The 115,343-nt window shown below is 40.0% G+C and carries 111 protein-coding genes, 12 tRNA genes and 2 pseudogenes (2 of these 125 cut by a window edge); 57 read left to right on the top strand and 68 right to left on the bottom strand.

All coding sequences use genetic code 11. From position 1 onward, the window contains the following. The 12 genes from truB to rlmE form a co-directional block, all read right to left on the bottom strand. Positions 1-230, bottom strand: partial view of a tRNA pseudouridine(55) synthase TruB gene (gene truB / locus PVK63_RS11140; protein ID WP_130046864.1) — the start only. The gene continues 727 nt to the left of window position 1, outside the view; 230 of the gene's 957 nt are visible here — the first part of the coding sequence; the start codon lies at positions 228-230; its stop codon lies beyond the left edge, outside the window. After that, entirely contained in the window at positions 230-637 is a 408-nt protein-coding gene (gene rbfA / locus PVK63_RS11145; RefSeq protein ID WP_130044299.1) for a 30S ribosome-binding factor RbfA, read from the bottom strand. The genes truB and rbfA overlap by 1 nt, the downstream gene beginning before the upstream one ends. 111 nt (positions 638-748) lie before the next feature. Further along, on the bottom strand, positions 749-3,430 hold the full coding sequence (gene infB / locus PVK63_RS11150) for a translation initiation factor IF-2 (protein ID WP_274440485.1): 2,682 nt from the start codon (positions 3,428-3,430) through the stop codon (positions 749-751). Between the two features lie 23 nt (positions 3,431-3,453). Next, entirely contained in the window at positions 3,454-4,941 is a 1,488-nt protein-coding gene (gene nusA, locus PVK63_RS11155) for a transcription termination factor NusA (RefSeq protein ID WP_130086956.1), read from the bottom strand. A gap of 17 nt (positions 4,942-4,958) precedes the next feature. Further along, positions 4,959-5,414, bottom strand: a complete 456-nt coding sequence (gene rimP / locus PVK63_RS11160) for a ribosome maturation factor RimP (RefSeq protein WP_012549404.1) — start codon at positions 5,412-5,414, stop codon at positions 4,959-4,961. A gap of 164 nt (positions 5,415-5,578) precedes the next feature. Further along, positions 5,579-5,655 (bottom strand) — tRNA-Met (locus PVK63_RS11165). A 69-nt stretch (positions 5,656-5,724) separates the two neighbouring features. Next, positions 5,725-5,809: transfer RNA gene (locus PVK63_RS11170), tRNA-Leu, on the bottom strand. Positions 5,810-5,818: 9 nt separating this feature from the next. Next, the gene (gene secG, locus PVK63_RS11175) at positions 5,819-6,151 is read right to left on the bottom strand and encodes a preprotein translocase subunit SecG (RefSeq protein WP_130044302.1); all 333 of its coding nucleotides are present in this window, start codon (positions 6,149-6,151) and stop codon (positions 5,819-5,821) included. Between the two features lie 151 nt (positions 6,152-6,302). After that, positions 6,303-7,640 (bottom strand): phosphoglucosamine mutase, encoded by a 1,338-nt coding sequence (gene glmM / locus PVK63_RS11180; protein ID WP_130046866.1) that lies wholly within the window; start codon positions 7,638-7,640, stop codon positions 6,303-6,305. A gap of 44 nt (positions 7,641-7,684) precedes the next feature. Beyond that, positions 7,685-8,521, bottom strand: coding sequence for a dihydropteroate synthase (gene folP / locus PVK63_RS11185; RefSeq protein WP_130086955.1), 837 nt, complete (start codon positions 8,519-8,521; stop codon positions 7,685-7,687). A 64-nt stretch (positions 8,522-8,585) separates the two neighbouring features. Next, positions 8,586-10,559, bottom strand: a complete 1,974-nt coding sequence (ftsH, locus tag PVK63_RS11190) for an ATP-dependent zinc metalloprotease FtsH (protein ID WP_130086954.1) — start codon at positions 10,557-10,559, stop codon at positions 8,586-8,588. Between the two features lie 85 nt (positions 10,560-10,644). Then, positions 10,645-11,274, bottom strand: a complete 630-nt coding sequence (gene rlmE, locus PVK63_RS11195) for a 23S rRNA (uridine(2552)-2'-O)-methyltransferase RlmE (RefSeq protein WP_130044306.1) — start codon at positions 11,272-11,274, stop codon at positions 10,645-10,647. 118 nt (positions 11,275-11,392) lie between these two features. Between rlmE and yhbY the strand changes: the two genes are divergently transcribed. Further along, the gene (gene yhbY / locus PVK63_RS11200) at positions 11,393-11,689 is read left to right on the top strand and encodes a ribosome assembly RNA-binding protein YhbY (RefSeq protein ID WP_105054030.1); all 297 of its coding nucleotides are present in this window, start codon (positions 11,393-11,395) and stop codon (positions 11,687-11,689) included. Between the two features lie 95 nt (positions 11,690-11,784). On the opposite strand, the gene greA is transcribed toward yhbY, so the two are convergent. Beyond that, positions 11,785-12,258 (bottom strand): transcription elongation factor GreA, encoded by a 474-nt coding sequence (gene greA / locus PVK63_RS11205; RefSeq protein WP_130086953.1) that lies wholly within the window; start codon positions 12,256-12,258, stop codon positions 11,785-11,787. A 593-nt stretch (positions 12,259-12,851) separates the two neighbouring features. On the opposite strand from greA, the gene PVK63_RS11210 reads away from it, so the two are divergent. Further along, positions 12,852-13,868 (top strand): porin, encoded by a 1,017-nt coding sequence (locus tag PVK63_RS11210; protein ID WP_207215670.1) that lies wholly within the window; start codon positions 12,852-12,854, stop codon positions 13,866-13,868. Positions 13,869-14,010: 142 nt separating this feature from the next. Next, positions 14,011-15,417 carry a serine-type D-Ala-D-Ala carboxypeptidase gene (gene dacB / locus PVK63_RS11215; protein WP_130086951.1) on the top strand — a complete coding sequence of 469 codons (1,407 nt, stop codon included), beginning with the start codon at positions 14,011-14,013 and terminating at the stop codon, positions 15,415-15,417. Between the two features lie 170 nt (positions 15,418-15,587). Here dacB and carB read toward each other — a convergent pair whose 3' ends face one another. The 9 genes from carB to murJ form a co-directional block, all read right to left on the bottom strand. Continuing rightward, positions 15,588-18,818, bottom strand: a complete 3,231-nt coding sequence (gene carB, locus PVK63_RS11220; RefSeq protein ID WP_130046871.1) for a carbamoyl-phosphate synthase large subunit — start codon at positions 18,816-18,818, stop codon at positions 15,588-15,590. 17 nt (positions 18,819-18,835) lie between these two features. Then, positions 18,836-19,993, bottom strand: a complete 1,158-nt coding sequence (gene carA, locus PVK63_RS11225; RefSeq protein WP_130086950.1) for a glutamine-hydrolyzing carbamoyl-phosphate synthase small subunit — start codon at positions 19,991-19,993, stop codon at positions 18,836-18,838. A 555-nt stretch (positions 19,994-20,548) separates the two neighbouring features. Continuing rightward, entirely contained in the window at positions 20,549-21,358 is an 810-nt protein-coding gene (gene dapB / locus PVK63_RS11230; RefSeq protein ID WP_130044311.1) for a 4-hydroxy-tetrahydrodipicolinate reductase, read from the bottom strand. A 71-nt stretch (positions 21,359-21,429) separates the two neighbouring features. Beyond that, complete coding sequence (ispH, locus tag PVK63_RS11235) at positions 21,430-22,374, bottom strand: 4-hydroxy-3-methylbut-2-enyl diphosphate reductase (protein ID WP_130086949.1); 945 nt, start codon at positions 22,372-22,374, stop codon at positions 21,430-21,432. 24 nt (positions 22,375-22,398) lie between these two features. Next, on the bottom strand, positions 22,399-22,827 hold the full coding sequence (fkpB, locus tag PVK63_RS11240; RefSeq protein ID WP_130046874.1) for an FKBP-type peptidyl-prolyl cis-trans isomerase: 429 nt from the start codon (positions 22,825-22,827) through the stop codon (positions 22,399-22,401). 72 nt (positions 22,828-22,899) lie between these two features. After that, a complete protein-coding gene (gene lspA / locus PVK63_RS11245) occupies positions 22,900-23,415 on the bottom strand; it encodes a signal peptidase II (RefSeq protein WP_130046875.1) in 516 nt (171 codons plus the stop codon). Beyond that, entirely contained in the window at positions 23,415-26,273 is a 2,859-nt protein-coding gene (gene ileS / locus PVK63_RS11250; RefSeq protein WP_274440487.1) for an isoleucine--tRNA ligase, read from the bottom strand. The genes lspA and ileS overlap by 1 nt, the downstream gene beginning before the upstream one ends. 36 nt (positions 26,274-26,309) lie before the next feature. Next, positions 26,310-27,242 (bottom strand): bifunctional riboflavin kinase/FAD synthetase, encoded by a 933-nt coding sequence (gene ribF, locus PVK63_RS11255; RefSeq protein ID WP_130044316.1) that lies wholly within the window; start codon positions 27,240-27,242, stop codon positions 26,310-26,312. An 89-nt stretch (positions 27,243-27,331) separates the two neighbouring features. After that, positions 27,332-28,891 (bottom strand): murein biosynthesis integral membrane protein MurJ, encoded by a 1,560-nt coding sequence (gene murJ / locus PVK63_RS11260; protein ID WP_130086947.1) that lies wholly within the window; start codon positions 28,889-28,891, stop codon positions 27,332-27,334. A gap of 221 nt (positions 28,892-29,112) precedes the next feature. Between murJ and rpsT the strand changes: the two genes are divergently transcribed. Beyond that, on the top strand, positions 29,113-29,373 hold the full coding sequence (rpsT, locus tag PVK63_RS11265) for a 30S ribosomal protein S20 (protein ID WP_005417629.1): 261 nt from the start codon (positions 29,113-29,115) through the stop codon (positions 29,371-29,373). Positions 29,374-29,575: 202 nt separating this feature from the next. Here the strand turns inward: rpsT and PVK63_RS11270 are convergent, their stop codons facing one another. After that, positions 29,576-29,875 carry an ArsR/SmtB family transcription factor gene (locus PVK63_RS11270; RefSeq protein WP_130044318.1) on the bottom strand — a complete coding sequence of 100 codons (300 nt, stop codon included), beginning with the start codon at positions 29,873-29,875 and terminating at the stop codon, positions 29,576-29,578. Between the two features lie 47 nt (positions 29,876-29,922). Beyond that, positions 29,923-30,825, bottom strand: a complete 903-nt coding sequence (nhaR, locus tag PVK63_RS11275; RefSeq protein ID WP_130046878.1) for a transcriptional activator NhaR — start codon at positions 30,823-30,825, stop codon at positions 29,923-29,925. A 404-nt stretch (positions 30,826-31,229) separates the two neighbouring features. On the opposite strand from nhaR, the gene PVK63_RS11280 reads away from it, so the two are divergent. Beyond that, positions 31,230-32,375, top strand: coding sequence for a Na/Pi symporter (locus PVK63_RS11280; RefSeq protein ID WP_130086946.1), 1,146 nt, complete (start codon positions 31,230-31,232; stop codon positions 32,373-32,375). Between the two features lie 104 nt (positions 32,376-32,479). Here PVK63_RS11280 and PVK63_RS11285 read toward each other — a convergent pair whose 3' ends face one another. From PVK63_RS11285 to rppH, 5 genes are all read right to left on the bottom strand, one after another. Then, complete coding sequence (locus tag PVK63_RS11285) at positions 32,480-33,331, bottom strand: thymidylate synthase (protein ID WP_274440489.1); 852 nt, start codon at positions 33,329-33,331, stop codon at positions 32,480-32,482. Between the two features lie 97 nt (positions 33,332-33,428). Continuing rightward, positions 33,429-34,280: a prolipoprotein diacylglyceryl transferase gene (gene lgt / locus PVK63_RS11290; protein WP_130046881.1), complete on the bottom strand. Its 852-nt coding sequence runs from the start codon at positions 34,278-34,280 to the stop codon at positions 33,429-33,431. 10 nt (positions 34,281-34,290) lie between these two features. After that, entirely contained in the window at positions 34,291-35,094 is an 804-nt protein-coding gene (locus tag PVK63_RS11295; protein ID WP_151655441.1) for a sulfite exporter TauE/SafE family protein, read from the bottom strand. Beyond that, complete coding sequence (ptsP, locus tag PVK63_RS11300) at positions 35,095-37,356, bottom strand: phosphoenolpyruvate--protein phosphotransferase (RefSeq protein ID WP_274440490.1); 2,262 nt, start codon at positions 37,354-37,356, stop codon at positions 35,095-35,097. A 36-nt stretch (positions 37,357-37,392) separates the two neighbouring features. Next, positions 37,393-37,905: an RNA pyrophosphohydrolase gene (gene rppH / locus PVK63_RS11305; RefSeq protein ID WP_122036636.1), complete on the bottom strand. Its 513-nt coding sequence runs from the start codon at positions 37,903-37,905 to the stop codon at positions 37,393-37,395. A gap of 598 nt (positions 37,906-38,503) precedes the next feature. Between rppH and mutH the strand changes: the two genes are divergently transcribed. Next, a complete protein-coding gene (gene mutH, locus PVK63_RS11310; RefSeq protein WP_130046883.1) occupies positions 38,504-39,172 on the top strand; it encodes a DNA mismatch repair endonuclease MutH in 669 nt (222 codons plus the stop codon). Positions 39,173-39,224: 52 nt separating this feature from the next. Here mutH and PVK63_RS11315 read toward each other — a convergent pair whose 3' ends face one another. From PVK63_RS11315 to xerD, 6 genes are all read right to left on the bottom strand, one after another. Continuing rightward, positions 39,225-40,562: a sigma-54-dependent transcriptional regulator gene (locus tag PVK63_RS11315; RefSeq protein WP_130044326.1), complete on the bottom strand. Its 1,338-nt coding sequence runs from the start codon at positions 40,560-40,562 to the stop codon at positions 39,225-39,227. 375 nt (positions 40,563-40,937) lie between these two features. Further along, positions 40,938-42,443, bottom strand: coding sequence for a lysine--tRNA ligase (gene lysS / locus PVK63_RS11320; protein WP_130046884.1), 1,506 nt, complete (start codon positions 42,441-42,443; stop codon positions 40,938-40,940). Between the two features lie 13 nt (positions 42,444-42,456). Then, positions 42,457-43,555, bottom strand: a protein-coding gene (gene prfB / locus PVK63_RS11325) for a peptide chain release factor 2 (RefSeq protein ID WP_130044328.1) whose coding sequence is annotated in 2 segments (ribosomal slippage) — positions 42,457-43,479 and positions 43,481-43,555 — 1,098 coding nt in all. Because the reading frame shifts where the segments join, the coding sequence is not laid out codon by codon here. 281 nt (positions 43,556-43,836) lie between these two features. Next, a complete protein-coding gene (recJ, locus tag PVK63_RS11330) occupies positions 43,837-45,576 on the bottom strand; it encodes a single-stranded-DNA-specific exonuclease RecJ (protein ID WP_274440491.1) in 1,740 nt (579 codons plus the stop codon). Between the two features lie 98 nt (positions 45,577-45,674). Continuing rightward, a complete protein-coding gene (gene dsbC, locus PVK63_RS11335; RefSeq protein ID WP_274440492.1) occupies positions 45,675-46,448 on the bottom strand; it encodes a bifunctional protein-disulfide isomerase/oxidoreductase DsbC in 774 nt (257 codons plus the stop codon). Between the two features lie 77 nt (positions 46,449-46,525). Beyond that, complete coding sequence (xerD, locus tag PVK63_RS11340; RefSeq protein ID WP_105055533.1) at positions 46,526-47,422, bottom strand: site-specific tyrosine recombinase XerD; 897 nt, start codon at positions 47,420-47,422, stop codon at positions 46,526-46,528. 142 nt (positions 47,423-47,564) lie between these two features. Here xerD and fldB point away from each other — a divergent pair, with 142 nt between their 5' ends. Beyond that, on the top strand, positions 47,565-48,083 hold the full coding sequence (fldB, locus tag PVK63_RS11345; RefSeq protein WP_105054008.1) for a flavodoxin FldB: 519 nt from the start codon (positions 47,565-47,567) through the stop codon (positions 48,081-48,083). Between the two features lie 131 nt (positions 48,084-48,214). On the opposite strand, the gene brnQ is transcribed toward fldB, so the two are convergent. Further along, positions 48,215-49,528, bottom strand: coding sequence for a branched-chain amino acid transport system II carrier protein (brnQ, locus tag PVK63_RS11350; protein WP_130086942.1), 1,314 nt, complete (start codon positions 49,526-49,528; stop codon positions 48,215-48,217). 287 nt (positions 49,529-49,815) lie between these two features. On the opposite strand from brnQ, the gene PVK63_RS11355 reads away from it, so the two are divergent. Further along, positions 49,816-50,520: a tRNA1(Val) (adenine(37)-N6)-methyltransferase gene (locus PVK63_RS11355; RefSeq protein WP_130086941.1), complete on the top strand. Its 705-nt coding sequence runs from the start codon at positions 49,816-49,818 to the stop codon at positions 50,518-50,520. Positions 50,521-50,607: 87 nt separating this feature from the next. Then, positions 50,608-51,852 carry an ATP-dependent RNA helicase SrmB gene (gene srmB, locus PVK63_RS11360; protein ID WP_130086940.1) on the top strand — a complete coding sequence of 415 codons (1,245 nt, stop codon included), beginning with the start codon at positions 50,608-50,610 and terminating at the stop codon, positions 51,850-51,852. A 350-nt stretch (positions 51,853-52,202) separates the two neighbouring features. On the opposite strand, the gene fbaA is transcribed toward srmB, so the two are convergent. From fbaA to tkt, 4 genes are all read right to left on the bottom strand, one after another. Further along, the gene (fbaA, locus tag PVK63_RS11365; RefSeq protein WP_130044335.1) at positions 52,203-53,279 is read right to left on the bottom strand and encodes a class II fructose-bisphosphate aldolase; all 1,077 of its coding nucleotides are present in this window, start codon (positions 53,277-53,279) and stop codon (positions 52,203-52,205) included. A gap of 154 nt (positions 53,280-53,433) precedes the next feature. Next, positions 53,434-54,597, bottom strand: a complete 1,164-nt coding sequence (locus PVK63_RS11370) for a phosphoglycerate kinase (protein WP_151655499.1) — start codon at positions 54,595-54,597, stop codon at positions 53,434-53,436. A 166-nt stretch (positions 54,598-54,763) separates the two neighbouring features. After that, positions 54,764-55,783, bottom strand: coding sequence for an erythrose-4-phosphate dehydrogenase (epd, locus tag PVK63_RS11375; RefSeq protein WP_130087035.1), 1,020 nt, complete (start codon positions 55,781-55,783; stop codon positions 54,764-54,766). A 149-nt stretch (positions 55,784-55,932) separates the two neighbouring features. Next, a complete protein-coding gene (gene tkt / locus PVK63_RS11380; RefSeq protein ID WP_130044336.1) occupies positions 55,933-57,927 on the bottom strand; it encodes a transketolase in 1,995 nt (664 codons plus the stop codon). Positions 57,928-58,313: 386 nt separating this feature from the next. Here tkt and metK point away from each other — a divergent pair, with 386 nt between their 5' ends. From metK to ruvX, 7 genes are all read left to right on the top strand, one after another. Continuing rightward, complete coding sequence (gene metK / locus PVK63_RS11385; protein WP_130046890.1) at positions 58,314-59,468, top strand: methionine adenosyltransferase; 1,155 nt, start codon at positions 58,314-58,316, stop codon at positions 59,466-59,468. A 303-nt stretch (positions 59,469-59,771) separates the two neighbouring features. After that, positions 59,772-60,263 carry a SprT family zinc-dependent metalloprotease gene (locus PVK63_RS11390; protein WP_130046891.1) on the top strand — a complete coding sequence of 164 codons (492 nt, stop codon included), beginning with the start codon at positions 59,772-59,774 and terminating at the stop codon, positions 60,261-60,263. A gap of 114 nt (positions 60,264-60,377) precedes the next feature. Continuing rightward, positions 60,378-61,082 carry a deoxyribonuclease I gene (gene endA, locus PVK63_RS11395; RefSeq protein WP_130044339.1) on the top strand — a complete coding sequence of 235 codons (705 nt, stop codon included), beginning with the start codon at positions 60,378-60,380 and terminating at the stop codon, positions 61,080-61,082. A gap of 78 nt (positions 61,083-61,160) precedes the next feature. Beyond that, positions 61,161-61,892, top strand: coding sequence for a 16S rRNA (uracil(1498)-N(3))-methyltransferase (gene rsmE / locus PVK63_RS11400; protein ID WP_130044340.1), 732 nt, complete (start codon positions 61,161-61,163; stop codon positions 61,890-61,892). Positions 61,893-61,905: 13 nt separating this feature from the next. Beyond that, complete coding sequence (gshB, locus tag PVK63_RS11405) at positions 61,906-62,853, top strand: glutathione synthase (RefSeq protein WP_130044341.1); 948 nt, start codon at positions 61,906-61,908, stop codon at positions 62,851-62,853. 83 nt (positions 62,854-62,936) lie between these two features. Beyond that, a complete protein-coding gene (locus PVK63_RS11410) occupies positions 62,937-63,500 on the top strand; it encodes a YqgE/AlgH family protein (protein ID WP_130044342.1) in 564 nt (187 codons plus the stop codon). Continuing rightward, positions 63,497-63,922 carry a Holliday junction resolvase RuvX gene (gene ruvX / locus PVK63_RS11415; RefSeq protein ID WP_130046893.1) on the top strand — a complete coding sequence of 142 codons (426 nt, stop codon included), beginning with the start codon at positions 63,497-63,499 and terminating at the stop codon, positions 63,920-63,922. The genes PVK63_RS11410 and ruvX overlap by 4 nt, the downstream gene beginning before the upstream one ends. Before the next feature lie 128 nt (positions 63,923-64,050). Here ruvX and PVK63_RS11420 read toward each other — a convergent pair whose 3' ends face one another. Further along, positions 64,051-65,157 carry a PilT/PilU family type 4a pilus ATPase gene (locus PVK63_RS11420; protein ID WP_130086938.1) on the bottom strand — a complete coding sequence of 369 codons (1,107 nt, stop codon included), beginning with the start codon at positions 65,155-65,157 and terminating at the stop codon, positions 64,051-64,053. A 2-nt stretch (positions 65,158-65,159) separates the two neighbouring features. Further along, positions 65,160-66,197: a type IV pilus twitching motility protein PilT gene (locus tag PVK63_RS11425; protein WP_130086937.1), complete on the bottom strand. Its 1,038-nt coding sequence runs from the start codon at positions 66,195-66,197 to the stop codon at positions 65,160-65,162. A 23-nt stretch (positions 66,198-66,220) separates the two neighbouring features. On the opposite strand from PVK63_RS11425, the gene PVK63_RS11430 reads away from it, so the two are divergent. The 7 genes from PVK63_RS11430 (at position 66,221) to hemW (ending at position 71,011) form a co-directional block, all read left to right on the top strand. Continuing rightward, positions 66,221-66,916, top strand: coding sequence for a YggS family pyridoxal phosphate-dependent enzyme (locus PVK63_RS11430; protein WP_130086936.1), 696 nt, complete (start codon positions 66,221-66,223; stop codon positions 66,914-66,916). 64 nt (positions 66,917-66,980) lie between these two features. Continuing rightward, entirely contained in the window at positions 66,981-67,799 is an 819-nt protein-coding gene (gene proC / locus PVK63_RS11435) for a pyrroline-5-carboxylate reductase (protein WP_130086935.1), read from the top strand. Positions 67,800-67,863: 64 nt separating this feature from the next. Further along, entirely contained in the window at positions 67,864-68,418 is a 555-nt protein-coding gene (locus PVK63_RS11440; protein WP_122036612.1) for a YggT family protein, read from the top strand. 7 nt (positions 68,419-68,425) lie between these two features. Next, positions 68,426-68,719: a DUF167 family protein YggU gene (yggU, locus tag PVK63_RS11445; protein WP_130087034.1), complete on the top strand. Its 294-nt coding sequence runs from the start codon at positions 68,426-68,428 to the stop codon at positions 68,717-68,719. Between the two features lie 89 nt (positions 68,720-68,808). Next, positions 68,809-69,240, top strand: coding sequence for a DUF4426 domain-containing protein (locus tag PVK63_RS11450; RefSeq protein WP_130044350.1), 432 nt, complete (start codon positions 68,809-68,811; stop codon positions 69,238-69,240). A gap of 10 nt (positions 69,241-69,250) precedes the next feature. Next, positions 69,251-69,847: an XTP/dITP diphosphatase gene (locus PVK63_RS11455; RefSeq protein ID WP_130044351.1), complete on the top strand. Its 597-nt coding sequence runs from the start codon at positions 69,251-69,253 to the stop codon at positions 69,845-69,847. Positions 69,848-69,850: 3 nt separating this feature from the next. Continuing rightward, positions 69,851-71,011 carry a radical SAM family heme chaperone HemW gene (gene hemW / locus PVK63_RS11460; RefSeq protein WP_130086934.1) on the top strand — a complete coding sequence of 387 codons (1,161 nt, stop codon included), beginning with the start codon at positions 69,851-69,853 and terminating at the stop codon, positions 71,009-71,011. 75 nt (positions 71,012-71,086) lie between these two features. Here hemW and glsB read toward each other — a convergent pair whose 3' ends face one another. Further along, on the bottom strand, positions 71,087-72,007 hold the full coding sequence (gene glsB / locus PVK63_RS11465; protein ID WP_130046899.1) for a glutaminase B: 921 nt from the start codon (positions 72,005-72,007) through the stop codon (positions 71,087-71,089). Positions 72,008-72,137: 130 nt separating this feature from the next. Beyond that, the gene (trmB, locus tag PVK63_RS11470; protein ID WP_130046900.1) at positions 72,138-72,854 is read right to left on the bottom strand and encodes a tRNA (guanosine(46)-N7)-methyltransferase TrmB; all 717 of its coding nucleotides are present in this window, start codon (positions 72,852-72,854) and stop codon (positions 72,138-72,140) included. Between the two features lie 218 nt (positions 72,855-73,072). Between trmB and mutY the strand changes: the two genes are divergently transcribed. The 15 genes and pseudogenes from mutY to PVK63_RS11545 form a co-directional block, all read left to right on the top strand. Continuing rightward, positions 73,073-74,125, top strand: coding sequence for an A/G-specific adenine glycosylase (gene mutY, locus PVK63_RS11475; protein WP_130086933.1), 1,053 nt, complete (start codon positions 73,073-73,075; stop codon positions 74,123-74,125). A 2-nt stretch (positions 74,126-74,127) separates the two neighbouring features. Next, positions 74,128-74,400: an oxidative damage protection protein gene (locus PVK63_RS11480; protein ID WP_130046902.1), complete on the top strand. Its 273-nt coding sequence runs from the start codon at positions 74,128-74,130 to the stop codon at positions 74,398-74,400. Between the two features lie 137 nt (positions 74,401-74,537). After that, positions 74,538-75,674 carry a membrane-bound lytic murein transglycosylase MltC gene (gene mltC / locus PVK63_RS11485; protein ID WP_130086932.1) on the top strand — a complete coding sequence of 379 codons (1,137 nt, stop codon included), beginning with the start codon at positions 74,538-74,540 and terminating at the stop codon, positions 75,672-75,674. A 109-nt stretch (positions 75,675-75,783) separates the two neighbouring features. After that, positions 75,784-75,859: transfer RNA gene (locus PVK63_RS11490), tRNA-Phe, on the top strand. A 76-nt stretch (positions 75,860-75,935) separates the two neighbouring features. Continuing rightward, positions 75,936-76,011, top strand: a tRNA-Thr gene (locus PVK63_RS11495). Positions 76,012-76,018: 7 nt separating this feature from the next. Further along, positions 76,019-76,094: transfer RNA gene (locus PVK63_RS11500), tRNA-Phe, on the top strand. 6 nt (positions 76,095-76,100) lie between these two features. After that, a tRNA-Asn gene (locus PVK63_RS11505) sits at positions 76,101-76,176 on the top strand. A 43-nt stretch (positions 76,177-76,219) separates the two neighbouring features. Next, a tRNA-Thr gene (locus tag PVK63_RS11510) sits at positions 76,220-76,295 on the top strand. Positions 76,296-76,327: 32 nt separating this feature from the next. Next, positions 76,328-76,403, top strand: a tRNA-Asn gene (locus PVK63_RS11515). 75 nt (positions 76,404-76,478) lie between these two features. Beyond that, positions 76,479-76,554: transfer RNA gene (locus tag PVK63_RS11520), tRNA-Thr, on the top strand. Between the two features lie 7 nt (positions 76,555-76,561). Next, positions 76,562-76,637 (top strand) — tRNA-Phe (locus PVK63_RS11525). Between the two features lie 7 nt (positions 76,638-76,644). Beyond that, a tRNA-Asn gene (locus PVK63_RS11530) sits at positions 76,645-76,720 on the top strand. A gap of 108 nt (positions 76,721-76,828) precedes the next feature. Continuing rightward, positions 76,829-77,215, top strand: a complete 387-nt coding sequence (locus tag PVK63_RS11535) for a diacylglycerol kinase (RefSeq protein ID WP_130044358.1) — start codon at positions 76,829-76,831, stop codon at positions 77,213-77,215. A 21-nt stretch (positions 77,216-77,236) separates the two neighbouring features. Next, positions 77,237-77,494, top strand: coding sequence for a DUF2999 domain-containing protein (locus PVK63_RS11540; protein WP_045102898.1), 258 nt, complete (start codon positions 77,237-77,239; stop codon positions 77,492-77,494). A gap of 415 nt (positions 77,495-77,909) precedes the next feature. Continuing rightward, a pseudogene (locus PVK63_RS11545) lies at positions 77,910-78,598 on the top strand (tyrosine-type recombinase/integrase); the annotation flags it as partial. A 38-nt stretch (positions 78,599-78,636) separates the two neighbouring features. Here PVK63_RS11545 and PVK63_RS11550 read toward each other — a convergent pair. The 10 genes from PVK63_RS11550 to PVK63_RS11595 form a co-directional block, all read right to left on the bottom strand. Then, the gene (locus PVK63_RS11550; protein ID WP_130086931.1) at positions 78,637-79,128 is read right to left on the bottom strand and encodes a hypothetical protein; all 492 of its coding nucleotides are present in this window, start codon (positions 79,126-79,128) and stop codon (positions 78,637-78,639) included. Then, positions 79,125-79,454 (bottom strand): hypothetical protein, encoded by a 330-nt coding sequence (locus tag PVK63_RS11555; RefSeq protein ID WP_130086930.1) that lies wholly within the window; start codon positions 79,452-79,454, stop codon positions 79,125-79,127. Before PVK63_RS11555 ends, PVK63_RS11550 begins: the two co-directional genes overlap by 4 nt. Before the next feature lie 27 nt (positions 79,455-79,481). Then, a complete protein-coding gene (locus PVK63_RS11560) occupies positions 79,482-79,874 on the bottom strand; it encodes a hypothetical protein (RefSeq protein WP_130086929.1) in 393 nt (130 codons plus the stop codon). Positions 79,875-79,893: 19 nt separating this feature from the next. Further along, positions 79,894-80,802, bottom strand: coding sequence for a restriction endonuclease (locus tag PVK63_RS11565; RefSeq protein ID WP_130086928.1), 909 nt, complete (start codon positions 80,800-80,802; stop codon positions 79,894-79,896). A 33-nt stretch (positions 80,803-80,835) separates the two neighbouring features. After that, on the bottom strand, positions 80,836-81,183 hold the full coding sequence (locus PVK63_RS11570) for a hypothetical protein (protein ID WP_130086927.1): 348 nt from the start codon (positions 81,181-81,183) through the stop codon (positions 80,836-80,838). Positions 81,184-81,232: 49 nt separating this feature from the next. After that, positions 81,233-84,133, bottom strand: coding sequence for a type I restriction endonuclease subunit R (locus PVK63_RS11575; protein ID WP_130086926.1), 2,901 nt, complete (start codon positions 84,131-84,133; stop codon positions 81,233-81,235). A gap of 68 nt (positions 84,134-84,201) precedes the next feature. Further along, positions 84,202-85,449, bottom strand: coding sequence for a restriction endonuclease subunit S (locus tag PVK63_RS11580; protein ID WP_130086925.1), 1,248 nt, complete (start codon positions 85,447-85,449; stop codon positions 84,202-84,204). Then, positions 85,446-87,044 carry a type I restriction-modification system subunit M gene (locus PVK63_RS11585; RefSeq protein WP_130086924.1) on the bottom strand — a complete coding sequence of 533 codons (1,599 nt, stop codon included), beginning with the start codon at positions 87,042-87,044 and terminating at the stop codon, positions 85,446-85,448. Before PVK63_RS11585 ends, PVK63_RS11580 begins: the two co-directional genes overlap by 4 nt. A 194-nt stretch (positions 87,045-87,238) precedes the next feature. After that, positions 87,239-87,694, bottom strand: coding sequence for a ribonuclease HI (locus PVK63_RS11590; RefSeq protein ID WP_130086923.1), 456 nt, complete (start codon positions 87,692-87,694; stop codon positions 87,239-87,241). Between the two features lie 93 nt (positions 87,695-87,787). Beyond that, positions 87,788-87,979 carry an AlpA family transcriptional regulator gene (locus PVK63_RS11595; protein WP_063647114.1) on the bottom strand — a complete coding sequence of 64 codons (192 nt, stop codon included), beginning with the start codon at positions 87,977-87,979 and terminating at the stop codon, positions 87,788-87,790. Positions 87,980-88,148: 169 nt separating this feature from the next. On the opposite strand from PVK63_RS11595, the gene radC reads away from it, so the two are divergent. The 8 genes from radC (at position 88,149) to PVK63_RS11635 (ending at position 92,484) form a co-directional block, all read left to right on the top strand. Next, entirely contained in the window at positions 88,149-88,616 is a 468-nt protein-coding gene (gene radC / locus PVK63_RS11600) for a RadC family protein (protein WP_130086922.1), read from the top strand. Beyond that, a complete protein-coding gene (locus PVK63_RS11605; protein WP_130086921.1) occupies positions 88,616-89,059 on the top strand; it encodes a DUF2787 domain-containing protein in 444 nt (147 codons plus the stop codon). Before radC ends, PVK63_RS11605 begins: the two co-directional genes overlap by 1 nt. A gap of 64 nt (positions 89,060-89,123) precedes the next feature. Beyond that, positions 89,124-89,591 carry a DUF2787 domain-containing protein gene (locus PVK63_RS11610; protein ID WP_130086920.1) on the top strand — a complete coding sequence of 156 codons (468 nt, stop codon included), beginning with the start codon at positions 89,124-89,126 and terminating at the stop codon, positions 89,589-89,591. Between the two features lie 90 nt (positions 89,592-89,681). Next, positions 89,682-90,572 carry an LPD25 domain-containing protein gene (locus PVK63_RS11615; RefSeq protein ID WP_130086919.1) on the top strand — a complete coding sequence of 297 codons (891 nt, stop codon included), beginning with the start codon at positions 89,682-89,684 and terminating at the stop codon, positions 90,570-90,572. Between the two features lie 126 nt (positions 90,573-90,698). Beyond that, entirely contained in the window at positions 90,699-90,869 is a 171-nt protein-coding gene (locus PVK63_RS11620; protein WP_165371187.1) for a hypothetical protein, read from the top strand. A gap of 17 nt (positions 90,870-90,886) precedes the next feature. Further along, positions 90,887-91,588, top strand: coding sequence for a hypothetical protein (locus PVK63_RS11625; RefSeq protein ID WP_130086918.1), 702 nt, complete (start codon positions 90,887-90,889; stop codon positions 91,586-91,588). Between the two features lie 30 nt (positions 91,589-91,618). After that, complete coding sequence (locus tag PVK63_RS11630) at positions 91,619-91,975, top strand: hypothetical protein (protein WP_130086917.1); 357 nt, start codon at positions 91,619-91,621, stop codon at positions 91,973-91,975. Positions 91,976-92,052: 77 nt separating this feature from the next. Then, a complete protein-coding gene (locus PVK63_RS11635; RefSeq protein ID WP_130086916.1) occupies positions 92,053-92,484 on the top strand; it encodes a hypothetical protein in 432 nt (143 codons plus the stop codon). Positions 92,485-92,519: 35 nt separating this feature from the next. Here the strand turns inward: PVK63_RS11635 and PVK63_RS11640 are convergent, their stop codons facing one another. Together PVK63_RS11640 and PVK63_RS11645 are read right to left on the bottom strand one after the other, a co-directional pair. Beyond that, entirely contained in the window at positions 92,520-93,455 is a 936-nt protein-coding gene (locus PVK63_RS11640) for a DUF4339 domain-containing protein (protein ID WP_130086915.1), read from the bottom strand. Between the two features lie 267 nt (positions 93,456-93,722). Next, positions 93,723-94,184 (bottom strand): chemotaxis protein CheX, encoded by a 462-nt coding sequence (locus PVK63_RS11645; RefSeq protein WP_130086914.1) that lies wholly within the window; start codon positions 94,182-94,184, stop codon positions 93,723-93,725. A gap of 234 nt (positions 94,185-94,418) precedes the next feature. On the opposite strand from PVK63_RS11645, the gene PVK63_RS11650 reads away from it, so the two are divergent. Further along, entirely contained in the window at positions 94,419-94,631 is a 213-nt protein-coding gene (locus PVK63_RS11650; protein ID WP_130086913.1) for a hypothetical protein, read from the top strand. A gap of 11 nt (positions 94,632-94,642) precedes the next feature. Here PVK63_RS11650 and PVK63_RS11655 read toward each other — a convergent pair whose 3' ends face one another. The 3 genes from PVK63_RS11655 to PVK63_RS11665 all read right to left on the bottom strand — a co-directional run bounded on the left by PVK63_RS11655 (position 94,643) and on the right by PVK63_RS11665 (position 97,235). Further along, positions 94,643-94,807 (bottom strand): hypothetical protein, encoded by a 165-nt coding sequence (locus tag PVK63_RS11655; RefSeq protein ID WP_165371186.1) that lies wholly within the window; start codon positions 94,805-94,807, stop codon positions 94,643-94,645. A gap of 136 nt (positions 94,808-94,943) precedes the next feature. Continuing rightward, positions 94,944-95,582 carry an inovirus Gp2 family protein gene (locus PVK63_RS11660; RefSeq protein WP_130086912.1) on the bottom strand — a complete coding sequence of 213 codons (639 nt, stop codon included), beginning with the start codon at positions 95,580-95,582 and terminating at the stop codon, positions 94,944-94,946. A gap of 297 nt (positions 95,583-95,879) precedes the next feature. Further along, the gene (locus PVK63_RS11665) at positions 95,880-97,235 is read right to left on the bottom strand and encodes a hypothetical protein (RefSeq protein WP_165371185.1); all 1,356 of its coding nucleotides are present in this window, start codon (positions 97,233-97,235) and stop codon (positions 95,880-95,882) included. Positions 97,236-97,449: 214 nt separating this feature from the next. Here PVK63_RS11665 and PVK63_RS11670 point away from each other — a divergent pair, with 214 nt between their 5' ends. Beyond that, positions 97,450-98,289 carry a hypothetical protein gene (locus PVK63_RS11670; protein ID WP_130086910.1) on the top strand — a complete coding sequence of 280 codons (840 nt, stop codon included), beginning with the start codon at positions 97,450-97,452 and terminating at the stop codon, positions 98,287-98,289. A gap of 240 nt (positions 98,290-98,529) precedes the next feature. Here the strand turns inward: PVK63_RS11670 and PVK63_RS11675 are convergent, their stop codons facing one another. Then, complete coding sequence (locus PVK63_RS11675) at positions 98,530-99,774, bottom strand: tyrosine-type recombinase/integrase (RefSeq protein WP_130086909.1); 1,245 nt, start codon at positions 99,772-99,774, stop codon at positions 98,530-98,532. Between the two features lie 156 nt (positions 99,775-99,930). After that, positions 99,931-100,015 (bottom strand) — tRNA-Leu (locus tag PVK63_RS11680). Between the two features lie 179 nt (positions 100,016-100,194). Between PVK63_RS11680 and PVK63_RS11685 the strand changes: the two genes are divergently transcribed. Then, the gene (locus tag PVK63_RS11685; RefSeq protein WP_165371184.1) at positions 100,195-100,659 is read left to right on the top strand and encodes an RDD family protein; all 465 of its coding nucleotides are present in this window, start codon (positions 100,195-100,197) and stop codon (positions 100,657-100,659) included. A gap of 58 nt (positions 100,660-100,717) precedes the next feature. Here the strand turns inward: PVK63_RS11685 and lptG are convergent, their stop codons facing one another. Both lptG and lptF read right to left on the bottom strand, forming a co-directional pair. Continuing rightward, complete coding sequence (gene lptG, locus PVK63_RS11690; RefSeq protein WP_130046905.1) at positions 100,718-101,794, bottom strand: LPS export ABC transporter permease LptG; 1,077 nt, start codon at positions 101,792-101,794, stop codon at positions 100,718-100,720. Beyond that, complete coding sequence (gene lptF / locus PVK63_RS11695; RefSeq protein WP_130046906.1) at positions 101,787-102,899, bottom strand: LPS export ABC transporter permease LptF; 1,113 nt, start codon at positions 102,897-102,899, stop codon at positions 101,787-101,789. Before lptF ends, lptG begins: the two co-directional genes overlap by 8 nt. A 190-nt stretch (positions 102,900-103,089) precedes the next feature. On the opposite strand from lptF, the gene pepA reads away from it, so the two are divergent. The 3 genes from pepA to PVK63_RS11710 all read left to right on the top strand — a co-directional run bounded on the left by pepA (position 103,090) and on the right by PVK63_RS11710 (position 108,109). After that, positions 103,090-104,598, top strand: a complete 1,509-nt coding sequence (gene pepA / locus PVK63_RS11700) for a leucyl aminopeptidase (protein WP_130046907.1) — start codon at positions 103,090-103,092, stop codon at positions 104,596-104,598. Positions 104,599-104,693: 95 nt separating this feature from the next. Further along, the gene (locus tag PVK63_RS11705; protein ID WP_130044376.1) at positions 104,694-105,137 is read left to right on the top strand and encodes a DNA polymerase III subunit chi; all 444 of its coding nucleotides are present in this window, start codon (positions 104,694-104,696) and stop codon (positions 105,135-105,137) included. A 110-nt stretch (positions 105,138-105,247) separates the two neighbouring features. Then, positions 105,248-108,109, top strand: coding sequence for a valine--tRNA ligase (locus tag PVK63_RS11710; RefSeq protein ID WP_130087032.1), 2,862 nt, complete (start codon positions 105,248-105,250; stop codon positions 108,107-108,109). Positions 108,110-108,246: 137 nt separating this feature from the next. Here the strand turns inward: PVK63_RS11710 and PVK63_RS11715 are convergent, their stop codons facing one another. Continuing rightward, complete coding sequence (locus PVK63_RS11715; protein WP_130086907.1) at positions 108,247-109,089, bottom strand: glycosyl hydrolase 2 galactose-binding domain-containing protein; 843 nt, start codon at positions 109,087-109,089, stop codon at positions 108,247-108,249. Positions 109,090-109,164: 75 nt separating this feature from the next. Beyond that, on the bottom strand, positions 109,165-109,581 hold the full coding sequence (gene rraB, locus PVK63_RS11720; RefSeq protein ID WP_130044378.1) for a ribonuclease E inhibitor RraB: 417 nt from the start codon (positions 109,579-109,581) through the stop codon (positions 109,165-109,167). A gap of 182 nt (positions 109,582-109,763) precedes the next feature. Here rraB and PVK63_RS11725 point away from each other — a divergent pair. From PVK63_RS11725 to PVK63_RS11745, 5 genes and pseudogenes are all read left to right on the top strand, one after another. Continuing rightward, a pseudogene (locus tag PVK63_RS11725) lies at positions 109,764-110,096 on the top strand (arginine deiminase family protein); the annotation flags it as partial. Positions 110,097-110,193: 97 nt separating this feature from the next. Next, the gene (gene argF, locus PVK63_RS11730) at positions 110,194-111,198 is read left to right on the top strand and encodes an ornithine carbamoyltransferase (protein ID WP_130046910.1); all 1,005 of its coding nucleotides are present in this window, start codon (positions 110,194-110,196) and stop codon (positions 111,196-111,198) included. A gap of 267 nt (positions 111,199-111,465) precedes the next feature. Next, a complete protein-coding gene (gene pyrB / locus PVK63_RS11735) occupies positions 111,466-112,395 on the top strand; it encodes an aspartate carbamoyltransferase (protein WP_130046911.1) in 930 nt (309 codons plus the stop codon). 12 nt (positions 112,396-112,407) lie between these two features. Further along, positions 112,408-112,872 carry an aspartate carbamoyltransferase regulatory subunit gene (pyrI, locus tag PVK63_RS11740; protein WP_130087030.1) on the top strand — a complete coding sequence of 155 codons (465 nt, stop codon included), beginning with the start codon at positions 112,408-112,410 and terminating at the stop codon, positions 112,870-112,872. 116 nt (positions 112,873-112,988) lie between these two features. After that, positions 112,989-113,378 carry a RidA family protein gene (locus PVK63_RS11745; protein WP_005417516.1) on the top strand — a complete coding sequence of 130 codons (390 nt, stop codon included), beginning with the start codon at positions 112,989-112,991 and terminating at the stop codon, positions 113,376-113,378. A gap of 79 nt (positions 113,379-113,457) precedes the next feature. Here PVK63_RS11745 and idi read toward each other — a convergent pair whose 3' ends face one another. The 3 genes from idi to murA all read right to left on the bottom strand — a co-directional run. After that, positions 113,458-113,997, bottom strand: coding sequence for an isopentenyl-diphosphate Delta-isomerase (idi, locus tag PVK63_RS11750; RefSeq protein ID WP_130086906.1), 540 nt, complete (start codon positions 113,995-113,997; stop codon positions 113,458-113,460). A 73-nt stretch (positions 113,998-114,070) separates the two neighbouring features. Further along, entirely contained in the window at positions 114,071-114,796 is a 726-nt protein-coding gene (locus PVK63_RS11755; RefSeq protein ID WP_130086905.1) for a 1-acylglycerol-3-phosphate O-acyltransferase, read from the bottom strand. A gap of 88 nt (positions 114,797-114,884) precedes the next feature. Beyond that, positions 114,885-115,343, bottom strand: partial view of a UDP-N-acetylglucosamine 1-carboxyvinyltransferase gene (murA, locus tag PVK63_RS11760; RefSeq protein ID WP_130046913.1) — the final stretch only. Its footprint extends 810 nt past the window's final position; 459 of the gene's 1,269 nt are visible here — the last part of the coding sequence; its start codon lies off the right edge, out of view; the stop codon is at positions 114,885-114,887.

Here is a 115,343-nt window from a genome sequence, read left to right on the forward strand (position 1 = left end):
ACACGATAACGCTTATCAGAATCTAACAGAAACTGAGAAAACTTAGTTGCTTCACCAAAACATAATGGAAGCATACCTGTTGCAAGTGGATCAAGTGCGCCTGTATGGCCTGCTTTTTCAGCAAAGTAAATACGCTTTACTTTTTGCAGTGTATCGTTCGATGTAATTCCAGTTGGTTTATCAATTAAGATAACGCCATTAACTGGACGACCCTTACGACGGCGAGCCATTACTCTTCACCTTCATCTGATTCAGAACGACCAGATTCAGCCATCTTACGCTTATCGGTATTCATCACGTCTGTTACCAAGTTAGACATACGCATACCTTCAACAAGAGTATTGTCATAAGTAAAACGAACTTCAGGCGTTAGACGGTGACGGATACGCTTGCCAAGTAACATACGAACTGGAACTTCATGCTCTTTTAGTGCAGCTAGGCAAGATTCAGGGGTTTGATCACCTACACAGAAGAAAGTAACGAATACTTTTGCGTAAGCAAGGTCACGAGACACTTCAACATCTGAAATAGTAACCATACCGATACGTGAATCACGAACTTCACGTTGTAGAATTAAAGCTAATTCTTTTTGTAATTGCTGCGACACACGTTGTGTGCGGCTAAATTCTTTTGACATATCATTTCTCTCTTAGAAAGATGGGGGGCGTGGTAATTACCAGCCCCCCATGGTGTATTCAACAACCGATTATTACGTAACGTTACTGATAACGTTAGTAATTATAGTCAATTAGTCAAGAGTACGTTGAATCTCAACAATTTCGAATACTTCGATTTGGTCGCCAGCACGAACATCGTTGTAGTTCTTAACGCCGATACCACACTCGTAACCATTTTTAACTTCAGCAACGTCATCTTTAAAGCGACGTAGTGACTCTAGCTCACCTTCGTAGATAACTACGTTTTCACGTAGAACACGAATTGGGTTGCTACGCTTAATTGTACCTTCAGTAACCATACAACCAGCGATAGCGCCAAGTTTTGGAGACTTAAATACTTCACGTACTTGTGCAAGACCAATGATTTCTTGACGGAATTCAGGAGCAAGCATACCGCCCATCGCCTGTTTAACTTCGTCAATCAATTGGTAGATAATTGAGTAGTAACGTAAATCTAGGTTTTCATTCTGTATAGTGTTACGCGCAGTTGCATCAGCACGAACGTTGAAACCAAGAATGATAGCGTTAGAAGCTGCTGCAAGCGTTGCATCAGTTTCAGTAATACCACCAACACCAGAACCTACGATGTTAACTTTAACTTCGTCAGTAGACAGTTTAAGTAGTGAATCAGCGATAGCTTCAACAGAACCTTGTACGTCAGCTTTAAGTACTACGTTAAGCTCAGCAACTTCACCCGCTTCCATGTTTGCAAACATGTTTTCAAGCTTAGCTTTTTGTTGACGTGCTAGTTTAACATCACGGAATTTACCTTGACGGTAGTTTGCAACTTCACGTGCTTTACGCTCATCACGAACTACTGTTGCTTCGTCACCTGATGCAGGAACACCAGAAAGACCAAGGATCTCAACTGGGATTGAAGGACCCGCAGTGTCAATGTCTTTACCGTTTTCATCGCGCATTGCACGAACACGGCCGTACTCTTGACCACAAAGAACGATGTCGCCTTTGTTTAGAGTACCAGACTGAACAAGAACAGTAGCAACAGGGCCACGGCCTTTATCTAGACGAGATTCAACAACAACACCTGACGCCATACCATCTTTAACCGCAGTTAATTCAAGTACTTCAGACTGAAGAAGGATAGCTTCTAGAAGACCTTCAATGTTTGTACCTTGCTTAGCAGAGATATGAACAAACATGTTCTCGCCGCCCCACTCCTCAGGAATAACATCATATTGAGCAAGCTCATTTTTAACGTTATCTGGGTTAGCGCCTTCTTTATCGATTTTGTTTACAGCAACAATCAGAGGTACACCAGCCGCTTTTGCGTGTTGGATAGCTTCGATTGTTTGTGGCATAACGCCATCATCTGCAGCAACAACAAGAACAACGATATCTGTCGCTTGAGCACCACGAGCACGCATAGCGGTAAACGCTGCGTGTCCAGGAGTATCAAGGAAAGTGATCATACCGTTGTCAGTTTCAACGTGGTATGCACCGATGTGTTGTGTAATACCACCCGCTTCTGCATCAGCAACGTGTGCACGACGGATGTAATCTAGTGTAGAAGTTTTACCGTGGTCAACGTGACCCATGATAGTAACAACTGGAGCACGAGATACTGCTTCTGCTGTGTTATCACGATCTGACAGTACTGCTTCTTCTAATTCATTTTCTTTACGAAGAACCACTTTATGACCCATTTCTTCAGCAACTAGTGCCGCTGTTTCTTGGTCGATAACTTGGTTGATAGTCGCCATAGCGCCCATCTTCATCATAACTTTGATTACTTCTGTTGCTTTAACAGACATTTTGCTTGCTAGTTCAGAAACAACGATTGTTTCACCGATAGCAACCACTTGCTTAGCAACGGTTGCTGTCTTATCAAAGCCGTGTTGCATAGAAGTTGGTTTGTTTACTTGAGGCTTTTTATTGCGACCGCCACGTTGGTTGCGACCACCGCGAGGAGCAGCTGCTTCAGCTGGTTTTGCTTTTTTCTTACGACGACGAGGTTGTTGCTCATCTTTACGGTCTGCTGCATCTTCTGCTTCACGAGCGTGAGATGACGTTGTTACGTGGTAATCTGCAGTTTTTTCAGCTGCTGATTTTTTCTGCTCTTCTTCTTTCCAACGAGCTTCGTTTTCTTCAGCAAGTTTACGAGCTTCTTCAACCAGTTTTGCAGCTTCTGCTTCTGCTTTACGAGTCGCTTCTTGTTCCTGACGAAGTTTTAGTTCCTCAGCTTCTTTTTTTGCTTGATCGTTTTTAGTAGTCATTTCTTTTTTAGCCTTTTCAGTTTCAGCACGTTTCGCTTTTTGTTCAGCGTCACGTTTTGCTTTAACCTCTGCTTCAGCATCACGCTTAGCTTTTTCTTCCGCTTCACGTTGTGCTTTTTGTTCAAGTTCGCGAACTGCAGCATCCTCTGCATCACGTTTGGCTTGTTCTTCAGCTTCTGCTTTCAGTTGCTCAGCTTTTTTCTCTTCTTCAAGTGTACTTGCTTTTACATAAGTACGTTTTTTACGTACTTCAACTTGCACATCTTTACTTTTGCCGCCAGACCCAGCAACACTTAATGTGCTGCGAGTCTTGCGTTGAAGAGTTAGACGGGTTGGTGATGCGCTTTCATCAGCGCTACCATGCTCTTTCTTTAGGTGAACTAGCAATGATTGCTTTTCACCTTCAGATACAGAGTCACCATCTTTTTTATTTATACCAGCATCCGAAAATTGCTGAAGTAAGCGGTCAACCGGAGTTCCAATTTCTTCACTAAGTGCTTTTACCGTAAGCTTTGTCATACCGCTTCTCCTTGCTGAAATAATTATGCTTCGTCGCTGAACCAACAAATGTTACGTGCTGCCATGATTAACTCACCAGCACGAGTTTCTGTTAGATCTTCAATATCTGACAGCTCGTCAACACCTTGGTCTGCAAGGTCTTCTAGTGTAATTACACCTTTAGCTGCAAGTTTAAACGCTAATTCACGCTCTAAACCTTCAAGTGCAAGTAGGTCTTCTGCTGGTTCGATGCCATCAAGAGACTCTTCTTGCGCTAATGCAAGTGTTGTTAACGCTTCTTTAGCACGTGTACGAAGAAGATCAACGGTTTCTTCATCTAGAGCTTCAACTTCAAGTAGTTCGTTTACAGGTACGTAAGCGATCTCTTCAAGTGTTGTGAAGCCTTCTTCAACTAATAGTTGAGCAAAATCTTCATCAATATCTAAATGCTTAACAAATGCATCAATAGAGCCTTGAGCTTCTTCTTGGTGCTTTTTATTAAGATCAGAAACTGTCATTACGTTAAGTTCCCAACCAGTCAGTTGAGATGCTAGACGTACGTTTTGACCACTACGGCCAATTGCTTGTGCTAGGTTATCAGCTTCAACAGCGATATCCATAGTGTTGTTATCTTCATCTACAATGATAGAAGCAACTTCTGCTGGAGCCATCGCATTGATAACGAATTGTGCTGGGTTATCATCCCAAAGCACGATATCAATACGCTCGCCGCCAAGCTCACCAGATACAGCTTGTACACGTGCGCCACGCATACCAACACACGCACCAACAGGATCGATACGCTTGTCGTTTGTTTTCACTGCGATTTTAGCACGAGAACCTGGATCACGAGCAGCACCTTTTAATTCAATTAGCTCTTCGCCAATTTCAGGCACTTCTACGCGGAATAGTTCAGTAAGCATTACGCCTTTTGAACGCGTCATGAATAGTTGGAAACCACGAGCTTCTGGTTTAACTGCATATAGCAGACCACGAACACGGTCACCTGGACGGAAGTTTTCACGTGGAAGTTGGTCTTCACGTAAAATTACCGCTTCAGCGTTGTTACCAAGATCAACGATGATTGCATCACGGTTTACTTTTTTAACGATACCAGTGATTAGCTCACCTTCGTTATCAATAAACTGCTCAACGATCATTGCGCGCTCAGCTTCACGTACTTTTTGTACGATAACTTGTTTTGCAGTTTGAGTCGTAATACGGTCAAATGTTACTGAATCGATATCATCTTCAATGTAACCACCGATTTCGATAGTTTCATCTTCAAACTGTGCTGCTTCAATAGAAATTTCAAGCGTTGGATGCTCAACTTTTTCTACTGCAACCCAACGACGGAATGTTTCGAAGTCACCTGTTTTGCGATCGATCGCAACACGTACTTCAATTTCCATTTCAGATTTTTTCTTTGTTGCTGTTGCTAGCGCGATTTCTAATGCTTCAAAAATTCGCTCACGAGGAACAGCTTTTTCATTTGATACTGCTTCTACAACAGCTAAGATTTCTTTGTTCATTTTAGCCTCTTCAAGCCTTAAAATTTAGGAACTAAGTTCGCCTTTGAAATGTTGCTTAACGCAAATTCTTCATTGTTACCATCAACTGTAACCGTAACAATTTCACCGTTAATGTCTAGGATGTCACCTTTCCATTTACGACGGTTATTCATCGGCATCTTTAATACAAGGCTGACCTCGTGACCAACAAATTGTTGATAATGTGCTGCTTTAAACAGTGGACGTTCAAGACCTGGAGAGGAAACCTCTAGGTTATATGCTACTGTAATTGGATCTTCTACATCCATTACTGCACTGATTTGACGACTGGCTTCTGCGCAGTCCTCCACAAAGATGCCATTTTCATGGTCGATAAATACACGTAGCGTTGAGTGTTCACCCGCACGAATAAATTCTAAACCGACCAATTCATAACCTAAAGCACCAACAGGAGCCTCAAGCATTTCTGTTAGTTGTCTTTCTAATCCTGTCATTGATATCCCCTGAAAACAAAAAAAGGGCTCTAGGCCCAATTCTTTAAAAAACAGTCTGTTTCAGATAGCAAAAAACCCCGATAATTGCGGGGTTTAGTACTGCTGGACCCTGAATGCCACTTGCGTGACTTATCTAATAAGAGCAATTACTTTTACTAGATAATTGGTTGCGGGAGCCGGATTTGAACCGACGACCTTCGGGTTATGAGCCCGACGAGCTACCAAGCTGCTCCATCCCGCGTCCGAAAAGAACAAAGAAAGTATAGTTTCTTTATGCTTTTATTACAAGAATCAGATTCTTGTCTGAATATGGTGCCGAGAGAGGGACTTGAACCCTCACACCATAAGGCACTAGCACCTCATGCTAGCGTGTCTACCAATTTCACCATCTCGGCTAAATTCTTTTAAAGAGGTACGTCGCTGTTTTCAGTAGCAGGAACGTCGCTCGTATTATCAATTACTTGCTCTGTAGCTTGTTGATCTAATTTAAGATCAAAACCTTCAGATTTATGCGTAGACATATTGCCTAGCGCTAAACTGATAATGAAAAATACTGTTGCACAAATTGCAGTCATTCGGGTTAAAAAGTTTCCAGAGCCACCAGAGCCAAATACTGTATTTGATGCTCCAGCCCCAAATGAAGCTCCCATATCTGCGCCTTTACCGTGTTGTACCAATACTAGGCCAATTACACCGACTGCGGCAATCAGATAAATCACAAGTAGAATCGTATGCATTCCGTCACCCATGTATCTAATTAATGTACCGGTAGCCTATTGGCAACACCAGCGCCCTCTCAACTAAGAGGCCGAGGGATATTAACCAAACTAGGCTACTATGACAAGTTAAAATTAACAAAAAACGTTCAATTTCATTTAATTGCTCAAATTAACAGCTTTCTTTTACTGCATCCGCAATTTGCAGCGCATATTGCTGAACAAGCTCAGCGTTTTCACCTTCAACCATAACGCGGATTAAAGGTTCTGTTCCTGATTTACGTAATAATACTCGACCGTTATCACCTAATTTTGATTCTACATCAGCTTGAGCGGCTTTAACTGCATCAGAATCAAGAGGATTACTATCTCCAGTAAAACGAATATTTTCCAATACTTGTGGGAACATTGTCATGCCACTGCATAATTCTTTTAATGACATTTTACTGCCAACAATCGATGCAATCACCTGAAGTGCAGCAACAATTGCATCTCCAGTTGTTACTTTATCAAGAAGGATAACGTGTCCTGAGTTTTCTGCACCAATAAGCCAATTATTCTCAAGCAGTTTTTCCATCACATAACGGTCACCAACATTAGAACGAACGAATGGGATACCTAAATTACGTAACGCCACTTCCATTCCCATATTGGTCATCAAAGTACCAACAACACCGCCTTTTAATTCACCACGACGTAACGCATCACGAGCAATAATGTAAGCAATTTGGTCGCCATCGACTTTTTCACCAAGCTCATCAACCATGATGATACGGTCACCATCACCATCAAAAGCAACACCAAAATCTGCTTTCTCTTCTAATACTTTAGCTTGTAAGGCTCGTACATCTGTCGCCCCTACCTCATGGTTAATATTGGTGCCATTTGGCTCACAACCAATCGTAATGATCTCTGCGCCAAGCTCTTTAAATACGTTCGGGGCGATATGATACGTTGCGCCATGAGCACAATCGATAACCATTTTAACACCCGCTAAGCTCAGCTCTTTAGGGAAAGTACTTTTACAAAACTCAATATAACGGCCAGCAGCATCGTTCAGACGAGATGCTTTACCTAGCAAAGCAGATTCAACACATGTCATTGGCTTATCAAGTTCAGCTTCAATGGCCATTTCAATATCATCTGGTAATTTCGTTCCTTCAGATGAGAAAAATTTAATCCCGTTGTCATAATATGGGTTATGAGATGCAGAAATAACGATACCGGCTTCAGCACGAAACGTCTGAGTAAGGTAAGCTACAGCTGGCGTTGGCATTGGACCCGTAAATTTCGCTTGTAACCCAGCTGCAGCTAAACCAGCCTCTAAGGCTGATTCCAACATATAGCCTGAAATACGCGTATCTTTACCAATAATGACTTTTTTTGTGCCTTGCTTAGCTAAAACTTGTCCAGCCGCCCAACCCAGTTTCATAACAAAATCTGGGGTAATAGGCGCTTGGCCAACCAGACCACGAACCCCATCGGTTCCAAAATATTTACGCTCAGCCATGTTGTACTCCATGTTTTAATTTTAATAATTTGTTTGATTGATTACTAACGAGCACTCTGCTCTAACGTTGCCTGACATACTTTTACGATATCCATCGTTTGCTCAAAGTCATGAACACGGATAATTTGTGCGCCCTTCATTGCTGCAATAGTGGCACACGCCAAGCTACCAGACACCGCATTTTGCGGCTCTGTATTTAGTAATTTAAAAATCATTGATTTACGAGACATCCCAGCCAAAATAGGAAAACCTAATTGGTGAAAACGCTCTAATTCAGCAAGCAGTTGGTAATTATGCGCTAAGGTTTTACCAAATCCAAATCCAGGATCAAGAATTAACTTATCTTTTGCGATACCAACCGATTGGCATGCTGATACTCTTTCCTCAAGAAAGCGAGATACATCAACCAATAGGTCATCATAGGTAGGATTAGATTGCATGGTTCTAGGTTGACCTTGCATGTGCATCAAACACACTGGAACGTTTGCTTTTGCTGCTATTTCTAACGCATTCGGTTCTTGCAGTGCACGCACATCATTAATTAAATCAGCCCCTGCATTGACCGCTTCATCCATCACAATCGCTTTACTTGTATCAATTGAAATCCAAGTATCAAAACGTTGATTTATCGCTTCAATAATAGGAATAACACGATCCAACTCTTGCTGAAGGCCCACATCAGGAGCCCCTGGTCTTGTCGACTCACCACCAATATCAATAAAGCTGACACCTGAATTTACCATTTTTTCAGCTTGCTTTAGCGCTGCGTCTAAATGAGTAAATTTACCGCCATCAGAAAAAGAGTCAGGCGTTACATTAAGAATGCCCATTACATGTGAGCGATCTAATAATAACGTTTTCTCTTTGCTAACCAATTTCATGATCAGTCCTTTTAAATACAAAAACCCCGAGCATAACTCGGGGTTTAATTTATCTTACTTCATCTTATTTTTCAGATGATTCAGAATCGTTTTTTGCATCATCAGTTGGAGTTGGTTGCTCTTTTGTTTCTTCAACCTTCTCTTCTGCTTTTGATTCTGTTTGTTCTTTTTCTACTGGCGCTTCAGCTTTTGCTTGAGGCTGTGGGTTATTATCACCCCAACCTTGTGGTTCACGAATATCAGCTTTACGATCCATTAAGTCATCAATCTGACCTGCATCAATGGTTTCAAACTTCATTAACGCATCTTTCATTGAGTGCATGATATCCATGTTGTCTTCAAGGATCTGTCTTGCACGTGCATAGTTGCGATCAATGATAGTACGGATTTCAGCATCAATCAGTTGCAGTGTTTCTGGAGAAACGTGCTTAGCGTGATGAGAACCACCGTGACCAGAGAACGGGTCGCCTTGATCTTCTGCATAAAGTAGAGGACCTAGAGCATCAGAGAAGCCCCATTGCGTTACCATTTTACGAGCAATATCAGTGGCACGTTCAATATCGTTCGATGCACCTGTTGATACTTTATCAACACCGTAAATCAATTCTTCAGCTAAGCGACCACCATATAGGCTCGAAATCATCGATTCTAAATGTTGACGGTTCATACTGATACGATCTTGCTCAGGCAGATACATAGTCACACCCAACGCACGACCGCGTGGAATGATAGATACTTTGTACACTGGATCATGTTCAGGAACTAAGCGACCAACAATCGCGTGGCCTGCTTCATGGTATGCTGTTGATTCTTTTGTTTCTTCAGACATAACCATTGATTTACGCTCTGCGCCCATCATAATTTTATCTTTGGCTAATTCAAACTCAACCATTGAAACAACACGCTTATTACCACGAGCAGCAAACAATGCCGCTTCGTTCACTAAGTTAGCCAGATCAGCACCAGAGAACCCTGGAGTACCACGAGCAATCAATGATGGTTCAACACCTGCACCTAGAGGTACTTTACGCATATGAACTTGAAGTATTTGCTCACGTCCACGGATATCAGGTAGACCTACAACAACTTGACGGTCAAAACGGCCAGGACGAAGCAGTGCAGCATCTAGAACATCAGGACGGTTAGTTGCAGCAACAACGATAATACCTTCGTTACCTTCAAAACCATCCATCTCTACAAGCATTTGGTTTAATGTTTGCTCACGCTCATCATTACCACCACCAACACCTGCGCCACGCTGACGACCTACAGCATCGATTTCATCGATAAAGATAATACAAGGTGATGATTTTTTCGCTTGTTCAAACATGTCACGCACACGAGATGCACCAACACCAACAAACATTTCAACAAAATCAGAACCAGAAATTGAGAAGAATGGTACTTTCGCTTCACCAGCAATCGCTTTAGCAATCAATGTTTTACCCGTACCAGGAGGACCAACTAATAGAACACCTGTTGGGATTTTACCACCTAGCTTTTGGAAACGACTTGGTTCACGTAAGTAATCAACCAATTCTTTAACGTCTTCTTTTGCTTCATCACAACCAGCAACATCATCAAAGGTGGTTTTGATCTGCTCTTCAGTCATCATCTTAGCTTTGCTTTTACCAAAGGACATTGCCCCTTTGCCGCCGCCGCCTTGCATTTGACGCATGAAGAAGATCCAAACACCAATCAGAAGAATCATTGGGAACCACGAAATAAAGATAGACTCAAGTAAGCTCTGCTCTTCTGGTGGTGTGCCCTTAACGATTACGTTTTGGTTAATAAGATCATCAAGCAATTTAGGATCTTGGAATACAGGCATGTAAGTTACATAACGAGTACCGTCACGCTTCATTACCTTTATTTCACGATTGTTAAAAGTTGCTTCTTGTACCTGACTATTCCCAACTTCTTTAACAAAAGTAGTGTAGTCAATCGAACGACCAGAGCTATCACTCGGCCCAAAGCTTTGGAATACTGACATCAAAACGACAGCAATAACCAGCCATAATATTAGATTTTTTGCCATGTCACTCAAGGTGTTAACCCCGCGTTAACTAAATAGATGAAAGATAGAGTACTACAGTTTATATCCTGTAGCTACAACGTAAAACTTATCCTTTGTAACCAGTGGCTACAATATACACTTCACGAGAACGTGCACGTGATGAATCTGGTTTTCTAATCTTAACGACCTTGAACATATTACGTACTTCTTGTAAGTACTGATCAAAGCCTTCGCCTTGGAACACTTTTACTGTAAAACTGCCATTTGGAGCCAATACTTGACGGCACATATCTAACGCTAACTCAACAAGATACATTGCTCTTGGTTGGTCAACAGCTAGGTTACCACTCATATTTGGAGCCATATCTGACATTACTACATCTACCATATCTGGTTGTATGCGTTCAAGCAATGCGTCTAGTACTGCTTCTTCCCTAAAGTCCCCCTGCAAAAAGCTTACGCCAGCGATTGAATCCATTGCCAAAATATCACACGCAATAACTTGACCAGAATCACCCACTTGCTCAACCGCGTATTGTGACCACCCACCAGGGGCAGCACCGAGGTCAACCACTGTCATACCTGGCTTTAATAGCTTGTCTTTATTTTGAATTTCTTCAATCTTAAAAATAGCACGAGAACGATAGCCTCTTTTTTGCGCTTCAAGAACGTATTTATCATCAAAGTGTTCTTTTAACCAGCGGCCAGAGCTTGCTGAAAGTTTATTCTTACTCATGCATTACCTAAAAATACTTAATTTAAATTAGAAGACTGAAACAAAAAATAGTCTTCCGGAATAGATGGCGTTAGAATAGGCTGTTTTCAACCCTTAATATAGAAAAAATCGGGTATATATGAACCTAAGCACAAAACAGAAGCAACACCTTAAAGGCCTTGCTCACAATTTAAAACCCGTTGTAATGATGGGTTCAAATGGTCTTACTGAAGCTGTAGTAGCTGAAATTGAGATTGCGCTTAATCACCACGAGCTAATCAAAGTTAAAATCGCTTCTGAAGATCGTGACACTAAGCAATTGATTGTTGACGCAATCATTCGTGAAACTGAAGCTGAAAAAGTACAAGTTATCGGTAAGACACTTGTTCTATTCCGCGCTAGCGAAGCTCGTAAAATCGAGATCCCTAGAAAATAATTTCTACATTAATGTTGTAAGAAATTAAAAAGGCCGTCCTAGTTTTCTTATTGAAGATAGCTACGCGGCCTTTATATTATCTATAACAGTAACTCTTAAATATAGTCAACTGCTTCGATTTCAAATTCTTTTGTACCGCCAGGTGTTTGAATGTTCACTTCATCCCCTGCCATTTTGCCAATAAGACCACGAGCAATTGGAGAATTTACTGAAATTCGACCTTCTTTAATGTTTGCTTCATCATCAGCAACAATCTGGTACTTCACTTCATCATCAGTATTTACATCGATAAGTGTTACGGTAGTACCAAAAATAACCTTACCTGTGTTGGTCATTTTTGTTACGTCGATCACTTGCGCTACCGATAGCTTATATTCGATATCACGTATTTGCGCTTCACAAATACCTTGTTCTTCACGAGCAGCGTGATATTCGGCATTCTCTTTTAAGTCACCAAGCTCACGAGCTTCACCAATCGCTTTTGAAATCAAAGGGCGACGCTTTAATAATACTTCCAGTTCATCACGCAGTAGCTTCTCGCCACGTACCGTCATTGGTACCTTATCCATATTTTCTACCTCTAAAGCTGAAATTACAAATTCAGCAAATAAAAATCCCACCAAAGATAACTTTACCGGTGAACCTTCACCAACAAGTTATTTATCTTCAGTGTTTCTGTCTAAATTTAATTTCCTCTAGTGTAAACAAAGAAATGGCTTTTATCACCTATTCTGTTGTTTGTTTTCTAAGATTTGTTTTACCTCGACAGTAACATTAATAAGAAGTTCGTCTCAAATAACAAAACAAGCACAAAAAACAAGGCCATATAAAATACAAAATGCGATCGCTGTCACGTAATTTTTATAGGTAAAACTAAAAAAAACATAAAACATCCTATAGTTCACTTTATAGACAAACTTTCTACAAAAACGATAACCAACTGAAAAATAACGATCTAAATCACAAAAAAATAATTAAAAACAGTGTGCAATTGCAGTTTTTAGATTGTTTTACTAACCTTTTTATCGCGTTAACCCTGAAAATAAACTTATTGAAACGGTGAAGTAAGTGATAACTATTCTTAAACATAAGAAGCTATCTATTACTGACTTCACTTAAAATGGACATAATCTCCTCCACCCTTATAGGAATTAGAATAATGATGAACAAATCAGTATTAGCTCTAGCAGTAGCAGCAATTACGTCAGCTGGCGCAGTAAATGCAGCAGAAATCTACAAAGGCGCAGACCAAACTCTAGAAATGGGCGGCCGTGCAGAAGCTCGCCTATCAGTGAAAGATGGTGATGCTGCTGATAAAACTCGTGTACGTCTAAACTTTAAAGGTACGACTCAAATTACTGACGGCCTATACGGTGTAGGTTTCTACGAAGGTGAGTTCACTAACAATGATAACGGTCTAGCTACTGATTCTGGTTCTAACGGCCTAAACAACCGTTACACATACGCTGGTCTTGGCGGTAACTTTGGTGAAGTAACTTACGGTAAAAACGATGGCGCACTAGGTGTTATCACTGACTTTACCGATATCATGGCTTACGCTGGTAACTCAGCAGCAGATAAAATCTCTGTAGCTGACCGTACAAACAACAACCTTGGCTACAAAGGCACATTTGGTGACTTCTCAGCTAAAGCAAACTACCGTTTTGATGATGCAGATACAGATAAAGGTGAGATCTCTAACGACGGTTACGCACTATCTGGTATCTACGCGTTTGGTGATTCAGGCTTCAAACTAGGTGCTGGTTACGCAGACCAAGCTGATGCGAACGAAATGATGTTTGCGGGTTCTTACACTATGGGTGACCTATACTTTGCAGGTACATTCACTAATGGTGAGAAACAAAAAGAAGTTTCTGATGTATTCGCTAAGGGTTCTGTAGACTACACAGGTTACGAAGCAGCTGTCGCTTACACTATGGGTAAAACAGTATTTACTTCTACGTATAACAACGCAGAAACAAACAATGAAACATCAGCTGATAACTTTGCTGTAGATGCAACGTACTTCTTCAATGCTAACTTCCGTACGTACATCTCTTACAACTTCAACCTGATCAGCAAGGGCGATAAGATTGGTTCAACATCTGGTCTTAACGGCAATGCAACAAGCGCTGACGCTGAAGACGAACTAGCTCTAGGTATGCGTTACGACTTCTAATCAGTCTTAACTCTTACTTAAATAAAGCGCTCACCTCGGTGGGCGTTTTTTCTTTGTGATATTCCATTAATTTTTTCTTATTCATTACACATCATGATCAACAGACGTTAAAATATCTCATTATTTTCAAATTGAGCTCATCATGTTTTTTTCTCGTTACACCCTTATCGCACTCAGTCTTATTTCTTTTTCAAGTATTGCTGATATTAAAGAGACACTTTCTTCTCTCCCATCAGGTAGCAGAACCGCTATTACTGTCGAAAATCTACAATCAAATAAAATAGAGTTTCAACAAAAGCAAGATGAACTGCTGCCACCCGCGAGTACCTTAAAAATTGCCACCGCATTAGCCGCTCGATTAGCACTAGGAAAAGAGTTCTCTTTTGAAACCTCTTTATATAAAGCAGATAAAGACATCGTGCTGACTTTCACAGGTGATCCATCTTTATCACGTAAGCAACTCTCTTCTCTGTTTGATGAAGGTGATATCAAAACCATTCAAGGTGATTTATGGATCGACGGCACCATTTTCACTGGTTATGAGCGAGCGGTAGGTTGGCCATGGGATATTCTAGGCGTGTGTTATAGCGCACCATCGAGTGCATTGAGCATTGATGAGAACTGTGTGCAAGCGTCTATCACCACTCATGATGATGGAAGTACCAGAGTCTTTGTTCCTATTCATCAACCTATCTCTTTTTCTAGCTATGCTAAAAGTGTGAGCAAAGAAGAGCAAAAATCGACTTTCTGTGATTTAGAGCTAACCACGCAAGGTAACCATTACGAATTAAACGGCTGTCTAGTCAAACGTAATAATCCTTTACCTCTTAAATTTGCCGTTCAAGATACTCAAGATTTTACGCAGAGAACCATCTCTAAGATCCTAGCAGAGCATAATATTACACTTAATGGTGAAGTGCGTTTTGGAAAACCAGATTCCCCTCTTCTTACTGACAATAAACTAGCGATACACCACTCAAAGCCATTGATGGAATTGTTGGATCATATGCTTAAAAAGTCTGATAACCATTACGCTGATAACTTAACTAAGATGTTAGGTCATTTAAACTATCAGCAACCGGGTAGCTTCACCAATGGCACTGCGGCAATTAAAGATATCTTACTAAAACAAGCGAATATTGATTTAAGCAACGCGGTACTGGTTGATGGTTCAGGCTTATCCCGTAATAACCGTATGACAGCAAATCAGATGAAATCAATCCTGCAATATCTCTATAAATACGATAAAGAATTAGGCTTAATTGACCTATTACCAACATCAGGCATTGATGGCACCCTAAAGTATCGTAACAGCATGCGTAAAGAACCGATTAAAGGCAGCATGAAATCGAAAAGCGGCTCACTGTTTGGTAGTTATAATATGGCTGGGTTTGTGGGTTTAGAGAATCAAGCACCTCAGCTGTTTGTTCAATTTGTTGCAGATTATCACCCTGTTGCAGCAAAAGAAGGTGCAACACCGGTTGAGCGCCCTATTGATACCTTTGAGAAAAACTTTTACCAAGAGTTAATTGAACTCTCAAAAGATTAGGGTTTTATACCAATCGATATAATACCAATCTACATAAGTATTTGATCATTCTTGCTTGTTAACTAGAAAAGACAAATGAAAAATCCCGAAGAACTCGCATTCTTCGGGATTTTTATTATTAGTTAGCTAATATATTTCGTAACTAATATATTTCGTAACTAACATTATAATTAAGCATATTTAGCAGCCACTTTTGCGTGAAGCTCTTGAACCGAATTAACCGTTTTACGGTCATCCGCTTCATGCGCTAGACAGCTAGCAAATGCTGCATTTAGCGTTGTTGTGTAGTTCACTTTCTCAGCCAATGCACCACGACGCAATACTTTAGAATCTTCAATCGCTTGACGACCTGCTGCAGTATTTACGATGTAGGTGTACTCGCCATTCTTGATACGGTCAAGAATATGAGGACGGCCTTCGTGTACCTTGTTCACTAGACGAGGGTTAATACCCGCTTCGCCAAGAATAACCGCAGTACCGTGAGTTGCATCCAGTTGGTAACCCAATTTAACAAGATGTTTTGCTAAGTCTACAACACGCTTCTTGTCGCCTTCACGAACAGAAAGTAATGCACGACCACCTTCTGGGTATTCTTTACTACAACCAAGTTCTGCTTTCGCAAATGCTTCTGCAAACGTTGCACCAACACCCATCACTTCACCCGTTGAGCGCATTTCAGGGCCTAACAGTGGATCAACACCAGGGAACTTGTTGAACGGTAAAACCACTTCTTTAACTGAGTAGTATGGTGGGATAATCTCTTTCGTAAAGCCTTGAGACTCTAACGATTGACCCGCCATTACTCGTGCAGCAATCTTCGCAATTGGCGCACCTGTTGCTTTAGATACGAATGGAACCGTACGAGCAGCACGCGGGTTAACTTCGATTAAATATACATTATTATCTTTAACGGCAAACTGTGTATTCATTAAGCCACGAACACCTAGCTCGAATGCCAGCTTACGAACTTGATCACGCATCACATCTTGAATTTCTTCGCTTAACGTATAAGCAGGAAGAGAACACGCAGAGTCACCAGAGTGAACACCCGCTTGTTCGATGTGCTCCATGATACCAGCGATAACCACTTGCTCACCGTCACAAATTGCATCTACATCAACTTCGATTGCGTCATCGAGGAAGCTATCAAGAAGTACTGGAGATTCATTTGAAACACTAACTGCTTCATTGAAGTAACGACGTAAGTCTTGCTCGTCATATACGATTTCCATCGCACGACCACCAAGAACATAAGAAGGACGTACAACTAATGGGAAACCAATTTCTTTCGATTTCTCAATTGCTTGCTCCATTGTTGTTACGGTTGCATTTTCTGGTTGTAGAAGCTCTAGGCGGTCTACTGCAACTTGGAAACGCTCACGGTCTTCTGCACGGTCGATAGCATCAGGGCTTGTACCAATGATTGGAACACCTGCCGCTTCTAGAGCACGCGCCAATTTAAGTGGCGTTTGACCACCGTATTGAACAATCACACCTTTTGGCTTTTCAACACGAGCAATTGCTAGTACATCTTCCAGAGTTACTGGTTCGAAGTATAGACGGTCAGACGTATCATAATCGGTAGAAACGGTCTCAGGGTTACAGTTAACCATGATAGTTTCGTAGCCATCTTCACGAAGTGCTAATGATGCGTGTACACAACAGTAGTCAAACTCAATACCTTGGCCGATACGGTTTGGACCGCCACCTAAGATCATGATCTTATCTTTGTCTGTTGGGTTTGCTTCACACTCTTCATCATAAGATGAGTACATGTAAGCCGTATCTGATGAGAACTCAGCAGCACACGTATCGACACGCTTGTAGACAGGGTGAATATCATGCTGGTCACGTAGACGGCGGATTTCACTTTCACCCACACCTAATAGTTTAGAAAGACGCGCATCCGCAAAACCTTTACGTTTTAGTTTACGTAACATGTCTGCATTTAAGCTAGCGAAGCCGCCCGCTTTAACTTCTGCTTCCATCTTCACTAGATCTTCGATTTGAACTAGGAACCAACGGTCAACATTTGTTAGGTTGAATACACCATCCACTGACATACCAGCACGGAATGCATCAGCGATGTACCAAATACGCTCAGCACCTGCATCTTTTAGTTCATGGCGAATTTTAGTTAATGCATCAGGCGCATCAAGATCAACCATTTCATCAAAGCCTGTCGCGCCAACTTCTAGGCCACGCAGTGCTTTTTGTAGCGATTCTTGTTGGTTACGGCCGATAGCCATTACTTCGCCAACCGATTTCATTTGAGTGGTAAGACGGTCGTTAGCACCTGCAAATTTTTCGAAGTTAAAACGAGGGATCTTAGTAACAACGTAATCAATTGTTGGTTCAAATGACGCTGGCGTTGCACCACCTGTAATGTCATTCATTAGCTCGTCAAGCGTAAAGCCAATAGCTAATTTTGCTGCAATTTTTGCAATAGGGAAACCCGTTGCTTTAGATGCAAGTGCAGATGAACGAGATACACGTGGGTTCATTTCAATGATAACCATACGGCCATCTTTCGGGTTAATACCAAACTGTACGTTTGAACCACCCGTTTCAACACCAATCTCACGCAGTACAGCTAGAGAAGCATTACGCATTAATTGGTATTCTTTGTCTGTTAGTGTTTGTGCAGGCGCTACCGTGATTGAGTCACCCGTGTGAATGCCCATCGCGTCAAAGTTTTCAATCGCACATACGATAATACAGTTGTCGTTCTTATCTCGAACCACTTCCATCTCGTATTCTTTCCAACCGATAAGAGATTCATCGATGAGAAGTTCATTGGTTGGAGAAAGATCCAAACCACGGCGACAAATTTCATCAAACTCTTCTTTGTTATAAGCGATACCACCACCGGTACCCCCCATCGTAAATGATGGACGAATGATACAAGGGAAGCCTACCATCTCTAGTACTTTGTAAGCTTCTTCCATTGTTTTTGCCGTATCAGCCGTTGGACACTCAAGGCCAATTGACTTCATTGCTTTATCGAAACGTGAACGGTCTTCTGCTTTATCGATAGCATCAGCTGTTGCACCGATCATCTCAACACCGAACTCAGCAAGCACGCCGTGCTTTTCTAAATCAAGCGCACAGTTCAATGCTGTTTGGCCACCCATTGTAGGTAGAACTGCATCTGGACGCTCTTTTTCGATAATGTTACGAACCACTTCCCAATGAATAGGCTCAATGTATGTTGCATCAGCCATGTCTGGGTCAGTCATGATTGTTGCAGGGTTAGAGTTCACAAGAATAACGCGGTAGCCTTCTTCACGAAGTGCTTTACACGCTTGTGCACCAGAGTAGTCAAATTCACATGCTTGGCCGATTACGATTGGGCCTGCACCTAGAATTAGAACGCTTTTAATGTCAGTACGTTTTGGCATCTTATTACTACTCCGAATTAAGCTTTATTTGTCTTGTCTGAAATAGACTGCTGAATCAATTCAATGAAATGGTCAAACAATGGCGCGGCATCGTGTGGACCCGGGCTTGCTTCAGGGTGACCTTGGAAGCTAAATGCAGGCTTATCTGTACGATGAATGCCTTGCAACGTACCATCAAACAATGATTTGTGCGTTGCACGCAAGTTCGCTGGAAGTGTTTCTTCATCCGCAGCAAAACCGTGGTTCTGTGCAGTGATCATAACCACATCACGATCTAAGTCTTTAACTGGATGGTTTGCACCGTGGTGACCAAACTTCATTTTTACGGTTTGAGCGCCTGATGCTAAAGCAAGAATTTGATGGCCAAGACAGATACCAAAGATTGGTAACCCTTTTTCTAAGAACACTTTCGTAGCTTCAATTGCGTAAGTACATGGCGCAGGGTCACCAGGGCCATTTGATAGAAATACACCATCTGGATTCATTGCTAACACGTCTTCTGCTGAAGTTTGTGCAGGAACAACCGTTAGGCGACAACCGCGGTCTACTAACATACGTAGAATGTTACGTTTAGCGCCGAAATCGTAAGCCACAACGTGGAATGGTAATTCACTGTCTGCTTTTTCTTCTGGCAAACCGCCAGTCAATGTCCAAGAACCTTGCTTCCATTGGTAAGCTTCAGTCGTTGTTACTTCTTTTGCTAAATCCATGCCTTTAAGACCTGGGAACTCTTTTGCTTGAGCTAGCGCAAATGCTTCATCTAAATTATTGCCCGCGACAATACAACCGTTTTGAGCACCTTTCTCACGTAAGATTCGAGTTAATTTACGCGTATCGATATCAGCAATGCCGACGATATTTTGAGATTTAAGGTATTCAGAAAGAGTTTGTTCACTGCGGAAGTTTGAAGCTAAGAGAGGGAGATCGCGAATCACAAGGCCTTGAGCGTGGATAGAAGAGGATTCTTCGTCTTCGGAATTGATTCCGGTATTGCCAATGTGGGGATAAGTAAGAGTAACGATTTGTTGAGAATAGGAAGGATCAGTGAGAATTTCTTGGTACCCCGTCATCGAGGTATTAAAAACGACTTCACCAACGGCCGAGCCATCTGCTCCAATCGATTGACCGCGGAACACAGTCCCATCTTCTAGGACTAACAGCGCTGATTTACTCAAGACAACCTCCAAACATAATAAGTATTCAGTTTTAATCAATATAATTGCAAAACTGTTTTTTTGAAACCCAAAATACAAACTAAAAGCTCGAATTTTGACAAATTGGCGAAATTTTAGATATATATGGGATAAGTGTCAATAAAAAACACCAAGATAAATAACTTTTTTAGACAACTCATTACAAAAAACCTACTTTCATAGTAAAAAAGGCATTTATCCAGATCAATATGATGAAAAATCACTACAAAATTAAAATTATGCATATTCAATCTTTTTTTATCATTTAAAATTACTTACAAAAACAAAGCAAACGTTAAACAACAAACAAAACATCGAAAAATAAAAGTCTTAAGCAAAATACTGCAAATAACCAGCAAAAACACAAGAAAAGTAAAGCACAAATAAAACAACGAATAGAAAACAAAAAATTTACACAACCTAGAAAACTCAGTAATACAGAGAACTAGCAGTGAATAAACAGTGATTAAGTTGCATTTGATTTGGTTCAGTTAAAAAAAAGCCCAAATCAATAATGATTCGGGCTTAATATAATCGTTATAGCTGATCTAGCTCTAAAACATCGTGCATGGTATAGAAACCAGGAGACTTTTGATGTAGCCAATGGGAGGCTCTCACCGCACCATTTGCAAACGTCATTCTATCCGTTGCTTTATGTGTTATTTCAACACGTTCGCCAATATCAGCAAACATAGCCGTATGTTCGCCTACAATATCTCCGGCTCGAATCGTTGCAAATCCAATCTCATCTTTGCTTCTTTCACCAGTAATACCTTCACGAGCATATACAGCAACATCTTCAAGTTTATTACCCATAGCACCCGCAATAGCTTCCCCCATGCCAATGGCTGTACCTGAGGGTGCGTCGACTTTATAACGGTGATGCGCTTCTACAATTTCAATGTCACAATAATCACCCATCACTTTTGCGGCTTTTTCTAACAGCTTGAAGACAAGGTTAACACCAACGCTGTAGTTAGGAGCCATAACAATAGGGATATCTTTTGAAGCTTGATCGATAAGCGCTTTACCTGGCTCACTAAAGCCGGTTGTGCCGATAACAATGGCTTTTTTGTGCTCTTGACACAGTTCGATATTTTTAAGGGTTGAAATTGGAAGTGTAAAATCAATAATCACATCAAAATCATCAACCACTTTTGCTAAATCATCCACAATAGAAAGACCTGATTTTCCTAACCCAGCCATCTCTCCAACATCAACACCAATTAAGCTTGATTCTGGGTGTTCACTTGCTGCTGCAAGAACGGCAAACTGAGAGCCATTCACTGCTTTAATTAAGTTACGGCCCATTCTTCCTGCTGCGCCTGCAATTGCTATTCTTACCATTCTTATTTTTACTCCTTTAAATTCGCTTCCTTGCACTCTATCTCAAATTTTGATTCACAGCACGTGAAGTATTAAGACACAGTTTTAATTTGTAATTCTTTTGGCACTTCAAAGAACATATTTTCTTCACGACCGGTTAGCTCTTCAACCGTCGTACCACCAAACGCTTTTACTTGTTCAATGATTTGGTTAACAAGTTCTTCAGGCGCTGAAGCCCCGGCAGTTACACCAACTTTAGCTTGATCGGTTAACCACTCTTCTTTTAAGTCTTCAGGACAATCAATTAAATAGCTTGTTGTGCCTAATTTTTCTGATAATTCACGTAAACGATTTGAATTTGAGGAGTTTTTTGAACCAACGACAATCATTACATCAACCTGACTTGCCATGTCACGTACTGCATCCTGACGGTTTTGGGTTGCGTAACAAATATCATCTTTACGAGGGCCTTGGATCTCAGGAAATACTCGACGTAACTCATCAATCACATCAGCGGTTTCATCCACAGACAAGGTAGTTTGGCTAACATAGTGCAAGTTACTTGGATCCTTAACCATAAGATTAATGACATCACTTGGGGTTTCAACCAAATACATACCACCTGTCTCATTGGCATATTGCCCCATCGTACCTTCCACTTCAGGGTGACCAGCGTGGCCAATCAACACGACTTCAATATTCTTCTTACTTGCTCGAGCCACTTCCATATGTACTTTTGTTACTAGTGGGCACGTTGCATCAAATACAGTTAATGCGCGCTCTTTTGCTTCTTTACGTACAGCCTGAGAAACGCCATGAGCCGAAAAGATAACGATATTGTCGTCTGGCACTTCACTTAACTCTTCAACAAAAATAGCACCGCGCTGCTTTAAACCCTCAACAACAAAACGATTATGAACCACTTCATGACGAACATAAATTGGGGCTTCATACAATTCAAGTGCACGTTCAACAATGCTAATGGCGCGATCAACACCGGCACAAAATCCACGAGGGTTTGCTAATACTATTTTCATTTTTTATCTCTTTATTGTGTTGGATTAACCAACCGCTACAATCTCTACGTCAAAGATAACATCTTGACCAGCTAATGGGTGATTAAAATCCACAGTAACAGAATCTCCAGCAATCTCTGTGATTATTCCTGGAATGTCCATTCCATCAGGGCCACTAAAGGCCATGATAGTCCCCACTTCAGCTGCCGCATCACCCACAAAACGATTTCTATCCATATGGTGGATATTATCAGGGTTTGGAAGACCAAAAGCATCTTCAGCATTAAGCTCAATACTTTTTGATTGTTCTGACTCTAATCCTAATAAACATTTTTCAAAATTATCACTCAGGCTGCCATCCCCCATAGTGAATTTAGCTGGTTTACCCGAACTGTGTGTACTATCCGCAACAGACCCATCTTTTAATTTTATGGTGAAATGTAGAGTAACTTCACTGTTATTTTCTATTTTCATTATTATCTTTCCTTGAAAAAAAACGCCACTCGACTTCTCGGGCAGCGTTCAATTTATTATATCTAATTAGCCTTATTGCTCTTTTTTACCAGAGCGAAAACCGTCTAAGATGATCAGTCCCGCTCCAATACAAATGGCGGCGTCAGCTAAGTTAAATGCCGGCCAATGGTAGTTACCCCAGAAAAAATCAAGGTAATCAACAACAAAACCATGAACTAAACGATCAAACACATTACCAATCGCACCACCAATAATCAGTGCATAAGCAATATTATTTAGTTTGTCAGTTTGTGGTGCTTTACGCATCCAATAACCCAACAAGCTACACACAGCAATCGCAATGCCAGTAAAGAACCAGCGTTGCCAACCAGCTTGATCACTTAAAAAACTGAATGCTGCACCGTAGTTATGAACATAAAGGAAGTTAAAGAAAGGCAACACTTCAATGCGGTTTGCCCAACCGTAACCCATTTCCTTCATCACAAATAACTTGATGCTGATGTCTGCCATAAAGATGATCCCCGCTAGCCATAGCCAGCGGAGTCCCGATTCTTTAAGCAGCGGTAATGTCTTATTATCGCTAGTCATTATGCAAATTTACGCTCTTCGCCTTCACCGTCAATGTTAGATACACAACGACCACATACTTCTTCATGGCCCTCGATTGTACCTACATCAGCAACATGGTGCCAACAACGCTCACACTTCGCAGCTTCAGAGGCAGCAACATCTACAAACAAACCGTCAAGCTCTGTCGCTTTTGCTGATTCTGTTTTTTCGCTAAGCGGTTTAACCGTTGCGCTTGATGTTAGAAGAACAAAACGCAGTTCATCTTCTAATTTATTGATTTTAGAAATCAATTTATCATCAGCGTATAGTGTTACTTCAGCTTGAAGTGCACCACCGATAACTTTCTCACCACGAGCGGCTTCAAGCAATTTATTTACAGAAGCACGAACGGCTTGAATGTCAGTCCAGAATTCATTGTTGAACTCTTCACCTTCAGCAAGATCAAATAGACCTTGGTACCACTCACCGGTGAATACAAATTTCTCACGCTCACCTGGCATTTCATTCCAGATTTCATCTGCTGTGAATGACATGATTGGTGCCATCCAACGAACTAGTGCTTCTACAATGTAGTAAAGTGCCGTTTGACAACTACGTTGAGCGTGACCGCTCTTCTTAGCTGTGTATTGGCGATCTTTAATTACGTCTAGGTAGAAAGAACCCATTTCGATTGAACAGAAGTGCATCAAACGCTGAGTTACTTCATGCAGGTTGTATTCATCGTAAGATTTGATGATTTCTTGCTGTGCAGCAAATGCACGACCTACTGCCCAACGATCAAGAGCAACCATTTCTTCAGCAGGAACGATATCTGTTTCTGGATTAAAGCCGCTTAGGTTCGCTAAGAAGAAACGAGCTGTATTACGAATACGACGGTATGCGTCAGCTGAACGTTTTAGAATTTCATCAGAAACCGCAACTTCATTAGTGTAATCAGTAGAAGCAACCCATAGACGAAGAATATCTGCGCCTAGTTTGTTTGTTACGTCTTTAGGAGCAACAACGTTACCGATAGATTTAGACATCTTACGGCCGTTACCATCTACCACGAAACCGTGTGTTAGTACTTGGCGGTAAGGTGCTTTGCCTTTCATAGCGACTGATGAGATCAGTGATGATTGGAACCAACCACGGTGTTGATCTGAACCTTCTAGGTAAAGATCTGCACTGTGTGTTCTCTCTTCTTGTGGGAAGTCATATTCTTCACGAGAATCAACTACAGAGAAGTGAGTAACACCAGAGTCAAACCATACATCTAAAGTATCTAATACTTTTTCGTATTTAGCGGCATCGTCTTCACCCATTAGCTCAGCAGCATCTACATCCCACCACGCTTGAATGCCTTTTTCTTCAACTAGCTTCGCTACTTTTTCAATTAGCTCTAGTGAATTAGGGTGTAGTTCAGACGTTTCTTTATGAACGAATAAAGCAATTGGCACACCCCAAGTACGTTGACGAGAAATACACCACTCAGGACGACCTTCGATCATACCTTCGATACGGTTTTGACCCCATTCTGGCATCCACTCAACGCTCTTCACTTCTTCTAACGCTTTTGCACGAAGACCTGCTTGATCCATTGAGATGAACCATTGCGGTGTTGCACGGAAGATGATTGGCGTTTTGTGTCTCCAGCAATGTGGGTAGCTGTGCTCGTACGCATGATGATGCAGTAATGCACCTTTTTCTTTTAGTACTTCAAGAACTGAATCGTTCGCTTTGAATACGTGTTGACCAGCAAATAGCTCAGTATCAGGAAGGTATACACCATTTGATCCTACTGGGTTTGCAATTTCTAGATCGTATTTCTTACCAACCACGAAATCTTCTTGGCCGTGACCAGGAGCGGTATGAACGATACCTGTACCTGAATCTGTCGTTACGTGCTCGCCTAAAATAGCCGGAACCGTAAAGCCATAGAATGGGTGGTTAAATTGAAGAAGCTCTAAATCAGACCCTTTTGCAAAACCTAAGTTATGGAAATGCTCGATACCCGCACGATCCATTACCGATTTAGCTAGTTCAGATGCAAGAATTAGACGTTGTGCTTTTTGCTCACCATGGGCTTCAACTTGAACTAATACATACTCAAGATCAGCATTCAATGCTACTGCACGGTTAGCAGGAAGAGTCCAAGGTGTCGTTGTCCAGATAACAACAGATACTTCACCTTCACCTTGATGACCTTCAGGCGTGCTGAATTTTGCTAATGTTGCAGCTTCGTCTGCTGCAATAAAGCGCACATCAATAGATGGAGATACTTTATCTTGGTATTCAACTTCAGCTTCAGCAAGTGCTGAACCACAATCTGTACACCAGTGAACAGGTTTAAAACCTTTAAGTAGGTGACCTTGGTCAGCAATTTTACCCAATGAACGGATGATATTTGCTTCAGTGCCAAAATCCATAGTGCGGTAAGGTTTATCCCACTCGCCCATGATGCCTAAACGTTTGAAGCTCTCTTTTTGACCTTCAACTTGGCCTGCCGCATATTTACGACATTCTTCACGGAACTCAGCAGCAGAGATCTTTTGACCTGGCTTACCTTTTTTCTTTTCTACCATTAATTCAATAGGTAGGCCGTGGCAGTCCCAACCTGGAATGTACGGTGCATCGAAACCTGAAAGTGTTTTCGACTTAATAATAATGTCTTTAAGAATCTTGTTTAGTGCGTGACCAATATGAATGTCACCATTTGCATAAGGAGGACCGTCGTGTAATACGAACGATTTCTTACCTTTTTTCGCTTTACGGATTTCACCGTAAAGATCTTCATCGTACCAACGCTTAAGCATTTCTGGCTCACGATTAGCCAAGTTACCACGCATTGGGAATCCTGTTTCAGGCAGGTTCAAGGTATCTTTATAGTCACTCATTGATTCTTAATTCCGTTACTTGGGCGAAATGAAATGTTATCTATTTTCAGACAGCCACACCCGTGCTGCCTGAGAATCTAATTCTATTTGTTGTTTTAATGCGTCAAATGACTCAAATTTGTGCTCATCACGCAACTTACAAAGTAATTCTACATTCAATTGCTGGCCATATAAATTGGCTTGATAATCAAAAAAATGTACTTCTAGCTGCTGACGAACGCCATTCACCGTTGGGCGATTACCAATATTAGCAACACCACCTAATTGTTTCCCACTCTTGTCTTTAGCTCGAACAACATAAACGCCAGACACAGGTGAAACACAACGCTTTAATGGAATATTTGCTGTAGGAAAACCAATGGTTCTCCCCAACTTTCGACCATGAGAGACACGGCCTGTAATACTGTAATTTCGCCCTAACATAGTGGCGACATCACTTAAGTTATCATTTGCGAGCGCATGACGGATAGCCGTACTGCTTACTCTTTGTTTTTCTAAACAAAAACTTTGTGTATTTACCACTTCAAAACCGTACTTTTTCCCGGCCTCTTGCAGCATGGCGAAATTTCCTTTGCGATGTTTACCAAAGCAAAAATCATCACCAACAACCAGAAATTTAACACCCAATGATCTAACCAACAAGTCTTCGACAAACTCATCAGCGGTTTGTTCTGCAAATTTCTGATTAAAATTAATACACAATAAACGTTCTATTTCTAGTTTTTTAAGCTGAACAAACTTATCTCGTAAACGGGTTAATCGCGCTGGAGCTTTTTCTTTTGCAAAAAACTCCATAGGTTGAGGTTCAAAAGTCATGACAACAGACGGTAAGCCAAGCGCTTTGGCTTTAGACTTAACTTGTTGTAATACTTGCTGATGTCCTAAATGAACACCATCAAAATTACCTATCGTCATTACGCAGCCTTTATGGTCTGGCGTAATATTGTGAATACCTCGGATTAATTCCATTATCTCAATATCAATTTATTCGCTTAAAAAAACTGACGAATTATATACTAATGTGTTCATTCGCACCACTGAACAACGTAATTCTTACTTTACGCTGAAACTCGTAAATGACGAGGACGCAGGCCAAAAACAACGGCGGTTATCAAGTAACTTAGCGCACCTAAGCCAATGAAAGAAAAAAGCATTATGACTCGTTTCATGAGGTTCCACTCTAGCCAAACGCTCATTGATGGCATTAACCACAATAAAATACTTACCATGACTGCGCCTGAAACCATTAATTTAAGCACAAAAAATATCGTCTCTTTTGATAACTTATAAACATTGGCTAAATGCAGACCGCGATACAGTAATGTCATATTGACGAGAGCAGATAACGCGGTAGCCATCGCCAAGCCAACATAACCGTAAAAGTAAGCAAAGATGGCATTAAAGAACATGTTAGTCACCATGGCTATAATGCCGTAACGAACAGGCGTTTTTGTATCTTGTCTTGCGTAATAGCCAGGTGCAAGTACTTTAATTAACATAAAATTAAGCAATCCTGATGCGTAAGCAAACAATGATAAGGAAGCTTGGTTAACATCATGTGGCGAAAACTCTCCACGCATAAATAACACCATCAGCATCGGCTTTGCTAATACCATTAAGCCTAACATCGCAGGGATCCCAAGTAAGATCACCATTCTCACACCCCAATCCATGGTCTGTGAAAAACCATCACCTTCAGCATCTACATGCTTTCTCGATAGTGCAGGTAATATTACCGTTGCTATTGCAATGCCAAACAACCCTAATGGAAACTCTAACAAGCGATCAGAATAATACAACCAACTGATTGAACCTGTTGCTAGAAAACTTGCAATAAAGGTATCAAGTAACAAGTTAATTTGACTGACTGATACGCCAAATAATGCTGGGATCATTAAGGTTCTGATTTTAGTTACACCGGGATCATTCCAACCCCATTGTGGGCGTACCAACATTTTCGCTTTATAAAGAAATGGAATCTGGAATAAAAATTGAATCAAGCCGCCCAGAAATACACCAATCGCTAAGCCGATCTCTGGTTGTTCTAAATTTGGTGAAATAAAATAAGCACAAGCAATAATAGCAATATTTAAAAAGACGGGAGTAAATGAAGAAACTGCGAATTTACCGAGGGTATTTAGAATCGCGCCAGAGAGTGCAACGAAAGTAATAAACCACAGATAAGGAAAGGTAATCTTTAAAAGAAAACTGGCAAGTTCAAATTTAGGCGCATTCGGGCCATCATTAAGCCAATCCATAAACCACCCGGCGCCGAACAGAGCAGTGACCGCTCCTGAACCTAAAATCCCGAAAAAAGTAACAATGGTAACGAGAACCCCAAGGGTACCCGATGCTTTTGCTATTAATTCACGGGTTTTATTATCATCCCCACTGGCGTGATATTCCGTTAATACGGGAACAAAGGCTTGTGAAAAAGCCCCCTCTGCGAATAGGCGACGTAGAAAGTTAGGAATTTTATTCGCAAAAAAGAAAACGTCTGCTGCTGCGCCCGCTCCCATTAAATTTGCTACTACTACATCACGGACTAAACCGAGTACTCGAGACACTAAAGTCATGATGCTGACGATTAAGCCAGAACGTAAAAGTCGTTTACTCACAAAAAAACCTCATAAAGATGGCGATGATTACCATAAAGAGCTTACTAACTGGAAAAAATGCTGTTAGAATGCACGCCATCTTAACCGTGTTTTGCCATTCTCATCAAATTTTTGTTTGATTCAGCTTGGTTTTTACACAAATCAGTTGACATTTAAGTTCAAAGAATGCATATTTCCCGACCTTAAATTGTCACCGAACTACGTTTTTGGGAGTTAGACCCTTGGCAAATAGTAAATCTGCTAAGAAGCGCGCAACTCAAGCTGAAAGACGTCGCCAGCACAACGCTAGCCGTCGTTCAATGATGCGCACTTACATGAAAAAAACTATCGCAGCTATCGAAGCTGGCGATAAAGAAGCTGCAACTGCTGCACTAGCAACTGCAACTCCACTTCTAGACCGCATGGCGACTAAAGGCCTTATTCATAAGAATAAAGCTGCACGTCATAAAGCGCGTTTCACTGCAGCAATCAAAGCTCTTTAATAGAAATTTGATTCTCAGTTAGAAATAAGAAAAAACCGACCTAGGTCGGTTTTTTTATGCCTGCTATTTGGTAAATAAAAAAAGATACGATTCTCTACCCTACCAATGTTTAATACCATTCTGGATAAGTAGTTGTTCAGATAATTGCTTAGATTGGTATAAGCACCTTATCTATATTATGCAGAAAAGTGATCGCCTCGTATTAATTCTTTGGACAATACAGATCATGCAATAATTGAATGACAGACTTAACCTCATGGCTACTTAATGAGTAGTACACGGTTTGAGACTCTTTTCTTGTTGATACCAACTCATCCTTACGTAACCAACCTAAATGCTGAGACAATGCTGATTGGCTCAACTCTAGCTGTTCTGCAATTTGTCCTACCGATAGCTCCCCATCAAGCAGCAAACACAAAATAAACAAACGACGTTCATTTGCCATTGCTTTAAGTAATGTAACGGCTTTTGGCCCATTCTCTGCCATCATCTGTAAATTCATAAACACTACCATCTAATTTAGTTAAAGCTAATTTAGCGTATTCGTCTTTATGATTGCAAATTAAAATCAAATAAATGTGAGAAATCAGCAGAGCAAATGCTTTTTACTGCTGGATGCTGGATCATTCGTTCAGCAAAAATAACGTAATACTCTTCTTTTAAATCATTTACATCAGCAATTCTATGTAAAGTTAGATCAGAGTCTGCCTCATTCATATAAACGGTTGGCGCGAGAAAAACTGCATTGCTTTCACGAGCAAATGCTTTCATTAAAGCGACATCATCAAACTCCCCTAAAATATTTGGGGTAATACCTTGTTGATCACACCACTGGATTACCTTTCTTCCCATTGAGGTTCTGCCACCAGGAATAAGCAGTTTCTTCTTTTCTAAGACTTCAGGAAAGTTGATTGATTCGCTCTCTTTAGAACAAAAGAAACTCATACTACACTCACCTAACTTTTTACTGAAAAGCCCAGAGTTCTGACTTGAATCAACCGGACAATCAGACAAAATCATGTCTAATTTATGTTGAGATAACTGCTCAAGTAATAATTCATGAGTGGATTCAAAACAGCGTAGATGAATAGACGCATCTTCTGGCACTGTTGTTGATAAAACTTTACTTACTAAACGTTTAGAAAGCGCATCAGCAACACCCACATCAAACAATACATTCGACTGCTGGCTGTAATTAACGATATCAAGCATCTCATAACTTAAACCAAACATACGATCTGCATATTTATAGACCAGTTGCCCTAGCTCTGTAGGCTCTACATTCCTACCGTTACGTTTAGTTAATTTACCGTCTAAACGCTCTTCTAATATTTTAATTTGACCAGTGACCGTTTGAGGGGTTAAAAACAGAGCTTCTGCTGCTTTAGTTACTGAACCTTGCTTACATACCATCCAAAAGTAATAAACATGGTTGTAATTTAAGTGGGACATATTGCACCTTATCTCTTTTTGCGAACCGAATAAGTCATCGCATCATAATAATATGAACGATACGCCATTTATTACAGTTAAAGCAAACACTTCGTAAAAACTATTTATTTTATTAAAACTATTCGCTTTTTCCGCAACCAGATTCTTAAAAATGTCATACAAGCGAAACATAGAACAAAAAAGTTTGAAAAAAAATTTTATATTCCATTTTTTAATAAAGAACAAAAACATCTATCATTCAATAACTTAAAGTCGCTAAAGATGATAAAAATAGAGCTTAAATGAATTATGAAGCATTTATTACAGTTTTCTCTTTCACTGTAATATTTCTGAAATATTCGTTATCTACTATCGCTTCAGATTAAATAAACCGACAACATACTATTTCGGTACGGAGCTTTACTATGAATACCCAATCAATTTCTGCAGCAACAATGAGCAATACCTCGCGCATGCTGCGTTGGGCAAACTTAGCATTTATGCTTTACCTTCTTCTTTTAGCGGTTGCTATGGTTGGCACAGGCTTTAAATGGTCTGTTGGTGAGGAAGCAAAAGTTCTTTTTGAATTTGCATCTCACCCTATTGCTGGCTTAATGATCGGCTTAGTTGCAACAGCATTAATTCAATCCTCTTCAACTGTGACCTCTATTATTGTTGGATTAGTGGCTGGTGGTTTACCTATTGAAACCGCAATTCCTATGGTAATGGGTGCTAACATTGGTACTACCGTTACCAACACTCTAGTAAGCCTTGGACACGCTCGTTGTAAAAATGAATTTAGACGTGCATTTGCTTGTGCAACGGTTCATGATTTCTTTAACCTATTAGCCGTGTCTATTTTCTTACCTCTAGAAATGATGTTTGGTATTTTCCAAAAACTATCAGCATGGTTAGTGTCTCCGTTCTTAAGTGCGGGTGACATGAACATGAAAGGCTTTGATTTTATCAAACCAATTACCAAGCCAGTTATCAGCGCGATCCAAGAGCCTCTATCTAGCTTTGGAAGCATGACTGGTGGTCTATTAATGATTGCCCTTGGTATTGCGGTTCTTATCATTTCTATTACTCTTATGGGTAAATTAATGAAGAGTTTAATGGTTGGTCGTGCAAAAGAACTGCTTAAGAGCGCAATTGGCCGTGGCCCTCTACATGGTATCGCATCTGGTACAGTGGTAACGGTTCTAGTTCAATCATCATCGACAACAACAAGTTTAATGGTTCCGCTTGTAGGTACTGGTGTACTTAAAGTTCGCGATGTTTACCCATTCACTCTTGGTGCTAACATTGGTACTTGTGTGACGGCTCTACTAGCAGCAACAGCAGCATCAGGTGAGTATGCGGTTCTTGCTCTGCAAATTGCATTGGTTCACCTATGTTTCAACGTAATTGCAACGCTAGTTATCTTCGGTACTCCATTCTTACGTGAGTTACCAATTAAAGGTGCTGAGTGGATTGCTGAAATGGCTAACCGTAACAAGGCGGTTGTTGCTGGATATTTAAGTTTTGTATTCATCATTCTACCAGGTGGCGTATTAGCTCTAACGGTTTAAGAGTGATAAACAGATAAAGGAAAGCCCCGAAGTAAATGCTTCGGGGCTTTTTTATGTCTTATACAAATGTAATTAGTAAATGGATATTAGTACTGGACTGGGTATTACACTGAAAAAGGATACTTAATCGCTTCATGGCTTTCATAGCTAATCACTTCAAAATCATCCATGGTTACCCATGTTTCTAAATCTTCTAATGATTTGATCTTAGGGTTTATTTTAAAGGTTGGGGCTTTCAATGGCTCACGCTTTAACTGTACGTCTTTCATCAATTCAAGCTGATCTTCATAAATATGACCATTAACGATCTTATGATACGCCTTACCTGCTTTATGCCCTGTGATTTGAGCGACAATCGCAAGTAGGAAATACACTTGGACCATATTAAAATTAAGGCCTAGCGGAACATCACACGAGCGTTGAGTACTATTTAAGTACAATGTATCCCCTAATAGTGAAAAATGGTGTGAGTACATGCATGGACGCAAGCAACCCATATCAAACTCACCAGGATTGTAGAAGTTTAAAATTTCACCACGGTCATCAATACCTGCGCTTAAATCATCAATGATCTTTTTCAGTTGATCGACAAACTCACCATTTGGTTTTGCCCACGAACGACCTTGTACACCGTATACTCGGCCCATGTCATCATCACCTTTACGATGAGGGTTATTCAGCCATGCATCATTTAAGTTCGCATTCGCATCCCATGTTTTAGTGCCAATCTTACGGAAGTCTTCTGCGTTATCGTAACCACGAATATAGCCAATCATCTCTGCGACTGCCGCTTTCCAAAAACTCTTACGCGTTGTAACAAGAGGGAAAACACCATTTTCTACATCGTAAGTTAAATCGGCGTTAATCACCGTTAGGCAGCGTTTTCCTGTACGTTCGTTTTCAATCCAAGTCCCTTCATCAACGATGCGTTGGCATAAATCTAAATACTGCTTCACGGGTCTGCTCTCTTAAAATTAGTTAAAAAAATGGCCTCAAACGAGAGGCCATTACTATAAATCGTCATTCACGCCATTCTAGCGTATTTTTATGAATTTATTTTGCTTTTGATTTCGATTTCTTTGACTTGGTGCCGCTGCTCTTCAAATCAGTCGCAAAAAGATTACGTTTGAATGCCCAAATCATCATCAATAGACCACCAATCACCATTGGCAATGATAAAATTTGTCCCATTGAAATCCAGTCACCAAATAGACCTAACTGAGCATCAGGTTGGCGAACGTATTCGACCAAGAAACGGAAGGTTCCATAGCCAAATAGGAATAAGCCAGAAACTGCACCTAGTGGACGAGGCTTGCGAATAAACCAATTTAGAATGAAGAATAGAACAACACCTTCCAGTGCAAATTCATATAACTGAGATGGATGACGAGGGAAAGGCCCACCCGTTGGGAATACCATCGCCCACGGTACATCAGTAACACGGCCCCATAACTCACCATTCATGAAGTTACCAAGACGACCGGCACCTAAACCAAATGGAACTAATGGCGCTACAAAATCAGCAATGGTAAAGAAGCTACGATTATTTTTATAACCGTACCAGAGCATTGCGGTGATCACACCTAATAAACCACCATGGAAAGACATACCGCCTGTCCAAACTTCAAATAAGTACAGAGGGTTCTCTAAGAAATGGCCAAAGTTATAAAACAGGACATAACCAACACGTCCACCAATGACTACCCCTAAAAAGCCTGCAAACAGAAGATCACTCACTTGATCACGAGTCCAACCGCTGTTTGGTTTATCAGCACGTTTATTAGCAAGCCATAAGGCAAACATGAAACCGAATAAATACATTAAGCCGTACCAGCGTACTGCTAATGGCCCTATTTCAATCAAAACTGGATCGATGTGTGGGAAGTTCAAATACCCCTGACTCATGATTACTCTCTTATCCTAAGAACATTTTACTGCCAATAAATACTAGAAATACGGCAAAGATTTTTTTTAATGTCGGTGTTGGTAAATGTGACGCTAATTTAGCCCCAACTCTAGTGGTTAAAATAGAGGTAAAGCTAATACCACACAATGCGGGTAAATAAACGTAACCTAAACTCATTGGCGGTAAGTTTTCCACATTTACACCATGTATTACAAACCCTATCATGCCTGCAATAGCGATTAATGTGCCACATAATGAAGAACTGCCAATGGCCTTTCTCATTTCAACACCATGAAAACTTAAATAAGGTACCGTTAGTGATCCACCACCAATGCCCGCTAAGCTAGACACGATACCAATAACACCACCGGATGTCGCAACTTTAAGCGGTGGCGGCATTATTCTTGTCGCCGTAAATTTAAGCGCTAACAGCATCTGTAGAGCTAATAAAAGCACAATAACACCAAACACTTTCGGTAAATAATGTGCTGGTATTAATTCGGTAAGGTAACTGCCAATAAAACCGCCTAGAATAACCCCTGGTGCTAAACTTTTAATAAGCCCCACTTCGACATTACCTAAACGTAAATGGTTCCATGCCGATGAGCTTGAGGTGAATATAATGGTCGCTAGTGAGGTTCCTAATGCCATTTGCATTGCAATAGTAGCGTCAATCCCTGCTTGGGGAAGTAACCATAACAATGCAGGAACAACAAGTAATCCACCACCAATGCCTAATAAGCCAGCCATTACTCCAACAACACTGCCTAATGCAAGATAGAGTGCAAAAATAGACCAAAAATCCACTGACATTTATTTACCTGCTCGAATAAATCCTGAAAGATTCTTCTCTTCAAAAAACGCCATCATATCAGCTAAAATTTGCTCTGCATCATCATGGTGTAAAAGTTTGGCTATTAGCGTTTCTATTTCTGATAACCCTACCTGTCTAATAATATACTTAACTTTTGCTACATTAGAGGTATTCATACTTAAACTGTTGTAACCCAGGCCCATCAACAATAAACATCCAATGGAATCACCCGCCAATTCTCCACAGACACTCACGGGTAATCTACACTGATTTGCCGTATCAATAATCTGTTTTAATGCTAACAATACCGCAGGATGATAAGACTCATACACATGAGAAACTCGTGAGTTATTTCTATCTACTGCTAATAAATATTGAGTTAAGTCATTAGTACCAACAGAAATAAAATCAACAAGTCCTGCAACCCTGGGTAATAAATACAGCATTGAGGGTACTTCAACCATCATACCTATGCGTGGTTTTGAGAAGCTTTCATCAGACTCACTAAGCACCTCTTCATAAGCCTGATTAATCAACACTCGTGCTTGTTTTAATTCTGGTATCCCTGAAATCATCGGCAACATAATCGATAAATTTTCATTGCCAATATTGGCTCTTACCATCGCTTTTAATTGCAATAAAAAGATATCAGGGTGGTCTAAAGTAAATCGAATACCACGCCAACCTAAAAATGGATTATCTTCTTCTATTGGTAAATAAGGTAACGGTTTATCCCCACCAATATCCAATGTTCTCATGATGACTGGTTTTTGAGGATAGGTTTCTAAAATTGCCTTATATTGCAAATATTGCTCTTCTTCAGAAGGAAATCGTTGATGCAATAAAAAGGGTATTTCGGTGCGATACAGCCCTACACCATCAACCCCTTGGTTAACAGCAATGCTTGAGTCTGCGCTTAATCCGGCATTAAGATGGATCTTCATCAAATGCCCATCTAGCGTTAATGTTGGTTTATCTAGATCTTGTGTTATTAACTCAGAGAGTGCGATCTCTTCGTTTTGTAATTCGATGTATTCTTGAGTTAGCGCTTCTGTCGGCTTGATATAAAGCAAGCCACTGTAACCATCAACAATGGCTAATGATTTATGGTAATGAGCTGGGTTAAACTCTACGCCCATAATCGCTGGAATGCCTAAAGCTCGAGATAAAATAGCAGCGTGAGAGTTAGCTGCCCCCTCAAGAGAGATAACCCCTCTTAACTTATCTTTTGGGATACTCGCAAGCATTGAAGCTGTTAATTGGTTTGTCACCAAAATAACAGGGTGAGACAGTTCAATATCTAGGTTATCTTCATAGTTCAAAAAGTAGAGTAAACGCTGTCCTAGCTCTCTAACGTCATTTGCTCTCTCACTTAAATAAGAGTCACTCATTCTCTCAAAACGGCCAGCATAAGACTCAATAACTTGGCGCAATGCCCACTCAGCAGAGTCCCCTTTATCGATCTGTTTTTTCAGATCAGCTTTCAGCATTGGATCATTTAATAAGTGAGTAAAGAGATCAAAGATTGCTAACGTTTCGTTGTTTAGCTCTTGCTCAAAACGCTTTTTCGAACGTCTAAAATCCTTTAGTGCTAACTCAACCGCCGTACCTAAACGATCTTTTTCCAGCTCAATATCAAGACAAGAACTTGGTAAAATTGCTTCTATTTTAGGTTGGGCATCATCAAACCATAAAGGGGCAATACCTACGCCATTAGATGCAGAGATCCCTTTAAATTGTTTCTGTTGTATTACTGAAGTTTGTAGATGAGCAGACCAACTTTCGTGTGCTTTCGCGTGCGCTAATACCACTGCAAGTTGAGCAGAAAGCGTAACAAGAAAGGATTCTTCCACTTCTGTAAATTGGCGTTTCTCTTTCTGTTGAACAACTAAAACGCCTAAATTTTGCCGACGATAGATGATCGGCGTCGCCAAAAAAGAGTTAAATTTATATTCAGCAATACTTGGAATGTATTTATACGAGGGGTGTACTGAGGCATTAGCGAGGTTTAATGGCTCGCAGCTACGGGCAACCAGGCCTACAAGCCCTTCATCAATACCAAGTGAAACGGTATTCGGCTTGGCTTTTAAACCTTCGGTAGCCATCAATTCTAAACGCAGATTATCATTACTCATTAAATAGACTGAGCAACACTCTGTTCGCATTGAGTGACGGGTATTCTTCACTAATAACGCTAAAGCATCATCGAGCGATTCTGCTTTAGCGACGTGATCAACTATGTCCCTGAGTTGAGTAAGCATAAGAGGCAATCCTTAAGGTTATAAGGTATCGACCGCTTAACCTTTTTTACCTTTCCTTTTAAATTTTCGTTCCTTAAACGGCATAGCAATTACCGCGAACTCTTTGAGGGCTCGACGATAAACATCACGCTTAAATGAAACCACTTGTCTAACTGGGTACCAATAACTTACCCATCGCCAACCATCAAATTCTGGCGTGCGATCTCTTTGCATATTCACCTTGGATTCGTCACATTCCAAGCGTAGCAAAAACCACTTCTGTTTTTGCCCAATACAGACAGGTTTTGAATCCCATCTAACTAAACGCTTCGGTAATTTATATCGTAACCAATGGCGGCTACTTGCTAAAATACGTACATCATTTTTTGTCAGACCAACTTCTTCATACAATTCTCGGTACATTGCTTGCTCTGGTGTCTCACCATCATCAATGCCACCTTGTGGAAATTGCCAAGAATGTTGTCCGTATCGTTTCGCCCAGAATACTTGACCATGGCTATTGCATATCACTATCCCGACGTTCGGGCGGAAACCATCGCCATCTATCACTGGATGACCTCATCTTAAACTTATATTGCCTATGATTTTTTCACAGATCGTCTCTTTGAGCAAACAGGATCACGCTTTCTTATCACGTTTTACTAAAATAACCTCTTTTATTGAATAACTTTTAATCACAAGAGAACTTATCAACATAACAATGAGAGCTGCCCCACATTTATTCACCTTTTCTGTGTATAACTTTGTGAAGAAGATAAAAACAAATCAAATTGAGCAATAAAAATCAATTTATCAATAGAGTAAAGATAATAATGGGAAATCAATAAATATCATAATAAACATAAAGTTAAACAAAAGATCTTTAATTGGATCTTTTTTATTTAACTCTGATTGAATAATATGAACACAGATCGGTTAAAGATCGAGCAACTTGATGGTTACCCACAATTACAAGCTCTATAATGTGCTCGCCCTTAAAAAGTCAATAACTTATTAAGAAATAAAGTACTGTACATAGATCCATAAAAACAAATATAGAGCAAAAAATAATCTTCAATGTGGATAACTTGAGAAGATCCAATCAAGAGTGCTAAATAGAAAAGATTATATGGTAATCTTAACGTTCTATCGTCATTAAAGAGCCACTATGAAGCAACCACCACCAAACAGTATTAATGAACTATTAACCAGAGCTGAAAACATTGCAGGCTATACGCTCTCTGAACTTGCTGAACAAGCAGAGATAGCTGTCCCTGAAAATTTAAAGCGAGATAAAGGCTGGGTTGGGCAGTTATTAGAATGGCATTTAGGCGCTTCTGCAGGCAGTAAACCATTGCCTGATTTCATTGATCTTGGTATTGAACTCAAAACAATTCCGATCAGTTATAGCGGAAAACCTCTTGAAACCACTTTTGTCTCTGTTGCACCTCTAACTGGGGTACATAGTTTAAAGTGGGAGGAATCTCATGTTCGCCATAAATTAGCTCATGTTCTGTGGATCCCTGTAGAGGGAGAGCGAGAAATCCCTGTCGGTGACCGACATGTTGGTTATCCTGTACTGTGGAAACCTTCCATAGCAGAAGAGCACCAATTAAAGCAAGATTGGGAAGAGTTAATGGACTTAATTGTCTTAGGAAAAGTGGAATCTATCACGGCAAAGCATGGCGAAGTTTTACAGCTTAGACCTAAAGCGGCAAACAGCCGAGCCCTTACTGAAGCTTACGGGGAGAATGGAAATCCAATTAAAACGCTACCAAGAGGGTTTTATTTAAAAACTCATTTTACTCATGCGATCTTAAAATCATTCTTTAATTAAAAAAGGCCTTATCTCTGATTAAGATAAGACCCTTTTGCTAACTTTGCTTTTATTAGCTGTAGCTTCTTGGCTCAGAAATCAAGTTATGTTTATTCAATAAACGATACATGGTGGCACGCGACACTCCTAGCTCTTTTGCAGCAGAGGACACCTGACCATCATGAGACTCTAATACCATCAAGAGTGCATCACGCTCTGAATTTTCACGAATAACACGTAAGCTTCGTTTTGTATCACTGCGCTGTGGAAGATCTAAATGCTCAAGATCTATCGTCATGCTATCTGCAAGTAATACTGCACGTTTAACCTGGTTAACTAATTCACGAACATTACCCGGCCATTGGTAATGCAGCATAGTTTGCATTGCATCTTCTGAGAAAGTACGTGCTTGCGTATTGTATTCTCTGGCATAGCGTTGAAGAAAATGATCCGCTAAGATCGAAATATCTGAACTTCTCTCTTTTAAAGAAGGGACATGAATACGAAGTACATTCAGACGATAATATAACTCTTCTTTAAAGTTACCTTCTTCTATCGCTTTTTCAAGATCAATATGGCTTGCAACAATCACTCTCACATCAAGATCAATAAAACCCTGAGTTGTTTCTATATTACCTTCTTGTAAAAAGCGTAATAAATGTTGCTGTTGAGTCGCTGGTAAATCATTAATATCATTTAAGAACAAAGTACCACCGCTGGCTTGGAACAGTTTAGACTCTTGGTAATCGGATAAATCCAGTCCAAACAACTCTTGTTCTATTTTTGAATCAGATAATGAACCACAGTTTAATGAAATAAATGGCCCTTTATTACGACCAGAAGAATCATGTACTGCTTTTGCTACCGCATCCTTACCAACGCCACTTTCACCAGAGATAAGAATAGAAACATCTGTTGGTGCTACTCGACGAATTTGATCTCGTAGACGCTTAACTGCCGGCGCTTCACCTAAAATGCCTAAATCCGATTTTTGACCCATATTTGGCCAAACTTTACGTTCTAATTTTAGCATACCTAATTGGTGACCAATCGTACTTAGCAACTGAGCATCAGGAATTGGAGCGGTAAAGAAATCAATACAGAAATTCACAATAAATTGGCAAATAGTATCTGAGCTTAGTTGTGATTCACGAATAAATGCCATCCAACGCACTTGTTTATTATTATTTACTAACGTTGCAATACCATTAAGGCTAAAATCATCTTGGCTTAGATCAACAATACCAATACATGGCCCAATTTCATCAAACAATGCTTGCGCTGCACGAAGGTCATAACAACGATGACAACGCCAGCCAACTTGTTCTAATACTGCTAACCAAGGTTCGTAACTTCCACCAACAACCACTAACGAACCTGGAACAGAATCCATACGAAACTGAGTACCCATAGCCTTACCTCTAAATTCTTTATTTAACCAACTAAACTTTCTTCTAAAGGCAACTATACAGGTTTTAAGACTCATCACAGTCTCATAAATGAGATGTTCGTCATCTTTTTAACAAAAATACACAAAATTACAGATAAAAAATAAATGATACTTAACATATCAGAAAGAAATATGCCTCATCTATGAGATGCGTTTGATTTTATAATATAAAGGAAGGTGTTTTTATTACTTTTATAGCCATTCCTCTACTTTAAAAAGAAATGTAAAAGTTAGGTCAATTGATGAGGAAGTGTGCTTGTATTCTAATATTTTCCTTTTTATAAAAAAAAAGAGCAGCTTTAAAAGCTACTCTTTAATTTATCACTTTATTCTAAATTATGCTTGAGGGCGCATAGAAGGGAATAAAATAACATCACGAATTGTGTGAGTGTTAGTGAATAGCATCACTAAACGGTCAATACCGATACCTTGACCCGCTGTTGGCGGTAAACCGTGCTCAAGCGCTGTAATATAATCAGCATCATAGAACATTGCTTCATCATCACCAGACTCTTTTGCGTTAACTTGCGCTTTAAAACGCTCGTCTTGGTCTTGAGCATCATTAAGCTCAGAGAAACCATTTGCTACTTCACGGCCACCAATAAAGAACTCAAAACGGTCTGTAATGAAATCATTGTTGTCGTTACGACGTGCTAATGGTGAGATATCCGCTGGGTATTCAGTGATGAACGTAGGTTGCATTAACTTAGGCTCAGCTGTTTCACCAAAGATTTCTTCAAGAAGCTGACCACATGTCCAGAAGCTTTCAACGTCAACATGCACTGATTTCGCGATAGAAACCATTAAGTCACGATCTTGAACGCCTTCGTACGTTAGCGCTTGAATCTCAGCATGCTCTGGGTTGTATAGTTTAATCGCGTCTAGCATGCTCATACGTGCGTATTTGCCACCAAAATCAACGGTATACTCACCGTAAGGCATTTTATCACTGCCTAGAACAGAGATAGCTACTTGAGATAGCATTGCTTCTGTTAGATCCATTAGATCGTTGTAATCAGCATACGCCATGTAGAATTCCATCATTGTGAATTCTGGGTTATGACGTGGAGATAGGCCTTCGTTACGGAAGTTACGGTTAATTTCGAACACACGCTCAAAACCACCAACAACTAGACGTTTTAGGTAAAGCTCAGGAGCGATACGTAGGTACATATCAACATCAAGTGCATTATGGTGTGTTACGAATGGACGTGCAGAAGCGCCACCAGGGATAACGTGCATCATTGGCGTTTCAACTTCCATGAAGCCTTTATCAACCATGAAGTTACGAATTGCAGAAACCACTTTAGAGCGAATAACAAATGCAGTACGTGAATCATCATTTACGATAAGATCAACATAACGCTGACGGTAACGCATTTCTTGGTCAGTTAAACCGTGGAATTTTTCAGGTAATGGACGCAGTGCTTTAGTTAGCAATACGTACTCTTCCATGTTCACGTAAAGATCGCCTTTACCTGATTTATGTAGAGCACCTTTAACACCGATGATGTCACCGATATCTAGACCTTGGTATTTGTCTTTAAGCTCTTTTTGCACATCTTTCGATGCATAAGCTTGGATCTTACCAGACACTTCTTGGATCAATAAGAAAGGACCACGCTTAGCCATGATACGGCCTGCGATAGCAACGATATGGTTTAGTTCTTCTAGCTCTTCTTTGGTCTTTTCACCAAACTCAGCTTGAAGGTCACTCGCAAGACTATCACGACGGAAGTCATTCGGGTGGCCATTCGCCTTACATGCTTGACGGATATGGTCTAATTTACCACGACGTTCTGCAATCAGTTTGTTTTCATCTAGTTGTACTTGGTCAGTCATAATGAACCCTTTCTTATAATCCAGATTTTAAGCTGGCTTCGATAAATTTATCTAAATCACCGTCTAATACGGCTTGCGTATTACGATTTTCAATGCCGGTACGCAAATCTTTAATGCGCGAATCATCTAATACGTATGAGCGAATCTGACTGCCCCACCCGATATCGGATTTAGAATCTTCGTTTACTTGTTTCTCTGCGTTTTGTTTCTGAAGCTCAAGTTCAAACAGTTTTGCTTTCAACTGCTTCATTGCTTGTGCTTTGTTTTTATGCTGAGAACGATCATTTTGACATTGCACTACTGTATTTGTCGGAACGTGAGTAATACGTACCGCAGATTCAGTGGTGTTTACGTGTTGACCACCCGCGCCAGAAGCTCGGTATACATCAATACGTAAATCAGCAGGGTTAATATCTACTTCAATGTTGTCATCTATCTCAGGATAGATAAACGCTGAGGCAAATGAGGTATGTCGACGACCACTTGAATCAAATGGTGATTTACGAACTAAACGGTGTACGCCAGTTTCTGTGCGTAACCAACCATAAGCGTATTCACCAGAAATGCGTACTGTTGCGCCTTTTAGGCCTGCTACATCACCATCAGAAACTTCGATTATTTCCGTTTTAAATCCTTTGGCTTCCGCCCAACGCAAGTACATACGTAACATCATTGATGTCCAATCTTGCGCTTCTGTGCCGCCAGAACCTGACTGTAAATCAATATAACAATCAGATGCATCATGTGCACCAGAGAACATACGACGAAATTCTAACGCCGCTAGTTTTTCTTCTAAGTCAGCAAGCTCTGGTTCAATTTCATCAAACGTCTCTTGATCTTGTTCTTCTACTGCTAACTCAAGTAAGCCTTCAACGTCTTCGCCGCCTTGGTCTAATTGGTCAATAGTTTCTACAATCGCTTCTAAAGAAGCACGTTCTTTACCTAATGCTTGTGCGCGCTCAGGTTCATTCCATACTTCTGGTTGTTCTAGCTCTGCATTGACTTCTTCTAGACGCTCTTTCTTAGCATCATAGTCAAAGGTACCCCCTCAGGATATTTGTGCGATCAGACACATCCTGGAGACGGTTTTTAATAGGATTAATTTCGAACATGGTGTTTTATCATCGCCGAATAAAAAATAACCGAGAGATTTTAACCAAAAGTGTGATAGAAATCGAGGTATTTCACCCTCTGAAAGCAAGAACAATAAGGATTGAGAAAATGGTGTAAATTTAATCACACCAATTTTCTTTTTATTTAACCTCTAGCCGGAATACGCGCCTTTCTATTTTCATACAAAGCAAAAATGCAACATATCATTAGGTATCACTTAACGTGATGTTTAGTGTTAGTTAACCTTTTTGCTTTCTTTTTTCTTTATAGTGCAATGAAATTACATTGGTTCTATGTATTCAACCATTAATTGTAATGTTTGATTGCCTCGAAATTCATTAATATCTAAACGATAAGCCAGTTTTACTTTTTGAACAGAGGCATCAGGCCAGCGACGAACATCGATATTAAATGCAATAGCATCAACCATTTTATTGGTTGGAAAATCTTTATGCAGTGGTTCCAACATCAACTTAAGGTGTTTTTCACCCACCAAGCGTTGATTTAATACTTTAAACTCACCATCAAAAATAGGCTCAGGGAAAGCTTGTCCCCATGGACCGCCCGCTCGAATGATCTCTGCAGTACCTAAAGTAAATTCTTCCGGTGTTAGCTCGCCATCTGACAGTACGACTCCAGTTAACGTCTCTTCTTCTACTGATTCACGCACCACATCATCAAAGGCTTGACTGAACTTCTTATAATCCACTTCTTTAATGGTTAATCCTGCTGCCATCGCATGACCACCAAATTTTAAGATCAACCCCGGATTTCGAGTATCTATTAAATCCAGCGCATCACGCATATGAAAGCCAGAGATAGAACGGCACGACCCTTTAATAAAGCCATCGCCGCCATCAGCAAAGGCGATCACTGGACGGTGATATTTTTCTTTAATGCGAGAAGCGAGAATTCCAATAACACCTTGATGCCAATCGCGTTGAAATAAAACCAAACCAAACGGCAGTTCACTTTGTGCGCCAAATTCTAATCGCTCACAAATGGCCATGGCTTCGTCTTTCATCCCTTGCTCAATCTCTTTGCGAGTTTGATTTAAGGCATCCAACTCTGAAGCCATACGACGAGCTGCATGAATGTTATTCGACATCAGCAATTCAACGCCAAATGACATATCATCCAAACGCCCTGCTGCATTAATTCTTGGCCCAAGCGCAAAACCAAAATCAGAAGCCACAATTCGAGAAGGTACTTTATTTGCTACTTCGATTAACGCTTGTATGCCCGGACGACACTTACCCGCACGAATACGCTGTATGCCTTGATGCACTAAAATACGGTTATTTTCATCCAACGCGACCAAGTCAGCAACAGTACCAAGTGCAACTAAGTCCAATAAATCAGCAAGGTTAGGAATGGGAATATTTTGAGTTTCAAACCAGTTGTTTTCACGCAAACGAGCTCGAATCGCTAACATCAAATAAAACGCGACGCCAACACCGGCTAAAGATTTAGACGGAAAAGCACACTCTTCTAGGTTTGGATTAACAATTGAATCGGCAATAGGCAAAGAAGAGCCCGGCAAATGGTGATCGGTTACAACCACTTGCATGCCATATTCTTTGGCTTTTAATACCCCATCAATGGATGAAACACCATTATCCACCGTCATAATGATTTCTGCGCCCATCGCTTTGGCTTGATCCACCACATCAGGGCTTAATCCATAGCCATCTTCAAAACGATTCGGTACTAAATAATCAACATTACTACTGCCCATCATTCGAAATGCCATCACAGATAACGCAGAACTCGTTGCGCCATCAGCATCGAAATCACCCACGACAATAATACGAGTTTGTTTTGCGATCGCCTCAACTAGAATATCAACGGCTTTAGTTATGCCATGCATTGATTGAAATGAGAGCAAGGATTTAGCACCACGCTCTAACTGATCATTTGATGTAATACCACGAGCTGCATAAATCCGTTGTAAGATTGAAGGAATTGAACTCGGAAGTGCTGGAATTTCTGGAATAAGACGACGTTTCACTTCAATCATGATTTGGCCCAAGGTTAGGTTTATAAAGATAAAAAAATCCCCGCAGCATACTTAAGTTAAATAAGTATTGCGGGGATTTAAATTCAATTACGTAAGAATTATTTTTCTAAGTCTTTCAAAAGCTCTTGTGCTGGCTTGTAACCAGGTACAAGATCACCATTAGGCAGTACAATTGCAGGTGTACCATTTACACCCATTTTACGACCTAATAAATACTGTTCTTTGATGATGCTCTTACACTGAGCTGTTGCTGGTTTTTCACCATTAATTGCACGGTGTGATTTTGCGTCTTCCATCGCTTGTTGTTTGTCATCAGCACACCAAATTTGTGCCATTTTATCTGCAACAGAGCCTTGGTAACCTTGACGAGGGTAAGCCAAGTAACGAACAGTAATACCTGCATCGTTATAGTCTTTCATCTCTTTATGAAGTTTTGTACAGTAACCACAAGTGATATCTGTAAATACAGTGATAACGTGTTTTTCATCCTTAGCAGGGAACACAATCATGTTCTCACTTTGGCTATCAACCAATTTTGCAAAACGAGCCGCTAATAAATCTTTCATATTGCCATTTTCATCAAACTCAAAAATACGACCTTGAATGAAATGCTTACCATCATCTGATACATAAAAAATACCAAATGGTGTTTCTACTTGTTTAAAACCATCAACCTCAGAGTCATGAATGGCTTCTACAGGTAAACCCAATGCAGTTAAACGTTGAGTAATCGCTTGCTCTGAATCAGATTGAGAGACTTCTACAGAAGGCGCTACCACTTTCTCTTTTTCTTGCTCATCAGAACATGCTGTAAAAGAAATTACACTCAATAGAGCAATACACATCGCGCTAGTACGGCGAATAAATGACATAAAAGTACCTATAAAAAAAGTAAAAATAGAAGGTTTAAATTGTAGAGTAGTAAACCAACAAGAAGTTCCCTTTATCACTATGAACGAGGGTGATGCTCTTGATGGATCTGTTTTAAACGTTCCGTTGCTACGTGAGTATATATTTGTGTTGTCGAAAGATCACTATGTCCTAGTAACATTTGTACGACACGTAGGTCTGCACCATAGTTTAATAGGTGTGTCGCAAACGCATGGCGCAAGACGTGTGGCGATAATTTATCCGTATCAATACCAGCAATCACAGCATAATGCTTAATACGATGCCAAAAAGTTTGTCTTGTCATCTGTCTTGCTCTTTTGCTTGGAAAAACCACATCTGAACTTTTTTCACCAAGTAACGCTGGGCGTCCTTGGTCTAAAAACGTTTGAATCCAATCTACCGCATTTTCTCCCATCGGCACTAAACGTTCTTTGTCACCCTTACCAGTAACACGAACCACACCTTGACGAAGGCTCAAATTTTCCATGGTTAAACTGACTAATTCCGTCACACGTAAACCGGTTGCATAAAGCAGTTCTAACATCGCACGATCACGAAGTTCTAGTGGGTCATCGACATTAGGCGCTTCTAATAAATCGTTTACTTGATCCTCACTCAAATCTTTAGGTAATCGTTGCGGTAGTTTAGGGCTCATTAATAGTGCCGTTGGGTCATCACCACGAATTTTCTCTCGATGTAAATATTGGAAAAAACGACGCAAAGCCGACAGCATTCTCGCTCGTGATGTTTGTTTATATTCTTTATCTACCAAGTACGCTTGATATTCATTTAATCCCATTGCTGAAATAGAGGCACACTTATAATGATTATCTTCTAGCCATTGCAGTAATTTCACCAAATCATTTCGATACGAAGCCAACGTATTCTCAGATAAACCACGCTCCATCCACATGGTATCTAAAAAACGCTCAATTAAAGCCATATCATTGTTCATTGCCATCACCATTTACTGAAAACCAAAAAATACTGGTTAGAATTACAGTATTAAACAATTATCACGGCTTTCATTGCAAGTTTAATTTTAAGAATCATTTGCGGTACACTAGGCTTTCGTCCTCATTAATATGGTAGTTAAAATGAAAATTGGTCTGTTTTACGGCTCTTCCACTTGTTACACCGAAATGGCTTCTGAAAAAATCAGAGCAATCATGGGTGAAGAACTGGTTGATATCTACAATATTAAGGAGACACCAGTAGCCACAATGAACGATTACGATCTGCTGTTACTTGGCATATCAACATGGGATTTTGGTGAAATTCAAGAAGACTGGCTCGCCGTATGGGAAGAGTTAGATGGCCTTTCTCTAGAAGGTAAAACTATTGCTCTATTTGGCCTTGGTGATCAAGAAGGCTATGGCGAATGGTTCTTAGATGCGATGGGGTTGTTGCACGATGAATTAAAAGCAACAAACGCGAAGTTCATTGGCTATTGGAAGAACGAAGGCTATCAGTTTGATGCATCAAAAGCGTTGACTGAAGATGAATCTCACTTTGTTGGTTTGGCATTAGATGAAGACAGCCAATATGACAAGAGTGATGAGCGTATTGAACAATGGTGTGAGCAGGTGTTAGTGGAATATCACGATTCACTTTAAAGCAAAATATAGAATTCAGATCGCTTCGCTTGAAGAGTTCAGAGGAGTTTGCTGAAACCATTACAGCTTACAGCAATCACCTCTGAATCCTTTAAGGGAGCTTGCGACCGATCTGAACCCTTATCTTTTAATTATGCGTTTTCAGTCACTAATTCGTCTTCTTTCTTGCCAACAAAACGAACAGCAATCATCGAAGCAAACGTTGGGATAACCCAAGCTATACCATGATTAAATAATGGTAGCATTGAGAACGCTGACATATCCGCTCCTGCCACTTTCGCTGCATCTAGTACCGCAAAACACGTCGCAACTAAAATTACAACACGATATGCAAGACGAGGGTTTGGCATCATCTTACGAACAAACGCCAATGCAACTAAAGCAATCGCCACTGGGTAAAGTAAGAATAAAACAGGTACAGATAAAGCAATTAACTGTGTTAGGCCCACGTTAGCAACCACTGCACAAGCAACACCAACAACAATAACCCATGTTTTGTACGTCACTTTACAGATAGAACTAAAGTAGTCTGCACATGCAGAGATAAGACCAATAGCCGTGGTTAGACATGCAATTAATACGATAACTGATAATACGATTTGGCCTGAAGAACCAAACAGTGCATGAGTGTAAGCCGTTAGAATCGCACCACCGTTGGCTGCACCAGGCGCAACAGTGCTTGAGGTTGCCCCTAAATAGAATAGAGAGACATAAACAAATGCTAAGCCTAATGCTGCAATACAACCCGCAGCCGTTAAATACTTAGTCGTTGCTTTATGCTCTGTAATGCCTTTCTTTTTTAATGCATCAATAATTAAAATACCAAACATTAACGCACCAAAGGTATCCATGGTGTTATAACCTTCAAAGAAACCAGTCGTTAATGGTTGCTCAATATAGTTACCCGTTGCTGCCACAATATCACCTTGTGGATTAACAAATACCGCAATTGCTAAAATGATTAAACCGATGAATAGTGCTGGTGTTAGGAACTTACCTATCGTATCGATAAGCTTACCTTGAGACCATGCAAAAAACATTGCGATTGAGAAGAAGGCAATTGAGAATAGCGTTAACGATAACTGTCCAGCCTCTGCTGACATAAATGGTTTTGCCGCCATTTCATACGCAACCAAACCAGTTCGTGGTGCAGCAAACGCAGGCCCAATAATCACAAACATTAAGATGGCCATAATCATCGCTACTTTTGGTGGTAAATCACGAGTCAATTGTTGCCAAGAACCACCAGCAATACCGATAGCAATAATAGTTAATAGTGGTAAACCGACCGCGGTAATGAGAAATCCACCCATAGCACTGTATACGTGCTCACCCGCCATTTGGCCTGCGATTGGTGGAAAAATGATATTACCAGCGCCTAAGAAGAAGGCAAAAAGCATAAAGCCTACGGCAATGATATCGGTGAGTTTTAATGACTGTTTCATAAGAAACCCTTGTATAATGTTGTGTGTATTTAATGTTGTGTTTTATATCTTTTTTGATACTTATGTCAGAATAATGAACAAATTATCGATAATTCGCAATAGCTCAGAGAAAAACACCATAATTGAATTGCTACACACTCAATAAGCAGTTTATTACTCTGTTAATTGCTTTTATAAAAGAGTGATCAGTTAACATTAAAAGAATCAACAAAAGATCAAAAATAGAACATCAAACTAATTAACAATATAATTACAAGATTAACAACTATTGCTATATTGGAGCAGCCATGAATAAAAGCTTCACTTTCAAACAATTTCATATCGATATAGGTCAATGCGGGATGCCGGTAAGCACAGACGCTGTGTTACTCGGTGCTTGGGCTGATATTAATAAATGCCAATCCATATTAGACATTGGTTGTGGGACAGGGTTATTAAGCTTAATGTGTGCACAACGCGAAGTATCGAGCGTTATTGACGCGGTTGAATTAATGCCTATTGCAGTAGAAGTAGCAACTAAAAATATTACTCATTCACCATGGTCAGATCGTATTAAGGTATTTCATCAGAATATTTTAAGCTATTCATCAAAAACGCAATACGAAGCTATTATTTGTAACCCTCCTTACTTTACTAGCGGTGAACAATCACAAAAAGGCGAACGCTCATCTGCCCGTCATACAGACAGTTTACCTTTCAGTGATTTATTAACTCAGTGCAAAAAACTACTTTCACCTAAGGGGCGAGCCAGCTTCATTCTTCCTCTTTTTGAAGGGAAGCAATTTATCGAAATAGCCAAAACTCTCGGTTTTCGCTTAACAAAACTGACAAATGTAAAAACAACCGAAAAAAAAGATACCTCTCGATTGCTGATAGAGATATCTTCTTTTCCTTATGATTATCAAGAGAATACATTAATAATACACAGTGAAAATGGCTATAGTGATGACTTTATTAAGCTCACAAGATGCTTTTATCTGAATATGGACTAAAAGATCGGTGATCCATCTCTAATAAATCACTATAATGTCTGGCTAACATCATATTTATACTCTTTAGACCTGAACGGAGAATCTACAGTGATCAAAACGTTTGCTGATCTCGATCTATCCCCTAACCTACTGCGCGCTCTTGAGGAGATTGGTTATCAACGTCCAACTCAAGTTCAGGCTATGGCTATTCCTGAAGCATTAGAAGGAAAAGACATTCTTGCTTCTGCTCCAACAGGCACAGGTAAATCTGCGGCTTTCTTATTACCTGCATTGCAACATCTTGATGATTTCCCTCGTCGTGATCCAGGACCTGCGCGTATTCTGATCCTGACGCCAACTCGTGAACTTGCTATTCAAGTGGCCGATGAAGCTCGTGAATTATCAAAGTACACACGCCATAAAGTATTTACGATCACTGGCGGCATTAGCTACCAAGATCACGCTGATATTCTTGCTACTACTCAAGATATCGTTGTCGCTACACCAGGTCGTTTGATGGAATACATTGAAGCTGAGCGCTTTGACTGTCGAGCGATTGAAACACTGATCCTTGATGAAGCTGACCGTATGCTAGACATGGGCTTTGGCCCTGTAGTTGACCGTCTCTCAAAAGAGTGTCGCTGGCGTAAACAAACCTTCTTGTTCTCTGCAACATTAGAAGGTCGTGGTGTCGAAGGTTTCACAGCCGACCTACTGAATGAGCCAGCTGAAATTAATGCTGAGCCATCACGTCGTGAGCGTAAGAAGATCACACAGTGGTATCACCGTGCCGATAATATGCCTCATAAAATTGAGCTATTAAAAAGCATCTTAACTCAACAAGCTGAGCGCTCAATTGTCTTTGTTAAAACGCGCGAGCGTCTTGCTGAGCTTCGCGGCCACTTAGAAACCGCTAAGATTTCATGTGCATGGTTACAAGGTGATATGCCACAAGAAAGCCGTAACAACGCTATCGCTCGTTTCCGTGATGGTAAAGTGAATGTGCTTATTGCAACCGACGTTGCTGCTCGTGGTATCGATTTACCAAACGTAAGCCATGTAATTAACTTTGATATGCCTCGTACTGCTGACGTGTACCTACACCGTATCGGTCGTACTGCTCGTGCGGGTAATAAAGGTAATGCTGTTTCGCTAATCGAAGCACATGACCAACCAATGATGGAACGTGTTGGCCGTTACGTAAAAGAAGAAGAAGTGATTAAAGAGCGCTTTATTGAGGGCTTAAAACCTCAGCATAAAAAACCTGTTTTCAAAAACAAACAGAAAAAAAATGCGAAGAAGAAAGCGGCTCTAGCGAAGAAAAACGCACCGAAGAAGAAAAAGAAAAAGTAATTTCTATACGCTTCGCTAGCTAGAACGCTACGCGCTAGAAACGATAAAAGCAGTCTGTATTACAGGCTGCTTTTTTATATTTAAAAGAAATAGATAGGCTTCAGATCGCTTCGCTCAAAGGATTCAGGACTATTCGCTGCTATTTCTACAAAACATTGAAACAACACCAAACTTTTTAACCTGCTAAATCCATATTAATGAACTATTTACTCTCTAAATACAAATACCCTGAACCCTTTAAGGGAGCTTGCGACCGATCTGAACCCTGCTCTTCCCTTTCTTCAGACATAAAAAAACCCGCTAATCAGCGGGTTTTTTATTAACTCAATTCGAGCTGTCTATAATAAAAATTATAGTACGTCGATTGCGTTAAGGTCAGCAAATGCTTTCTCAAGACGAGTAACCATAGAAGCTTGACCAGCACGTAGCCATACGCGTGGATCGTAGTACTTCTTGTTTGGCGCAGCTTCGCCAGTTGGGTTACCGATTTGACCTTGTAGGAAATCGAAGTTTTCAGCAGAGTAAGTACGGATACCATCCCATGTAGCCCACTGTGTATCAGTATCGATGTTCATTTTGATAACACCGTAACCGATAGACTCTTGGATTTCTGCTTCAGAAGAACCAGAACCACCGTGGAATACGAAGTTTAGAGCGTTAGGTGCGATACCAAACTTCTCTGCACAGTATGCTTGAGAGTCACGTAGGATAGTTGGAGTAAGTACAACGTTACCAGCTTGGTAAACACCGTGTACGTTACCGAAAGATGCAGCGATAGTGAAACGTGGGCTGATAGCCGTTAGTTTCTCGTATGCGTATGCAACATCTTCAGGAGAAGTGTAAAGCTCAGATGCGTCCATATCAGAGTTATCAACGCCGTCTTCTTCACCGCCAGTACAACCTAGTTCGATTTCTAGAGTCATGTTCATCTTAGCCATACGCGCAAGGTATTGGCCAGAGATTTCGATGTTTTCTTCTAGAGACTCTTCAGAAAGGTCGATCATGTGAGAAGAGAATAGAGGCTTACCAGTTTGAGCGAAGAACTCTTCACCAGCGTCTAGTAGACCGTCGATCCATGGAAGAAGTTTCTTAGCAGCGTGGTCAGTGTGAAGAATAACTGGAACACCGTAAGATTCAGCAACAGCGTGTACGTATTTTGCACCAGCTACAGCACCAAGGATTTGTGCACCTTGACCTTCAAGTTTAACGCCTTTACCAGCGAAGAAACCAGCACCGCCGTTAGAGAACTGAACAACAACAGGAGCTTTAACTTTAGAAGCAGCTTCTAAAACGCCGTTGATTGAATCTGTGTTAACTACGTTTACAGCAGGAAGAGCAAATTTGTTTTCTTTTGCTACTTCAAATACTTTCTGTACGTCGTCGCCAGAAATAACACCAGGTTTTACAAAATCGAAGATCTTAGACATGGAAATAGTCCTATTTATTCTATCGTTTTAAAATTAAAAAACTTACGTTTAAATTTTTGCAAACGTTTGCTCACAACTCTTGCTATTGTATCAATAAACATGGTCATCAACAAACGTAAAAAGCGGGAATGATTAGATTCCCGCTTTTAAATAATTATGCTTTAGCACGCTCTTCAAGCATTGCTACTGCAGGAAGTACTTTACCTTCAACGAACTCAAGGAATGCACCGCCACCTGTAGAAATGTAAGAAACGTCAGCTTTGATACCGAACTTATCGATAGCTGCTAGCGTATCACCACCACCTGCTACAGAGAAACCTTCAGAATCAGCGATTGCTTTAGAAATACCCGCAGTACCTGCTTCAAAGTTTTTGAATTCAAATACGCCAACTGGGCCATTCCAAAGAATTGTTTTTGCATTGCTGATGATTTCAGCAAGAGCAGCTGTTGAATCTGGACCAAGGTCGAAGATCATGTCGTCGTCTTGTACTTCAGAAACGTGCTTGATTTCAGCTTCAGCGTTTTCATCAAATGCTTTTGCACATGCAACATCAGTAGCTACTGGGATTGCACACTCTTTCATTAATTTTTGAGCAGTCTCAACTAGGTCAGCTTCGTATAAAGACTTACCTACATTGTGACCTTCAGCAGCGATGAATGTGTTCGCGATACCACCACCAACAACAAGTTGGTCAGCGATTTTAGATAGAGACTCAAGAACAGTCAGCTTAGTAGATACTTTAGAGCCACCAACGATAGCAACTAATGGACGAGCTGGGTTGTCCATTGCTTTACCAAGTGCTTCAAGTTCAGCTGCTAGAAGAGGACCAGCACACGCTACAGGAGCGTTCATGCCAACACCGTGAGTAGATGCTTGTGCACGGTGAGCAGTACCAAATGCGTCCATTACGAAGATGTCACATAATGCTGCATATTTTTTAGAAAGCTCTTCTTCGTTCTTCTTCTCACCTTTGTTAAAGCGAACGTTTTCAAGAACAACTAGCTCACCAGCGTTTAATTCAAGACCATCTAGGTAATCTTTCGCTAGTTTAACGTCACAATCTAGTGCGTCATTTAAGTAGTTAACTACAGGAGCTAGAGAGAACTCTTCGTTGTACTCGCCTTCCGTTGGACGACCTAGGTGAGAAGTAACCATTACTTTAGCGCCAGCTTCCAAGCAAAGCTTGATAGTTGGTAGAGATGCAAGGATACGAGCATCAGAAGTTACTTTACCATCTTTAACTGGTACGTTTAGGTCAGCACGGATAAATACGCGTTTACCTGCAAGTTCCAGGTCAGTCATCTTGATTACAGACATGTTTTGTCCTCTCAATTAAATAATAAAAAGTTTTCAAGCTCGGCATCATTGCCAAACCGATTAAATTCTTACTGCATTATTCAGTAAATAGGGATGGAGTTCACTTTTTTCAAGGTGAAAATTAATCTTTTTTCTCTTTCCATCACAAATTGTTTGATTGATGCTTTTATTTTCTCATTACTAATGCGGTATCTAACATCCGATTAGCAAATCCCCACTCGTTATCGCACCAGACTAGCATTTTAACTAAATGCCCATTACTCACCCTTGTTTGCGACCCATCGACAATGGCGCTATGGGGATCATGATTAAAGTCGATAGAAACAAGCGGTGCTTCAGTATAGTCAACAATGTTATGTAATGTACACCGAGATGCGTTAACAATGGTTTGATTTATGTCATTAACTTTCACATTTGTATTAATTGTTACACTTAAATCCATCGCGGTGACATTTACTGTCGGCACTCGCACGGAAATCGCTTCAAACTTGTTGGAAAATTTCGGAAATATTCGCTCAATACCTTTATGCAATTTAGTATCAACAGGAATAATTGATTGGCTTGCCGCTCGAGTTCGACGCAAATCAGAGTGATAAGCATCAATCACTTGCTGGTCATTCATAGAAGAATGGATAGTGGTAATGGTGCCAGAATCAATCCCAAACGCATCATCAATGGCTTTAATGACAGGAATAATACAATTGGTGGTGCACGAGCCATTCGACACAATTCGGTGATCTGGTAATAATGTATCGTGATTCACGCCATAGATAATTGTGTTATCTAAATCAGTACCACCAGGATGAGAAAACAGAACCTTTTTAGCACCTGCTTCGATGTGCTTTTCACCATCCGCTTTAGATCCATAAACCCCTGTACAGTCCAAAACCAAATCAACACCTAATGATTGCCACGGCAAAAGAGAAAGATCAGCTTGATGTACGATTCTAATCTTATCTTGAGAGCCATCAGGGAAATCGATATAAAGATATTCTTGATCATGAGTGACTTTATGGGCAAAGCGTCCATGAGTAGAATCGTACTGAAGAAGATGAGCCATGCCTTCTGGCTGCGATAATTCATTAACCGCTACCACTTCAATTTGATCGCGTTTACCACTTTCATACAACGCGCGAAGTACGCTACGCCCAATTCGACCAAATCCATTTATCGCCACTCTCAACATAACGCTTTGTTTCCTCAATTCCATTTAAGGCTATTGTACCCTTTTCCATTATTTCTTAAAGGATCAAAAAAGCGAAGCCACCTTTCGATAACTTCGCTTTCAATTTTATGTATGACTTATCACTAAATTAAGCGAATGCTTTTATTTAATTAAGCCAAAAGCTCTTTTGCTGTGTTTACTACGTTTTCTGTAGTGAAACCAAACATTTTGAATAGCTCATCAGCAGGTGCAGATTCACCAAACGTTGTCATACCGATGATCTTGCCACCGAAACCAACGTACTTGTACCAGAAATCAGCAATACCCGCTTCAACAGCGATACGCTTAGTTACTGATGATGGTAAAACCGCTTCACGGTACGCTTCGTCTTGTTTATCAAATGCATCAGTAGATGGCATAGAAACAACACGTACTGATTTACCTTCAGCAGTCAGTTGAGCCGCAGCTTCAACCGCTAGTTCGACTTCAGAACCTGTTGCAATAAGGATAAGCTCAGGTTGGCCTTCACAATCTTTTAGGATGTAAGCACCCTTAGCAATGTTTGCTACTTGCTCTTGTGTACGCTCTTGCTGTGCAAGGTTTTGACGAGAGAAGATTAAAGAAGAAGGACCATCTTTACGCTCGATAGCCAGTTTCCATGCAACTGCAGATTCAACTTGGTCACATGGGCGCCATGTGCTCATGTTTGGTGTTAGACGTAGAGAAGCAATTTGCTCAACTGGTTGGTGAGTTGGGCCATCTTCGCCAAGACCGATAGAGTCATGCGTGTAAACTTGGATGTTTTGCACTTTCATCAGTGCAGCCATGCGCATTGCGTTACGAGCGTACTCCATGAACATTAGGAAAGTTGCGCCGTACGGTACGAAACCACCGTGCAGAGCAATACCGTTCATGATCGCCGTCATACCAAACTCACGCACACCGTAGTGAATGTAGTTACCAGAGAAATCTTCAGCAGTTAGAGACTTAGAACCAGACCACATAGTTAGGTTAGAAGGCGCAAGGTCAGCAGAGCCACCCATGAATTCAGGTAACATAGCACCAAACGCTTCTAGTGCATTTTGAGAGGCTTTACGTGAAGCGATATTTGCAGGGTTCGCTTGAAGATCTGCAATGATTGCCGATGCTTTTTCTTCCCACTCTGCAGGTAAATCGCCATTTACACGACGCTTGTATTCAGCTGCAAGCTCAGGGTATGCCGCTGCATACGCATCAAATTTAGCATTCCAAGCTGCTTCTTTTTCAGAACCCGCTTCTTTTGCATCCCACTCAGCAGCTACGTCTGTTGGAATTTCAAATGCGCCGAACTCCCAGCCTAATGCTTTCTTAGTTGCTGCAATTTCATCAGCACCTAGTGGAGCACCATGACAGTCGTGTGTACCTTGCTTGTTTGGAGAACCAAAGCCAATCACTGTTTTAGTACAGATCAACGTCGGACGAGGGTCCGCTTTTGCTGCAATAATTGCAGCGTTGATTGCATCAGCATCGTGACCATCAACCGCCGGGATTACATGCCAGCCGTACGCTTCAAAACGTTTAGGTGTGTCATCAGAGAACCAACCTTCAACTTCACCATCAATAGAAATACCGTTGTCATCCCAGAAAGCAACCAGCTTACCAAGACCAAGAGTACCCGCTAAAGAACACGCTTCGTGAGAGATACCTTCCATTAAACAACCGTCACCCATGAACACGTAAGTGTTGTGGTCAACGATATCATGGCCTTCACGGTTAAATTGCGCTGCCAATGCTTTCTCAGCCATTGCCATACCAACACCGTTTGTGATGCCTTGACCTAATGGACCAGTCGTTGTTTCGATACCTGGTGCATAACCGTACTCAGGGTGACCTGGTGTTTTAGAATGCAACTGACGGAAGTTTTTTAAGTCTTCGATAGAAAGGTCATAACCAGAAAGGTGAAGCAGAGAGTAAATCAGCATTGAACCGTGACCATTAGAAAGAATGAAACGGTCGCGATCAGCCCACTCTGGATTCTGTGGGTTGTGATTTAGGTGGCTACGCCATAATACTTCAGCGATGTCTGCCATACCCATAGGTGCGCCAGGGTGACCAGAATTTGCTTGTTGAACACCATCCATGCTTAAAGCGCGGATTGCATTTGCTAGATGTTTACGTGAAGACATGCCTGCTCCTGAAAATTCGAAGGACTATATGTTTATTGAGCTAGTTAACTCTTGACTGGCTAACTCATCGTTATGAATTAACCTAAATTTGCAGGTCCGTATTGTCGCAAAGGCTTATCTGCACTGCAAACGATTACTTATAAAATAAGGCGCTTTTTTTCACGATTTTGAAAGAAAACCTTGTTTGCTGAAGTAAATCCCATGTTCAGACGCAAACGATTGGTTATGTCTTATATTTATTTTCTTCTATGAAATGAGTTGTAATTAATCAATATTTCTCTATTATAGCCGTCTAGATGGAAAAACACCTACACTGTTATACGTATAGACTTATATAGATTGTGGGTATTTTTAGAACTTATTATTTATAGAAGTGGAGCTCCCTTATGGCTAAGCACCTATTTACCTCTGAGTCTGTATCAGAAGGTCATCCAGATAAAATTGCCGACCAAATTTCAGATGCAGTACTTGATGCGATCTTAGAGCAAGATCCAAAAGCTCGTGTTGCTTGTGAAACATACGTAAAAACGGGCATGGTTATGGTCGGTGGTGAAGTAACTACTTCTGCGTGGGTTGATATCGAAGAAATCACTCGTGAAACAGTTCGTGATATCGGCTATGTTCATTCTGATATGGGCTTTGATGCGAACTCTTGTGCTGTATTAAACACAATTGGTAAGCAATCTCCTGACATCAACCAAGGTGTTGATAAAGCCGATCCAAAAGAACAAGGCGCGGGCGACCAAGGCATCATGTTTGGTTACGCAACAAACGAAACACCTATCTTAATGCCAGCTCCAATTACTTACTCTCACCTACTTGTTAAAAAGCAAGCGGAAGTACGTAAGAGCGGAAAACTGGATTTCTTACGTCCAGATGCAAAATCTCAAGTAACATTCCAATACGACCAAGGTAAGATTGTTGGTATTGATGCCGTTGTTCTTTCAACACAACACTGTGATTCAGTAACCACTCCAGATCTTCGTGAAGCGGTAATGGAAGAGATCATCAAGCCAGTACTTCCTGCAGAATGGTTAAATAAAGAGACTAAGTTCTTTATTAACCCAACAGGTCGCTTTGTTATCGGTGGCCCAATGGGTGACTGTGGCCTGACTGGTCGTAAAATCATCGTTGATACTTACGGCGGCGCAGCTCGTCACGGTGGCGGTGCATTCTCTGGTAAAGATCCATCAAAAGTTGACCGTTCAGCAGCATACGCAGCACGTTACGTAGCGAAAAACATTGTTGCTGCAGGCATGGCTGATCGTTGTGAAATTCAACTTTCATACGCTATCGGTGTTGCAGATCCAACATCAATCATGGTTGAAACCTTTGGTACTGAAAAAGTATCTCACGACATCATCATTGAAGCGGTTCGTCAGCACTTCGACCTACGCCCGTACGGCCTACAAGAAATGCTTAACCTTCTTCAGCCAATCTACAAGAAGACGGCAGCATACGGTCACTTCGGTCGTGAAGAGTTCCCATGGGAAGCAACAGATAAAGCAGACATCCTTCGTGATTTCGCAGGCATTAAGTAAGCATTAATTACTTATCCTTGAATTTAAAAGGGAGCTTCGGCTTCCTTTTTTGTTTTTTAGCCCCATATACTCTTTATAATTACCTTGGTATTAAAACTTATACCATTCTGGATAAGTAGTTGTTCAGATAATTGCTTAGGAAAAATCGATTAGAGCAAGGCATAAATTACAGTAACTAGTGGATCTAATTACACCTAATTTTTGCAATAGAAAGGTATAACGCTGATATAATCGATTTTAACAAGCAAGAATGATCAAATACTTATGTAGATTGGTATTAAATACTAAAAATAAAGAGATTCAATGACACCACTTCAGCAAGCATCCATAGCTAAAGCTCAGCAATGCATTCAACAAGCTTCTACTTTTTTTAATCGCCCTTTTTCTTTACCAGAAATTAAATTTACTCAGCGTGGAAAAATCGCAGGGACGGCTCGCCTTCAAGGTTGGGAAATTCGTATTAACCCTGTTTTATTAGAAGAGAATCAACACACCTTTATTAATGAAGTGATCCCTCATGAAATCGCTCACCTAATCACATTCAAGCTATATGGTCGAGTGCGCCCTCACGGCAAAGAGTGGCAAGGTGTGATGAATCAAGTTTTCAATTTACCAGCAAGAACCACGCACAGCTTTAGTGTTGATTCGGTAAAGGGAAAAACCTTTCCTTATCGTTGCAAATGCACAACACACGAACTTACTGTTCGCCGTCATAATCGAGTTCAACGTAAAGAAACTCAATACCTCTGTAAAGCGTGTCAGTCCCCACTAAAATGGATTAAACCTCGCTCATAGCGGTATGAATGTACATATTTCAGCTGTTTTTTATCCTAGTAATTAATTTATCTATAATGCGAATTAACAATAGGCTACCCTTACTGTATTAATATAATAATCAGTAGGTTTACCATGACATTAATTCGCTTAGTTATTAGCATCATCGCGATAACTTTCAGCTTCAATGCACTTTCAGCTCCCCCTTCCTCATTTTCTAAAGCTAAAAAACTAGCCGTGAAAATCTATCTTGATCACCCAACTTCTTTCTATTGTGGCTGTGACATTACATGGAAAGATAAAAAGAAAGGTATTCCTGACTTACAAAGTTGTGGTTATGACGTTCGTAAACAAGAAAAGCGTGCTAGCCGCATCGAGTGGGAGCACGTAGTCCCAGCTTGGCAGTTTGGCCATCAACGCCAATGCTGGCAAGATGGTGGACGCAAGAATTGCACCCGCAAAGACAAACAATTCAAAATGATGGAAGCTGACTTACACAACTTAGTTCCAGCCATTGGCGAAGTGAATGGTGATCGTTCTAATTTCCGTTTTTCACAATGGAACGGTAATAAAGGGGCCAATTATGGGCAATGTGCTTTTAAAGTTGATTTTAAAGGCCGTGTAGCAGAGCCGCCAGCACAATCTAGAGGTGCCATTGCTCGTACTTATTTATACATGAATAATGAATATCGTTTTAATTTATCCAAAGCACAGCGTCAATTAATGGAAGCGTGGAATAAACAATACCCTGTCTCAGCATGGGAATGTGAGCGTGATAAACGTATTGCTAAAATTCAAGGTAACCATAACCAATTTGTCTATAAAGCCTGTATGAAATAACATAGACTAACTTAGAGGTTGAAAAAGTAACCATTAACCTCCATCCTTAAATGTAAGATAGTTAAAGAAAAGTAGACCATGAGAATACCAAGAATCCATCATCCCGAACTGCTTCCTTCACAAGGAAAAATTAATTTAAGCGATGATGCTGCTAACCATGTTGGCCGCGTTATGCGAATGAAAGAAGGTGAAGCCGTATTACTGTTTGATGGCAGCGGTGCTGAGTTTCCTGCTGTAATTACTTCCGCATCAAAGAAAAGCGTAGAAGTTGAGATCAGCGAACGTATAGAGCGCAGCAGTGAATCTCCATTAAATTTACACTTAGGCCAAGTGGTTTCTCGTGGTGATAAAATGGAATTCACTATTCAAAAATCTGTCGAGCTAGGGGTTAATACCATTACTCCTCTTATTTCAGAACGTTGTGGCGTGAAGCTAAATAAAGAGCGTTTCGAGAAAAAACTCGACCAGTGGCAAAAAATAGCGATTGCCGCCTGTGAACAATGTGGTCGTAATACGGTTCCTGAAATTCGCCCAATTATGTCTTTAGAAGAGTGGTGTGCTGAAGAGTATGACGGATTAAAACTAAACCTTCATCCAAGAGCAAAATACTCGATCAATACATTGCCGGAACCCGTGACAAATGTGCGCTTGTTAATTGGCCCTGAAGGCGGTTTATCGTCTGATGAAATTAACATGACAGAACAATATCAATTTGAAGAAACGTTGCTTGGTCCTCGAGTACTAAGAACTGAAACCGCAGCGCTTACCGCAATTACAGCCTTACAAGTTCGTTTTGGCGATCTTGGCTAACTGGAGAAATACAATGATCAAACTCGGTATCGTAATGGATCCTATCTCATCCATTAACATCAAAAAAGACTCTAGCTTTGCCATGATGCTTGAAGCACAAAAGCGCGGCTGGGAAATCCATTACATGGAAATGGCTGACCTACACCTAGATCAAGGTAAAGCAGTTGCAGATACCAAAGTGGTTGAACTAAAAGAAGACCCTACAAGCTGGTATGAATTCAAATCAGAGCAAACTATCGACCTTGCTGATCTTGATGCTGTACTAATGCGTAAAGATCCTCCATTCGATACTGAATATATCTACGCAACTTACATTTTAGAGCGTGCTGAAATTCAAGGTGCATTGATTGTAAACAAACCACAAAGCCTTCGTGATTGTAACGAAAAGCTATTTACTGCTTGGTTCCCTGAGTTAACACCAACAACACTAGTAACGCGTAAAGCTGAAAAAATTAAAGCCTTCCGCGAAGAACATGGCGATATTATCCTAAAACCACTTGATGGTATGGGCGGCGCATCAATCTTCCGTGTTAAAGCAGGCGATCCAAACGTATCTGTTATCATTGAAACACTGACTAATCACGAACAAAATTACTGTATGGCACAAACCTTTGTTCCAGATATCAGCAATGGTGACAAACGCATTCTTGTGGTTGATGGAGAGCCAATGCCTTACTGCTTAGCTCGTATCCCAGCAAAAGGCGAAACTCGTGGTAACTTAGCCGCAGGCGGTACGGGTGAAGCGCGTCCATTAAGTGAGACTGACTGGGCGATTGCTAATGCCGTTGCTCCAACATTAAAAGAAAAAGGTCTAATCTTTGTAGGTCTGGATGTCATTGGTGACAAACTGACAGAAATCAACGTAACTAGCCCGACTTGCATTAAAGAAATCGAAGCTGCGTTCGATATCTCAATCACTGGCAAATTAATGGATGCTATCGAGCGTCGTATTAACGCTTAATTGAGCCTTGCATAACAAAGGGAGTTCATCACTCCCTTTAGTGACAAAGCAACATTAGTTACCCTGAATTTTTAGGAGGCTTTGTGGATTTAAAAAACCATTTTTTAGTAGCAATGCCAAGTATGAAAGACCCATTTTTCCATCGAAGTGTTATCTATATTTGTGAGCATGATTCAGAGGGAACCATGGGGCTGCGTATTAATGAGACGGTTCCGATTTCATTGGAAGGTATGCTCGACCAAATAAAACTAGAGAACGCCTCTCCTATTATTTTTCCACAAACCTTAACTCAACCTGTACTTAATGGTGGTCCTGTATCTGATGATCGAGGCTTTGTATTACATTCAGTGAAAGATCGCTATACATCAAGTATACGAGTGACAAGCGAACTTTCAGTAACTACATCAAAGGATATTCTTGCGACGCTTGGTACCGAATCTCAGCCACGTAAGTACTTGGTTGCACTTGGGTATTCAGGGTGGGATGCAGGACAACTTGAACAAGAACTGTCCGAAAACAGCTGGCTTGTTTTAGAGGCTGATCCTTCGATTATTTTTGATACCCCTATTCCTGATCGCTGGCGAAGAGCGATTGAAATTTTAGGCATTAGCCCAGCAAACCTATCTAGCGAGGTTGGACACGCATGAGTTCACGTACCATCATGGCATTCGATTTTGGCACCAAGAGTATTGGGTCTGCCATTGGTCAAGAGATCACCGGTACTGCAAGTCCATTAAAAGCATTTAAAGCTCAAGATGGCACCCCTAATTGGGATGATATTGAAAAACAAATTAAAGAGTGGAACCCAGATTTGATCGTTGTCGGTTTACCTACCGATCTTCATGGTAAAGAACTCGAAACCATCACTCCTCGCGCAAAGAAATTTGCCAATCGTCTGCATGGCCGTTTTGGTAAGCAAGTTGAGTTGCATGACGAGCGCCTATCAACCGCTGAGGCTCGCGCTGATTTGTTTGAATACGGTGGTTATAAAGCATTATCGAAAGGCAATATTGATTGCCAGTCTGCGGTAGTGATTTTAGAAAGCTGGTTTGAGAATCAGTGGGGCTAAAAGCATAAGAGCAGGTTTCAGATCGGTCGCAAGCTCCCTTAAAGGGTTCAGAGGTGCTCGCTGTAAGTATAATACTCACAATAAACTCCTCTGAATCCTAAGCGCGAAGCGTCCTGAACCCTGCTTTTTTAGTCTAATGATATCGATACATTATCAAGCTTCGACGAGCTAAATGAATCCCCACGCTTCGTCTTCAACATCAACCTCAAGTCATTCGCAGAATCGGCACTGTGCAACGCTTCATCCTCAGAAATTTTCTCTGCCACAACCAAATCAAACAAACACTGATCAAACGTCTGCATGCCTGACTCTCGTGATTTCGCCATGGTTGCTTTTAGCTCATGTAAATCACCACGGCGGATAAGATCTGAAATTCGAGGAGTATTTAACAACACTTCATAAACTCCATGGCGACCATTACCATTCATATCAGGCACCAATTGCTGAGCAATGATCCCTTTTAAGTTCATTGAAAGATCAAATAAGAACTGCTCTTTATGATCTTTAGGTACTAAATGAAGAATACGCTCTAATGCTTGGTTGGCATTGTTTGCATGCAGCGTCGCCATACAAAGGTGGCCAGTTTCTGCAAACGTCATTGCATATTCCATGGTTTCACGACTACGAATTTCACCAATTAAAATCATATCTGGCGCTTGTCGTAAAGAGTTCTTCAATGCCACTTCATAGCTTTGTGTATCTAAGCCAACTTCACGCTGAGTGACAATGCACTTATTATGTGGATGAACAAATTCAATCGGATCTTCTACCGTTAATATGTGGCCGTAGCGATTGTCATTTCGATAGCCAGTCATCGCAGCCATCGACGTGGATTTCCCCGAACCTGTTGCCCCAACGACAAGAACTAAACCTCGCTTAGAGATTGAAAGTTCCTTCATTACCTCAGGTAAATTTAACGAATCCATCGAAGGTATTGTTGTTTCAATACGACGGATCACCGCACCCGGCTGCTCACGTTGCCAAAACGCACTAACACGAAAGCGGCCGCTCTCTTTTACAATCGCAAAATTGGCTTCTAGCTTTTGGTTAAACTCTTTTTGACGCTCGTCGCTCATCATTTCTGCTAATAATGCCGTAACAGAATCAACCGTCTGTTTCTCACCTAACTGCTGAAACTCACCGTGAACACGCAATAAACATGGGGCATCCACTGTAATATAAACATCAGACGCTTTTTTCTGTACCATGTTATCTAGCAGTTGATCTAACTTCATAGTTAAAAACCTACACTACTGATATCAACTTTTTTTGCCACTTCATCAGGGTCGACTAGACCTTGGGCTATAATTTTCTTCGCATTTTGTTCCATTGTCTGCATACCAAAAGAAGAACCCGTCTGAATAATAGAATACATTTGCGCTACTTTATCCTCTCGGATCAAGTTACGAATTGCAGGCGTCGCGATCATAATTTCATGACATGCCACACGACCACCACCATTACGCTTTAACAATGTCTGGGCGACCACCGCTTTTAATGATTCAGACAACATTGAGCGCACCATGGACTTCTCACTGCCAGGGAATACATCAATAATACGGTCAATGGTTTTAGCTGCTGAACTGGTGTGCAAGGTACCAAATACCAAGTGACCCGTTTCTGCTGCGGTTAATGCTAAACTAATGGTTTCTTGGTCACGAAGTTCACCCACCAAAATAACATCAGGATCTTCACGTAGCGCTGAGCGTAATGCCGCCTTAAAGCTGTGTGTGTCTCGATGTACTTCGCGTTGGTTAATCAAACATTTCTTATTTTTGTGCACAAACTCAATCGGATCTTCAATCGTCAATACGTGCTTATTGTGATTTTCATTAATGTAATCAACCATCGCTGCAAGCGTCGTTGATTTACCAGAACCTGTTGGCCCAGTAATTAATACCAACCCTTTTTGATAATTAGCGATATTAGTAAAAATCTCTGGTGCGACAAGTTGATCTAATGATGGGATCTCAACAGGAATGGTTCTAAATACTGCTGCACATCCGCGAGATTGGTTAAACGCATTGACACGAAAGCGTCCAACATTCGGCAACTCAAATGAAAAATCAACTTCTAACTTTTCTTCAAACTCACTGCGCTGAGCATCATTCATAATGTCCGTCACTAAACGGTGAACTTCTGCGTGTGTAAAATCGGGTAATGTCAGTTTACGAACGTCCCCATCTACACGCACCATAGGAGGAACTCCTGCAGATAGGTGTAGATCTGACGCATTTTGTTTTACACTAAAGTCCAGTAGTTCTGTGATGTCCATAATTTTCCTCGGTAATCGTTTCTATGACTAGTATTAAGCAAAATATCAATCAAATCACCCTTCAGATAGGGAATAGCATTCAAAAATGTGGTCGACAACCAGATTCTGTGCAATTACTGGCTGTCAGTAAAACCAAACCTATCGACTTACTCGAACAAGCGATAGAGGCTGGTCAACGCGCATTTGGTGAAAACTACGTTCAAGAAGGCGTTGAAAAAGTGCAATACTTCCAAAGTACCCATTCTAATACAGAATTAGAATGGCACTTCATTGGACCTATTCAATCCAATAAAACTCGTCCAATAGCGGAACACTTTGATTGGGTTCATTCTATTGACCGCCTGAAAATAGCACAACGCTTGAATGAGCAACGTCTGGAAAGCCTTGGGAAACTAAATGTGCTTATTCAGGTCAATATCAGCTCAGAAGAAAGCAAATCAGGCACCACATCGGAAGAAGTCATGGCACTGGCAGCGGCAATCAATGAGATGCCAAACCTAACTTTACGTGGATTAATGTCGATCCCTGCTAACGTCTCTAATTATGATGAACAACTGGCAGCATTTACACAACTTGCTTCCATTCAAAACCAATTACGCGCACAATATCCGCAAGTGGATACCCTATCAATGGGCATGAGTGGCGATATGGATGCCGCAATTGAAGCCGGCTCAACAATGGTTCGAATTGGTACCGCTATTTTTGGTGCTAGAGGCTAAAAAGAATCTCAACTCGAATGATACCAATATCACTAAATTGATTGGTATAAAGTAAGGAACACGAATGGAACATCGCAACATTGCTTTTATTGGTGCGGGCAATATGACTCGCTCTATCATTGCTGGATTAATTAGCAGTGGCTACCCAAAGGGAAAAATCACAGCAACCAACCCAAGTACAGAGAAGCTTGAGTATTTAAAAAGTTGCTATGGTATCAATACGAGTACAGATAATTTAACGGCAGCTCAACAGGCTGAAGTAATTGTCTTGGCTGTAAAACCACAAATGATGGCAGCAGCAGCAGAACCCTTACAAATTGTCGATTTCTCAGATAAGTTAGTTATCTCAATTGCCGCGGGTATTTCAGCAAAGCGCCTCAATGAGATGTTTACCACTGAATTGAATCTAGTTCGTGTTATGCCAAATACCCCAGCACTCGTTGGTAAAGGTATGAGTGGCTTGTTTGCGGTAGAGCATATCTCAGAACAAGACAAAACCTATGCTGGTAATTTACTTTCCGCGGTAGGAGAGGTTTGTTGGGTAGAGAAAGAATCTGGCATTAACTCGGTTATTGCGGCAGCAGGAAGCGCACCAGCATATTTCTTCTTGTTCATGGAAGCAATGCAAGCGGAAGCGATTAAACAAGGCTTTAGTGAAGAGACTGCGCGTCTACTCGTTCAACAATCGGCACTTGGTGCTGCTGAAATGGTGGTAGCAAATCCTGAGACAGAGCTATCAACACTGCGCGAGCAAGTAACCTCAAAAGGAGGTACGACTGCAGAAGCGTTACGCACCTTTAACGAACATAACCTGCAAGAGATCGTCGCTAAGGCTATGCAAGCTGCGGTCTCTCGAGCAGAAGAGATGGAATCTCTATTTTAAAAAGTAATTCTATTTTCAGAACCACTTTATTTTCAAAACCAATGATTTTTAAGGTTAATAAACTATGAATGCAATGAGCTTTTTAATCTCGACCGTTTTTGATTTATACATCATGGTCGTGATCCTACGAATTTGGTTACAAGTTGCACGAGCTGACTTCTATAATCCATTTTCACAATTTATCGTAAAAGCGACACAACCAATCGTCTCTCCTTTACGTCGTGTTATCCCATCGATTGGTAGCTTAGATTTAGCCACTGTATTATTTGCTTATGTACTGTGTGTTGTGAAGTTCGTTGCTCTACAATTAGTTGTATCAGGCGGTGTTGCTTTTGGCCCTGAGTTTTTATTCATTGGTTTGATTGCCCTTGCTAAGGCCGCTGGTGGTTTGCTGTTCTGGATCTTATTAGTACGCGCTATCTTAAGCTGGGTAAGCCAAGGCCGCAGCCCAATTGAATACGTTATGCACCAATTAACAGAACCAATGTTAGCGCCTATTCGTAAAATTCTTCCTCAAATGGGCGGACTCGACTTAAGCGTATTAGTGCTGTTTATCGTACTTCAATTTGCTAACTTCTTAATGGGCGATTTAATTGGTCCTATTTGGTATAGCTTGTAATTTAACGATGCCTGTTAAATACGATAATGATGATTTGATCTTACGGCTGTATCTGCAACCAAAAGCCAGTCGAGATCAAATTGTTGGAGTACATGGTGACGAACTTAAAATTGCGATTACCGCACCTCCTGTTGATGGAAAAGCAAATGCGCATTTAATTAAGTACTTCTCCAAACTGTTTAAAGTGGCTAAAGGAAAAATTACGGTAGAAAAAGGAGAACTTAATCGTCATAAACAAGTTCGAATTCATTCACCTGAAATAATTCCTGAAGCCATCAAGCAATTATTACTGTCAAAATAACTATTAATGCCGAGTTAATCCTCGGCTTTTTTATACCAATGTAATTACTGGATTTGGTATTATATGGAGGCCTTTATATGAAGATCACTATGAAAAAAATAACCTTACTTTTGTCCCTGTTTCTTTTTAGTTTACCCACATTTGCAGGTCAATTTGTACAAATTAAAAATGTTGAGGTTCATTATTCCGCCTTCAACTCAACATTTCTAACTCCAAAAGTAGCACGCGCTTATCAACTAAAACGCTCCGGCTACAACGCCTTAATTAACATCAGCGTGTTAGATATATCACAAGCAGGTAAGCCTGCTATTGCTGCAAAAATTACAGGGACCGCTAAAAATTTACTCGGCCAAACAAAAACGTTAACCTTCCGTGAAATTAAAGAGCAAAACGCAATTTACTACATTGCAGAGCTACCAATCACTAACGAAGAAACCTTTCGCTTTGATATCGATGTATCTGCCGATACCAAGGGTGCTGGCAAATTAAAATTCAATCAAAAGTTTTACGTAGAAGAATAAGAGAATCATTATGAGCAAAATCGTACTAGCAACAGGCAACCAAGGTAAGGTTCGTGAAATGGCAGATGTGCTGTCTGACTTTGGATTTGATGTGGTTGCACAAAGTGAATTCAACGTATCTGATGTAGCAGAAACTGGCACAACCTTTATTGAAAATGCCATTATTAAAGCGCGTCACGCAGCGAAAGAAACAGGCTTACCGGCGATTGCTGATGATTCAGGCCTAGAGGTCGACGCATTAAATGGGGCTCCTGGTGTTTACTCTGCACGTTACTCAGGTGAAGGCGCAACAGACCAAAAGAACATTGATAAGATGCTAGCAGCAATGGACGGTATTCCTGCAGAAAAACGTACTGCACGCTTTCATTGTGTATTAGTACTAATGAAGCACGAGAACGATCCTACGCCACTTATTTGTCATGGTTCATGGGAAGGTCACATTACTACTGAACAACAGGGTGAAAATGGCTTTGGCTATGACCCTATCTTCTGGGTAAGTGAAGATAACTGTTCTTCAGCAGAGCTTGAGCCTGCGCGTAAAAAACAACTTTCTCACCGTGGTAAAGCGCTGAAAAAACTGTTTGCTGCATTAAAAGAAGGTAAATAAGTAATGCTAGTTCCACCACCACTAAGCTTATACATTCATATTCCATGGTGTATTCAAAAATGCCCATATTGCGATTTCAATTCTCATGCATTGAAAACGACAATCCCTGAAGCACAATATATTTCAGCGTTAATTGACGATCTTGATACCGATCTTGCGCGTTATGATATGCAAAATGAATCACGTAAGCTGCACTCTATTTTTATTGGTGGTGGTACACCAAGCTTAATTACCGCTCCTGAGATTAAGCGTTTATTGACCGAAGTTGAAAAACGCTTACCCTTTGCTGATGACATTGAAATCACAATGGAAGCAAACCCTGGAACCGTAGAGGCTGGTCGATTCATTGAATATCGTGAAGCGGGCGTTAATCGCATCTCCATTGGTGTGCAAAGTTTTCAGCAAGAGAAGTTAGAAAAACTGGGACGTATTCACGGTAAAGATGAAGCCATTCGTGCAGCTCGTCTTGCGCATGAAGCCGGATTAAACAGCTTCAACCTTGATTTAATGCATGGCCTACCGAATCAAAGTATTGATGATGCGTTATCTGATTTAAAACAAGCGATTGACCTTAATCCGCCACATTTATCTTGGTATCAGCTGACGATTGAACCAAACACGGTATTTTATTATAAGCCTCCAACGTTACCGGATGATGATGATTTATGGGATATTTTTGAACAAGGTCACCAGATTCTAGCCGATGCCGGTTATGTTCAATATGAGATTTCAGGCTACAGCAAAGTCGGCTATCAGTGCCGCCATAATTTGAATTATTGGCGCTTTGGGGATTATTTAGGTATTGGCTGCGGGGCTCATGGCAAGCTGAGTTTTGCTGATGGTCGTATTGTTCGAACCACTAAAATCAAGCACCCACGCGGCTTCTTAGATTTAACGAAACCTTACTTAATTGACGAACAAGAGGTTGTGGATCACGATAGACCTTTCGAGTTCTTCATGAACCGTTTTCGTCTGTTAGAAGCGTGCCCTAAACAAGATTTTATTGATAAAACTGGATTAGGTTTTGAGTCGATTCAAGAGACGATTGATTGGGCTAAAGAGAAAAAATATCTCGATGAAACCAAGACGCACTGGCAGATCACAGAGCACGGCAAGTTATTTTTGAATGATATGTTGGAAGCGTTTATGGGGGATGAGGACTAAGTTCAGGGTTCAGATCGCTTCGCTTAAAGATTTCAGGAAGAGCTTAAACATCTTTTCCTGAAACCTGCTCTTATCTTAAAATATCGAACGACCAATACGCTCTGAAAGCAGCTCTAACGCTTTAGTTCCAGCTAACGAATTCCCTGATGGATCAAGCTCTGGAGACCATACCGCTATCGTCATCTCACCAGGAACTATCGCGATAATACCACCACCAACACCGGATTTACCTGGCATACCAACACGATACGCAAACTCACCTGCACCATCATATAAACCACACGTCGCCATTAAAGCGTTAATTTGTTTACTCTGCATTGGCGTTACGATGAACTCATTTGTCTCTGGTTGAATGCCTTTATTGGCTAAATAGCCAAACGTTCTTGCCAAATCAACACAGCTCATATTTAGCGCACAAGCGTGAAAGTAATTCTTTAATACTGGCATCACTTCATTATCGAAGTTACCAAATGAACGCATCAAATAGGCAATCGATGCATTTCGATCACTGTGATCCATTTCTGAATTCGCTACCGCTCGATCATACATAATATGTTCATTACCTGAGAGCTTACGTACAAATTCTAATAGTCTGTGTTTAGGCGCAGAAAATCGACTGTAGAGCATATCTGAAATAACAATAGCACCAGCATTAATAAAAGGGTTACGTGGAACCCCTTGCTCCATTTCAAGCTGAATCAATGAGTTAAATGCCTGTCCTGAAGGCTCTTTTCCAACGCGTTGCCATAATTCTTCAGGCTGATATAACTCCATAGCAAGCGTTAAACTCAATGCCTTTGAGATTGATTGAATCGAAAAACACTCTTCTGCATCACCAGAGATAATGACTTCACCATCGTTGGTATATACGGCAATGCCTAATTTATCACTCGGAACACAAGCCAGTGCTGGAATATAGTCCGCTACTTTTCCTTGTCCAATAAGAGGACGCACTTCATTCAAAATATCATCTAATATTTGTTTTGTTGGCTTCATTATTTTTACTTCCTTTTGATAGCAAGGACAAAAAAGCCAACACAAAGGTTGGCTTTAGTACTTATTTAAATTGGCATAAGAGCCATGCAGCGCTTATCGTGCGCTGTCATACCGTTTGAAAATAAACGGATTATGCGTTACGACGGAATTTAATATCCCATACGCCATGACCTAAACGGTGGCCACGTGCTTCAAATTTTGTTAACGGACGCTCATCAGGGCGAGGAATGAAATCGCCATCGGTAGCGATATTCTCATAACCTGGTGCCGCGTTCATTACTTCAATCATATGCTCTGAGTAATTTTCCCAGTCTGTTGCCATGTGGAAGATACCACCTTCAATCAGCTTAGGACGGATCATCTCAGCAAACTCAGCCTTAACGATACGACGCTTATGGTGACGAGCTTTATGCCATGGGTCTGGGAAGAACAACTGTAAAGTACTTACAGAAGAATCTGGGATCATTGATTCAAACACTTCAACCGCATCGTGGCACATAACACGTAAATTTGTTACGCCAGCTTCTTTTGCTGCTGCAAGACAAGCACCAACGCCAGGACGGTGAACTTCAATACCTAAGAAGTTTTTCTCAGGAGAGTTCTGAGCCATCTCAACCAAAGATGCACCCATACCAAAACCGATTTCTAAAACGACAGGGTTGTTGTTACCAAACACCTCGTTCCAATCAAGCATTTGCTCAACGAAATCGATACCCATGTTAGACCAGCACTCAGTAATAGCGCCTTCTTGGCCTTTCGTTAAACGTCCTTCGCGGCGTACAAAGCTGCGAATTTTACGAACAATTTTACCTTCTTCGGTAAAGTCGTTTTTAGTCACTTCAGTCATGATTGGATAACCTGGTTATTCTCTGAACAAGGATTGTGGATCCGGCATTATCCAAAGTTTAGCTCAGTGTTCAAGTATTATCTTTGCTTTTCGCTATAAACAAGCTCAATTAAGGTAATTATCTCCCTTAATTAATAACCCTATTTTCTATCGGGTGTACAAAGCCACCACAGTGTGATGAGATCACAGTTAATTATAAAAATATGATCGAGCATGTCATGACTTCTTTTTCTCACGCCATTCTAGAGTGGTACGACAATTACGGCCGTAAGACCTTGCCTTGGCAATTAAATAAAACGCCTTATAAAGTATGGTTGTCAGAAATCATGCTACAGCAAACCCAAGTCACCACTGTTATTCCCTACTTTGAGCGCTTCATGGCTCGTTTCCCAACGGTTGTTGATTTAGCCAATGCGGAACAAGATGAGGTATTACATTTATGGACTGGACTTGGTTATTACGCTCGCGCCCGAAACTTACATAAAGCGGCACAGATCATTGCTGAACAATATAATGGGAAGTTTCCAGAAACCATTGAAGAAGTCATTGCTCTTCCCGGTATTGGACGCTCTACTGCTGGCGCTGTTTTGTCATTATCATTAAAACAACACCACCCTATTTTAGATGGTAATGTAAAGCGAACCTTATCTCGTTGCTTTGCTATTGAAGGTTGGTCAGGTAAAAAATCCGTTGAGAATGCCATGTGGGAGGTAGCAGAAGAGCATACTCCTAAAGAAGGTGTTGAGCGTTATAATCAAGCCATGATGGATATGGGTGCAATGGTATGTACTCGATCTAAACCCAAATGTGAATTATGCCCAGTGAATGATCTTTGCCAAGCCAAAGCCCAAGATCGTCAATTAGACTTCCCTACTAAAAAACCTAAAAAAGATAAACCAACCAAAGAGGCATGGTTTGCTATCTACTATCATGATGGTGAGGTGTTACTAGAACAGCGACCTCAAACTGGTATCTGGGGAGGATTATATTGTTTCCCTGAACAACCAGAAAATACGTTAAGTGATCTCTCTGATCGTTATGGTATGGACGTAAAATCAAGCCAACAATTGATTGCTTTTCGTCATACTTTTAGTCATTACCACCTAGATATAACTCCCGTACTTATCACTCTGAACAAGAAACCGAACATGGTGATGGAAGGAACGCGTGGAGTTTGGTATAACTTATCCCAACCAATGACGGTAGGATTAGCAGCGCCAGTTCAAAAACTGCTGGATGCTTTACCGTTCGAAATTTCTAATGGAGAATAACCATGAGTCGCACTGTATTTTGCGTTCTTTTAAATAAAGAAGCCGATGGCCTAGATTTTCAACTTTACCCTGGTGAACTAGGTAAGCGTATTTTTGATAACATCTCCAAAGAAGCATGGGCTCAATGGCAGCATAAACAAACGATGCTGATCAATGAAAAGAAATTGAACATGATGGATCCTGAGCACCGTAAATTGCTAGAAACAGAAATGGAAGGTTTCTTGTTTGATGGTAAAGACGTTGTTATCGATGGCTACACACCACCAAGCGAATAATTTATAATAAATAAAGCAGTCTAATGACTGCTTTATTTTTATCTATTTCAGTACTATACCCAAGTAACCTCAAGGTGCTTGGGTATATGCACTTCTGCCGTTAATCTAATTATTGAATTCTTATCTATATTGTTTTTATGAAAAAAATTATCCTGATTGCTTCCGCTTGCCTTTTTCTTACCAGTTGTAGCCGAGAATCAATAGAATCTACTTTTGGGGTAAACTACGATACCACTAACCGTTTTGCCAAAAATCTAGCGCCTTTACCTGGCCAATTCACTAAAGATATTAAAGCGTTAGATTCGCTTATTAGTAGTTTTAGCGGTAATGTTGAAAAACGCTGGGGGAAAAATAACTTAGTGATTGCAGGAAAAAGCTCTTACGTAAAATACACTGATGGTTATCTAAGTCGCTCTCAAGTTAACTTCTCAACGGGTCAAGTCACTGTTGAAACCGTCGCTGGAACAGAGCCAAAAGCACATTTACGCCAAGCTATTATTACCACCCTTTTAACGCCTGATGACCCTGCAGGTGTCGATCTTTACTCTGATGCCGCAGTGACTCTCGGTGGAAAGCCGTTTTTATACCAACAGGTTGTCGATCAGGATAATAAACCGATTGAATGGTCTTGGCGCGCTAGTCGTTATGCTGATTACCTCATTGCTCACCATTTAAAAACCAAAAATATTGACTATAAGAAAGCTTACTATGTTGATATCCCTATGGTTAAAAACCACACTCAGCTACGAGAATATCAATATGCTGATATTGTTCGTGGTGCATCTCAACGCTATGATATCCCTGAAGATCTCATTTATTCTATTATTAGAACCGAAAGTAGTTTTAACCCTTATGCGGTAAGTTGGGCAAATGCGTACGGCTTAATGCAAGTGGTTCCTAAAACAGCAGGCCGTGATGTATTTAAGCTAGTTAAGAATAAACCGGGAGATCCAACACCCGAGTATCTTTTCAACCCTCATAACAACATTGATACTGGAACGGCTTATTTCTATATTTTAAAAACACGTTACTTAAAAGACATTCGTAACCCAGTGTCTAAACAATACAGCATGATTTCAGCCTATAATGGTGGAGCTGGTGGCGTATTAACGACCTTTAGTAGTAGCCGAAGTCGTGCAATTCAAGATATTAATAGCTTAAATCCAAATCAAGTGTATTGGGCTTTAACCAAAAAACACAAAAATGCGGAAGCTCGTCGCTATTTAGAGAAGGTTACTGCGTTTAAAAAAGAGTTTAATTCAGGGAAGATTTAGCGATAAAATCGCCTATTCGATGAATTATCAATCAAAAAATCAAAAAAAGAGACTATTTTGAAAAAAAAAGTTGACGGTTGAGGCAAAAATCCGTTTAATAGCGCTCGTTGCCCGGATAGCTCAGTCGGTAGAGCAGAGGATTGAAAATCCTCGTGTCGGTGGTTCGATTCCGCCTCCGGGCACCATACAATAAGATTGTTGGTGTAGTTCTAGATTTATTAAATAAATGCTAGATCACGAATAGTCAAAAGAATTTAGTGTGCCGACTTAGCTCAGTAGGTAGAGCAACTGACTTGTAATCAGTAGGTCACCAGTTCGACTCCGGTAGTCGGCACCATTCTTTTGCCTCGATAGCTCAGTCGGTAGAGCAGAGGATTGAAAATCCTCGTGTCGGTGGTTCGATTCCGCCTCGAGGCACCATACAATTCCCTTTTAGTTCAGTTGGTAGAACGGCGGACTGTTAATCCGTATGTCGCTGGTTCAAGTCCAGCAAAGGGAGCCATACAATTTAGTCTTTATAGTTTAAAGATTAATAAAAAATTAGTGCCGACTTAGCTCAGTAGGTAGAGCAACTGACTTGTAATCAGTAGGTCACCAGTTCGACTCCGGTAGTCGGCACCATTTCTTCCTTGTAAGAAGAACTCAAAATCTGTTCCCTTTTAGTTCAGTTGGTAGAACGGCGGACTGTTAATCCGTATGTCGCTGGTTCAAGTCCAGCAAAGGGAGCCATATTTAAAAATCTTGTCGTAAGATGAGGTTTTCTTATCACTGATTTAATTCAGTGATAGCAAAAAAATTAAGTGTGCCGACTTAGCTCAGTAGGTAGAGCAACTGACTTGTAATCAGTAGGTCACCAGTTCGACTCCGGTAGTCGGCACCATTTTTTTGCCTCGATAGCTCAGTCGGTAGAGCAGAGGATTGAAAATCCTCGTGTCGGTGGTTCGATTCCGCCTCGAGGCACCATTACAATTCCCTTTTAGTTCAGTTGGTAGAACGGCGGACTGTTAATCCGTATGTCGCTGGTTCAAGTCCAGCAAAGGGAGCCATATTAAAAAGCCTCATCATTTGATGAGGCTTTTTTTATGCTTGTTATTTATTAAATGCAGCACTACCATACCTTCCATTCGTATTGGCTCTTCATCTAAGGTTAAACAATGACTGATACTCCATCAGGAAAACCAGGCAACACTGGTATCAAGCGTGTAATCAAAGCGACAGGTTTTTCTATTCAAGGTCTTAAAGCTGCTTTTAAACACGAAGCTGCCATCCGCCAAGAGTTAGCGATGCTCGTTATTGCAACTCCTATTGCCCTACTTTTAGATGTGACTGTAGTAGAAAAAATCTTATTGGTTGGTGTGTTTGTTCTTATTTTTATGATTGAGCTTTTAAACTCGGCGATAGAAGCGGTTGTAGACCGTATAGGCCCTGAACATCATGAATTAAGTGGCAGAGCTAAAGATATTGGCTCTGCGGCTGTATTTGTCGCTCTGTGCTTTGCTGGCTTTACTTGGTTAATGATCCTAGGCAGCAACTACCTTTAATTAATTATAAGGACGATTCTAATGAACCCTATTATTCAAACATTAAAAGAACACAATGTTAGTGATGAGAAGATCGCTGAAGTATTTCAAACGCTAACACAAAATCCATTAGCAGCTATGGCTATCATTCAAAGCTTAGGTATTCCCCAAGAAAAGCTGCAACCACTAATGATGCAAGTGATGACAAATCCAAGCTTAATTAAAGAAGCTGTGGAAGAACTAGGTTTAGATTTCTCTAAAGTAGAAGAAGCAAAAGCAAAGCTTGAAGAGAATCAATAAACCTTTTCAATGAGCAACACTAAAGCCCTGACTTCGGTTGGGGCTTTTTTGTATCAAGAGAACGATGGTGTGCTTTCTATATCCCAGATACAACAAAGCCCCGATTTTCATCGAGGCTTTATCGTTTAAATGTGGTACGGTAGGCGGACTCAAAAATACACAATAAAACATTGAAATACAATAAAATTAAAACAACACAAAGATAAAAGGGTTACATCAGGGGTTACATGAAGAACCGCTCATATACTTAAAACCTCTATTTAACTCGAATATAGAGACCTATTATTTAAATTTCTAAAAATGTGATGTAACCCCTAATCTCATTATAAATTATGTTCAGGATATTTCATTACACATATTAGGATGCTATCCTATATAATAAAACTAATTATCTCACTACTAAATGAGATCATGGCTTATTCATACTAACCCTCTTGCTGAGATCAAAGCTGCTTTTAAGAAACCCAAAAAATAAAATATGGCGGCTCTTAAACCTGATGAGTTACCAGAACTAATGATAGTCATTGCTAATGCTTCTATTAAGCGCACTACTCGTTGTTTAATTGAATGGCAACTTCATACTATGACTCGACCATCAGAAGCCGCTGGAACACGTTGGGAAGAAATAGATTTAGAGAAAGGACTTTGGACAATTCCAGCAGAGAGAATGAAAAAGCGTAGAGAACATCGTATACCTTTAACTGCTCAGGCTCTTTCTTTACTTGAAGTAGTGAAACCTATCAGTGCTCATAGAGAGTTTGTATTCCCTTCTGATCGAGCACCACTAAAACCATCTAATAGCCAAACAGCTAATATGGCAATAAAACGTATGGGGTTTGCTGGCAGATTAGTAAGTCATGGATTACGTTCAGTAGCCAGTACTACGCTAAACGAGCAAGGCTTTGAATCAGACCTAATTGAAGCGGCTCTTGCTCACGTAGATGACAGCCAAGTACGTGCGGCTTATAACCGTACTGATTATCTTGAACGAAGAATACCTATGATGATGAGTGGAGTGGAGTGGAGTGGAGTGGACATATTGAGGAAGCATCGAAAGGAAGTCTATCTATATCAGGAATGAAGTGTTTATCTTTGGTTGGATAAGCGGCATAGATAAGGCTCCTTCGGGAGCCTTATTATATTTATGATCTTACTTCTACTACTGAGTTTTCACTATAAAAAATTATATCTTTTAACAACATTGCGGTATTGAAAATACAATAAAAAAGCAAGAACGATGTTAACAAAAACATTGAAATCAGATCAAATGTACCAAACCCTATAAAATGTTTACCTTGAAAAAAGGTTTGCATATATAAACCTTTCAACAATGCTAATGATGTAGAACCAGCAACTCCATATGTACCTATTCCAAAAAGAGTATCTGCATACGCTCCAAAATGTTTATAAATAAAGCTATCTTTAGCTAATTCATAGGATGCAAATAAGTATCTATGTATAAATAATACACCTGCAACAAAAGCCCAAAGAAGCTTGTTTAACAAGCCAGATTCTAATACTGCTTTTATCGGCTCTTTCATATCTGTTCCAAATAATTGGACGAACAATATAAGAAACATTAAAAAAAATATAGAAAAAGTCCATTTATAATTTACAGAAGTATTATTACTCACAATCTACTCCCATTAAACTTTTCAACTTTTTCTACTTCCTTGATATCACTATCTTTTCCTAATAGCCCCCCAAAAGCCCCACCAGCCAACACACCCGGAACCCCTCCAAATAAACCGAGAACACCACCTAATGCCATTCCTAAAGCAGCGCCATCTTGAGATTTCTCAGCCTTCACTTGGCTTACAAAATATTTTTCATCGTCAATATAAAATTCTTTTTTACCTAATAACTCTGCTAACTCTTTTTTAGTACTAGCCAACTTTGCTAGGTAATGCTTTTTCCCTGTACTACGACCATTAACTTTTTCTTCTACAAATAATCTCATATTATTGCCAATTTATTTTTCAATTCACTATTTTATTTCAAAAGATACTGGTACTGAAAATTTCAAGTTCTGCGTTGACACTTGATTCTTTTTAGAAGAAGAACCAGCATTAATACCGCCGCCAAATGAAATGACATTTAAGATTTTCGCATTAGTAGACAAATTAGAAGAACTATCTTTATTTTTTTCAGAACCGACTTCTACATTAATGTCAAAATCAAAAACAAGGACAGGTACAGATTTATCACTATTATCCTTTTGCCCTTTTGCTAATTTCAAATTAACAAGATCACTCGAAATAGTATTAAAATCATCCGTCCAAACGCTACCTAATTTATCTTTGCTCAATTTATCATCTGCATTTTTCAACCCTTTCAATACAGAATAAATACTAATTTCAATATATTCACTTAATTCCATTATTATTCCTTTTCATATTCTATGCGTCTTGCATCAAATCCCAAAACTCACTATCTAGCTTCTTAATTTCAATCACTTTTTCTACTTGCATACCTAAATTGAAATCATAAATGTATTGAGCAAGTTGCTCACCGTCGATCAATACCAATGCTGTTGAGCCATTAAGATTATTAGCATACTGATGAGCACCTTTAGAGTAAGAAGATGTGGTAATAAATATTCCTTTGTTAGACTGTGCTACAGCTAACGCACCAACAAATTTTTGTATCTCATCACGTCCGATAGTATTACCTATACCATAACGTTTTGCTTGGATATGGATCCGCCCTAACCCTAGCAAATCTTCTTTAATAATCCCGTCAATTCCACCATCATTAGTCGCTTGAGTTACTTCCCCTGCGTTTTTAACTTGTCCTCCGTAGCCCATTCGTTCAAGAAGAGATACAACAAGATGTTCAAATTCACGAGGAGATTTTCTCAGAACGGTTTCTAAAATTTCATCGTAAATAGATTTTTTAATCTCATCAAATGACTCTGAAAAAAGCTGTAATGGTGTTTTATCTTCATTATCAATGTCTGATGTATCATCAACAACTACAGGCTTAGATTTACGTTTAGTGTGCGCTTTATACAAAAACACTTGAGCATCTTCACGCTCTAACACTACACGACCTTCATCATTAATTTGATAGACTCCACGCTTTGGTTTATCGATATACCCAGCTAAATTCAAAAAACTCATAGCCCACGAAATCCGATCTAAAAATACAGGACCATTACCAGAGTCATACATTCTTTCAACCTCTTCAGTAGATAATTGAAAATGTTGTGTCAATGGCTTAACTAACTCTTTTAGTTTTTTAACTTCGCCATCAAGCAAGTGATTTAATGCTACAAATCGTATTTCATTATGCTTTGGAATTGTCATTTCTTTACCTATGAAGAATCACATTTAACATTATCAATTTTCGGTATTATCCAAACGAGTAACGAGATAAGAATATAACCCTTCAGCAACCCTATCGAACTCTTCCCCGACTTTTAAATCATCAGATAGCCCTGATAAAATTTCATCAGGCTCATTAACATCAATCCATCGTAATACCATATCGTCCGGTTCATCAGAAAATCCAACTAAAGAAAAACGGTGTTTATCAAACTTTCCATTATCTCCCATTTCTGACGCATACCCTTCAATCGGAAATTGACGATTTTTTGTTTTCAACATATTGATCGTAAAAGAAGGAATAACTAAAGTTCCATCTTGTTCTGGATCATTAGTGTTATTTATATATTTTGCAACGAGCATTAAAAACTCCTTTTATCTTTACTATCAAATTATGACTTTTAAACCCATCCTAAAACCCACCGATAAACGTATCGACAAAGCCTTTAAACTTCTCAGTTAAACGCCCTACGATTTGCTTACGTTGCAGTATGGTTGGCTTGCTCTCAAGTGTTGCCGCAAAATCATCACGCAATGGCATAACCTCACTCGTTTCATATCGACTGACTAAGCTCTCTAACTTACCTTGATTAAGCTTTTCTTCTATCGCCATTTTCTCTAGGGCTAGACGCTTTTCTTTTTCCCAAAAAAACTCAAACTCTTCTTCTACGTTCACTTGAGCTGGTATGCCATCAAGATGCTCATTCATGAATCGTTCAATCAGTTCTTTCTTACTTAATAACGTTGGGTCGGTACTCACTAAATTAGCAATGACTTGACGTTTTTTCACTTTAGCTTCTTCACTGTCTTCACCATGCAATTCACGCAATAGATGAAGAATATAAGCCACGTTGATTTCATCTCGGTGTAGCAGTTCTAATTCAAAATCGACATCATCTAAAATAGATACTTTTTCTTTGGTTGAGCCTTCACGTATCTGACGACTTAAATCAGCGTACTTACTAATAAAGTCTTGGAATTCTTGCTCATCCATCCCTGTTGATGCCATATCAAAATCAACAAAGTTACTTAGCATGTTTTTAAGCTGCATCAGTTTCCGAAATTGAAGCACAAACAGCTTTTGTGCATCTTCATCAGGTAAATCATCCACCGAATCAGGGGTTGGCGTGATTTCCATTAATGCCCCATACGCTTTATCAAAATCAGCTAATAGCTCATCGTAGGCTGGTGTCTCTATATCCTCTTTTGGTTGCTTATTAGAGAACAGCGTAAATGCCTCATCAGCGGCTTTTTTCAGGTTACGGAAGCACACGATATTACCGTGAGACTTCTTCTCATCTAACAAGCGATTAGGGCGTGAGAACGCTTGAATTAATCCATGATGTTTGAGGTTCTTATCGACATAAAGTGTATTAAGGCACTTGGCATCAAAGCCTGTTAAAAACATATTCACCACAAGAAGAATATCAATCTCTTTATCTTTCACTCGTTGGGACAGATTTTTGTAATACTTATCGAACGAGTGATAATCCTTGGTGGTATAGCTTGAGCCAAACATCGCATTATAATCCGCCATGAATGCTTCTAGCTTATCTCGACTGTGCAGTTTTATTGCATCTGTATTATTTAAGTATTTTGCAGCGGCTTCTTTAATTTCTACTGCATCAGATCCACCTAATTCATACTCTTCTTCTTCGTTGGCCTCATAACTAAAAATCGTCGCTATTTTTAGCGTGTGCTTACCTTCTGCTTTTTTCTTAGAAAACAATTCATAGTACTGAATTAGCTCAGGGATACCCGATACACACAACATGGCGTTGTAGGCGCGGCTGTGAGTCTTGCGATTATGATTGGCAATGATGTAATCAGTTATCTTATCTAGACGCTCTGGTGACGATAACAGCTCTTTGGTATCGATATCTTCCACATCAATATCTAAGGTATTTTTAGAGCCTGTTTTGTATTGATAACGACCAACGTATTCAATCGCAAACTTCAACACGTTTTGGTCACGGATAGCATCAACGATCACATAAGCATGTAGACGATCATCAAATAAGTCTTTGGTGGTTTTCTTGACTGAGTTCTTAGCCACTGCATTTTCAGCAAAGATAGGCGTTCCAGTAAAACCAAATAATTGAGCACCCTTGAAAAACTCAATCAAACTCTTGTGAGTGTCACCAAATTGGCTACGGTGGCATTCATCAAAAATAAACACAATGCGCTTATCTTTTAATGACTCCATCTCTTTTAAATAGCGAGACTTAGATATCACACTGTTAAGCTTTTGCAGTGTAGTGACGATTAATTTTGAATTGCGGTACTCATTAATTTTTTTGCCTTTAAGTGGCTTATCAATGAACTGGTGAAACAGCATATTGGTGTTTTCAGTGCTGTCTACACACCCTTTAGAAAAAGCATTAAATTCTAAGGCGGTTTGATAATCTAAATCTTTTCTGTCTACCACAAACACGACTTTATCTACTTCGGAAAGTGTCGTCATGATTTGCGCGGCTTTGAACGAGGTTAAGGTCTTCCCTGAGCCTGTGGTATGCCAGATATACCCGTTCTTAGTGGTGGTGTTAACTTGGTTAACTATCGCCTCTACCGCATAGAACTGGTAAGGACGTAGCACCATGAGGCACTTTTCTGTTTCATTTAAGACAACGTATTTACTTAGCATTGCGGTTAAATGTTCAGGCTGTAAAAACACCTTACTGAAATCAAATAACTGGCTAATGCGTTTATTGGTTACGTCTGTCCAATCAAAGGTTTGTTTGGCTGACATTTCACTGTTATTAGCAAAGTACTGAGTGTTTACCCCATTAGAGATAACAAACAATTGAATGAAATTAAACAAGCCGTGGTTAGCATGATAAGAATGTTTTTGATAACGCTTTACTTGGTTAAAGGCTTCTTTAAGCTCAATACCTCGACGCTTCAGTTCTATCTGAATTAACGGTAAGCCATTAACTAAAATGGTCACATCATAGCGATTGGTGTAGATACCTTTAACTGTGATTTGTTGGGCAACTTGATATGCATTCTTTTGTGTTGATGAAGCGGTATCATCAAAGAGTAACGTCAAATGACGGCTATCACCATTATCTAAAGTGATGTCCAATTGGTCACGCAGTGTTTTGGCTTTAGTGAAAATATTACCCTTTTCTAACTTGCCTAACACTTGAGTAAACTCTCGCTCTGATAAGGTGCAATTATTGACCTTTTCAAGCTGTGTTTTTAGATTAGCTTCAAGGGCGGTATTATCAGCTAATGTTACCACCTCAAACCCTTGCGTACTCAATTGGACAATTAACTTGTCTTCTAATTGTTGTTCACTTTGATAAGCCATTTGACGTTATTCTCTATAGTAAGGGCAAGCCATCAAGCTCACCCTTTAGTTACTTTTATTGTGTAGCCCTACACAAACATCTGCTGTAATAAGCCTTTTTTGAATTGCTTGGTTTGTTCTACTTGTTGCGTTACTGCGTCAATCTTCTTGTCGATAGATTGTAAGAACTGAGCAATTTTTTGTTGTTCTGCTTCATGAGGAAAAGGTACTGTAACTTGATAGAAATCCTTCTCTCCAATATTCAATAATCCATCCATTCTGGCGGAAGACGAAATCAATCGTCTCAACTGTCTATCAAGATATTTCAGACCAAACAATTGCTCATAAAAATCAGGCACACCTTTCTCTAATCCGAAGCTACGATATACAAATGGGACAAGAGCTTCGGAATCATTTAATAAATAGATACATCCGTATGTATAACTTTTAGAGTTTCCGCGATTATAAGCAAACTCTCCCTTTTTTAAATGAGTATATTTATCCAAACTCGTACCAGCAATAACCTGACTGAACCTTTCCTTTTGATGCAAAAAACCTTTCCCAGCAGAAATAGTCATTACATTTTCAATAACCACTTTCGCTTTACGTTTAATTGGTTTAGCTATATCAGCCAAGCGAAACACTTCCCACTCAGGAAACACTTTACCATCTTCATCTTTAAAGCGAAGCTGCTGACTAAATATCTGCTGCATTACGCCTTTTTTGTATTCTTTTAAAAGACGATGCTTTTCTGTTAGTTGACTGATTCTGCTATCAACTGACGTTAGGAAAGAGGCTATTTTAGTCTGCTCCTCAAAACTCGGATAACTTAATTTATAATCATCGATTTGCTTCTTACTTATATGTGGTATAGCTGAACTAGTGTTAACAATATCTACATATCGCTGAAATTTCGCAGAAGTGATATGCTGATATATGTACTTTATTGAAGTTCCTTTTTTAGGGCGAAGCCTAGCTACTCGCTGCACTAATAATGATCCAGAATCTTCTGCATTAATTAAAGCTACATTTTTTCCTACTTTAGAACCATCCATTCCGATGACTAAATCATTTTCTTGTAGAAAATATTTTTCTATTTTTGATACGCTTCCATTGTAAAATCTATCAATCTTTACTGAGTGTCTAATTCGACCCTCAGTAATATTAATACCTCGCATTAATTTATAGCCTTCACTACTTTCTGATATATCATGGCTTTTAAATGCGTAACCATTCAGTTGTTCTGTATGCATACCAACATTTGATATCACCCATGAAGAATAGTCACTCTCATTATCATCTTTAAAGCGTAAACTCGGAGTTAATACAGTCTTCATCCCTTCACCTCAAACGGTGCATCAATACCCAACTCAGCACAAAAATCAGCAATCGTCTTATCTGTCTCTAACATGGTTTCATCGTTATCAACTAACTGTTTGGCTACGGCTGCTAAATCGACGACTTCCTCTTCTTCAAAGGTATCAACATAGCGAGGAATATTAAGGTTGTAATCATTCTCTTTTAATTCAGCTTGTGTGGCGATATGAGCGAATTTCTTTAACTCTTCTTCTGATAAGTTTTCACGCTTCGTCACTGCATTTAAAATGCGTTCTAAATCCGACTCACGGATAACGTTATTGTTTGTGCCTTTCTCAAAGTGATTACTCGCATCAATAAACAATACATTATCATCATGCTTACGGTTCTTTTTAAGCACCAGAACACACGTAGGGATAGACGTACCAAAGAAGATATTAGCTGGTAGACCAATCACCATATCTAGGTAGTTTTTCTCAGCAATTAAATGCTTACGAATATGCCCTTCTGCTGCACCACGGAATAACACACCATGAGGCAATACTACTGCCATTGTGCCGTTGTCATCTAATTGATGAACCATGTGTTGAACAAAAGCAAAATCCGCTTTGCCTTTAGGGGCTAACTTGCCGTAATCCGCAAAACGCACGTTGTTTAGATGCAATGGGTTTGCTGACCAATCCGCAGAGAACGGAGGGTTGGCAACGACCGCATCAAAACGGTCCTCAATATGTTGAGGGTCTTCTAGTGTGTCATCATTTTGAATATCGAAACGGTTGTAATGAACATCGTGCATTATCATGTTCATGCGAGCTAAATTGTAGGTGCTTGGGTTTTGCTCTTGTCCGTAGAATTGTAAATCTTCGTTGTTGGCTTCTTTCGCTACACGCAAAAGTAATGAGCCTGAGCCACACGTAGGGTCATACACTGATTTGAGTTTAGGATTATTAAGCGTGACTAACTTAGCCAGTAATTTAGACACCATTTGAGGGGTATAGAACTCCCCTGCTTTTTTACCTGCACCACTGGCAAACATACCAATCAAGTATTCATACGCATCACCTAGAATATCAATTTCACTGCTTTCTAAGTGGAAATCAATATTGTCTAAATGCTTGAGTACTTGAGAGATAAGCTTGTTACGTGCATCAGGGGTTTTGCCTAGCTTGTTTGAGGTTAAATCCAAATCATCAAACAGGCCGTTAAAGTCTTCTGCACTGTCTGCACCCATTGTGCTATTTTCAATGTTGTTCAGTACTTGGGTAACATCATCAAGAATAAACTCACCGTCTTCACCTGCTTTAGCGATAACGTGGAATAACTCAGACGGTGTAAAGAAATAACCAAGTTTATCTAACGCTTCTTCTTTTACGGCTTCTAGGATTTCTTTACCATCTTCTGTGGTGGCATTCACATTCGCAAAAATAACGCCATCTTCTGACAATATTTCATCTGCGTATTTGTTGAGTTTGTCTGATAGGTATTTGTAGAAGATTAAACCGAGAATGTAATCACGAAAATCATCCGCTGACATATTGCCACGTAGAGTATTGGCAATGTTCCAAAGCTGTTTTTTAAGCTCTTGCTGATGTTGTTGTACGTTGGTTTCTGTCATGAGATTTAAGGCTCTTTAATGATAACTCGATGCAATGAATGTTCATTGCTAAATAATGCCGAGATTCTACCAATAAGTAGCCCTTTATAGCTAATGTTCTTCTGTTACGTTGCCGAGGGTTTCACAATAGCGATAATAAATAAACGACACACGTATAAAATTTTTATTAGTGTCGTTTATCCATTTCTTTTTATTTATTCATCATCACCGTATGCTGCCATTGATGCCAACGCATCCGCCTCTTCATTCCCTTCAATACCACTGTGCGCTTTCACCTTAACCACCTCTACATACTTCTCGCTACGCAGTTCATCCACTTGTTGCCACAAATGACGATAAGCCACTGGCTTTTTATTTGCTTTACGCCACCCCTTAGCTTTCCAACCATCAAGCCATTCGTTGTAGCCTTTTACACAAAACTCACTGTCTGAATAAATGATGTCGCCATCAGCGGCATATTCTAATCCTTCGACTAATGCCATGAGTTCTAGCTCTGCATTGTCTGTTGCTCTATTTACTGTAATTGAGTATGAATCGATTAAATCATCGTCTTCATCGTATACCGTAATACCGATACCGCCTTTCATGCAACCACCTTGATTGTTTGGTGCTGCGCCATCGACGTAAATTGAGTAAGTATTTGTGCTCATGGGGTTCTTCCTTATTTGGATTTGCTGGCCTTAGTAGACCAGCCTTAATTAATTCTTAAGTGGTGTGGTGGATTAGTTCTTGGGGAGGATTGCTTAGGCTTGTTTCTCATCACGTTGGCTTAGGCGTTCATGCATCCATTCTTCAACTTCGCTTTCTACCCATGCTACGGCTCTATCGCCTAACGACACGCTTTTAGGGAATCGGTTTTCTTCCATGAATTTGTAAATGCTTGAGCGACCTAATGCCGTTAATGCCATGACTTCTTTTAGTTTTAAAAAACGCATGATGGTTATCCTTTGAGTTATAAGTTCAAAAGATTCCTCTCCAAAATACTTTTTTATTTTGGGTACGCTTTCCCTGCCTCATCGACCTCTATCCACCACGTTTCCAAATAATTTCAATCACATATTACCTCCTTGTATATACCTATCTATTCTTTCAAGGAGTTCCATTATGCATTCAACCGATTACGTCACCACCGCCCCTATGACGGCCTTACAAGTCTTTGAGAAAGCCGCTGAGTTACTTGAACACCAATACAAACGTGAGCAGTCATTCACTAACCCTGAGCACACCAAACGTTATCTATCGATGAAATTAGGCCATCAAGAGCGTGAAGTGTTTGCAGTACTGTTTTTAGATAACCAACATCAACTGATGAGCTATCAAGAGCTGTTCTATGGGACGGTGGATTCTGCCAGCGTATATCCTCGTGAAGTCGCAAAGGCGGCATTACAAGCCAATGCCGCTGCGGTGATATTTGCTCATAACCACCCTTCAGGTATTGCTGAACCATCAGAATGCGATAAACGCATTACGACTCGATTAGTGGATGCATTGAAGCTATTGGATATCAGAGTGCTTGATCATGTGGTGGTTGGCTCACCTTGCGTCTCTTTTGCTGAACGAGGGCTTATCTAATGAAAAGAGAAGTAGTGGTTCACGGTAAAGACTTAGCCTTACCAATAAATCTGCATCGTCACCTTGAAGTGGTACTCGATAGCTTTTCCCTTCGTACTGATATCAATCGACTGTCTGTAAATTTTAGAGACACCAGTTATTACCATCGTCGAGAAGGATTGCACCCTGTAGAAATGCGCTTTGAGCGAGACGAAGATAATCGTCACATTTGGAAATTGGTGTTTATTGCCAGCTTTTCTTATCCAGATGAACACAGCCCAAACGTTGCACCTGAGCTGTATTTCAATTTTAAACGTGGTTGGTTCTATCAACCAGACATTCAAGGCTGTGAGCTTGCAAGGCCGCAAGTCATCGACCTATTTACTTCATGGGCACTCGCCTTTTGTCGTCAACTACGAAACCAACACTTTGATGACATTTCAGCTAACGAGATACGCACTTAATCCCATCCAACCTTAATTCGTTTTACCAAACTATTATCTTATTTCAATCATAGGAGGACACACCGTGTCTGAATTACAAACCATCATTACCACCACTACTCTTATTCCTACGCTATTGCCAGTATCAAACAAGCTGAACCAGTGCCTTATTAATGCGCTTAATCAACGCCCTGAATTACATTCTGGCTTAGAGGAAACAAACATTGTCATCTTCAACTTTCGAGATAAAAGCTACAGTGCTGAAAACGGTGGTTTCCATCCTGTTGAGATTGCCTTAACCAAAGAAGCCGATAACACATGGCAATTCGCCTACATCACTGACTTTGCCTTTGTGGGTAATCACTATCCAGAGTTAGCTAAAGAATTAGATTTTGATTTTCTTAGTGGTGAATGGTTTGCCAGCTACTTAGGGGATTATTCATCCATTAAAAACAATGCGAATGCCGCTGAACTGTACCGCTTATGGGAGCATAACTTTCTGGCTTATGCCTCTATGGGGATGTATGACGAAATAGAAATCAACGTATCTTAATCACCTTCCTTTCACTTCAATACCACACACATCATGCCGCAGCCTTTTGGTTGCGGTTTTTTTATGCCTAAAAATCAGGATAACGAAATCATGAATAAACAAATAATCCCTCCCCTTAATCCCTTCTCTGTCTTAGTCAATTGGTCTGAATCCAATGAGTTCAATGAAGGCCAGTTGTATGACTTCATGGACTTTGAGCGTAAAGCATTGGACGTCGCTAAACAAAACCCATTAGGCGGTTACGACAAAACCAATGTCACCGTGACGTTTGAAAATGGGGATGAACACCAATGTCGATTAGATTTAGGTTGTGGTGGCAATGACACAGGCTTTGCTGATCATTGTCTTAGCACACTTGAATATCATGAGAAACATCACCTCAATGCGGATAAGCCGTGGTTACGTAATGATGCCAATCATCAGCAATTAATCTCTCTTATTAGAACCTATCGTTTTGATACTGAGTTTGTAATTGACGCTCGAATTCAAACCATCAAAGCCACTGAACTTGCCAAGCAACAAGAACGAGATAAAGAGCAAGCCAAACGTGAGCAAGAAGAAAAAGAATCGCAAACCCACCAAGCCAATGAAAAGGCATTTCAAGCGGCTCTAGTGATCCCTGAATGGGCGAAAGGCGTGATCGTAGCCACTTACACCGAATACGATAAAGAACGCAGTGAGCCGTATTCAGGAGAGCATCATACTAAAACCCTTCGCACTATTATTTTAGCGTGGTCACCCCATACCAAACGATTATTTCCAGAGTTACGTAAAGCCTGTTTGAATCACTCTGATACGGTATTTCTAAACGACAAAGAGCAAAGCTGTGAGCACCGTAATAACTACGGTATAGGGCAAGGCTCAGGCTTAACGGATGTGGATTATCTTTATCATGGTTGGTGCGTGGAGAAAATCACCTTTGGAACGTATCGCAGTAAATCACAGTACGTGCCATTGGGAGAGATGAATATTCCTGAATGAAACGCATAAAAACAACGAGGAGGCTAAACGGCCTCCTCTCTTATTTTATCGATTAAAACCGCATTGGACGCTTGATGCCCAATGGCTATTTACACTCTAGGGAACGTTATTATTTGAGTCATCACTATGCCAGCTATCAATCGAAACACCATCCAAATCAAACTCATTCATGAGCTATTTGAATTAATCAAAACCAGTGCATCAACACAAACTAAAGAGATAGCTACGGATGAACTACTCAGACGTGGTTATACCCTTGATGACATCAACCTCATTGCTAATTCAGATAATCAGTAATCACTGAGCATTTACCCATGACGAAACAAACACGCTTTAGTACTCAAGAGCACTTGTCTGTTGTGTTTGAGATATATCAGCTCGTTCCTCATCACTTTAAGACCACCACCAGAGAAATTAGAAACCAATTAATTGAAAGGGATATACATCGTGATACGCGCACCATACAGCGCAATCTCAATATATTGGTGGATCTTAACTTGATTGAGAAAGATGACCGCAGCAAACCTTATGGTTATCAAAACAGATTACACCACCACGCTATACCACCAAGGGACGCACTTATCTTTCAGTTAGCGAATGAGCATTTCATTCACCTAACACCAGCAAGTCTTTTAAAAGCATTACAGAATCGATTTGAAGACGCTCGACGTTCTCTGTCTTCAATAGCGAGTACCACTAAAGAAAGACAATGGCTTAAAAAGATAAGCAGTCAATTACCAGACCAAACCCATGAGGATAACTTTCAAAAAATAAACACGGCTCTTTATCACAATCATTGGCTTACCTTGCATCTGCATGAAACCGCAGCCTTGTATGTCATGCCGCTAGGATTAATTCACCACCACTCACAAATTGAATTAGTCATAGGGCAATACATCAATGAGCAATTAGAAACTCAAGTCATAGCCATTGAACACATCAACACCGTGAGCGTATCAACGTTCACCTTTGAATACCCATCCACCTTCAATGTGAACTCACATTGGAAAAAATAATATAATCAATACCATTAAGGAATAAACACCATGAAAAAGGCACTTATCACACTCGCATTAATCGCAAGTACCTTTACGACTCAAGCATTAGCTGAATCTGCACCAATGGATATTTCAGTAGAAACACTTCCAGCTCAACACAACATTAAAGTAACAGCTCTTGCTAATAATCTAAAGGTGACAGGTATTGTAATGAACCGTGGTAACTGTGACGTGAAGCTGGCTCAAACGCGCTTACAAGTAATCCAAAACAAACCACGCCCACGTTACCCTGTTTCTCTAAACTATGGACAAAGTACCATTGCTTACGCATTAACCTATCAATGTGACGTTCGTGAAGTTACCGTTCAAAGTAATCAAGGTGATTGGACGTGGACATTTAACTAATTCAAACTATTACCAAAAAACCAACGGCACACTTCAAAGGAGGTGTGCTGTTTTATTTTCAATTGGAGTTATTCATCATGTCATTTGCCGTTTTAATTATTTTCGCATTATTCTTAAATCAGATTAACAATTTACCAATAACAAAAGGGGCATTTAGCCTAAAGGCAACATTCTGGGGATTTGGGGTTCTAGGTAGCGTATTGCTGTATGGGATTAGTATTTGGTTCTTCATGGATAAACTCAATACAAGTACCTTAGAGTATCAAGTTAATTCGGCACTCACTACGGTACTATCTGTTTGGCCTGTTTATGCTTACATTGCTTTACGTGGCATTTGGAATGCATCAAAAAACTCAGGAGTATTGGCAAAATTAGCGGCTCGTTATTTTTCCATTTTCTTTGTATCAATAATCATAGGCTGTGCACTAATCCTTAAGTTTCAATACGCAGCAGCATTAATCATTATTCTGATTATGAAAAAACAGAGAGCTAAAAAGCTCCCTGCTTAGGTGTCAACGAGAGGAGGCTTGGCTTCCTCTTTTTTTTAGTTATATGTCAATCTAAATGGCTCAGAGCTACACTGCGCTGCCGCCATACCTTCTGCATCATTATTACCTTGCACATAACAGTAACCCCCATCTTGCGCTGATTTAAGGTAGCTATAGTCACATCCATTAGAGCCGCACAGATTAGAGTAAGAAATTCGATAAGTAACATTATCAAGCATGGCAACACTAATGTGCCCTGTCATTGCGGCATCGGTATTCGTGGTGTTCAGATACATTTCTAACTCAATGGTATTCAAATCCATCCCATCAACTTGAGCGTTAGATTGTGGCTGGTAGCTATATGAATCATTATCATCAAAGTACCCATCACCATGTAATGCAATTACCGCAGACGCTATCAGATTACAAACTAACGATAAAACGATTAGCCCTATCGTCCACTTCCATTGCTTACCCATACGGTCATGAATATAACAAGGAGCAAATAACCACCACCAAGACCAGCCTGTGTAATTGGCTGATTTCTTAAATCGCCATAAGTCTTCTGCCCATGCTGCAAGGATGATTAATAACGAAATTACAGCCATACCCGATGTTGACCATAACCCAAACGCTTGCCAGCTATTGCCTTCAATCAGATAAGACGCAAGATACGTTGCAATGGCTGCAAAGGTAGGCGCATAGATAAAACGCCAAATACTCCCAAGCTTAGTACTAAAACTTTCTTCATTAGAATTAGGTGTTTGTAACGGTGGTGGTACATCATTGCTGCTTAGTGGTGGTGGCACATCTTCTAGGTATTGAACTAATTCACTTTTTTCTAGAGTTACCCATTCTGTCATTCCTTTTTTCCACACTTGAGTTCCTTGATGGATAACCCCTTGAGTAATCAATTCAATTATCTCAGTGGTAGATACACTCCCTTCCCTTTTTCCTTTAGATTCATAGAACCACATTGCTTGTTCACTCATTTTATTTACCTAACGTAATAACAATAAAAGAGAAACGTACAATCCGTAGGGGCATCAAGTGTCTCATACCGTATTAGTGGTATGAGTAATGATTTGTTTTGTGATAAGTAACTCAGAAACAAGGTGATATGGGACTTAGGAAGCTCACTATTTACATTTAAATCAAAAGCTGTAGAATCTCCCTCACATAATTAAAGAACCCCCTAAAGTTCTAGTCTGTGTGGAATTTGCATAATTTTAAGCCCCGTATCCGTTCGGGGCTTTTTTTTATTCAAACGAAATCTCAAGAAATACATGACCATAATCAGAGCTTAAAGGGATTAAGACAATCTTATCTTTCGATTGATGCCTAATTGTATGGTTCTCACCAGACACCACCATTGGGGTTGCCATGTCAAAATCAAACCCTTGCTCACTCAATAATCGTTTAGCTCCACCAGCGACCATATTTGTTATCTCACCGACCATATCAATCACATCAGCATCAATAGTTTGATGACTTTCTCCAACCATTTTCTTCATCGTCATTAACGCTAATTTCTTTTCAAACGTCACAGACAGCGAGCCTTTAAGATTAGGTGCAGTCAAGCCAATAAGACCAGACACATCCCCTTTAGCTTCCGCCCCTTTCTTTAACATGGGCTTTTTAGGCGTTAACTGAATGCTTGACATGGTTGATAACACATTCATTAGAGAGGTTAAAAAAGGATTGATAAATTCAGCTTTCATGATTCTTCTTTATTGTTAATAAATACAAGCAATCAGTATAACCCACTACCGCCTAAAAAGCTTATTAAGCCGCCTATTCCACGTATCGTGCATTTACATTTCATATTAATTACGTACAATGACCTCGCATATAAAAAGCCAACAAGTAATTTATTGTGCGACATGGAATTTGCATAATTTCAAGCTCAGGCTCTGCGTCCTGAGCTTTTTTTTATTTTAAATACAGGCACGACCATGAGTTCAACATTAGAAACCCCACTTTATAACGCAATCAAAGACGGTGAAAGGTTGCTCCCAAACATGCCACGTCGTTGGTTATCTAAATATGGCGCATTAAACCCTCGCTCTGATTTAGAATCTAAAAATGAACGACATTTAATCGAAACCTATCGAGCCTTACGAACCACCGCAGAACAACTGTTACCAGCGAAAAAAGCCTCTGATTAACATCGTCAATCCTACTCAGGTAGCGAGATTGTTTTTTGTTCATTTGGTTTCATGGTATGCGTTTGTTTTTCTATATCCCTAGTTGGTTGTTGAGTAAGAGCAAACTGCATTGCCAACCGCAACTCTTCTTGTTTTTTGATTTTCTTTCTATTGAAGAAATTTATTATTTTTATCATATTACCCACCTAGCCTTATGAATAACCTAAATAATAACCAAATCTATACATGAAGTATGTTAACGACCCTACATTCTAGTTAACAATTACAATTAGAAAGCTCGCTACGCCTCCTAATGATTTAGATAATATATTATTAACTAAAAGCCCTTTTTACGACAATACGAGGACTAGCACCAAATGACCGTACTCTAGATGAAATGACTTTGGTTCGTGCCTTACACAAGTAACTGGCTCGATACATCAATTCGTCTAACTGGTCTTCATAATCTAATGAATTACCATCAATGTAATAACTGCCATTCTTAGGGAAGTGTACTAATCCTGATTCACTCGCTACCGCTTCACCTAATGCACTAAACCATGCTTGCTGTATTCGATTAGCTAATGTTCCTACTACACGATAACTTCCTAATAAATGATAAGCGTCTTTGTTAAATAGCAATACTAAATGGTAATGTTCTAGTTCGTTCTCTGTACCTATTTCTCTCGCCCATACATAACGTAGGGTATTAGGGTAAATACGAGTGCCTAGCTTACTACGCTTACGCTCATGGGCTTTGAGTTGTGCTTTAAGTGAACTAATAAATCGAGTCATTAACCTAGAGTGATTAATTAACTCGTTATCAGGAAAGTGTAAATCCACTCTTAATGCAAAGATTCTAGTGTAATCGTCTAGCATATCCTGAACAGTATTATCTAAAGTGGTTAGGTATTGAGAATTTAAGCCTTCACCATTGTTATACAGTCGGTATGGGTATAGTTGATTAGTCATGTTGTTATTCCTTCAAAGTTAGTCTCAAAGGAATAATTGAGTAGATTATTTTTTATTGGTGATAAGGATTAGCGTTAATCAAATGGGTAATGGATATGTGTTGGTTAGGATTACTAATGAGTATGACTAGGAAGGTATCAGTAGGCAGTATGGTTAGTGTGTATTACTAAAGAACAATGGTATGTATTAAGAAAGAACATATATAATATTATATCCAACACTACACGATTGTTGTTACCTAAAGGATGTTAAGGGCATTAATCAAAAACACCCTAGGCATTCACAGGATAGCAGAAATCAAATCACTCTGACGTTAGGTATATCTTTCCTACTATAAGATTTAACACTGATAACATGACGAATATCATTAGCAACTAGCTTTTGTGAGTCGATTAAGTAAACCTTGAATTGATTCTTAACTAGCAGCGTTACTGTTACATGGTAACTGTCACCAACAGTACCATTCATCCTTGTACGGTTAAAAATTACATTGATACTGTCAGGCTTCTCAAATTTTGTAAAATGATGCACAAACAAACATTTCATTTTTATTGCTATGTATAAAGACTGCTGGATTAAAAAAACAACCAATCGATGAGCTTGAGACTCAAAGGATATATCATAGCTATCTTGATTATCTAACCATTGTTTAAATGATTCAGGGGTAACAATTACTTCCGCCTTAAACTTGTCTTCTGCTTTCTTTTTTTCTTCTATCCCTTTCTTACCTGTAAATGTAGCATCATCGAAAATAAAATACTCTCGATTAAAAGACATTGAAAAAAGGCTACTCCTTGTCAGTAATAACTCCATTCTTTCTCTCTTCAGAAAATTACATTTCTTTAAGTCTAAGCTATCCACGTCATCCCAGCATTCACTCAAAAGTACAGATATGATACTTTCACATTTATTAATAATTAAATTAGTGATCCCCATAGAAGCATTTACATCATCACCAAATAATGCAAATAGAGCATTCAAATCCTTATCTTTTGTTTTTCCATCAATATGCCTAACATACTGGATATCCCGAATAAAAATTTCCAATTGTTCTAAAACTGATGGGGCAAAAAGAGAAGTACTCGAAGCTTTCTCTTTCTTATCTGGATGATATTTTTCAGTTTTAATTTCCCCAAGATTTAAAAGATAATTATTAGGTGTTTTACCAAAAAGTTTCCGTCCAGTCCCTCCACTTTGACTAATGAAAACATACTCCATTTCACTTAATTTTTTCAACTGAGATTTTAAACGGTCAGAAGATATTCCACCCATCATTTTTCTAATTTTGGCTTTACTCAACCTCTCAACGGATCCTGAACTATCAGAGTGGATCAATAAAATAATTAAGAGCAATAAATTTGACACACTCAAGTCACATTCATTTTTAACACAGCCTAACTTAGACTTCTTTGTTAACAAATCAACAACTGTAAAACGATGAACATTGCCATACTGTCCGTTATCAAAATCAGAACTAAGCTTACTTAACGAGACTGAATCAAACTCACAATACCGTACTTTTGACCGTCTTATTTGGGCTAATTTATTTTTAGGTAACGACAAAAATTTCGAGACTTCCGAACAAACAGTCTTTGTCACGCCATACTTACTCACAAGCTGTTCTACTGAAATTTCTATTTCTTTACTTTCCACGCTATACTCATAGAGCAAGCACAGCAACAAAAAACACCCTTCAGGGCTAAGTTCCTCTATATCAGACAATATATACCTAACTAACCTGCAATCGAATTCCATATACACACCCCGTTAATAATTAATAATCAAATACTAGTTTTAATAGATACTAGTTAACCACAAAGGCTTGTATAATACCTAAAATAAGTTTTTTAAAAAGGAATATACAACAATGATTAACACACTAACTGACTTTAATTGGAACAATAAAGATGATAGATCATGGTTAACAACGTACTTCTTAGACAGTACTCGAAAACCAAAATCTGATATTTCAATACCTAGCATAAAAGGAATTAGAGAAGAAAAATCACAAGAACTGTTTGAGCTGTTTTTTGAGAAACTTCAACATGGTAGTGAAGACGATAAGAGGATCAGAAAAAATGTAATGTCTGCTTGGAGGAAGAAACTTAAACAACTTGAAAACTACAAACAGATTAACATCGAACTAACAAATGATGAATACGATAAGCTAATATCTTTAAAGAACCTCAAAGATAAAAAAGCTACCATCAAAGATACAATCCTTGATTTAATTTACAATGAATATGGTGAACATCAAGATATAAGACAGGAATTAGAGAAAGAACTCAGAAAAGAAATAACACAAGAAATGAGAAAGAAAGCACGAGCAGAAGTGCCAAAAAGAAGTGTTAAATCACCTGTAGAAATAGTGCCTATTTCTAATAACCATCGAGAAGAAAAAATCGAAGATAAGGCACAAATAGAAAGCCAAATAATTGAAAAGATAGAAGCTCTTAACAATGATACTAACGCTAGGTTTGAGAAGTTAGAATCTATGCTATCTGAAGCAATGAAGTCAAAAACAATAAAAGAAGAGACAGCCCCACTGACAGATCAAGTTCAAGATAAACAACTCATAGAAGAACCTCTTAACCTTGAAACTAAAGTATCACCAGAAAAAAAAGAAACTGACGAGAAAAACACACTATTTAATAGTGAAAGCCGAAGCGATTACTATTTTACCAAGTTGCAACTTTTAACGGATTAGAATCCTTATACCAAATTTATATACTAGGACGACCTTCCGCTTTAGAGTTCTGTAATATATGAAACCACATAAACATTCATCAAATTAGACTATAGGCACACAGTTAGGTACATCATCAATAATTAAACCGTTAATATGGCAATTAAATCAAAGGTTAACATACCTAATTAAAATGACCCCAGCGCAGCCGATTATAATTAGTCATAATCGGTTGCACTTTATGATCTCTATTACCAAATATTAACCATTAACAATACTCAAACCTTTATAGCCAACTTCTAAAATCTCTCCGGTTGACGCCCTCTCAATTCTCTCGCTCCACCACTGCATCATTGGTCTTCTACGCTCAAGATAATCTGTTCGATTGTATGCTCGTCGAATTTTATTTTCATCCTCATGAGCTAATGCAGCTTCAATTAAATCACCATCGAATCCCTGAGCGTTTAATGTTGTACTCGCTAAAGATCTTAATCCATGAGCCGTAGTACGATCTTTAAAGCCCATTCTTTTAAGTGCCATATTTGCTGTCTGAGGATTACTATGATCTTTTGGTGTTCTGTCAGCAGGAAAGATAAATTCTAAATGACTTGATATCGGTTTTACTATATCGAGTATTTCAAGCATCTGAGGTGTTAACGGTACAATATGCTCTCGTTTCATTTTCATTGTTCGAGAGGTAATAATCCATACTTTATTTTTTAAATCTATTTCTTTCCATCTTGCTTTTACAGCTTCTCCGGGACGAACCATCGTATGTAATTGCCACATAAGCAAACAGCGAGTCACTATTTTAGTATTACTAAGATTAATCTTCTTTACTAATTCAGGTAATTCTTCTGGTGTTAAAGCAGGATTATGAACCACTTTTTTTGTAGGATACAGTTTAGTTATATCAGCAAGAGGATTAAACTCTATAACTCCTGAAGCTACGCCTAATCGCATTACCTCATTGATGATAATACAAAGACGTTTCACCGTTTCGATCTTTCCATCATCAGCTATAGGATCAAGAATATTTTTAACTAGCATTGGTTTAATATCAGTCATTAAAAGAATTGATAAATGAGGTGATAAGTATTTAGTTAGTAATCTTTCACGCTTTATATATGTACTATGAAGAGTATTTTCTTTTTTTAATGAAAGCCATCTAGTCGATATGCTATCAAAAGTATGACCTAAAGCATCCCTAATTGAAGCTTCAGACTCTAACTTATGTAATTTAGGATCGATGCCATTTGCAACTAAAGACCTTGCTTCATCTCTCTGCCTTCTAGCTTGAGCTAATGTCACATCAGGATAACTACCAAAACTAATCTTAAACCGTTTTTTAGTAATAGGTACTACATAAGTAAAAAACCAAGACTTACCACCTGTAGGTCGAATACGTAATGCAAGACCATCACCATCATTTAAGGAGTACTCTTTATCTTTAGGCTTTGCTTGTTTAACTTGAGTATTTGTTAGTGGGGTTACTTTCTTTGCCATTAATTTATACCGCAATCAATATAGGGGTTACATTGAGGGTTACATAAATGTCTGGATTCCACAAGATAGCAATGAACGTCTATGGACAAGGATGCACGCTAAACCCTGATATATAAACGAAAAAAGGACGTCCTAGGACGTCCTTCTTCTTAAATATGGTACCGGTAGGCGGACTTGAACCGCCACTCCTTTCGGAAACGGATTTTGAATCCGTCGTGTATACCAATTTCACCATACCGGCTTTATCAGCATTGCTGCTTGATGTGATTGATTATACTCAGAGATGATCTTGGCGCAAGCTCTTTATTACTCTTAGTTTTTTGTTTGCTGAAATAATCAGCATTTATTTACAATCTGATTTTCATTTTTGCTTTCACTATCGTTATACTGCTGTCAGTTTTTTAATTTATGGAAGATAAAATGACAACACAAAAACAAGCGGGCTTTATGCGTCGCATGGGAGCTTGGTTCTACGATACATTAATCATCAGCGCTGTCATGATGCTAACTGGTGGCGCTATCGTCGCTACTCTTGAAATGCTTTATGGTGCAGGGATCATTAGTTATGGTGACTTTCCAGATGTAAGCTCTTATTTAAACCATGACCCATTATGGCGCAATCTTTACCCAATTACTCTTATCTCTATATTTGTAGGCTTCTTTGCATACTTTTGGTGTAAAGGCCAAACGCTTGGAATGCGTGCTTGGAAACTTCAAGTACAACAGCTTGATGGCTCGCCAATCACCCTAACTCAAGCGATTATTCGTATGTCGACTTCAGCTTTTGGTTTAGGCAATCTGCTTGTGTTTATCTCTAAAGACAATGCAGCTTTTCAAGATACTTGGGCAAAAACTCGTGTTATCGTTTTAGATAAAGCCGTATAAATAGTAAATCACAATACATATAAAAAAAGGAGGTACTCTGCGGTACCTCCTTTTTACGTTAAAGCTTTCTATTTAGTAACCCTAAGGTTATAAATAAAAATATCAAACTGGGCCCTAAAGCGCCGAATATCGGGTGAATGTTGTATACCAATGTCATTGGACCAAACACTTCATTCGAAATATAGAAGGTAAAGCCAGCAATCACACCAGATAAAATACGAGCCCCCATCGTCACACTTCGTAATGGGCCAAACACAAATGAGAGCGCTAAGAGCATCATTACCGCAACCGATATAGGCTGCAGTGCTTTACGCCAAAATGCCAACTCATAACGTGCTGCATCTAACTCTGAATCTTTTAAGTAATTCACATAATCATAAAGACCAGTAAGAGACTGCTCTTCAGGCTTAACCGTTACCACCGCCAACTTATCTGGTGTTAATGTCGTAGCCCAATTCAACGTATCCACTTTCTTTTCACTGATTTTTGCTTCATTTTTCATCTGAGTAATAGAAACATCACTCAGCATCCAACCCGCATCTTTAGATTGATAATCCGCTTTACGTGCAAATAAAATATTATTTAGTTTATGCTCATCATCAAACTGCCATACCGTCACACCGTAAAGCTTAGCTTGATTATCCACTCGGGCTAAATAAATAAAATCATTGGCATCTTTTGCCCAGACCCCAGCTCTTACCGCTGCAATATTACCGCCCGATGTGGCAAATGCTCGTAAATCACGTGCCATCTTTTGTGCTTGCGGTGCGCCCCATTGCCCTAATGCCATGACGATTAACATTAAAGGAATAGCCGTTTTTAGTACTGAGATACCAATATCTAGCTTTGAATAGCCTGCAGCTTGCATTACCACTAATTCAGAGCTTGCAGCTAACATACCAAGGCCGATCAAGGCGCCAAGTAATGCTGCCATTGGGAAAAACATTTCAATATCACGTGGCATACTTAAAATAACAAAATACAACGCATCGAGAAGATCGTATGTCCCTCTACCCACTTTACGTAATTGCTCAACGTATTTGATAATTGAAGATAAACCAACCAAGGTAACCAAGCATAATGCAGAGGTCGCAATGATTGTACGGCCAATATACCAATCTAAAATCTTAAACATGTTTTGGTTTTCTCCGCATTTTTTCTTTCAATTGCCTTACAAACACACTGTCCATTGAGTTCAATACAATTCCGATAATTAATAGCACGGCATTAATGGCCCACAATCCAATATAAGGCGCTAATCCACCATCTTCAATGGCTGACTTTCCTGCACTTAATGATAGGAAATAGGCAAGATACAAAAGAACCGCAGGCCCCAGCTTCGCAAAGCGTCCCTGACGTGGGTTAACGGCAGATAAAGGCACAACAACCATGGTTAATAATGGAATACAAATAATCAAAGAAATACGCCATTGTAGCTCTGCTTTTGCTTCTAACTCACCACGTTTCATTAAATCTAATGTCGGTATCGCATCCCAGTCTCGACGTTTCTCTTTCACATCTTTCTGCCCAATTAAGAGCTCATAGGATTTAAAGTTACTTTCAAGATAATCTAAACGTGTCGGTATCCCTTCATAACGGGTTCCGTCTTGTAAGTCTAAGACCTGACGACCATCAGGAAGTTCTTTAACGACCCCTTTTTCAGCGACGAGTACGCTTGGGCGTAATGACTCATGTGGCACTGGCTGAGCTAAAAATATATTCTCTAGCTGCTTACCATTTTTGTTGCTGATATCATCAATAAATACAACGGCTTTACCATCTGGAGATCGCTGAAACTGACCTTTTTGCAATAAATCAATACCGGCATCCGATTCAACCGTTTCCATTAATTGAGTGGTTTTTTCTTGGCTCCAAGGAGACAACCACAATGAGTTTACCGCCGCAGCAACCCCGGTGATTAAAGCCAGATATAATGCGGCACGAATAAGGATAGAGTTCCCCATTCCTGTCGCATTCATTACCGTTATTTCACTCTCAGCATAGAGACGACCAAAGGTAAGTAAAATACCAATAAAAATACTCAATGGAAGCATCAATAAGCCCATTGCTGGCATATTCAAGCCAACCAAAGACAAAATCAAACCACCAGGAATGTCTCCATCAGAAGCATCCGCTAAAATGCTAATAAACTTTTGACTCATGAAGATCAAAAAAAGCACAAAAAAGATCGCAAATTGACTCTTTAATGTCTCCTTGATCAAATATCTAATAATAATCACGTCGAATCTACCTATAGAAAACTTGTATTTTTGCCAGAATCACTATAATTTCCGTGTAAACCATTTATTTTTTAATCTTTGGCTAGATGTTAGCCTGCGAAATCGGAACACTACATAGTATAGTATCTAACTAGATTTTGCTCATTATCTAACATTTAGTTCTATTTGTCTTTAGGATGTAGGAGTACGCATGGAGTTCAGTGTAAAAAGTGGCAGTCCAGAGAAACAACGCAGCGCTTGTATCGTTGTTGGTGTCTTTGAACCACGTCGTTTATCTCCAATAGCAGAACAGCTCGATAAAATTAGCGGCGGTTACATTAGTTCATTACTTCGTCGTGGTGATCTAGAAGGTAAACCGGGCCAAATGCTGTTATTGCATCAAGTACCAAATATTCTTTCTGAGCGTGTTTTATTAGTAGGTTGCGGTAAAGAGCGTGAGCTTGGTGAACGTCAATATAAAGATATCATCAAAAAAACCATCAGCACACTAAATGAAACAGGCTCTATGGAAGCGGTATGTTTCCTAACAGAGCTTCACGTTAAAGGTCGCGATACGTACTGGAAGGTTCGCCAAGCTGTTGAGTCTACTAAAGACAGCCTATATACCTTTAATCAATTTAAGAGCAATAAACCTGAGACGCGTCGTCCATTACGCAAGTTAGTATTTAATGTACCAACTCGCCGTGAACTAAACTTAGGTGAAAAAGCAATCAACCATGGTTTGTCTATTGCTTCTGGCGTAAAAGCCTCGAAAGATTTAGGCAACATGCCACCAAACGTAGCAAACCCTGCATACTTAGCTTCTCAAGCTCGTCGTCTTGCTGACGATTATGAAACCGTAACGACTAAAGTTATCGGTGAAGAAGAGATGAAGAAACTAGGCATGACGTCTTACTTAGCCGTTGGTCAAGGTTCTCATAATGAATCTATGATGTCGATTATGGAATATAAAGGCCATTCTGATCCAACTGCGAAACCTATCGTACTTATTGGTAAAGGTCTGACTTTCGATTCAGGCGGTATCTCTATCAAACCAAGTGATGGTATGGATGAGATGAAGTACGACATGTGTGGTGCTGCGTCTGTATTTGGTGCAATGAAAGCGCTAGCACAGCTTAATCTACCATTAAACGTTGTAGGTATTCTTGCTGGTTGTGAAAACATGCCAAGCAGTAATTCTTACCGCCCTGGTGACATCTTAACCACGATGTCAGGCCAAACAGTTGAAGTATTAAATACCGATGCTGAAGGTCGTTTAGTGCTGTGTGATGCACTAACTTATGTTGAGCGTTATGAGCCTGAGTGTGTTGTCGATGTGGCAACATTAACAGGAGCTTGTGTTGTTGCACTTGGTCATCATATCAATGGCTTAATCGCAAACCACAATCCTTTAGCTCATGAACTTATTAATGCCTCTGAGCAATCAGGTGATCGCGCTTGGCGTTTACCAATGTCTGAAGAGTACAACGAGCAATTAAACAGCCCGTTTGCAGACATGGCTAACATTGGCGGAAAAGCAGCTGGTACTATCACCGCTGGTTGTTTCCTAGCCCGCTTTGCTAAGAAATACCACTGGGCTCATATTGACAGTGCGGGAACCGCTTGGGTCTCTGGTGCTAATAAAGGCTCTACAGGCCGACCAGTCTCATTGCTTGTCCAGTTCTTACTGAATCGTTCAGGCCAAGAAAACGTAGAATAAATCACTTCGTTTTATGATATAAAGGGCCTCTAAATGGCCCTTTTTTAATACATGCGATTTAGCTTCTTTCCGTCATTTATTAAGTAAGAGAGATTATGAGCCAAGCACTTTTTTATGTCCTTGAACCCACATCCCCAACAGCCACTCAAGATGGACTGTTGAAATTTGTGTGTCAGCTTGCTCATTATTATTATTCTCAAAATGCGAGAGTGTATATATTAGCTCAAGATAAGGAACAGGCTTTATCAATTGATGAAGCGCTTTGGCAGAATGAAGTATCAGAATTTACTCCACACAACTTAATTGGAGAGGGACCAAAATCTGGCTCCCCTATTGAGATTGGTTGGGGAACGTTACGATCATCAGGCCGACGTCATGTCTTAATAAATTTAGCTCAAGAGGTCGCAAATTTTGCGGTTTCCTTTGCTCAAGTGGTAGACTTCGTACCTTGTGAAGAAAAAAGCAAACAACACGCTCGAGAAAGGTATAAAATATACCGTAATGCAGGCCGAGCCATGCAAACCGAGACATTAAAATAGTGCCAATCATCATAGCTAAATGACTCATATACTTGTTCTTTTTAATAATGAGCCATTAATTATGATATTTGGCATTCCACTTTTTAATAGAGATATTCGTGACGAACACTATGGAAAAGACATATAACCCGCAATCAATAGAACAAGCTCTGTACCAGACTTGGGAAGAAAAAGGCTACTTTAAGCCACACGGTGACACATCAAAAGAAGCTTATAGCATCATGATCCCGCCACCAAACGTCACTGGTAGCCTACACATGGGTCACGCTTTCCAAGATACGATCATGGATACACTTATCCGTGCTGAACGTATGAAAGGTAAGAATACGCTTTGGCAAGTGGGTACTGACCACGCAGGTATCGCAACTCAAATGGTTGTTGAGCGTAAGATTGCGGCAGAAGAAGGCAAAACAAAACACGATTACGGTCGTGACGCTTTCATCGACAAAATTTGGGAATGGAAAGCAGAATCAGGCGGCACAATTACGAAACAACTTCGTCGCTTAGGTGCATCTGTAGATTGGGATCGTGAACGATTCACAATGGATGATGGCCTATCTGCTGCAACTCAAGAAGTCTTTGTTCGTCTATACGAAGAAGATCTTATCTACCGTGGTAAGCGTCTAGTTAACTGGGATCCGAAACTGCACACTGCAATTTCTGATCTTGAAGTTGAAAACAAAGACAAAAAAGGCTTCATGTGGCATTTCCGCTACCCACTAGCAAACGGTGTTAAAACTGCTGACGGTAAAGACTACATTGTTGTAGCAACAACGCGTCCAGAAACCATGCTTGGTGATACTGGTGTTGCGGTAAACCCTGAAGATCCTCGCTACAAAGATCTTATCGGTAAACACATCGAACTTCCTATCGTTGGTCGTTTAATTCCTATCGTTGGCGATGAGCACGCGGATATGGACAAAGGCACGGGTTGTGTGAAAATCACTCCAGCTCATGACTTTAACGATTACGAAGTAGGTAAACGTAATAGCCTACCAATGATCAACATCCTAACATTCAACGCGGATATTCGTGATACTGCAGAAGTATTCACAACAAACGGCGAAGAAAGTGATGTTTATAGCACTGAGATCCCAGAGAAATACCGTGGTATGGAGCGCTTTGCTGCTCGTAAAGCCATCGTAGCTGAGTTTGATGAGCTAGGTCTTCTTGAAGAAATTAAAGATCACGATTTAACCGTTCCTTATGGCGACCGTGGCGGTGTTGTAATTGAACCAATGCTGACTGACCAGTGGTACGTACGTACTGCTCCTCTTGCTGAACCTGCGGTTAAAGCGGTTGAAGATGGTCAAATCCAATTCGTTCCTAAGCAATACGAAAACATGTACTTTGCTTGGATGCGTGATGTACAAGATTGGTGTATCTCTCGTCAACTTTGGTGGGGCCACCGTATCCCAGCATGGTACGACAACGACGGCAAAGTATACGTAGGTCGTACTGAAGAAGAAGTTCGTGAGAAAAACAATCTCGCTCCTGTTGTAGTTCTACGCCAAGATGACGATGTACTTGATACATGGTTCTCTTCTGCACTTTGGACATTCGGCACACAAGGCTGGCCTGAAAACACAGATGCACTAAAAACATTCCACCCATCAGAAGTATTAGTATCTGGTTTTGATATTATCTTCTTCTGGGTTGCTCGTATGATCATGATGACCATGCACTTCGTAAAAGACGAAGAAGGTAATGCACAAGTACCATTTAAGACAGTTTACATGACGGGCCTTATCCGTGATGAAAACGGCGACAAGATGTCTAAGTCTAAAGGTAACGTACTTGACCCTATCGATATGATCGATGGTATTGGTCTTGAAGAGTTAGTTGAAAAACGTTGTGGCAACATGATGCAACCTCAACTAGCGAAGAAGATTGAAAAAGCAACACGTAAAACCTTTGAAAACGGTATCGAACCATACGGTACTGATGCTTTACGCTTCACTCTTGCTGCAATGGCTTCAACGGGTCGTGATATCAACTGGGATATGAAACGTCTTGAAGGTTACCGTAACTTCTGTAACAAACTATGGAACGCAAGCCGTTACGTATTAATGAACACAGAAGAGCACGATTGTGGCATGACTGAAGGTGCAGAACTTGAGTTCTCACTAGCAGACAAGTGGATCGAATCTCAGTTTGAAATCGCAGCAAAAGAATTTAATGCACACCTAGAAAACTACCGTCTAGATATGGCAGCAAATACGCTGTATGAATTCATTTGGAACCAATTCTGTGACTGGTATTTAGAGCTAACTAAACCGGTTCTATGGAAAGGTACTGAAGCACAACAACGTGCAACGCGTTACACGCTAATTACGGTTCTTGAGAAAACATTACGTCTTGCTCACCCTGTTCTTCCTTACATCACTGAATCTATCTGGCAGAGCGTTAAGCCGCTAGTTAACGGTGTTGAAGGTGAGACTATCATGACTCAAGCATTACCTCAGTTTAATGAAGAAAACTTCAATGCTGATGTGGTTGCTGATCTTGAGTGGGTTAAAGCCTTCATTACAAGCATTCGTAACTTACGTGCTGAATACGACATCGCACCAAGCAAAGGCTTAGATGTGATGATTAAAGTCGCTGACGAAAAAGACGCTGCGCGTATTCAAGCCAATGAGATTGTTCTGACTTCTCTAGCGAAACTAGACAGCATCAAAGTGCTTGCTGACAATGAAGAGACACCAGCATGTGCAACCTCTCTTGTTGGTAAATCAGAGTTGATGATCCCAATGGCGGGTCTTATCGATAAAGATGCAGAACTTGCTCGTTTAGATAAAGAATCAGCAAAAATCCAAGGCGAGATTAAACGCATTGAAGGTAAATTAGGTAACGAAGGTTTTGTTGCTAAAGCACCTGAAGTGGTTATCGCTAAAGAGCGTGAAAAACTAGAAGGCTATAAAGAAACACTGGCTAAACTAGAAGCACAAAAAGTAACAATCGCTGCGCTGTAAATTACCCTTAATATTATTAAGTTAATTTACTGAAACGCATAAAAAAAAGGTCGATGTGAACGCATCGACCTTTTTTATTATCTAGAGGAAATTCACAAATACTAATCACAATAAGTGATCAGAAATAGCGCTATCAACTATAACGGGAAATGAATAACATTCTCTGTACGACATAAGCCTATTTCTAACTCATGCTGCTGCCCATCCAATGTCACTATTATTGAGTATAAATCATCGGGATTTTGAGCGTTATCATCCCAATATTTTGGCGCCTCAACTTGAAACAATGCAGAAATATGATCGCCTCTTACGTTTACAGGTAACGTCAATGTCATGCCATCAAACTTAACACTTGCTGAGATTAAATCTGGCTTATATGTCTTAAAATAAACATTTACCTTTAACTCACAGCCATGATGCCAAATTTGCTCAACACTAATATGATCTAACGCCAGGTGTGGGATCGGTTGGAAGAAACACACGCCAAAAATACCAATATCATCTTTAATATCAACATCCTGAACAGCACCAAAACGGCGATGATAAGCCTGATTTATTTCACAGACTTGCTCACTAAAGTCATCATCCAGTAACCAATCATCTTCGTCTTCTTCTAAGAATAGAACTTCAAAACGATTACCGCCTAATTGAAGGTAGTCTTTAATATTTTTACGGTAACGCGTCATGTTATCAGTGCAATCAAATACAGCGACACCATTAATTCGAACTTCTGCGTAACGGGAGGTGCCACTCATTACTAATTCAATCGCAGGGTAATTTAGTAAGGTTTCATCCACCTCAAAAAATCGCATCACATGCCACTCTTGATCATTAACTTCAGAAGCAGATAATGACGCATAAGCAGAAGCAATACCTTGCTGAATTGGAATATCTTTAATGGGTAATGAGGTCTCACTGAGCGGTGAAACTTGCCACAGCGCTTGCTCATTATTAAGTAAAATTCTTGAATTGACTGACATATTCATCCTTAAAAAAATGCCCTAGAAGTGGTTCACGTCTAGGGCATATATGTTCTTTTGAATTTTTGCTACGAATTAATCTTCGTCGCCATCTTCAATAACGTCATATTCAGCGTCTTCGCCTTCATAGTAAGTACCCCAACCATCATAGATGATGTCGTGCTTTTCAGCTAGGTTTACTAATTTTTCAACTTGAGCATCAATCACATCAGCGTCTAATGCTGAATCCATTACTGCGTCACAGCATAAGATCTTCGCACCGTCTTCGTCTTCAAGCTCTTCCGCTTCTAGTACTTCAAAGCCCATTTTAAATGCTTCAACAACCGCATTTTCAAGCGCTTTAAAATCTTCAGCCATTAAATGGTGTTCAATCGCATACAGTGCATCCGGCTCACTACCATCGGCTTTTAGCGATTCAATAATTTCACGCGTTTCCGCTTTTTGCAATTCAAGAAATTGCTCAACCGATAGATATTCATCTTCTTGAGACATAGTAAGACTCCACACTGTATTAAATAATAAATGAGTAAGTAGCCATTATAGCCTGACCAACTCAAATCCCCTAATACTTCAATAATTAAAGAATAATCCCCTACTATACGGTATGATTTCTCTTACTAGCTGTAGATATTAGAAAGGAATCTTATGAATAAGCTATTTGTTGGCTCTGAAATTGGTCAATTACGCCTTGTGGTGAACAGCACCTTGCGATTAAAGAGATGCCTAATTTTCAAAATGTATTAATGGCAGCGTTAGATCTCGATGAGTTGAATATCATTACGACTGGCGGGGATAGCTATGAAGCCGAACGAGAGCAATGGCACGATGCCAATAACGTGCTGACCATAAAACCTGGCGTTGTCGTAGCGTATGAGCGTAATACTTATACCAATGAGAAATATGACAAAGCTGGTATCAAGGTTCTTCCAATTACAGGCGATGAATTAGGCCGTGGTCGTGGTGGTGCGCGTTGCATGAGTTGTCCAATAGAAAGAGACGGCATTTAGCCTCAATATAAAATAAATTAAATATAAATTCACATTATATGCATTTATATGTTTAAATGAATTTTATCGGATTAGCATGCATGGCAAGGAGCACACGATGGCTTTTAACTTACGTAATAGAAATTTTTTAAAACTATTAGATTTTTCCCCTAAAGAGATTGCACATTTACTTGAGCTATCTGCTGAGCTAAAAAAAGCAAAATACGCGGGGTATGAGCAACCTCGCCTGTCAGGTAAAAACATTGCACTTATTTTTGAAAAAGCCTCTACTCGCACACGCTGTGCCTTTGAAGTTGCCGCTTTTGATCAAGGAGCAAGAGTCACTTATCTTGGCCCGTCTGGCTCTCAAATTGGTCAAAAAGAATCAATGAAAGATACCGCTCGTGTACTCGGACGCATGTACGATGGCATCGAATACCGCGGCTTTGGTCAATCGATTGTTGAAGAACTGGGTGAGCATGCTGGTGTTCCTGTATGGAATGGATTAACTGATGAATTCCATCCAACTCAAATTTTAGCTGATTTTCTTACTATGCAAGAATATGCAAATGGTAAGCAATTAAACCAACTTACTTTTGCATACCTTGGTGATGCACGTAATAACATGGGAAATTCTCTTATGGTTGGTGCCGCTAAAATGGGCATGGAGATCCGCCTTGTTGCACCAAAACAATTTTGGCCAGAAGAGGAACTCGTTGCTCAGTGCCAAGACATTGCGAAGCAAACAGGGGCTAAAATTGTGCTGACCGAAGAGGTACAACAAGGCGTGAAGAATTGTGATTTCTTATACACTGACGTTTGGGTTTCTATGGGAGAAGCACCCGAAGCTTGGGATGAACGTGTCGCCTTAATGACCCCTTATCAAATCAATATGGATGTGATTAAAGCAACCAATAATCCGAACGTAAAATTCATGCACTGCCTGCCAGCCTTCCATAATGACGAGACAACAATAGGCAAAGAAATTGCAGATAAATATGGCATGAATGGGCTCGAAGTCACTGATGAAGTCTTTGAATCTGACTACTCTATTGTATTTGATGAAGCAGAAAATAGAATGCATACCATCAAGGCTGTTATGGTTGCAACACTAGGGGCTTAATCCCTCTTGTTTTAAAATGTAATCAAAAGAAAATTTGATGCAAACGCTTGCTTAGAATTTCGATACGAGTATAATCCCGCGCAATTTATTAGGAAATTGTGATGTTATTGACTTATCTTCATACAGTGGTTGACCATGTATCTGCACTAGCAAAGTGTGGTGGTCCCCTATTTTTTGAGTTTCCTAATTAACGATTTTTTAAAGCCTCCTATTTTATAGGGGGCTTTTTTTTGACTTCAATATGATAAATAAAAGGGAAGAGAGACTATGGCTAACTCGCTATACCAAAAGCACATCCTTTCTATTCCAGAACTTTCTCGTCAAGAGTTAGAACTGATTGTAGAAACTGCAGGGAACATTAAAAAAGAACCTCAACCTGATTTATTAAAAAATAAAGTGGTTGCTAGCTGTTTTTTTGAAGCGTCAACTCGTACCCGTCTTTCTTTTGAAACCGCAATTCAACGCTTAGGTGGCTCTGTTATCGGTTTTGATACTGCAGGCAATACTTCCCTTGCTCAAAAAGGTGAAACACTGGCTGATTCAGTTCAAGTGATTACCTCTTATGTTGATGCTTATGTTATGCGTCATCCAAAAGAAGGGGCTGCACGTTTAGCTTCTGAATTCTCTAACGGTACTCCAGTTATTAATGCAGGCGATGGTGCAAACCAACACCCGACGCAAACACTATTAGACTTATACACCATCTATGAAACCCAAGGCCGTTTAGATAATCTAAACATCGCTTTTGTAGGGGATTTAAAATACGGTCGTACCGTTCATTCATTAACCCAAGCATTAGCAAAATTTAATGGTATTAAGTTCTTCTTTATCGCACCTGAAGTCTTAGCAATGCCAGATTATATCTGTGAAGAGTTAGACGAACTTGGCATTGAATATCAAGTGCTAAATAGCATGGATGAAGCAATTCCTGAGTTAGATATTCTGTATATGACTCGCGTTCAAAAAGAACGCTTTGATGAATCAGAATACGCGCACATTAAATCTGCTTATATCCTATCTGCAGAAAACCTAACGCCTGCACGTAATAACTTGAAGGTATTACACCCGCTACCTCGTGTTGATGAGATTGATACTGATGTTGATAGCACGCCGTATGCTTACTATTTCCAACAAGCAGAAAATGGCGTTTATGCTCGACAAGCTTTATTAGCTCTTGTTCTTAACGAAACACTTTAGGGAGAAATGATGATGCCTAACAAAACTCAATTACGCGTTGAAGCAATTAATAACGGTACGGTAATCGATCACATCCCTGCAAACATTGGGGTAAAAGTACTTAAACTGTTTCAAATGGATAAGACAGCAGAGCGAGTGACGATTGGTTTAAACCTTCCCTCTTCTGCGTTAGGAGCGAAAGATTTACTTAAAATTGAAAATACGTTTGTCACGCCAGAGCAAGCGAGCAAATTGTCATTATATGCGCCACACGCAACAGTAAATCAAATTGAAAATTATGAGGTCGTGAAAAAAATCCCTCTTGTTCTTCCTTCACACATTACTGGGGTATTCGAGTGCCCAAACAGTAACTGTATTACTCATGGTGAGCCGGTTGATAGCAGTTTTAAAGTTATCACTAAAAAAGATGATATCCATTTAAAATGCAAATACTGTGAAAAAGTATATTCACGCGAAGTGGTTACTGATTTAAATTAATCTCATACTTAGTTCAATATTTTTCAGCCTCAGATCTTCTGGGGCTTTTTTATTGATAAGGTTTGTTTTATATTGGATTTATTGAACCTAATACCAATCAAAAAGGAATCATTACAATGACTAAAGTTCTTCATACAGACAATGCACCTGCTGCAATTGGCCCATACATTCAAGGTGTTGATCTTGGTAATATGGTACTAACTTCAGGCCAAATCCCTGTAAACCCTGCGACAGGTGAAGTGTCTGATGATATTGCAGAGCAAGCTCGCCAATCTTTAGAGAACGTTAAGGCCGTTGTAGAGGCTTCAGGCCTAACGGTATCTGATATTGTAAAAATGACCGTTTTCGTAAAAGATCTGAATGACTTTGGCACAGTAAACGAAGTGTATGGCAACTTCTTTGATGAGCATAAAGTAGCGAACTACCCTGCACGTTCTTGTGTTGAAGTCGCTCGTCTTCCAAAAGATGTTGGTATTGAGATTGAAGCGATTGCTGTTCGTAAATAATTAACACCAGCAATGCAGTAAATCAAGTAAGGCAGTCATTGGTATCACTAATCTCTGCCTTATTTTTATGCCAATACAATTAATTCGATAAATATTGTGTCGCTTTATCAAAAACCGTTTCAAACCATACAGAAAATACAGTAGGATTATTTGTTAATTCTTGCTTAATGCGGCTCTGGCTCCACCACTGAATATCACTCACTTCATCAGGATTCAGCGTAAATTCCACATCAGGTGTATTAGCCAGTAATATGTAGTCTTGCTCATGTTCACTCAATCCATTCTCCAACTCAGCTTGATAAATAAACCAACCTAGATTTTCAAACACATTAGCGTTAACACTCGTAATACCTATCTCTTCTTCCAATCGTCTCTCGCCAGCAAGCTCGACCGATTCATGTAACCTTGGATGAGAGCAACAAGTATTACTCCACTTTCCTTTACTGTGATATTTACAGTCTGCACGCTTCTGTAATAGAAATTCATACTCATCTTCTGTTTTTCGATACAGCAAAACGGAAAAAGCCAAGTGCAATAACCCTTTTTGGTGGGCTTCTAGCTTTTCCATGGTCCCAATGGTTTCACCTTGTTGATTTACAAGGATAACTTGTTCAGTCATTTTTATTCTGCACACTAAATAAAAAGGGCATATAGCAAGCCATACACCCCTTAATAATTATTATAATTAAAATTTAAGCTTGGTTACGCTCGGCAACTTCTTTATTTAATTCTTCTAGCTTAACTTTCATTTGTTCACGACATTCGTTTGCAAAATCACGTACGTTATTTTTGTCGTAACCGTCAGTACTTATTGGAGGTAAAATTTCAACAATAACAGTGCCGTTATTCCAACGATTTAATTTAACGCCATCAGTGCTACTACATACAATTGGAGTTACTGGTACTTCAGCAGCAAGCGCGGCATGAAATGCGCCAGTTTTAAATGGCAATAAACCACGACCACGTGAACGAGTACCCTCTGGAAACATCCAAACAGACACATTACGTTTTTTAATATTGTCAGCAACTTGAGCAATCGTACCTACCGCTTTACTGCGATTGTTACGGTCAATCAAGATATTACCAGTGATCCAATATAACTGACCAAACAGTGGCATCCACGCTAAGCTCTTTTTACCAACCGTTACTGTACGAGGCTGGATAGCACCAGAAACAGTAAATAGATCCCAGTTATTCTGGTGATTGGCAATGTACAAACTTGGGCCTGCATTTTTTACACTATCAGGAACGCGTACTTCAAGTTTAATACCAAACACTCGTGACATACGAGCAAACCACAAGCCAAACGTATAAACGTGTTTTGGATTTCGTGGGCTAAGTAAACAATAGCCACAACCAAATACAAACGTAAAGACAGCAAAGATAGCCAAAGCAACTAGGCGTAACAATGCGATCATAAGTGTTTCTCCTACATACAAACAATAAAAAACCGGGTCATTATATACCCGGTTTCCGCTTAGCTTTTTTAGCAAACTAATCTATTGATTAGATTTCGCTGCTACGAACTCTTTCGATGTTCGCACCTAATGCGGTTAACTTATCTTCGATCTTATCATAACCACGGTCGATATGATAAATACGATCAACAATTGTTTCACCTTTCGCTATACAACCAGCAATAACAAGGCTTGCAGAGGCACGTAAATCCGTCGCCATCACTTGAGCACCACTTAAACCATCAGTATCACCACAAATAGCGGTATTACCTTCGATTTCAGCATGAGCGCCCATGCGTTGCAGTTCAGGAATATGCATGAAACGGTTTTCAAAAATCGTTTCAGTAATAATGCCTGGGCCTTTTGCCATCATGTTTAGCAAAGTAAACTGTGCTTGCATGTCTGTTGGGAATGCAGGGTGTGGTGCTGTACGGATATTTACCGCTTTAAGCTCACGACCAGTCATATCCAGGCTAATCCAATCTTCACCCGTTTCAACTTTTGCACC

The organism is Aliivibrio sp. S2TY2 (genome assembly GCF_028765525.1).
Classification (GTDB): Bacteria; Pseudomonadota; Gammaproteobacteria; order Enterobacterales; family Vibrionaceae; genus Aliivibrio; species Aliivibrio finisterrensis_A.

What these genes read in the sequence shown, in the direction of transcription:
- rbfA (WP_130044299.1), bottom strand. Translation starts at nt 637, where the DNA reads ATGTCAAAAGAATTTAGCCGCACACAACGTGTGTCGCAGCAATTACAA.
- infB (WP_274440485.1), bottom strand. Translation starts at nt 3,430, where the DNA reads ATGACAAAGCTTACGGTAAAAGCACTTAGTGAAGAAATTGGAACTCCG.
- nusA (WP_130086956.1), bottom strand. Translation starts at nt 4,941, where the DNA reads ATGAACAAAGAAATCTTAGCTGTTGTAGAAGCAGTATCAAATGAAAAA.
- rimP (WP_012549404.1), bottom strand. Translation starts at nt 5,414, where the DNA reads ATGACAGGATTAGAAAGACAACTAACAGAAATGCTTGAGGCTCCTGTT.
- secG (WP_130044302.1), bottom strand. Translation starts at nt 6,151, where the DNA reads ATGCATACGATTCTACTTGTGATTTATCTGATTGCCGCAGTCGGTGTA.
- glmM (WP_130046866.1), bottom strand. Translation starts at nt 7,640, where the DNA reads ATGGCTGAGCGTAAATATTTTGGAACCGATGGGGTTCGTGGTCTGGTT.
- folP (WP_130086955.1), bottom strand. Translation starts at nt 8,521, where the DNA reads ATGAAATTGGTTAGCAAAGAGAAAACGTTATTATTAGATCGCTCACAT.
- ftsH (WP_130086954.1), bottom strand. Translation starts at nt 10,559, where the DNA reads ATGGCAAAAAATCTAATATTATGGCTGGTTATTGCTGTCGTTTTGATG.
- rlmE (WP_130044306.1), bottom strand. Translation starts at nt 11,274, where the DNA reads ATGAGTAAGAATAAACTTTCAGCAAGCTCTGGCCGCTGGTTAAAAGAA.
- yhbY (WP_105054030.1), top strand. Translation starts at nt 11,393, where the DNA reads ATGAACCTAAGCACAAAACAGAAGCAACACCTTAAAGGCCTTGCTCAC.
- greA (WP_130086953.1), bottom strand. Translation starts at nt 12,258, where the DNA reads ATGGATAAGGTACCAATGACGGTACGTGGCGAGAAGCTACTGCGTGAT.
- PVK63_RS11210 (WP_207215670.1), top strand. Translation starts at nt 12,852, where the DNA reads ATGAACAAATCAGTATTAGCTCTAGCAGTAGCAGCAATTACGTCAGCT.
- dacB (WP_130086951.1), top strand. Translation starts at nt 14,011, where the DNA reads ATGTTTTTTTCTCGTTACACCCTTATCGCACTCAGTCTTATTTCTTTT.
- carB (WP_130046871.1), bottom strand. Translation starts at nt 18,818, where the DNA reads ATGCCAAAACGTACTGACATTAAAAGCGTTCTAATTCTAGGTGCAGGC.
- dapB (WP_130044311.1), bottom strand. Translation starts at nt 21,358, where the DNA reads ATGGTAAGAATAGCAATTGCAGGCGCAGCAGGAAGAATGGGCCGTAAC.
- ispH (WP_130086949.1), bottom strand. Translation starts at nt 22,374, where the DNA reads ATGAAAATAGTATTAGCAAACCCTCGTGGATTTTGTGCCGGTGTTGAT.
- fkpB (WP_130046874.1), bottom strand. Translation starts at nt 22,827, where the DNA reads ATGAAAATAGAAAATAACAGTGAAGTTACTCTACATTTCACCATAAAA.
- lspA (WP_130046875.1), bottom strand. Translation starts at nt 23,415, where the DNA reads ATGACTAGCGATAATAAGACATTACCGCTGCTTAAAGAATCGGGACTC.
- ileS (WP_274440487.1), bottom strand. Translation starts at nt 26,273, where the DNA reads ATGAGTGACTATAAAGATACCTTGAACCTGCCTGAAACAGGATTCCCA.
- ribF (WP_130044316.1), bottom strand. Translation starts at nt 27,242, where the DNA reads ATGGAATTAATCCGAGGTATTCACAATATTACGCCAGACCATAAAGGC.
- PVK63_RS11270 (WP_130044318.1), bottom strand. Translation starts at nt 29,875, where the DNA reads ATGAATTTACAGATGATGGCAGAGAATGGGCCAAAAGCCGTTACATTA.
- nhaR (WP_130046878.1), bottom strand. Translation starts at nt 30,825, where the DNA reads ATGTCCCACTTAAATTACAACCATGTTTATTACTTTTGGATGGTATGT.
- PVK63_RS11280 (WP_130086946.1), top strand. Translation starts at nt 31,230, where the DNA reads ATGAATACCCAATCAATTTCTGCAGCAACAATGAGCAATACCTCGCGC.
- lgt (WP_130046881.1), bottom strand. Translation starts at nt 34,280, where the DNA reads ATGAGTCAGGGGTATTTGAACTTCCCACACATCGATCCAGTTTTGATT.
- PVK63_RS11295 (WP_151655441.1), bottom strand. Translation starts at nt 35,094, where the DNA reads ATGTCAGTGGATTTTTGGTCTATTTTTGCACTCTATCTTGCATTAGGC.
- ptsP (WP_274440490.1), bottom strand. Translation starts at nt 37,356, where the DNA reads ATGCTTACTCAACTCAGGGACATAGTTGATCACGTCGCTAAAGCAGAA.
- mutH (WP_130046883.1), top strand. Translation starts at nt 38,504, where the DNA reads ATGAAGCAACCACCACCAAACAGTATTAATGAACTATTAACCAGAGCT.
- PVK63_RS11315 (WP_130044326.1), bottom strand. Translation starts at nt 40,562, where the DNA reads ATGGGTACTCAGTTTCGTATGGATTCTGTTCCAGGTTCGTTAGTGGTT.
- lysS (WP_130046884.1), bottom strand. Translation starts at nt 42,443, where the DNA reads ATGACTGACCAAGTACAACTAGATGAAAACAAACTGATTGCAGAACGT.
- recJ (WP_274440491.1), bottom strand. Translation starts at nt 45,576, where the DNA reads ATGATTGAAGTGAAACGTCGTCTTATTCCAGAAATTCCAGCACTTCCG.
- dsbC (WP_274440492.1), bottom strand. Translation starts at nt 46,448, where the DNA reads ATGTCATTTATTCGCCGTACTAGCGCGATGTGTATTGCTCTATTGAGT.
- xerD (WP_105055533.1), bottom strand. Translation starts at nt 47,422, where the DNA reads ATGAACAATGATATGGCTTTAATTGAGCGTTTTTTAGATACCATGTGG.
- fldB (WP_105054008.1), top strand. Translation starts at nt 47,565, where the DNA reads ATGAAAATTGGTCTGTTTTACGGCTCTTCCACTTGTTACACCGAAATG.
- brnQ (WP_130086942.1), bottom strand. Translation starts at nt 49,528, where the DNA reads ATGAAACAGTCATTAAAACTCACCGATATCATTGCCGTAGGCTTTATG.
- PVK63_RS11355 (WP_130086941.1), top strand. Translation starts at nt 49,816, where the DNA reads ATGAATAAAAGCTTCACTTTCAAACAATTTCATATCGATATAGGTCAA.
- fbaA (WP_130044335.1), bottom strand. Translation starts at nt 53,279, where the DNA reads ATGTCTAAGATCTTCGATTTTGTAAAACCTGGTGTTATTTCTGGCGAC.
- PVK63_RS11370 (WP_151655499.1), bottom strand. Translation starts at nt 54,597, where the DNA reads ATGTCTGTAATCAAGATGACTGACCTGGAACTTGCAGGTAAACGCGTA.
- epd (WP_130087035.1), bottom strand. Translation starts at nt 55,783, where the DNA reads ATGTTGAGAGTGGCGATAAATGGATTTGGTCGAATTGGGCGTAGCGTA.
- tkt (WP_130044336.1), bottom strand. Translation starts at nt 57,927, where the DNA reads ATGTCTTCACGTAAACATCTAGCAAATGCAATCCGCGCTTTAAGCATG.
- metK (WP_130046890.1), top strand. Translation starts at nt 58,314, where the DNA reads ATGGCTAAGCACCTATTTACCTCTGAGTCTGTATCAGAAGGTCATCCA.
- PVK63_RS11390 (WP_130046891.1), top strand. Translation starts at nt 59,772, where the DNA reads ATGACACCACTTCAGCAAGCATCCATAGCTAAAGCTCAGCAATGCATT.
- endA (WP_130044339.1), top strand. Translation starts at nt 60,378, where the DNA reads ATGACATTAATTCGCTTAGTTATTAGCATCATCGCGATAACTTTCAGC.
- rsmE (WP_130044340.1), top strand. Translation starts at nt 61,161, where the DNA reads ATGAGAATACCAAGAATCCATCATCCCGAACTGCTTCCTTCACAAGGA.
- gshB (WP_130044341.1), top strand. Translation starts at nt 61,906, where the DNA reads ATGATCAAACTCGGTATCGTAATGGATCCTATCTCATCCATTAACATC.
- ruvX (WP_130046893.1), top strand. Translation starts at nt 63,497, where the DNA reads ATGAGTTCACGTACCATCATGGCATTCGATTTTGGCACCAAGAGTATT.
- PVK63_RS11420 (WP_130086938.1), bottom strand. Translation starts at nt 65,157, where the DNA reads ATGAAGTTAGATCAACTGCTAGATAACATGGTACAGAAAAAAGCGTCT.
- PVK63_RS11425 (WP_130086937.1), bottom strand. Translation starts at nt 66,197, where the DNA reads ATGGACATCACAGAACTACTGGACTTTAGTGTAAAACAAAATGCGTCA.
- PVK63_RS11430 (WP_130086936.1), top strand. Translation starts at nt 66,221, where the DNA reads ATGACTAGTATTAAGCAAAATATCAATCAAATCACCCTTCAGATAGGG.
- proC (WP_130086935.1), top strand. Translation starts at nt 66,981, where the DNA reads ATGGAACATCGCAACATTGCTTTTATTGGTGCGGGCAATATGACTCGC.
- PVK63_RS11440 (WP_122036612.1), top strand. Translation starts at nt 67,864, where the DNA reads ATGAATGCAATGAGCTTTTTAATCTCGACCGTTTTTGATTTATACATC.
- yggU (WP_130087034.1), top strand. Translation starts at nt 68,426, where the DNA reads ATGCCTGTTAAATACGATAATGATGATTTGATCTTACGGCTGTATCTG.
- PVK63_RS11450 (WP_130044350.1), top strand. Translation starts at nt 68,809, where the DNA reads ATGAAAAAAATAACCTTACTTTTGTCCCTGTTTCTTTTTAGTTTACCC.
- PVK63_RS11455 (WP_130044351.1), top strand. Translation starts at nt 69,251, where the DNA reads ATGAGCAAAATCGTACTAGCAACAGGCAACCAAGGTAAGGTTCGTGAA.
- hemW (WP_130086934.1), top strand. Translation starts at nt 69,851, where the DNA reads ATGCTAGTTCCACCACCACTAAGCTTATACATTCATATTCCATGGTGT.
- glsB (WP_130046899.1), bottom strand. Translation starts at nt 72,007, where the DNA reads ATGAAGCCAACAAAACAAATATTAGATGATATTTTGAATGAAGTGCGT.
- trmB (WP_130046900.1), bottom strand. Translation starts at nt 72,854, where the DNA reads ATGACTGAAGTGACTAAAAACGACTTTACCGAAGAAGGTAAAATTGTT.
- mutY (WP_130086933.1), top strand. Translation starts at nt 73,073, where the DNA reads ATGACTTCTTTTTCTCACGCCATTCTAGAGTGGTACGACAATTACGGC.
- PVK63_RS11480 (WP_130046902.1), top strand. Translation starts at nt 74,128, where the DNA reads ATGAGTCGCACTGTATTTTGCGTTCTTTTAAATAAAGAAGCCGATGGC.
- mltC (WP_130086932.1), top strand. Translation starts at nt 74,538, where the DNA reads ATGAAAAAAATTATCCTGATTGCTTCCGCTTGCCTTTTTCTTACCAGT.
- PVK63_RS11535 (WP_130044358.1), top strand. Translation starts at nt 76,829, where the DNA reads ATGACTGATACTCCATCAGGAAAACCAGGCAACACTGGTATCAAGCGT.
- PVK63_RS11540 (WP_045102898.1), top strand. Translation starts at nt 77,237, where the DNA reads ATGAACCCTATTATTCAAACATTAAAAGAACACAATGTTAGTGATGAG.
- PVK63_RS11555 (WP_130086930.1), bottom strand. Translation starts at nt 79,454, where the DNA reads ATGAGATTATTTGTAGAAGAAAAAGTTAATGGTCGTAGTACAGGGAAA.
- PVK63_RS11560 (WP_130086929.1), bottom strand. Translation starts at nt 79,874, where the DNA reads ATGGAATTAAGTGAATATATTGAAATTAGTATTTATTCTGTATTGAAA.
- PVK63_RS11565 (WP_130086928.1), bottom strand. Translation starts at nt 80,802, where the DNA reads ATGACAATTCCAAAGCATAATGAAATACGATTTGTAGCATTAAATCAC.
- PVK63_RS11570 (WP_130086927.1), bottom strand. Translation starts at nt 81,183, where the DNA reads ATGCTCGTTGCAAAATATATAAATAACACTAATGATCCAGAACAAGAT.
- PVK63_RS11575 (WP_130086926.1), bottom strand. Translation starts at nt 84,133, where the DNA reads ATGGCTTATCAAAGTGAACAACAATTAGAAGACAAGTTAATTGTCCAA.
- PVK63_RS11580 (WP_130086925.1), bottom strand. Translation starts at nt 85,449, where the DNA reads ATGAAGACTGTATTAACTCCGAGTTTACGCTTTAAAGATGATAATGAG.
- PVK63_RS11585 (WP_130086924.1), bottom strand. Translation starts at nt 87,044, where the DNA reads ATGACAGAAACCAACGTACAACAACATCAGCAAGAGCTTAAAAAACAG.
- PVK63_RS11590 (WP_130086923.1), bottom strand. Translation starts at nt 87,694, where the DNA reads ATGAGCACAAATACTTACTCAATTTACGTCGATGGCGCAGCACCAAAC.
- PVK63_RS11595 (WP_063647114.1), bottom strand. Translation starts at nt 87,979, where the DNA reads ATGCGTTTTTTAAAACTAAAAGAAGTCATGGCATTAACGGCATTAGGT.
- radC (WP_130086922.1), top strand. Translation starts at nt 88,149, where the DNA reads ATGCATTCAACCGATTACGTCACCACCGCCCCTATGACGGCCTTACAA.
- PVK63_RS11605 (WP_130086921.1), top strand. Translation starts at nt 88,616, where the DNA reads ATGAAAAGAGAAGTAGTGGTTCACGGTAAAGACTTAGCCTTACCAATA.
- PVK63_RS11615 (WP_130086919.1), top strand. Translation starts at nt 89,682, where the DNA reads ATGAATAAACAAATAATCCCTCCCCTTAATCCCTTCTCTGTCTTAGTC.
- PVK63_RS11620 (WP_165371187.1), top strand. Translation starts at nt 90,699, where the DNA reads ATGCCAGCTATCAATCGAAACACCATCCAAATCAAACTCATTCATGAG.
- PVK63_RS11625 (WP_130086918.1), top strand. Translation starts at nt 90,887, where the DNA reads ATGACGAAACAAACACGCTTTAGTACTCAAGAGCACTTGTCTGTTGTG.
- PVK63_RS11630 (WP_130086917.1), top strand. Translation starts at nt 91,619, where the DNA reads ATGAAAAAGGCACTTATCACACTCGCATTAATCGCAAGTACCTTTACG.
- PVK63_RS11635 (WP_130086916.1), top strand. Translation starts at nt 92,053, where the DNA reads ATGTCATTTGCCGTTTTAATTATTTTCGCATTATTCTTAAATCAGATT.
- PVK63_RS11640 (WP_130086915.1), bottom strand. Translation starts at nt 93,455, where the DNA reads ATGAGTGAACAAGCAATGTGGTTCTATGAATCTAAAGGAAAAAGGGAA.
- PVK63_RS11645 (WP_130086914.1), bottom strand. Translation starts at nt 94,184, where the DNA reads ATGAAAGCTGAATTTATCAATCCTTTTTTAACCTCTCTAATGAATGTG.
- PVK63_RS11650 (WP_130086913.1), top strand. Translation starts at nt 94,419, where the DNA reads ATGAGTTCAACATTAGAAACCCCACTTTATAACGCAATCAAAGACGGT.
- PVK63_RS11655 (WP_165371186.1), bottom strand. Translation starts at nt 94,807, where the DNA reads ATGATAAAAATAATAAATTTCTTCAATAGAAAGAAAATCAAAAAACAA.
- PVK63_RS11660 (WP_130086912.1), bottom strand. Translation starts at nt 95,582, where the DNA reads ATGACTAATCAACTATACCCATACCGACTGTATAACAATGGTGAAGGC.
- PVK63_RS11670 (WP_130086910.1), top strand. Translation starts at nt 97,450, where the DNA reads ATGATTAACACACTAACTGACTTTAATTGGAACAATAAAGATGATAGA.
- PVK63_RS11675 (WP_130086909.1), bottom strand. Translation starts at nt 99,774, where the DNA reads ATGGCAAAGAAAGTAACCCCACTAACAAATACTCAAGTTAAACAAGCA.
- PVK63_RS11685 (WP_165371184.1), top strand. Translation starts at nt 100,195, where the DNA reads ATGACAACACAAAAACAAGCGGGCTTTATGCGTCGCATGGGAGCTTGG.
- lptG (WP_130046905.1), bottom strand. Translation starts at nt 101,794, where the DNA reads ATGTTTAAGATTTTAGATTGGTATATTGGCCGTACAATCATTGCGACC.
- pepA (WP_130046907.1), top strand. Translation starts at nt 103,090, where the DNA reads ATGGAGTTCAGTGTAAAAAGTGGCAGTCCAGAGAAACAACGCAGCGCT.
- PVK63_RS11705 (WP_130044376.1), top strand. Translation starts at nt 104,694, where the DNA reads ATGAGCCAAGCACTTTTTTATGTCCTTGAACCCACATCCCCAACAGCC.
- PVK63_RS11710 (WP_130087032.1), top strand. Translation starts at nt 105,248, where the DNA reads ATGGAAAAGACATATAACCCGCAATCAATAGAACAAGCTCTGTACCAG.
- PVK63_RS11715 (WP_130086907.1), bottom strand. Translation starts at nt 109,089, where the DNA reads ATGTCAGTCAATTCAAGAATTTTACTTAATAATGAGCAAGCGCTGTGG.
- rraB (WP_130044378.1), bottom strand. Translation starts at nt 109,581, where the DNA reads ATGTCTCAAGAAGATGAATATCTATCGGTTGAGCAATTTCTTGAATTG.
- argF (WP_130046910.1), top strand. Translation starts at nt 110,194, where the DNA reads ATGGCTTTTAACTTACGTAATAGAAATTTTTTAAAACTATTAGATTTT.
- pyrB (WP_130046911.1), top strand. Translation starts at nt 111,466, where the DNA reads ATGGCTAACTCGCTATACCAAAAGCACATCCTTTCTATTCCAGAACTT.
- pyrI (WP_130087030.1), top strand. Translation starts at nt 112,408, where the DNA reads ATGCCTAACAAAACTCAATTACGCGTTGAAGCAATTAATAACGGTACG.
- PVK63_RS11745 (WP_005417516.1), top strand. Translation starts at nt 112,989, where the DNA reads ATGACTAAAGTTCTTCATACAGACAATGCACCTGCTGCAATTGGCCCA.
- idi (WP_130086906.1), bottom strand. Translation starts at nt 113,997, where the DNA reads ATGACTGAACAAGTTATCCTTGTAAATCAACAAGGTGAAACCATTGGG.
- PVK63_RS11755 (WP_130086905.1), bottom strand. Translation starts at nt 114,796, where the DNA reads ATGATCGCATTGTTACGCCTAGTTGCTTTGGCTATCTTTGCTGTCTTT.